Source organism: Thalassotalea sp. PP2-459 (assembly GCF_001913705.1).
Classification (GTDB): Bacteria; Pseudomonadota; Gammaproteobacteria; order Enterobacterales; family Alteromonadaceae; genus Thalassotalea_C; species Thalassotalea_C hakodatensis.
In genome coordinates this window covers 57,672-168,147 of sequence record NZ_MKQD01000038.1, presented here as the reverse complement: position 1 = coordinate 168,147, position 110,476 = coordinate 57,672, and the positions used below count along the sequence as shown (strand labels likewise).

Here is a 110,476-nt window from a genome sequence, read left to right as displayed (position 1 = left end):
CCAGTCAAGCGTTAACACAGTAGAAATGCCAAACAGATACAGCCCGAAGAGTTCAACTAAACGCCTCCTGCTCTTTGTTACTTGAATTAACCATTGAATGACTATGCAATAATCCAAGTGCCGCGATCAGAAGGCGTGTAATTTGAACAAAACTTAAACAGCAAAGATCAACACGCTCTAGTGGCTAATTCGTTTTATTCGAGGTATTGTATCGAACCTTATTTGATGAGTATAAATGATATAATTTCATGAATTAATGAATTCTACTCATGATAAAGTGAACAGGACCAATAACATGTTAGAAAGGATCCATTTAGAAATACTTACCGCCATAAAAACACATGGTACGCTAACTAAGGCGGCTAGTTCATTACATTTAACGCAGTCTGCATTGAGCCATAGTATCAAAAAATTAGAAGGACAAATTGGTACATCTATCTGGCAGAAAGATGGGCGGAGTTTACGGCTTACAGCAGCAGGTGAGCATATTCAAATTCTTGCTAATAGAATGCTGCCTCAGTTTTCCCATACGGAATTATTACTCAAGCAAATTGCAAAAGGTGAAATGGGTTCGTTACGCATTGGAATGGAGTGTCACCCTTGTTATCAATGGTTACTCAGGGTTATTCAATCTTATTTAGAACACTGGCCAGACATTGATATGGACGTCAGGCAAGAATTTCAATTTGGTGCATTGGGCGCATTACTTAGTTATGAAATTGATGTATTAATAACGCCAGATCCATTATATAAACCAAAAATAGACTATATTCCCGTGTTTAATTATGAGCATAGGTTGGTTGTTTCTGAATCTCATGATCTGGCGAAACAAGCATATGTATTACCTGAACAACTAACTAAAGAAGTTCTCTTTAGTTATCCTGTTGAACCAATGAGACTTGATATTTTTAGTCAATTTCTTAATCCAGCTAAGTGTTCAGTAAAAAAACACAAAACGATTGAAACCACTGAGATTATGTTACAGATGGTCGCTGCTGGTCGTGGAATTTGCGCCTTACCTGGTTGGCTGGTTGATGAGTACTCAAATGCAATGCCGATCAAAAGTCTTCGCTTTGGTCAGCAGGGTATCAATAAACAGATCTTTGTTGGTATTCGTAATGATGAACCACATATTGATTACTTGAGCGATTTTATTACTCATGCGAAAAATACAGCATGATCAGTTAAGTCAGTTTAAGAAGGTCTAAACGTGATAGCCATTCAGGTTACTTACATAATGGAAAGACAAAAAAAGCGTGAAAGCAAGCCATCCTTGGCTTGCAGATTTAATTAGCGTCTATCAGGTCTTGATAATCGCTTTGGTTCGCCACATCTTGGATAAACTCTCTGCCATTAACCGACAGTGGAGTATCTGTTGAAGCCTGATTAAAGGCGTCGCGGCTGAATTGGCTAAACGAAACTTGTAAGGCTTCGATTGTGATATTGATAGTTCCACTGACCGGGCTTGCAATACCATCACTCACCGTGTAACTAAAACTGTCAGAGCCTGTTTGCTCGGCAAATGGGATGTAAGTAAAGGTCCCATCTGAGGTCACACCAACGGTACCAAGCATTGGATCGCTGCTGATCTCATAGGTCAGTGGGTCACCATTAGCATCGCTAGCAGGCAAATTATCAACAATGTTTGTTTCAGTTTGTGTCGCTAAGTTAGCGTCATTTGCAACTGGTGGTACGTTTGGCTCAATAACAACCTTACCGTCATTGTCGCTATCCAAACAAGCGCTCAAACTTATCACCACCGACGATAAAGCAAACAGTTTTAGACGATATACATTTATTTTATTCATGTTTGATTCCTTCATTAATTGTATGCTTATTCAGAGCCCGCTTTAGGCGTTGCTAAGTATGGGAATGTTGCATCCATCATGTTGGCATTTAAGGGGGCACCATCGGTAAAAGGCACGTTACCTACAACAGCATCTTCTGGGGCACATAAGCCAAGATTTGTTGATTCTCCGTTTACTGGAATAGGGTGACATAAAGCCCCCATAGCTACGCGAAGGGCAATATCTACTACATCATCACCAGGGCGACGACCGTTCGGAAACCCAGCTAAGTCATTACCAGCAACACCAAAGGCAGATTGCTCTGATTGCGGTGTGGCAGGAATACCAGTGTTTAGTCTTAACATTTCAGATGGAGTTACCGTAGAAAGCTGGTTTACACCTTCAACACCCGTTAGAAAGGCAGTGACTAAATCTGTTCTTGGGAAGTTAGTTGGCGCAAGCGTTGCAAAGTCTGTTCCTAACGTCGCATTTACGGGGTCTTTAAACAAAATGTTCAGCAACTCAGGCAATGCGGGGTGCGTGACATAATCCGCAAACTGCCCATCATTCATCGGATGTGCGCTTGAGAACTTATCTTTATCTTCAATACCAATAACTAATTCGTTGACCAGAGGTGAGCCTAAACGCGAAACCTGTGTCATGGCACCGCCAGTAACTTCTGGTTTATCAAATGTCGCATTCGGATTTAGCACGCGCGCTTGCGGAAGGCTTGCGGTGGTCCAGCTTCCAATAGTGCCGTTGCCGTCACCTGTTATGCATGCCTTAGGTACTTCAATAGCAATGCTCGTTACGTTTTTATTGGCCAAATCATCATTACCTGCATCTTGTGTAATGCCGCCGGGAAAACCGCCGTTATCATTAGCACCTGGTGCGCTATCACCTTCTACTGGTACATAGTTCACTAGATCGAAAGTTTCGCCTAGGTTGACCACAAATGGGTCTTTACGCTGACCTACAAACACACGGCCCATGGTGCTACAGCCAGGTATGGAAATGTCATACACGAAGCTATTGGCGTAGTCCTGATATCCTGCCATATTAGAAAATGTTTTATTACCAATGTAATCCAGAGGCTTACTAAAACTTTCACCGCCGCTAGTTGCATTGCTGATGGGTGTGTGTGTACCGCTGCGAGTATCGCCTTCAATCATTGTTAATGTGTATGATTCAGCAAAATTTGCGCTGTTTTGATCTGTGGCCGACACAGGGCCAATATTAACGAGTGGCACGCCCACTGAACGCTGATTTCCTTCCGGACCAACAGTTAACTTCACTCCTTGATTATTGTTTGCGAGGCTGCGTTCAAAGTCAAAGGCAAAGGTAATATCTTCAACGGCATCGCCGTCAGTATCTATATGAATGCTATAGATAGCTTCTGGATCCATGGGGAAATAATTTGGGCCGCCGTAAGCATCTTGCAAAGGAATATAGTTTGCAATCATAGTCACGTAGTCTCCACGGCCTTCTTCATAGCTATTAAAAGCGTAAAAGTCGGTAGAGTCGACGGTAGGGAAGCGAGTAATATTTGGTGCTTCACGGTGGCTAGATGCTTGTATGGTACTACTAATGGCTACACAGCATAAGGCTGGTATTATTAGTGATAGATGTGCTTTTTTCATAGTTTGCTTTCCTTTTCGTTTAAATTACCTCAAGCCAAACGAGCGAGGAAAGCAACTGGATGCATAAAAATTAAAATTTTTTTTAAGACTTGTTTACCTTAGAAAATTACTCGACTACCTGAGGTGACAACAATTGATCTTATTTTAATTGTGAACACTTGAATAGTTACTATTGTTGGCCTTTAGTTTTAGTTGTTGATCGGAACAAGACAAATCAAAAAAAGTCCCTATACTAAAGTCTAAAATAATTAAAATGAATTTCAAAAGTTTTGCACTTCTTACCCTTTACTTTTGATTGCATCCAATTTCAAGGCTGAGCCGTTTGGATAGTTGAATATTGAAATAAGTAAACAATGGGAAAAAAAATGGAACATGAAGAGTTATTGCCACTTTTGCTTAAAGTTGCTCGCAACGACCGTTCGGCGTTTGAAGCGATTTATAACAAAACCAGTGGGCAGATGTATGCGGTTGCATTAAAAATGCTAGCAAAGCCTGAATTGGCAGAGGAAGCTACGCAAGAAGCGTTTGTAAGAATTTGGTACAACGCAAGCCAATATACGGAAGGTAAAGGAACAGTACTTACTTGGATAATCAGTATCGTACGCTATCGTGCTCTGGATATTTTACGGTATCGCAAAGTACGTAAAGAAGAAGGTGTTGATGATTTAGAAGGCATGGCTTCATATCATTCTGATGAAGCAGAACCTGAAACTGACATTGAGTCAGGTAAGCTCAACCGTTGTATGGGTGAATTAGATAGTTTGCAGCGCCAAGCGATTCATTTGGCTTATTTTAATGGTTGCTCTCATGGCGAAGTGGTGACACACATGGAGAAGCCACTAGGTACGATTAAAAGCTGGATCAGACGAGGCCTTCAGGCCTTAGAGAGGTGTTTAAGCTTATGAATTATACTCAATCAGAATTACTCTCTTCGCTCGCATCTGAATATGTGTTAGGCACCTTGCGGGGCCCTGCTCGTCATCGCTTTGAATCGTTGAAGGTGAAGGATGCCAAGGTACAAGACGCTGTGCAATATTGGGAGTCACAATTAAATGTGATGGCGACTTCGATTAAGCCCATTGACCCCCCCGCGAGAGTGTGGAAGAAAATTGAGCTTAGTTTGGGTTTTGTATCCAACAGCGATGATCTAACTAATCCACGAGTATCAAATGAGATAAGAGAACAACCTAGCGCTAATAAGAGCTGGAAAGTGATAAGCGGGCTTGCCGTCGCAGCAAGTTTTATCTTGTCGGTTATGTTTTATCAGTTTTCTACCGATTTTAAATCGCCGAACTCAGTTGCTGTGTTTGCTAATGCTGAGCAACAAACGTTGTGGTCAGTAGATGTACGTAAAGATAACTTGTTCATCCGTAGTACGCAAAATTTGGCAAAACGTCCAGCAAATGATTATGAACTATGGATTGTTCCTGCATCAGGAGGTGCGCCTATATCACTCGGCTTATTGCAACAGGAAGGCACATTTACTTTACCTAAACCGAGGGTATTTGACGAGGTTGAAATTGCAGCGTTGGCGGTAAGTATCGAACCGAAAGGGGGCAGTCCTACAGGAGCACCTACAGAAGTGTTGTTTACTACCCAGTTGGCCTTATTATAGGGGGTAGGAAAGCGCTTAGTTGATGTGAACACATGACAAATGTGTTCACATCAAAAAAAGCGAGCCTTGTAAAGGCTCGCTTTTTTATCAAAATAGAAAGATTAAGTTATTTCTCATAGCCAAAGGTTAAGCTAGAAAAATATGTTTCATATTCAGCTGTGCTGCGGTATGTGTTAGGTACACTCCAAATAACATTAACTATCCAGCTACCTTGCGTTTCAATTTTAAAACTCGCTTCCCCTTTAGCGTTGGTGCGCATGGTTTGCTTTTCCATATTACTTCCAGCAAGTGGCGCAATATCAACAAGGGCACTTTCAAGTGGCTTCCCCCTTAACATAACGTTTACCGGTAATATTTTATCATCTCCTAATTGATAGGGGTTGCGTAGCGGAACAATTTCAAGCATGTGACCAATAGCGACAGTAGCATTGTCGGTGAATTTATTGCCCACCTGTAATAAGGCTTTAGCTTTTCGCGAATAAATCTCGCGACCGCTAGTTTGTGTCTGATTCAAGCGTTTACGATCTTCTAGTATGAGCGCTAAACCTTCATTTTTTGCGTAGTCATTAAACTTATCGGCCTTTAAACTACTAAAGCTATGATAACTTTCAAAACCTAAAACATGCGTTCCTTCCTCTGCCAGTGCTACATTAGCTAAGCCTTTAACTATGCCGTTGTTCACGATTATATTTTCTAGCTGGTCTTGATAGGCGCCATCGCTATAAGTTCTGAGCGCGACGATTTTATTCCAACTTAAAGCCCAAGCGCCAACATCGTTAGCATGACCGACTAAAAATTTTACAGGGATCTTAACGGGGGCTTTGTCCGCTTGAAAAGAGTTTGGACTTAACCAAAAATCGTGGGCATAACTGAATGTAACGTTGATGCACAGCAGACCAATTAGGGTAAATTTAGTGATAAATCGCATAGGCTCTCCTTAGAACTCTATTTTTTGTAATGTGTGAATTTAACGCACCGTTACATTTTAGGGTGATTAACATCTTGATGGATGCGTAAGTTTTGTATCAGAGAACCATACTCCTCACCCCGTATATTGGATGCCAGATTTATGAATAAACAAGAAAATAAATTTAAGCATACCTCTTTGCATCTATTTAGCTTAGTTGCACGTTTAGTTTAATTCAGTGAGGAAGAAGTACTAAAAATAGGTTACTGAGTACTAACAATTACGTCATGAAAACTTATAAACGGAGCAATTATGTTTGAATGGAAAATAAATCGAATAAAAAGTATGTTGATCTTACTACTGGCTATAAATAGTTCTTTAACTATGGCACATACAGTATGGCTTGAACCTGCGAAAGAGAAGAACACTTATAATATATTGTTCGGAGGGCATGGTGGAAAACAGGTTGCCTATGAACCGGAAAAGTTAAAAAAAATAGCAGCGTTTGATGCTAAAGGGAAGCCGTTGAACGTAACACGCTCAGATAAAAGTGAAGCTAGCCAATTGCAAATCCAGCCAAATACCGCGCTAGTCGCTATCTACTTTGATAATGGAATATGGAGTAAAGATAAAATGGGTAAAAGTGTTAACAAACCCATGAACCAAGTACCACATGCAACTCAAGCGACTAAAGCCGTAAAATACCATAAAACCGTTATTGAGTGGTCACCAGTTGTACTTAAATCACTTGACCAAGAATTTGAGGTAATTCCTTTAGAAGACAGTCAACCAGAAGCTGGAAAAGTCATGCGTGTAAAGGTTTTGTTAAAAGGAATACCCTTAGCAGGGGTTAAGCTTGGTCAGGGGGAAATTGGTGACAACATAGAAACCAACGCTGAGGGCATTGCTGAATTTGTGCCTAAATCAGGTTTCAATAAATTGTGGGCAGGTAAACGATTCCAAGTTCAACAAGAACAATATACTGAATTAAGTTATGAATACTTGTTTGGGTTTTACACAGGAGATAAGAAATGAAAATCAATGTCGGTAATTTGATCACGTTAATAGTACTTCTGTTTTCTTACAGTACGCACCTATATGCCCATGAATTGGATTTAGAAGTAAGAGTGCTTAGCTCTTCAGTGATAGAAGGGCAGATCAGTACTTCTCATGATGACGGTTCATTTAGGCAATATATCAGCATAGAGAATCTAACGGATACCAGTTTTAACAAGATTACGTTGCAAAGTAATCATTATGGTCAATTTAAGCTTGTTGGCGTTCCTGGTCATCGATATCGCATCATGCTTGAAGGGGAAGAGGACCATTTAGTGTCTGAAGAAGTAGTACTGCCAACGTTGTCTCGATCAAACGTTAGTGAATAATATTTAGTTGCATCTAATTCATTTAGTTAGGCGTTTTGTTTTTTTTACGTTGAAAGAGAGCCAGCTAAAAAATAGCTGGCGTTAAGCGATTATGACAATGGAGCAGTTATGAATAAAAACAAAATGACGTTAGCGATGGTATCAATATCGGCAGGCATGAGCACGATGGTATTGGCAAACGTCGAGAACGAGTTAAGTAATAAAGAGTCGCGAAAAACAATTGAAGTGATCACGGTCAAAGGACAAGCGTTAAATAGACTTAACTTTTCCAATTCAGCAACTCAGATATCAACAGAAGATATTCGTTCAAAACAGGTGAAGGACATTAATGAACTGTTAGAGGATGTACCAGGTGTCAGCATAAGGGATTATGGTCTTGGCGGAGTAGCAAGCTCAACGATTATAAGGGGCTTTGGCGACGGTGCTCATGGCGGGGATTTAGGCGTCGTTATTGACGGGCTCCCTCTTAATGAAGCCAACTCTCATGCAGATGGATATGCAGATTTAAATGTTGTTGTGCCGCTTGAGATTGAGCAAGTGACCGTTTACAAGGGGCCGATTTCAGCACTTTATGGCAACTTTAATCGGGGTGGGTTATTAGCACTTGAAACGCGAAGCTCTGGTAACTATACCGACATTGATATAAGTGGGGGAGCATTTGATACTTTCGATGCTCAGGTGGCTGTCGGCAATGAGCTGAACGAAAAACATAATGTTAATTTTGCAGCTCAGCACTTCACTACCGATGGGTTTCGCCCGCAGTCAGATGCACGAAGAAGCACTGTATCGGGGCAAACTCGCTACAGGATAACTGAGCAACTTGAATTTGGTTTGTCTGGCCGTTATCACGATGCAAAGGCAAGTTCTGCAGGCTATACAACGCTAGCGCAGTTTGACGTAGACCCCTACGGCATTGACCCCAGAGTAAAAAATGACGGCACTGAAAAAGAATTTGGCACGGCGAGAGCAGATGTTGGTTATGTGATTAACCAAGACACCAAACTTTTGACCTATGCCTACACTACTCAACAAACGTTTACCCGATGGTTTAGCCGTGGCGGCGCGCAGGCTGAAAATTGGCGACAACGAGAAGAAACCTACGACAGAGACGTATATGGTGTAGGTACAAATCTAAACGGTGTTGTTCGTTTGGGCACGTACGAGTTCTCTTATGTCGCCGGATTAGAGCACTTTAATGAGGAAACGGATTTTCAGTATTATGAAGACTTAGACAATCGCAAAAGAGTGTCTTTAGCCGATTTTAATCGCAGATCTACCCTTACCAGTAACGCGGTGTTTGCAGAAGCAGATTTGAATGTCACCGAAAGTATTAACGTCTCACTGGGATTACGAGCTGACCAGTTTGATGGCGATTGCCAGCGCTTGGGAGCTGAAACTGCAGTCGCTCCATGCGAGGAGTTAGAAAGTGTCAATAATGTCAGTCCTAAAGCAAGTATTCATTATAATATTATTGATAGTCTTCAGCTGAGAGCAAGTTACTCAGAAGGGTTTGCTTTAGCTAGCGGCTTTGCCAAGTTTGCCTCTGGTGCACAGGATCTTGAAGTCAACGAAATCAAGCAGTATGAAGCGGGTTTATTCTTTCTCCCTTCAGCAAACCTTGAATTTGATGTGTCGCTTTATGATATTCAGTCTTCTAATGAAATTAATGAAGTCGCACAAGGAGAATTTATCAACTTTGGGCAAACAACCCGCAAAGGCTTAGAGGCCAGTGTAAGGTGGAAAATATCCGAACAATTCGAAGTAAAGGGTGTTTTTGGGCAAAGTGACTCAGAGGTTGATAGCAACCTCAACCGAGACTTACTGGGTAAAGCCGTCAATGGAGTGCCAGAACAAACTGCAACGCTGATGCTTGATTGGTTTCCAAGCGATAGGCTTAGATTTAATACAACGCTCAGGTATATGGGCGAATACTTTATCAATGCGGAAAATAGCAGCTCGGCAGACGATTATACCGTATTAGACCTTCTGTTAACCTATAACCTTAATGTAGGAGAATCTAGTAAAGTGTTTGTTAGGGTTGATAACGTGACTGACGAAGTATATGCCTCTACGGTCAACGGCTTAGGAGCATCTCCAGGTGCACCTCGCGCGTTATACGCAGGGGTTCAATTAAGCTTTTAATTGGTCCGCTAAGTTTTTTTGATTGATTATTGCCAACCAAGAACGATAGTGTTTTTGGTTGGCGGTTCATTGAAAATTGTTGTAGTTAGCAATCTACATGAGGTGAATATCGGCTCTTTTACTGCGTTATAGCCCCTGATTCGCCACTAAAATAAATACCAACAGTTTGATTATTTACCAGTTGCTAAATAAAGTGTGGTTGTGATCAAATGACGACATGAACTCTAGCAGTTAGACGAATCGCCGAAAAACGTATCAAGTTTAAGTGGTAAAGTACGTGTAGCTAGTTAACCAATAAAGTAGATAAATTCAATGAATACATGGGGAGCCTACATCCTCAGGTGTTCAGAGCAAAAACCATATGTGATAGCTAACGTACCAGCTTTATCTTCATCAATATACACACCGCACCTAGCCTAGGTTACACAAGTTAAGGAACATGTAAAATTAGCCTGTGTTAAATGTTTGCTTTTTATTTATCACACTGTTCTAGCACGGAGTTTTTTCTTAGTGCAAGGCAAATTTGTGCGTCAATTACGTGTCTATTGCAAATAAATTTAATGCAGTAATAAGGAAAACAACTGTTAGAAAGTAAGTTGTTATCCCGAGATCCGGTTATGTATTATCACTTTGTAACATTTATTGATAAAGGTACAACTCTCTGTTTTATAAATGATTTGTTTTTATTCAGAGAAGCAATAAATATAAAATTTACGTGTACCACTTGAAGTGGTACACGTGTTGTGGTGTACTACTTAAGGTGGTACGCTTTAGGCAAACTTATTTCGGCGTTCAATATGATTAATATAACTGTCGGAGATTCACGACCTATCTTCAAACAGATTGTCGATGAACTTCATATTAAGATTGTTAAAGGTGATTTGCCTCCAGGCACTAAGCTTCCCAGTGTACGTGGTTTAGCGATTCAATTAGCGATCAATACCAATACTGTGGCAAAGGCATACAAAGAGCTTACTGCATTAGGTGTGGTCGAAGCTAAAACTGGATTAGGGTTATTCACTAGGTTTCCTGAACGAAGCGCTAGTGAGAAAGAGCAAATGCAACAAGTAAAACAAGCGATTAGTCACTTTATTGCAGATATTGCGGGAACGAACATCGATCAAGAAACAATTTTAGAGTTGATTGAAAATGAGCTTAATACGCTGTATCGAATCAATGATAAATGATAAATCAGGAACAGTCCTATGAATAAATACGTCATTGAAACGGATAAATTGAATAAATATTATGGCGAAAAACATGCGCTCAAAAATCTTTCTATTAAGGTTAAAGCCGGAAAAACAACGGCAATAGTAGGAAGCAATGGTGCCGGTAAGTCGACGTTATTTAAGATTCTTTTGGGTGTTCTTGCGCCATCGGATGGAACCGCAACAGTGTTGGGTATGCCGACAAATTTCTTATCCCCTAAAATACGCGGCGATATAGGGTTTGTAAATGAAGAGCACTCTTTACCGTTTTGGATGCCTGTTGGTAAATTGGTAACAATACACAAAGCGCTATACGTTAATTGGAATGATGCAGTATACAACGATGTTGTTGCTTTTTTTAATGTGGCTAAAACACAACGTATATCTGAACTTTCTAGAGGAGAACGTGCGGGTGTTAATTTAGCAATGGCATTAGCGCAACAGCCTAAATTACTGTTATTAGATGAGCCGACTCTTGGGCTTGATGTTGTCGCTAAACGCGCATTTCTAGAAGCATTAATTAGCATTCAAAATTTAAGTTCGTGCGGCATCGTTTATTGTTCGCATTCGATGGATGAAGTGGAAAGAGTCGCTGATGACTTACTTATTATGGAGAAAGGAGCACTTCGATTTCATTCAACGCCTGATGAGTTTGTTGAACGAGTTAGTGCTTGGATGGTTGATTTTGAAGAGAAAATGCCAAATAAAGAGAATTTTCCAGGCTTGCTGAATATTAACCGTATAGATGACTCCTACCAACTAGTTGTGCTAGATCAAAACGACTCTTACAAAGAACATTTATTGGAACATGGCGCATCCAATGTTTTTAAGATCCCAGTAAACCTCGATAAAGCCATTAATAGTATCTTGGCACAAAACCATGCATCAAAAGCGCTATAGGAACAAAAGATGAAACAGATATTTTATTGTGAATGGTTACGATATAAAAAATTGACCATAGTTTGTGCAGTTATCTATGTTGCATTGCTCTTTGTATTACATGCAAAAAGCCCATTGTACACCATGAGTGAATTAGCGTTTATTTTGCTTATTATTGTGCCAAGTTTGTTTGCTATTACCCTAGGGGTGAATCAGTTTTTGTTGTACAAAAAATCTAGCCATTGGACTTATCTTATCCATAAACCTCTGCCGATGTTTAAAATTTATGCTGGGTTAACTTCAGTGTTTTTGGCTATACTTTTTATGGTCATTTTAGTGCCACTTACTGTTTATATTTTTCTTATTGATATAAACCAACCCATATTAGTAGAACCTCGTCACTTCTTATTAATTCCTTATATTACGCTTACTGCACTGAGTTTCTACTTCGCAGGAGTTTTTGTTACTTTGCATCCCAAAAAACTAGCTTATGTGATTGTGTTGATCCCATTCTATGTGTTGGCTGCTGAAGTAAAAGGTGTTGAACAGTTTGCACCATTAATTTTCGTGACTTTACTTTTGTTTCTCTTATCGTGGTCAACTTTTAAAGAAGATTTGCAGAAAAATTTGCATAAACCGATATCATCACTGTGTAGTAACGTGGTGACCCAATACAGCTTATTTATATTAATTAGCTTAGCGACATTTGAAATGGGTCACATTGGTACTTCATTGAGAACAGTCGATCTATCGCCACAAGATGATGTTAATTATTATTCAAACGCCGTTATTATGGATGATAAGCAACGCATGTTATGGAATATTAATGGAATAGAACAAGATCAGTATGCCAACTTTCAAAACGAATTATCATTATCTACGTTTTCTTATTTTTCACCAATTAACGGTGAAGCTTTACCTAAAATGATAGAAAATCAACCAATTATGGATGATCGTGGTGCTAGCTTCTTTGATAAAACGCATAAAATTAGTTGGCGTTATTCACATCAATTTATGTTGTTTTCGGGATTTGATCGCAACGAAGATTTTGTTGGTTGGTTAGGTAAAAGGGGCAGAGCTGAGTCGTTAGAATTAGCTGAGAAATTTGATTACGTACCATTTTTTAGTCAGGGGTATTTATATCTTCCAAATGCTCTTATGCAATATAACGAATCTGAACAAGTATTTGATGTTAAATTACCAATAACAGAAAACCAACGAGTTGAATATACGCCTTTTGTGGGATCTAATTTTGTCGCTGTACTGCTTACTAATGAAATTCAGATGTTTATGAAAAACCAGTTTTTTAGTGACGGCGTTGTTTTGAAACCAACAGCAACCATTCCTTTAAATACTCCAATAGACACAGTAAAAAATATCACGTTTGCTGAATTGTTTGATGGTCACTTGATATCGATTAATATTGGAACCACCAAATATAATACCTATGATAGAGGTTCAGCAGATATTAAAGACGGTTATTCTGTTACCTATAAAGCTGCGTATGAGGCCGATGTAATTCAAATTGCTTCACGGCCGTTTAAGCAAGGCTGGTCAGATTGGATGTTTTATCGAGATTTTGTTATTTCCTATGTGTATGGTCATGCAAAATTTTATTTTGTTAAAGGATTGAACGTAAATGTTCCTCAAGCTCAACTTCTCGCCTCCATTGTCATGATGATTCTTGTTGCGTTAATAACGACATTGTTAATGTTGCGCTCAACAAAGTCGATGACTGAAAAAGTTTGTTGGGTTATTGGAAGTACATTGGCTGGAATACCCGGATTAATAACATGTTGGTTTTTTTCTGATTGGCGGCCAGACAAGCCAATTGACAATAATTCAGTAATAACCACCCAATAACACGGCCTAAGGTGCAGTCATTACTGTACTAAAACATAGGAAAACTAACATGAATCACCAAGTATTTATTTGGGTGAGGCTTTTGTGCGCCTCATTCACAGTATTATGGTTATCACCTTATCAAGTGGTAGCGATTGAATTATCTACTCAAGCGTTGAATCAAGATGAAGAAAAACAAGCTAAACGGCCATTGTTAGAAGATTTTTATCAACGCCCTAGTAGTCATCAGGTTACTCTCTCACCTGACGGTAAAAAAATCGTCTGGATATATGCTCTAGACAATAAATCACTTCGCCACTTGATGGTTCTTGATTTAAAAACGCATAAAACGATTAAGTTGTTAACCGCACCAAACATCATCCTTCCTGTTTGGCACCGTTCAAGTGAGTCATTATTTGTTGTTACTAATACCAGTATAGTTGAGCTCTCTTTAAGTGACATTCATAAAAGAACAACAATTATGAAGTTTGACAAGTCGACAAATCAAACGTTTGAAAAGTATGACTCAAGGTTAGATGTTATTTATTACAGTGAAAATGACGAAAAGTCCCATCGGATATTCCGTCTTGGTCGTTTGGAAAAACCTATATTGTTGTTGGAGTCAGTTGAGACAATTCGAAACTTTTATCACTATCCTCAAAAGGGTACCTTATTTTATTCGCTTCATTTTAATGATCGCATTGAAATTTTCGCCAAAGAACAGGGTAAAACTCGAAGTTTACGTACTTGCGATATGATAAAACGGTGCAGTTTAAAAGGTGTCGACATAAAAAGCGGCAAATTATTCATTAACAGTAACGCGCAATCACCTATTGATGCGCTTGCATCTCTGGATGTTGAAACGAAGAAAGAGTCCTTGCTACTTGCTGATCCTAAAGGTATCTCTGATAGGGAACATACTCTGGTACGAAATGGTAAGCACATTTATACGAGTTTTTTTGGAGATTTTAGACAATTTTATAGCCCAATAAGCTCGGTTCAATCAGCATTAAAACAGTTAACACTGTCATTTTCACGCAAGAACTTAAAACTACAACTTAATGAAGATATGTCGCGATGGTTGGTCGAAGTAACTGGCGGTAATATGCAACTATCGTCTTATTATTATTACTTTCCAGAAACGAATAACCTGAAAAATATCACTCAATTAGTTGAGCAAAAATCTCCAAAAATCGCTGAGCATAATTTAATTGAAGCAATGCCACTCACATACAAAGCTAGAGATGGTTTATCAGTTCAAAGCTATGTGTGGCTACCAAAAAATACAGCGTTGAAATCTGCACCATTAGTTACCTTTGTTCATGGGGGACCTTGGAAACGACTTAAGGGCGAATATGATGTCATCACTCAATTGTTAGTGAGTAATGGCTACATTGTATTTCAGCCAAACTTTAGAGCATCTTGGGGATTTGGTGTCGACTTTATTCTAGCTGGCGCTAAAACTTTCGGTAAAGGGAAAACTCACAATGACATTATTGATGGCATTGAGACTTTACTCGATAAAGGTATTGGCAATAGAGATAAACTAGGTATCTTCGGTCATTCTTTTGGTGGTTTTTCGGTGTTAGGGGCATTAGCATTTGAGCCAAACTATTTTAAGGCAGGTTTTGCAACAGCGCCACCAGCCCAGATGCCTAGTTTTAACTCAGAGAAAATACGAAAAAAAATGGGGCGCAGCAAACCGAAAAGAGGGTTTGATCGAATTCATCAAGACAGAGTTTTTTTAATAGACGACAGAAACCAAGCTGAAGTGGACCGACTTTATTCAATATCGCCAGACGCCCATAAAATGGCGATTAAAGCCCCGTTAATTATTGCTGCAGGAGCTAAAGACATTAAAGTGCCGGTATCAGATGTTAAGTCTTTTTCACTGGCACTAAAACTGGCAAATAAACCTGTCAGCTTATTTATAGATAAACAGGCGAACCATTCATTTCATAGGGAACCTACTTGGTTATCACTGACATATTTAATGGAGCACTTCTTTGCTGAACATTTAGGCGGTCAGGTACATAAATCTAACGAGAAAACGTACCAAAAGTATATATTGGAGATGGAAGTGTTCAGTACAAAAGAGGTCAAACAATATTTTACCCTCAACAAAGGCCTTTAATAAAAATGCTCTTTTAAAGGCTACCCTCGTTGAATAATGACAAAAAGAATTAGCTAATTTTGCCCTTGTACTCACAAAGATCTTCATAAATACAGTCATTACAATTAGGTTTACGTGCTGTGCAGGAATTTTGCTATGGATTATAAGCCCATGGAGACAGCTACATTGAATTTAGTGTAATTAGATACAGGGTCGGTATGTTTATCTATGGTGATAGTTCCGTGTTGTGTCTGTTATCAGATAGCTGATAACATCAGTAGTTAACAATTATTTAGAGAAAAGAATTGTCATGAGAACATCTATTTTATCGTTTTTTATTGTTGGTGGAACTGCCTTAAGCGTAAGTATGGGCGGTAAGGCAGACGTAAATGTTACTGAAAGAAAATCTGTTATTTTTCCTGCGCCAGAAGTCTCTATTTCGACCCAAGATGCTTATTTTGAACATATAAAAAAACATTGTGGCAAAGCCTATCAAGGAAAAGTTACCGTCGACAATGCTAATGGAAGTAGTTTTTCCAATAAAAAATTAGTGATGCATGTTCGTAAATGTACTGATCGTCAACTGCAAATTCCATTTCATGTAGGGAACGATGCCTCCCGTACGTGGATTTTAACTAAAACGGGCTCTGGCATTTCTCTAAAGCATGATCATCGTCAAGCAGATGGTACTTATGATAAATCTACCATGTATGGCGGCCATACCTTGGATGCAGGCTGGGAGCGAGTGCAATCTTTTCCAGCTGATCAGTATTCAAAAGAGATGTTTGTAAAACACGGCATACCACAATCAAATGGTAATACGTGGCAAATGTTTATTTATCCTGAAAAATTTACCTACCGCATGATTCGAGAAGGCCGTGAATTTAGAGTGGATTTCGATTTAACAAAACCTATTACGCCACCTGGCGCGCCATGGGGATATAGCGATAAATAAACGTGTTGGTAAATAGGGATTTAAATATCAGTATGTATTTATTGCTCATGACGACAACAAGCACAGAGTAATCACTAGCTTACTCTGTTTTCATGCTCTGTTTTCACTACAGCCGGACGGGCAATACTAACTATATTCTCATTCATGATGACCTGATACAATTTTAGTGAGAGAGATAATATGCTTTATTTTAGGATGACTTAACCCTCATGACAGAGAGTAAAACGATAAAATTTGACGAAATAAAATACCTTGTCACTAAAGATAATCAATCAGTGACTTTAAATCCGTTAAGTTTTAAATTACTGTTCACGCTGGCACAAACACCAGAATTCGTTGTATCAAATAAAACGCTCATGACAAGTGTTTGGCCTAACAATGTTATTAGTCCTGACACTTTAAAGCAGCGAGTATTTGTTTTACGAAAGTCACTAGAGCAATCAACAATAAAAGGCCTTTCAATTCAAACGGTAAGGGGGGAAGGGTACCGATTACTAATTGAGCAAGAGGTCATACCAATAGATCAAACGTTTGTTCCTGAACCGAGCCCCAACGTAAACACAGATAAAATTCCTCGGTTAAACAAAAAAGTGTTCGGTATAACGTTTGTGGCGTTGTTAATGACAATAATCATATTAATATTCGTGACTCAATCAACGAATTATGACAAAGCGACAAGTAACAATCGGATTGCGCTATGGAGTAATACCCCTCTTAATGAAATGCCTGAGAATGCGTTAAGTATTTACCAAACATGGAATGATTTGCTTAGCCAAGCAAATGAAGAACAGCGTCTTCAACTCATATTATCAAACCAACGAAAAGAGTTAGTCTTACCATTACAAGCAAGAAAAGATCGGCTTGCATTAATTAGTTATTTTGAAGTGATAGAAGTAAACAACAACACGACAATAAAGCTAAGCATAGTAGAGCCAACTACCGCAACAATATTACGGACTAGTTCGTTTTCTATGTCATCAACGTCATCGTTACTTCAAGCATTACAATCACAATTGAGTGGCATTGAATCGTTAATGTCATCTGGGAAATTGTATTTAAATAAACAGCAACGTGAATATGCTAAAGACCCTATCTGGCCAGTGTTAAAGGCGCTTGCTAACCCAGCATAACTATTCATAACCTTTATTAACTCGCGCTTTTTTAACAACTCATGCTCAATGGAAAAAAGGAGCATGATATGAAAATACCATTATTTATTTTACTGGCATGTATTATTAATATGCCAAAATCTACAGCAAAAAATCACGATGAAGTTAAGCACTATAATAAACAAAGCTATGAACGGCAGTTAACAAAACTGCTCACTAGCTTGAATGAAGTTACTGGAGTTCCCGGGTTTTCAGTGGCTGTAGTGCATAAAGGTAAACTTGTTGCGTCTGTTGCCACTGGTTTTTCTGATATAAAAAGTAAACTACCCGCCAAGCCTAATACCACGTTCAGGTTAGCCAGTGTGTCAAAAGTTATAGGCGCCACTATGTTAGCTGAATTAGTCATTAATGATCAGCTAAACCCTGATGTCAGCATTAGGCAGTATTATCCTGAACTCAATAAAAAATATCACAGCATCACAGTAAGGCAATTACTATCACATACATCGGGAATGCCACATTATCAAATAAAAGATTATGATATTTATGACGCACATTTCGATACAGCTGTTGAAGCAGCTAAAACACTCAAGGATCGAGATTTATTATCTCGCCCCGGTACTGAATATCTTTATTCTACACATGGCTATACGTTAGCTGGCGCTTTATACGAGAAAATAACCAAACAACCATTAACAGTGAGTGTTGAAAATTTTATTACCCGTTGGTCAGGTAAAGAAACACCAGCGATAGAGAATATCAACGACCTTCATGAACGCAGTTCAAGACTTTATGAACTAAGTAAAATGGGGGGAAGTGAAATTGTGTTTGGCGAAAAGTCGTATAGTGTTTTTGGTGCAGGGCTTTATGCATCGGCAAGTGATTTAGCCTTTTTTGGGGGAGAAGTCTTAAAAAAAGCAAAGACTCAAAAACCTTACCAGCAACTACTGTTTACGCCAACAACAACTCAAGACGGAAATCCCGTAACAAGTCGAAACTTTGACGTTGGTTTTGGTTGGCGTATAGCTAAAGATTTACATGGGCGTAAAGTTTATCATCATGCTGGAGCTACACCGGGAGCTCGCTCAATGCTAGCAATATATCCTGAGTATGATTTAAGTATTACCTTTTTATCCAATAGTAGCTGGATTTCCTCAATTGATAAATTCGTGTTTGCGTTAGCTGGCCTTTACATTGATAGCGTCAAGCCTGAAACATTAACTAGCACTGAATATCACATTAATAATAACGGCAAGAGCCTACAAGGTACGGCAAGCTGCCAAGAAAACGAGTGTCTTTTAACGGATAGCACGACTGATTACTCGCGTTGGTTAAACACTTTTAACGTAAACAAAGCCGCCATTAAACAATGGCCCGTCTTTTTCTATAGCACTGAACAAGGTCAGCGACTATTGATGGTAAATAAAGTGGGTATTACTGAGTTTGACGGTAAGGGTAACCACTTTGAAGTTAATACGGGTAAAGATCAAACTTACTCAATTCAATTGATTAACCAAAAATTAGATTAATCAATTCAACTGTTTAAATTATTTATTCAAAGGAATTACTTATGTTAAAAGCATTTATTGTCTCATTGTTATTTTTACTTCATATTAATGTTCTGGTAGCCAATGCCTCCGACACCTCTTTACCTAAACCTTACGGTCAAGGTAACTTCGTTAAAAGTAAATTTGGTCATATTTACTATGAAGCAGACGGTGAAGGCACTCCCATTGTTATGATTAATGGTGGTCCCGGTGCTTCTCGCACCATATTTTGGGGAGCATTAGACTTTTTAAAACCACACGGGTATCAAATTATATATTTTGATGAAACCGGTGTAGGCAGAGCGACAAGAGAGATTCAAGAGAAGTTCTCACCATCGATCACTGTTGAAGATATAGAAACGTTACGCCAACATTTGAATGTACCGAAACTCGTACTAGCAGGTCATTCATATGGTGGTATCCCAGCGGTGCAATATGCATTAACTTACCCGAACAGAGTAGAGAAGTTGATCATGTTAAGCGCATCTGCTGACGGACTAAGTCAACAGATGAATGTTGATGCCGCCAAGTACTTGAGAAAAACTTTTTTTCCACAACAGTGGGAGAAACTAGAGGAGATTAGAGCAAAAGGCGCATTAACAAGCAGTAATGAGTATATGAAAGCCTTTTACAACAGAGTCATCGGTAATATGTCTGATTGGTACGACCCAGAAAAACGCTCAAAATTAAGAAAATACCGCTCAAGAGATAAAAGAGATGGTTCAAATATCAAGGTATATTTTGATATGGCCGGTTTAGACCCAGAAGTAAAAATTACTGGCACTTTAAAAGACGTTATTATTAAAGAAGAAATGTTCAAAGACTTTCCTATTCCAACCTTAATTATTAACGGACGTAAAGATTGGAAAACTACACCAGCAATGGCTTATCGATTTTATAAAATGCTACCAGAAGGAACAGCAACACTTAAATTTTTAGAGCAAACGGGGCATTGGACATGGGTAGAACAACCTGAAGAATTTGCTGATACAGTTACACAATTTTTGATAAATAATAACAATGTGATTGAATAATTGTTCAATCTAGAGCTACATAAACAAGTTTAGGACAAAACAAATAAGGGATACATAGTCATTCTATACTTCTTTCATTTGGTGAAATTACCAACTTGGTATAAGCCGTTACTTATTCATTAAACGCAACATGATATTTTTTTACGAAAAAAGAGCACAGATTTCTAACGTCGACTTTTAGTATAGTCGACGTTAGAAACTAAAAATTAGTACCTTTCTTGTTGATAGATTAGTGTTCATAAATGAAGTGAGGCGTGCGGCTTTGCTCAGACCTTTAGACGACTTTTTAATTGTCTAACGTTAGTTGTTTATTATTTTTACTCTAAGTTAATCATAAACTCACACAAATCTTCAATAATACGAGCGATACTGCGCGGTTTACGTGCTACGCAAGTATAACGACCATATAGAATAAGCCAATGATGTACGTCCACTTTAAATTCCGTAGGTACCACCTTTAAAAGTTACTGTTCGATATCGTCGATGGTTTTACCCATGGCTAATTTTGTGCGATTTGAGACTCTAAATATGTGCGTGTTTACCGCTATGGTAGGCCAACCAAAAGATAATGAAGGGAGATGATGTGTTTGGTAAGACCTCCAGTATGGTTTTAGACTTATAGTACTTTTGGTGATAACAAGGAAACTCGGTACTTTAATGATGGGGAACAAGTTAATTATAAAAAATTTTATCCAATGTGACACAATCGTGTTTTATCACCGACTAATTAAATATCTAACCAATTGGCAATATGCAGATACGAGATGCGTAAACAATTCGAACAAATGATTATCAACAACCAAGGGCGCATTCGTTATATCGCATCTCGGTATAGTCATGATGGCGAATTTGACGACATCTATCAGGAGATATTACTACAGCTCTGGAGAAGTTTTGAGTCTTTTAGCGGCGCGTCGAAACAAGAAACTTGGGTCTATAAAGTGGCATTGAATACGGCCTGCACATTTGTACGGGCAGCAGTGAAGCAAAAAGAGATTAAACAGTCTCCACTTCATCAATCAATGCAAGAAATTCAGCCTAAGCATGAAAACTGCCAAGCAGACATTCTTAATCACTTTATGGATGGGCTAAGTGACATAGATGCGAGCTTGCTGATGATGTACTTAGATGGTTTATCTTCGGATGACAGCGCCACAGTGCTTGGTATTAGCTCCAATGCCGTTAGGTCGCGTATTAAGCGCATTAAAAATGAATTTGAAACCAATTACATAGGAGATTGATGTGAAGCTAGATGATTTAAAGCAAGACTGGCAACAAGCCATTGAAACCGAATCAACTCCTGATAATTTAACTGAGGTGATAGACATGATTGAGCAACAAACCACTAAGATTGACAAAGAGATTAAACGTCGCGATTTTCTCGAAATTGGAATCGCAGTATTTCTTATCCCGGTTTGGATATGGGGGTTATTAAATTCGGCAAACACGATGCAAAGCATTGGTTTAATCATTGCGATTGTCGCTTGCATGTACATACCCTATCGACTGATATCTGCGAAAAAAGTAGACGCCAAGAAAAGCGGTAGCGTTAAGGACTTTTTAGTCCAAGAAAAACAAAAGATTCAGCAACAAAAGCAAATGTTGGAGTCGGTTGTATGGTGGTACATAGCGCCGCTGACGGTGGCAATTTTACTCATCACGTTGGGGGCAAAGGTGAACGAACACGGTATTCCTCAAATATCGTCGGGCATGTATTGGTATTACGCTTGTGTTGCTTTGCTGGTTGTGGGTGTGTACTTCTTAAATAAACGCGCTGCCAAAAATAAGTTTGCCCCATTGCTAAAGAACATTGAACAACGATTGGCAGAAATGAGCTAAATCACCACAGACAGCCCATACGTTTCTACCCCCTCTTATTCACAAACCCTTTAAGGGCGCTTTGAGTGACTTGTTGAGCAAGTCGCTTCGGGCAAATGCGGCCAAAATTTACTAAGGAATTTCGACCATGAACAACAAAAAAACAAACAGCAAACAACAAAGTAATAAGAAAGCTTCTTCTTCAGCGATTATTGTCGTATTGATCACATTAATGATTGCGATAGCCTCTGGTAACTCACAAGCAACTGCAGCAAATGCCGAACTAGAAAAGGTGCTTAAACATAAAGTAGAAACTGAAAAACAGAGTGTTGGGATCGCCGTTGCCATCATCGAAAACGGTCAAGTGAGCTTTATTAACGTTGGCGTTGCAAACAAGGAAACGGCTCAAGAAATCGACCAAAACATCTTGTTTGAAATTGGCTCTGTTAGCAAAGTAATGACATCTACAGCACTTGCGACCTTTGTCGACGAAGGAAAGCTAAAACTGTCCGATCCCGTTCAAAACTACTTGCCTAAGTCAGTCAGATTGCCAATGAAAAATGACCAAGCCATCACGTTTGAGTCTTTGGCAAACCACCGTTCGGGTTTGCCTAGACTTCCAAGCAATATGCCGTTTGGCGACCCGTTAAACCCTTATGTCGATTACACGACAGAAATGATGTACGAGTTTCTTAATCAATACACCTTGCCTCGTGAGGTAGGTGAATCACCGGAATACTCAAACCTTGCAGTTGGTTTATTGGGACACACACTCGCTAAAATTGATAATATGAATTACGAACAAATGTTGATGCAACGCGTTCTAAAACCATTAAAGATGAACGATACCTTTGTTGACGTGCCTAAATCTGCGCTGACAAGAAGAAGCAAAGGTCACAATGGAAACCTTGAGTCTACCGACTATTGGCAACTACCAGCAATGGCTGGCGCAGGTGCTGTTGTTTCAGATGCTTCTGACATGGCACTTTATTTAAAAGCCAATATGCAACAAAACGAGTTAGCGTCGGCAATCAAATTGAGCCACCAGGCTACTGCCGAATTTGAAAATTCACACACTAAAGTGGGGTTAGGGTGGATCATTCAAGGTACGGAACACGGTGATGTTTACATGCACAATGGTCAAACAGGTGGATTCGCTTCGTTTATTGGCTTTAATCCTATTTTGCATAAAGGCATCGTAATTTTATCGAACACTTCTGTATTGATGGATGAGATAGGATACAGTTATTTGACGAATTCTTTGGCATCTTTAAAGCTAACCACCCCTGTAAAAGTGGCTGAAGAAAAGTTAGCAAAATTGATTGGAAGGTATGAACTGGTACCTGGCTTTATATTGTCGATAACTCACGATGAGGATAAGTTATTTGTCCAAGGTACAGGACAACCAAAATTGCCTCTAATCGCCAACTCAATCAACGAGTTTGTTAATAACGCAGTAAAAGCGAGGATAGAATTTGAGCTTGATGCTGATGGCATAGCAACGTCACTTACTCTGTATCAAGGTGGTCAAACACTACTTGGCAAGAAACTAAAATAGAAAGGTATTTATTTGTAGCTCAGAGCTCTTTATTTTGCGCCTTTTTACAAGGCGTTTCTTTCTTACTCGGTTTTATCCTTGAACTCACACAAATCTTCTATAATGCAAGAGCCGCATTTGGGTTTATGGGTAAGGCAGGTGTAACGTCCATACAATAAAGTTAATGGTGGACGTCTACTTTGAATTCAGCAGGTACTACTTTTAGAAGCTTTTTCTCTACTAGAACAACGTTTTTACCCATGGCCAATTTAGTGCGGTTGTTTACACAGTAGGTATGGGTGTCTAACGCTAGTGTCGGCCAATCAACAGATATTAATGGTAGGCGCTAAGACGACTCTAACGTGATAGACATTTAAACAAATACTATGAATCAATACAGTTCAGCACTTTTTCAACCTGATATGTTCTTCGATTAATGAATATTTGCTTTATGTGCTTTCGCAACCAAATTAACCCTTTATCGGCACTTTGTCGCTTATGCCATAACATGGAAATAGAAGTATGAGGAATATCTACTGGCGGGTGGGTAATTGCAAGCTCATCGTTAGCTAAATATTTATAAATAAGATCAGTAGGTAAAATTGCAATCAGATCACTTTCTTTAATAATCGGGACAGCGGAAGAAAAGTTATTGACCGTAAAAGCGACCCGTCGAGTTAACCCTAATTGCTGTAAAGCTTGGTCTGTAGGACTAGCAATATCACCAGATAATGAAACTAATAAATGCTCTGCCTTGGAAAATTCCTCAACAGTTAGGCGATGCTTGGTCAAAGGGTGGTCTTTACGCATGACACAGACATAACTAGTATCAAATAAGTGATCTGAACAGATGTTTTCTAATGAGCGGTTGCTTTGTCCAATCACAAGATCAACATCAGCACCATCCAATATTGGTTTGGTACAAGCTATGGTATATGGGACCGCATGTAAGTTTAGTCCTGGGGCTTCTTTCTCGAATAATTTGCGCATATCTAACCAAAGTGCATCAAGGGCAATATCAGGTAAAGCAACTCTAAATGTTCGCTTAGCACTTCTGGCTTCAAATTCTTCAGGTTCTATCGCTTGATTGATATTATTCAGAGAATCTCGCACTTTTTCCCAAAGGTTGTTTGCAAAAGTTGTAGGCTGTATTTTTCGTCCATCAGGAACGAACAATTCATCTTTCCATAATATGCGCATTCTGGCCACGGCATTTGAAACAGCGGGTTGAGTCATTGATAATCGCTCAGCCGCCTGTGTCATTGATTTTTCGGTCATTATTACATCAAAAATAACCAATAATTTTAATTCATGGGGCCGCATAATTAACGTCCTTAATTGTTGCTTTAATTCATCATATAATTTTATGTATTGGTTGTCATTTTAATCTATTCATCATATTTTGAAATGAATATGATGTCGTTTTAAAATTATATTTTACCTTTATGCTCTCTTAATATGAATGGAATAGTAGAACACAGATAACCAGGATAAAGATGAAAACAGCACTCGCATTAATAAGTTACGTACTTGGTTTAACAGCCACACTAGATAATAATTCTGGTTATTGATAATGAAAAAAATAATTCAGTTTATTGCTATTGTTTGTTGGTTCAGTGCTGCAGATGCTCACAACCACGACAGGAACAAGGGTTTCGATATCAAGGTTACTGATCTTGGGTATGGAATTTTTGAACTAAGAACAGACCGTTCAGGTAACGTGGCAGTGTTAATTGGTAAAGACGGCGTTTTCATGGTTGACACACAGATGGAACATTTAGTTGAACTTATTGATGGTGCTCAGAAAAAACTATCTGATAACCGCGATGTTGATCTTATCATTAATACACACTTTCACCGAGACCATGTCAGAGGTAATGCGTACTTCAAGAAACGAGGAGCAATAATTATGGCTCATCCTAATGTACGTAGATACCTTGAAAATCCAAGGGCAATTAAAGCGTTAGGCCGTAAGGCTCACTCATTTACGCCGCAATATTACCCAAAAACTGACGTCACAGAAGGTACATCACTCAACATGAATGGCCAAAGCATTGAGCTTCATCACACGCCTAATGCGCACACAAACAGTGATCTGTTTGTCGTGTTTAAAGAGGGCAATGTAATACATGGCGGAGATCTTGTTTTTAATAGACGTTTCCCATTTATCGATATAGACAATGGTGGTTCGGTAGCAGGTTACATTGCAGGTATTAAAAAAATAATTGAAGTTGCTGACGAAGACACAAAAATTATCGCAGGGCACGGGCCTGTAGCGACGATAAGTGATTTAGAAGAAAGTATCACGATGTTGAACGATACCCACAATATTGTTAAAGCATTTATTAACAAAGGGTTATCCTTGGAAGCAATTAAGGCACTAAACCCCTTAAAGAATTATACAGAAAATTGGAATTGGGCATTTATCACTACCGAACGAATGCTGACTACACATTACTACGATATAACGGGGCAGCTCGAGTAGTCATTGATGAAGGTGAAAGGTCTATTCATATGTACCTTTTAGCTAAAACAAGTTTAAGTGGATTGGAATAAATTGATGAAATTAATACATAAAGTAAAAAGGTACCTATGCGCAACTCTTACATTAATTGCTGTTAATGGCTTTGCAGCGCAAGATATTCTTTTAGCGGATGATGGCAAGGCAGGGGATGCTTTTGGTTATGGTGTTGCTATCGATGGTAACACTGCACTCGTAGGGGCATTAAAAGCTGATATTGATGGTGTAATAGATGCTGGAGCAGCTTATGTTTATGTATGGGCTGACAATGGCTGGCAAAAGCAAGCAAAACTCGTTGCTAAGCCGGCCTTCGCTGACGATACACTTGGTGGTAAAGTGGTATTGAAAAATAATATTGCAATGTTAGGTGTGATGCGAAGGGATGATAAAGGGAAAGATTCGGGGGCTGTTGTCTCTTTTGAACGTAAATTGAACATTTGGAAGCAGAATCGTATTTTCACTGCACCTGATGCAAAACCGGGCGATGCTTTTGGTCAGAGTATTGCACTCACCGACAACTATCTTGTCATTGGCGCACCACGTAACGACGCATTGGGCATCGACTCAGGAGCCGCTTATATTTACAAACGAGAAAAGGAAATATGGCACTATCAAGCAAAAATAACGGCCAGTGATGGTGTAACGGGAGATTTATTTGGCATAAGTGTTGCCATTGATGGTAATACCATTCTTGTTGGTGCTGATTTAAATGATGAAAAAGCGGAAAATGCAGGGGCAGTTTACGTTTATGTTCTAGAGGAAAATAAATGGCAACAGGAAGCTAAACTTATGGCCTCTGATGGTGGTAAGACTGATATTTTTGGTGTCAGGGTTGCGCTGTCGGAAAATACCGCATTAATTTCCGCAAGACGAGACGACATTAAAGAGTTAGGTAAAGATGTTGGCTCAGCGTATATTTTTGTGCGAGAGGGCAGCACTTGGACACAACAAGTGAAGTTGACTTCACCCGATGGGCAAGCTGACGATAGGTTTGGACGAGGGGTGGCGTTGAGCGGCGATACTGCAATCATAAGTGCAATGAACCATGACGCTAATGGTAAAGATACTGGAGCGCTGTATCTATACAAAAAAAGTATAGGTGGTTGGCGTTATACATCTAAGTATGTAGCCAAGAAAAGTATGCCTGATGATAAATTTGGTTGGAGTATAGGATTATCTAATGATATCGCTATTGTTGGCACTCCAAATTTCGATGTTTTAGGTCAAGAGTCTGGAGCTGTATTCATCCAAGACTTGAATTGTACTAGCAAACTTTAGCCTTTCCTGAGCGATGTTAAGCATGAATCAATAAAGCACTCGGTTGATTGAAATATAAGATTGTTACTTTCTCTAAGTAGCTATTGGCTACTCTGTTTTATTTTTAAACTCATATAAATCTTCAATATGAATCGACACTAATAGTTTTAGCAAGATAGAACTCATATTTTAAATATATGAAAAACACCAAACAAAAGGATTCTATTTCTAGCAATATTAAATTTTTTACGAGCACTACAGTACCTATTAAAAGATAGTCAGTATACAAATAGAAGCTCTTTGATAATTTGGTCTTGCTCTTTTGTTGGCGTTTATTCTTCTATGCTTCTCTCTGGTATTATTTTTGACTGAATTCGATTCACTGATACTTGGTCGTATTTACCTTTAAATTCATGTATTGCTGATACTTTTTTAATTAAGTGACGCATAGTTTTTAAGTTTTCACTATCTATAAAGTTATACTTATAAACCTGTCTTAAAGTTCCTAAGACATCCCCTAAATAAAATGAATTATACGGTAAGCTCTCGATATAAGAATTAACAGCATCAATCGCAAAACAAAAAACATGCTGTTGTGAGCGAAAGCACTGTCAGTGCTCTCTAATAATGAGCCAAGCGTTATTCTGTCTTATCTTTAAACTCACACAAATCTTCTATAATGCAAGAGCCGCATTTGGGTTTATGGGTAAGGCAGGTGTAACGTCCATACAATAAAGTTAATGGTGGACGTCTACTTTGAATTCAGCAGGTACTACTTTTAGAAGTTTTTTCTCTACTAGAACAACGTTTTTACCTATGGCCAATTTAGTGGGGTTTGATACTCTAAAAATATGGGTGTATACCGCGATGGTAGGTCAACCAAAAGATAATGAAAATAGGCTTTACATCATTACGTTAACTCGTTTATCAGTCACGAAACATCAATTTTCCTACTCATCTAGGTTTTGGTTTAGCTCATTAAATAATTGTGTCCTTGTTTCTAGTTTTTCAAATTGACTTCACATTCACTTCACAAGCTTTTCGGTAAAGTGCCATTACAGTCAAATTGACATTAATCGCTTAAAGAATTAGGACAAAAATGAAGACTAAAAAAATATTTAATATCGTTCTGGTAATAACCGTAATACTGTTGATTAGCGGAGTGAGTTGGTACACTGTGTTCGGCTTGAAGGCATACAAAGTAAATGTTCAAGAGTTAGAAGAGTTATATAGTTATCAAAAGCAAGCCGTTAATGTGAACCTTACAGCACTAGAAAAGGGGCAGTTTAATATCACGTTTAATAGCTTTGATGGCGAGCGGGTATACGGTCAACTCACTTATCCTGAAAATGCAGACCCTTCTCAGCCTATTCCTATTCTAATAGGCGTTCATGGCATGGGGCGTACTTATGTGCGTTGGGTAGAAGGTGAGTTTAAGGGCTCAGACACTCTGGAACAAACGGACGAATTAGCAAGTATGGCGCTTGCTCGAGGTTATGCCGTATTAGCTATCGACTCAAGGAATCACGGTAAACGTAAGAACTTGGATTACAACATAAAAGATGTAATGTATGATTTGTGGTTTTGGGGCAAGAAAGAACCGTACGAGAATATGATCATTGATTCCGTAAAAGATCATAGGGTTTTGCTGGACTGGGTTGTTAATCAGCCACAATTTGACTCAAATAACATTAGTGTGGCGGGTTACAGTATGGGGGGGCAAATAAGTTTAATATTGGCCTCATTAGATAAGCGAGTCAATAAAGTCTTATCAATTGTTCCTCCTGCGTCAAAAGATACCGTGGCGAGAGTATCACCTTTAAATTTTGTTACGCGACTAAGCACTGCAAAAGTTTGGTTAGTGACAGCTGATAATGATGAATATGCGAGTGTCGAGGATAACGCCATTTTATTTGATGCCCTCAATGTACCCAATAAGCACCATATCGAGATAGCCGGCGAACATATCTTGCCTGAAGGGTATTATAAAGAATTAAAAGGTTGGTATTAATGATAGTAAGTTCGCAACTACGCGTATTGTTAGTTGAAGATAACATCGGCATAGCAAATAATATTGCTGACTATTTTACAATGCATGATGCAGTCATTGATTTTGCGTATAAAGGTAAGCACGGTTGCGAACTTGCTGCTTCTCAATACTACCACTGTATTATTTTAGATATTATGTTGCCCGACATTGAAGGGTTAGAAGTCTGTGAAAGGATAAGAGCAGCTTCGGATCGACATATTCCCATTATAATGCTGACCGCTAGAGATACGCTTGATGATAAGTTAGCTGGTTTTACTCATGGTGCAGACGACTACTTAACTAAACCGTTCGCGCTTGAAGAACTATATGTAAGGTGTCTCGCTTTATCTAACAGGTTAAATATACCGCAACAAGGGAAAGTGACTTCAATTGGGGATGGTGAAAAGAAATTAACGCTGGACTATCAACGCCAGCAAGTTAGCCGAAACAACCAATTGTTGTCGCTACCGCCTAAAGTCTTTTCGATTTTGCAGATCCTAATTGAATCTCACCCTAGACCGGTTTCAAAAAGTGAATTAATTGATAGAGTCTGGGGAGATAATGGCACTGACTCTGATTCGTTACGCTCACATATTTATCAGCTAAGAAAATCAGTAGATAAGCCTTTTAGCACCGATGTCGTTAAAACCATTCACAGTGTTGGTTTCGCCTTAGATATATAAAAATTACAGTTGGATTAAATGAAAACGAAACAGTTAAGAAATCGCATTGTTTTTTATTTTGTCTCTATTGTGGTGCTGTTGAGTTTGTTATTTTCTTCAATCACCGTGATGTTTAGCTATGTTGTGGAAGATAATTTCTTTTATCAAATATTAAATGAACAAAAACAGCTAGTTAAAGAGCAAATTGAATTGGCGCTACCCCCGCAGTCAAATGTAAGCTTTATTCAATATTATGAAGATCGCATCGCACTGCCACTTGCTATTCAAACAGCCTTAGAAAGAGAGCCTCGGCGTAAAGAATTTAGTGATGATAGTGGTAAACACTTTCACATTACTTATGTTGATGAGTCTAATTTATATCAACACATTTTGTTAGCGGATGTAAGTGATCAGCTTGTTGTAAACAAACTAATGGGTACTATTTTTGGCTTTTCATCAGGGCTTTTATTATTTGGCATAGTGTTAGCGTTACTTTTGTCTTATGGGACAGTAAAGTTAGCTAAAAAACTGCTTCAACCACTCGATGGATTGATGGATATTATTGATAATAGTCCAGTTACTCAGCTACCAACCAATTTTGCTAGCCAATTTAAAAACAATGAAGTCGGCCGCTTTGCCAAAGTTTTACAGGAAGCGCTAACACGGATCAAGTCACTCATAAACCGAGAGCAACAGTTTACTCGTGATGTATCACATGAACTCCGAACTCCTTTAACTATTAGTCAAGGTGCTTTAACACTCTTAACTAAAACTCAACTTACTCCAGAGCAACAAAAATTTGTTCATCGAATAGATGATGGAAACAAACAAATGCAAAAAACCATCGAAGCACTTTTAGCGTTAGCTCGTGAAAAAGAGACTAAAATTAAAGAGAAGAACCTAAAAGCACTGATTGAAAGTTGTGTGCTTGATAACCTAGAGGTGCTTACAGGTATCGATTTGTGTATAAAAATTGATAGCAATGTTTACATAGAAATGGGAGAAGATGAATTTAAGCTAATTCTACAAAACTTACTCTATAACGCAGTCGAACACGGTAAGTGTAACCAAATCAAATTATCCTTCCATGATGGTAGCTTAAGTGTTATCGATAACGGTAAAGGCTTTTCTTCGGGGGTTGCTATATCAGAGGCGTTTGAGACAGGGGTTCGTGGTTCTTCGAGCAACGGATGTGGGATTGGTCTGTCGTTAGTTAAACGTTTGTGTGAAAAATATGGTGTTAAGGTAAAGATAGAGCAAATGGAAAACGGTGTAGCTGTTAAACTGTGCTTTCACTCTCAGTAGCATTGTATAATACCTAATGAGCTTTAAGCGAAAACCAACCAAGTGCAAAAGTTAAACACTTGGACGATCTTAATATTTAGATTGTATTGACCATTTGGATATCGCACTAGTGAATCAACTATTCCGTCTTATCCTTAAACTCACACAAGTCTTCAATGATACACGAACCACAGCGTGGCTTGCGGGCAACACAAGTATAACGACCATGCAGTATAAGCCAGTGATGTACATAGACTTTAAATTCGGCTGGTACCACTTTTAGAAGCTTTTGTTCTACTAGAATAACGTTTTTGCCCATCACGAGTTTGGTGCGATTTGAGACTCTAAATATGTGCGTGTCTACCGTTATGGTCGGCCAGCCAAAGGGTAATCAAAGTAGATATAAATGGACTTCTGAAAGTAGCAATAATAGCCGTTTGGTTTAAATCATAAGTTACTTTTAATGGGAAGCTATATTACCATCGTGGCTAAAGAAACTAATGGTTATGTTTCCCAATAGGGTGTGTCACCAAACTGCTCTGAAAAGTAATCAATAAAGGCCCTTACTTTGGGTGCTAACAGCCTTGAACTTGGGTAAATAGCCCAAATTGCCGTATTTGAAACCAGCGGATAGTCTTTTAATATTTGGACTAACTCACCACTTTTAATCTTTTGGTAAGCACTCCACCTAGAATTGATGGTAATACCTAAGCCATTGGTGCAGGCATCACGCACAGCCTCTCCATTATCAGTGCGAAACTTTCCTTTGACCTTAATATTGAATTGACCTTTTTCTGTTTGAAAAGACCAATTTTCGAGACCCATTAGGGTAATACATTGATGAAAAATTAATTCGTCTGGGGACTTTGGTTCACCGTATTTTGCTAAATAATTTGGCGAAGCACACAATATTCGGTTATCCGGTGCTAGCTTTCGAGCAATTAAACTTGAGTCTTTCAGTGCTGAGTTACGAATGGCAATATCAAAGCCGCCTTCAACTAAGTCGATAATAGTATCTGAAAGTTTCAAATCAATGGTTAAATCGGGATAACGCACGAAAAAGTCATTCAATGCGGGTAATAAATGCATCCGCCCAAAAGATGCAGGTGCAGCAACACGTAAAGTTCCAATTGGAGAAATGCTGCCTGCCCCTACCGATGCGCGAGCCGCACCAACACTAGCCACTACATCTTCTGCATGCGGTAGAAAGGCTTTTCCTTCCTCGGTTAATGATACTTTTCGGGTAGTTCGGTGAATTAGCCTAACACCCAGTCCATCTTCTAGTTTATTAATATGTGCACTCGCAACGGCAGGAGATAAACCTAACTCATGTCCAGCCATACTAATGTTATGAGTTGCAGCAATTCTAATAAACAGCTTTAGATGGTCAATATTCATTATTATCAATTAAAACTAAAAAGTGATTCCTTATTGTGCTCTATTATCAATATGTTTTCTAGTGGATATACTTTCTCCATCAACTACTAGGGATAAATTAGAATGAACACATCAATGAAAGCAATGATAGTAAACAGTTTTGGTAGCGAGAATGTATTTGAAGCTAGCAAAATTACTAAACCTCAAGTAAAAGCTGGGCATGTTTTAATAAAAGTTGCAGCAACAAGCGTTAATACAGTAGATACCATGATCAGAGCAATGGGTGATGACTTACCAATTGCACCAGCATTACCTGCTGTTTTAGGGATGGACTTTGCTGGTACTGTAGAAGAAGTCGGTGAAGGTGTAACTGATTACAAAATTGGTGATGAAGTTTATGGTTGCGCAGGTGGCTTGGCTGACCTTCAAGGAACATTGGCTGAGTACATGGTCGCTGATGCAAAATTGATTGCCCTTAAACCCCAAAATTTATCGATGCGAGAAGCCGCTGCATTGCCATTAGTCGCTATTACCGCTTATGAAGGTTTGATGCGGGCAGGTATTAGTGAAGGGCAGAAGGTATTGGTACATGGAGGCTCAGGCGGTGTTGGTCACGTTGCCCTACAACTTGCCAAATATTTTGGTGCAGAAGTTTATTCTACAGGTGGTGGTGATAATCAGCTTGCATTAATTGAGAAGCTTGGCGCTTATCCTATTAATTATAAAACGGAAACAGTCGCAGACTATGTTGCCAAATATACAGAGGGTGCGGGATTTGATGTTGTTTTTGACTCTGTAGGAGGAGAAAACATGGCTAATTCATTTGAAGCAGCGGCGCTAAATGGTCAAGTTGCTTCAACAGTAGCTATGGTAAACATGGATTTGTCATTGGCCCATTTTAAAGGATTATCATTACATGTCGTCTTTATGTTAATACCCATGCTACATAATATTAAACGAGAAGAACATGGGAAAATTTTAAATGAATTATCGCAGATTGTTGAAGCAGGTGAATTAACCCCCGTTTTAGATAATGAAATGTTCTCATTAGAACAAACGGGTAAAGCACATGAGCGTTTAGCCAGCGGCAAAGCCTTAGGGAAAGTGGTGATCAGCATTTAATGCGATTAGTTATTTTTGAAGTACTTGCCTTTAGCTTTTAAGCACAGATTAATATGGGAAAGATTATGAAATTTTCAATTAAGACGTCAACTCTTTCGATAGCAGCAATATTAATATCTTTTAATACGTTTGCTTCAGACATAAATTCAAAAGTAGTTTCTGCGGACGATATTACTTGGGGCTACTTAAATCCATTGAGAGGCGAACTTAGCCCCGGTGCTGCCAATCTTTGGGGCGATCGAACTAAAGATACCGCTACTGGTATGTTAGTTCGCTTCAAAAAAGGTTTTGAATCGCCTCCTCACATTCACAACATTACTTATCGTGGTGTAGTAATTGATGGCTTAATGCATAATGATGATCCAAGTGCCGAGAAAATGTTGCTGCCTTCAGGCTCTTTCTGGACACAACCTGCTGGCGAAGATCATATCACCGCGGCTAATGGAGAGAGTAATTTAATTTATTTAGAAATAGATTCAGGCCCGTACCTTGTTCAACCATCAGCTGAAAAATTCGATAATGGCGAGCGTCCTTTAAACCTGCATCGCGACAACATCGTTTGGCTAAATAATCATGACCTACATGACATCAAAGCAAAAGGGGTGAAGTCTAGTTTTCTTTGGGATAGAAATTCGACAATAGGGGGCTCGATGGTTAAATTACCCGTAGGCTATGACGGCACTATTTATAGCCAAGCTAGTGAGTTCAGGATGGTAGTAATTTCAGGCGAAATTAAATATCGATCTAATCAAAAAAGTGATGTAAAAAATTTAGCTGCAGGCAGTTATATTGAGTCAACAGGTGATTTTAGCCACAACATTACTAACCCGACTGACCAAGAAGTCACCATATACATTCGAACAAATGCGAAGTATCAAGTAATGTAAAAAAGCAACGTCGTATATTATGTAGCGACAATTCAGTTTAAGTCGCTACATAATATACGTCTTGTTGAAATTACCTATCAATAAAATAACAAAATCCACAGTCATTTAAGTATAAGGTTATTCCGTTTTCTCTTTAAACTCACACAAATCTTCTATAATGCAAGAGCCGCATTTGGGTTTACGTGCAACACAGGTATAGCGGCCGTGAAGAATTAACCAGTGATGCACATCGACTTTAAATTCTTCCGGTACCACTTTTAGAAGCTTTTGCTCTACTAGATCAACGTTTTTACCCATGGCCAATTTAGTGCGGTTTGAAACACGAAAAATATGCGTGTCTACAGCTATTGTCGGCCAGCCAAAGGCTGTGTTTAACACAACATTAGCCGTTTTTCTGCCTACACCAGGTAGTGCTTCTAACGCGGCACGATTTTCAGGTACTTGTCCACCATGAAGTTCAACTAGCATACGACAGGTTTTCAAGGTGTTTTCTGCTTTAGTATTAAATAAACCGATAGTCTTGATATAAGACTTTAAACCGTCTATTCCTAAATCTAGTATCGCTTGTGGAGTATTAGCAACAGGGTATAACTTTGCGGTGGCCTTATTTACGCCAACATCTGTTGCTTGTGCGGAAAGAAGTACCGCAATCAATAACTCAAACGGTGTGGTAAAGTTCAGCTCAGTTGTTGGCTGTGGGTTATCATCGCGAAGACGTGTAAGTATTTCTAAACGTTTTTCTTTATTCATTTTTATAATAATGTGGCTATGTCGTTAAATTAGCTATCGAAATTCACGCGAACACGTTCAATATGTTCTTCTTGTACTTTGGGTTGTTTTTCTGCAATTTTGGTGTCTATTATATTTTTTGCAGCAATTAAAAAGCCCATTGCGATGAATGCTCCAGGAGGTAGTATGGCGAGCAAAAACTGATTGTCTAGCGCGAAAATTTCAATGCGTAAATTACTCGCCCAATTGCCAAGTAGTAAGTCAGCACCATCAAACAGTGTCCCTTGACCAAGTACTTCTCTAACAGCGCCAAGTGCTAACAATACAAAAAGAAAGCCCATACCCATCATAAAACCATCAAATGTAGCCTGTTTTACTGGATTTTTTGATGCATATGCTTCTGCACGACCAATAATAGCGCAATTGGTAACAATTAACGGCAGGAATATGCCTAATGATTCATAGAGCGAAAAAGCAAAGGCATTCATCAGTAATTGTACGCAGGTTACAAATGCTGCAATGATCAAGACAAAAATAGGGATTCGTATTTCTTTAGGTACCCATTTTTGAATTAATGATACGGTTGCATTAGAGCACATTAAAACAAATAGCGTTGCTAAGCCTAACCCAAGCGCATTCACAACCGTTGAAGTAACCGCAAGTAGTGGACAAAGCCCTAGTAGTTGCACCAACCCTGGGTTGTTTTTCCAAAGGCCTTGCCATGTTAACTCTTTGTATTCTTGTGGAATATTCATTAGTTTTCCTGACATGATTTTTGTTGGTCAAAAATAGTGTCTTTATGTTTCTTAAAGTAAATAATAGCGCGTTTGCTGGCATTAACAATGGCTCTTGGCGTAATAGTCGCACCAGTAAACTGATCAAATGTACCACCGTCTTTTTTTACCGCCCATTGAGGGTCATCTTCACTTTCTAGAGATCTGCCGTTAAAACTTAAAACCCAGTTGCTTTTTCGTTTTTCTATTTTATCACCTAGCCCTGGCGTTTCTTGATGAGATAATGTGCGAAGGCCTGTTATAGTGCCTTCAATATTTATACCTACTAATAAGGTGATATTACCATTATAACCATCAGGGGCGGTGATAGTCATTGCGATCGCTGAAGGTTGTTCGTTGTAATAACCTAAATAGGTTTTTTGAGGTGTTTCGCCTATTGATTCATCATTTAATAAAATGCATGACTCACTCATATTGTTAGTGTGCGAGCTTGGATCAACAACTTCCGCTAGGCTTTTGATCAAATTTTGTTGTTGTTGCCGAGCGATAGTATCTTTTGTTAAAAAGTCGACAAATGCTACAAGGGCGGTACAAGCGATAGCAAATATGGCAAGTAATTTAGCATTTTTTTCAATTGCTTTTCTCATCATGAATTCCTATTTATGCCCATATGTTCTTGGTCGCGTATATTGGTCTATCAGTGGTGCTGCCATATTACAAAGTAATACTGAAAACGCGACAGCATCAGGATAACCGCCAAATTTTCGTATAACGAATACGAGGAACCCTGCAAGCACGGCAAATATTATTCTTCCTTTTGTGCTGGTGGCACCTGATACTGGATCGGTTAGAATGAAGAAAGCGCCTAACATGGTTGCACCATTTAACCAGTGGAACATAGTAGAGGCGTTGGTGTCTGGGCTTAATAAAAATGCGATAAAAGTACAAAGAAATAAAGTGAATAAAAAGCTAACGGGTGTGATCCAAGAAATAGCACGTTTAGCGATAAGTAGTAAACCACCAGCAAGAAAAGCTGCGTTGATCCACTGCCAGCCAACGCCAAAGTGTTCGCCAATCACAGGTGCTTGCAAACCTTCTTCAACCGTTTTCCCCAACGTAATACTGGTTTTTAATGTGTCTAGTGGCGTTGCCATGGTAAAGCCATCTACATGCATTTGAAGTTGTTCAACCGAATAGCCTTGTTGGGTGTAATTCGTAAAAATAACTGACACGGTATTATAAAAGTCGAGTTCTAAAGCCATTAAAGATAAAGGCGGTTGCCATGATGTCATTTGTACGGGAAAAGAGATAAGCAACATGACATACGCGGCCATGGCGGGGTTAAATACGTTATGTCCTAATCCACCATAGAGTTGTTTTACTATGGCGATAGCAAACAAACTACCTAAAACTGAAATCCACCAGGGTGCTAATGCTGGCAGACTTATTCCCAGTAAAATCGCAGTGAGAATCGCGCTACCATCAAAAAGTTGGCTGCGAATATTTTTTTCTCTTAACGATAAAATAAAAAACTCACTAACCAACGCAGTGGTAATGGCAATTGAGATATGAATTATATTTCCCCAGCCGAAGAAGTACCATTGAGCAAATATGCCCGGTATTGTTGCATAGATAACCAAGCGCATTAGCGCAGAGGTTTTGCTTTGCTGATGATCATGGGGTGAACTTGCGATCCAATAAGCCATTCTTATTTAGCCTTGCTGTTCTTTTGTTGTTTTTTTGCTTTAGCTTTTGCAACGGCAGCCGCTATACGTGCTTTTTTATCGTTATCTGTTTCAGCTGAAACAGAAGTTTGCTCCGTTGTATCTACTGATTCTGATTTTTGAGTATTGTCTTTACTATTACTATCTAGCGCATCAACTTTACTAGCATGCGTATTGTTTTGCGCTTTTTTTGCTTTGGCTTTGGCTACCGCAGCGGCTATACGCGTTTTTTTATCATTTTCAGCTTGATTTGACGTTGATGATTGTTCTGTTGTGTCGACCGATTCTGTTTTTTGCGTGTTGTCTTTACTATGGCCCTCAGGCTCATCACCTTTAGTATGAGCACTAGTTTGTGCTTTTTTTGCTTTCGCTTTAGCAACGGCAGCGGCTATCCGTGCTTTTTTATCATTTTCTGGTTGAGTTGAGGACGTGGGTTGTTCTGTTGTTTCTTCTGTTTGTTTGTTTTCGGGCCTAATACTATCAGACGTTTTTATATCAGTACTATTTGTACTGTTTTGCATTTTTTTTGCTTTCGCTTTAGCTACGGCAGCTGCAACCCGTGAACTTTTGTTCTCACCCGCGTTAGGTGCTTGTTCCGTCGTGTTTTGTTTTGCAGCTTTTTTAGCTTTAGCGCGTGCAATAGCTGCTGCTACAGGTGATTTTTCATTATCACTTGTTTCACTTTGTTCGTTGTTTGATGCGCTTTGTTGTTTTTTTGCTTGAACACGAGCTAGGGCAGCTGCAACCGCTGATTTTTCTTTGTTTGCTTCTTTTGTGCCGGAATTCATTCTTGCTTTACGAGCTTCTGCAGCTTTTTTGTGTTTTTCTTCGCGAATTCTTTTATCTCTTTCAAGCCTAGCCTTACGAGCTTCAAACCGTTGTTTTGCCTTTTCGGCTTTAATATCAAGTAACTTTTGCTCTCTAATTTCCGCTTTTGCGACACGATAATAATGAACCAGTGGGATATGGCTTGGACAGACATAAGCGCAAGCGCCACATTCAATACAATCAAACAGGTTTAATTTATTGAGTTGGTCGTAATCTTGGGCTTTGGCACTCCACTGTAGCTCCTGAGGTAATAGTTGTGCAGGACAAGCGTCAGCACATTGTCCACAGCGAATACACTCAACCTCAATATTATCATCAGGAATTTCTTTTTCGCTTGGGGCTAGCAGACAGTTTGTTGTTTTTACAACGGGGATCTCATCACTCGCTAAGCTAAACCCCATCATTGGCCCACCCATAATGATGTGTTTTTTAGCTTGTTCAGGGTAGCCACACTGTTTAAGTAAAAACGAAACGGGTGTGCCTAATAGTGCCCACACATTTTGTGGTTTTGAAAGTGCTTGGCCACTAACAGTAATAACACGTTTTATCAGTGGGGTATCGGAAATAACCGCTTCAGCAATAGCAAAACATGTTGCAATATTTTGCATGACAATACCTAATGCGCTTGGTAATACACCTGAAGCAACTTCTTGACCTGTAAGTGCTTGAATAAGTTGTTTTTCGCCGCCCATAGGATATTGTGTTGGCAATACACACACTTTTATTTTATCGATATCTTGAGTTTGACGACGCAACGCTTCTATTGCTAAAGGTTTATTGTCTTCTATACCAATTAAAATAAAAGCAGGCTCAAGTATTTTATCAAGAATGTTAATGCCATCTAAAATAGTACCGGCGTTTTCTCTTACTAATAAATCATCAGCTGTAATGTATGGCTCACATTCGGCTGCATTAATAATAAGGTAATTTATTTGTGCTTGAGTATTTACCTTCACATGCGTTGGAAAACCTGCTCCACCCATGCCTGAAATACCTGCATCAGCGATTTTTTCAATTAATGTATCTTTTGATAATTCATGAAAGTTTTTAGTGATGTGGCGATCTCGCCATTTATCTTCACCGTCAGGAACAAGGGTGACACATAGTTCACTCAGTCCTGATGGATGAGCGATAACGTGAAGATTGATGTTGGTTATTTTGCCACTGGTAGGCGCATGAACGGGCACCATAAGTGGCGCAGAAGCTTTTGTTAATGCTTGGCCTTTTAATACAGTATCACCTACAGCGACTAGTAAGTCGCCGGGTTCACCAATATGTTGTTGAACAGGAATAACTAGCTTTTCGGGTAAAGGCAAGCTTCTGATTGGTTTCTCATTGGTTAAGAACTTCATTTCTGGTGGGTGAATGCCACCATGAAACTGCCAAAATTGGCCGCGTTCTATACGTTCAATTACAGATTCCAAATCAACCTCTTTACTTAACTTCTGTTACGGGAATACTTTCTAAGTCCCATTGCCAGTTTCGTGTCGTTTTTTCGATAGGACGCATTTCAATACAATCTACTGGGCAGGGGGCAACACATAAATCACAACCAGTACATTCATCTATGATGATGGTATGCATTTGTTTTGTTGCACCGATAATGGCATCTACAGGGCATGCTTGAATACACTTGGTGCAACCAATACAGTCTTCTTCAATAATAAAAGCGACTTTAGGTGTGTTATCTGCCTCATGACTTTCGTCCATCGCGATAGGTTCTACGCCCATTAAGTCGGCAATTTTTTTAATGGTTTCATCACCACCAGGGGCACATTTATTGATAGCTTCGCCATTGGCAACTGCTTCAGCATAAGGTTTACAGCCAGGATAACCACATTGCCCACATTGTGTTTGCGGTAGTAATTCGTCTATCTGTTGAGCAAGAGGATCTCCCTCAACTTTAAATTTGATTGAGGCATAGCCAAGTAGCGCACCGAATGCTAATCCGATCAACCCGAGAATTAAAATAGCGATAAGAGCGGTCATTAAAATTTCACCAAGCCACTGAACCCCATAAAGGCAAGCGACATCAATCCTGCGGTGATCATCGCAATAGCTGAGCCTTTAAAAGGCTTTGGTATATCTGCATTTGCAAGTTTTTCACGCATGGCGGAAAACATGACCAGTACCAAAGAAAACCCGAGTGCTGCACTGAAACCATAAACAATCGATTCAATAAAGTTATGGCTTTCATACATGTTTAATAAAGCAACACCAAGTACCGCACAATTGGTAGTAATCAAAGGAAGAAATATGCCAAGTGAACGATAAAGGTTGGCACTGGTTTTTTGAACAACCATTTCAGTAAATTGCACCACTACAGCGATGACTAAAATAAACGTCATGGTAGTTAAATACTGTAGTGATAATGGTTCTAACACATAGGTTTGCACTAAATAACTAATTAGCGATGCTAACGTCATTACGAATGTAGTGGCGTAACACATGCCGATTGCGGTTTCAGTTTTTGAGGACACTCCCATAAAAGGGCAGAGGCCAAGAAACTTCACGAGCACGAAGTTATTGACTAAAACCGTGCCCACTAATAATAAAAAGTAGTCAGTCATTTTTTATGCGGAGTTCTTAAAAATTGAGGGTATTATCCGATTTTCTATCAAAGATAACAACAGCTCGATGTAAAAAGTTATGTTGCAAGTGCAACAATTTTTGACGATGTGCTAGCTTTATTACCAAGCGACCGATTTTTCACAAGGTTTTTGCCCTTTGCTAAGCAAAAATATAATGCATTAGAGAACGCCATAGTAGGGTGTTCTCTTTGTGATATGACTTTTATTCATATTCAGAAAACGCTGTTAAAACGCATGGTAAAAATTAACCCACCTAAATCTTCTCTGGTTTACCTATGTAGTAACCTTGACAGCCATCAATAAATAATTTTTCTAAGGTAAATTTTTCTTCTTGACTCTCTACACTTTCTGCTAACACTGTAATGCTTAATCGATGCGCTAAATCTATCATTAATCGAAGGAAATATTGATTGTTTTTGTCTTCATCAATATCGCGAGTATAGGTACTGTCCATTTTAATGAAGTCTGGTTTTAAATCTCGGAAAAATTTAAACGAGGTTAAGCCAACACCAAAGCGCTCTACAGTCACTCTGGCACCTGTGCGATGCAACAAGTCGATAAAACGCTTACTTGTTTTAATATTTTGCTGTAAGCCAAATTCACTAATTTCAAAGACTAAACTTGCACTGATTTTAGGGTCGCGTAATAAGCGTCTTTCTAACCAAATTAAAAAATGTTCATCGCTAATACTTCTAGGGCTTATGTTTATGCCAAAATTTTGGTCAACAAGATTCTTTTTCCCAATCAAAGTGATTGCTTGTTCTATGATCATCCGATCTACTTCTACTATCTTATCTAGCTTTTCAGCCATTGCGATAAACGAAGCCGTTGGCAGCATTTCATTAGAAGAGTTGAGAAACCGTGCTAGAAATTCACCATAAACCTTAGTGGTTCGAGTATTAGGTTTAATGGGTTGAACGAGTAGGGTTACCCGCTGGTTTTCAAGTACACTTTCTATTTCTTGACGCCAATTTTGGTTGCCATAACTGGCGCTATCGCTGCTTAAAATGTTGGTATCTGTTTGTGCATGCCAAGCATTAATTTGTTGTGTTTGGGCAACACTAATTGCTGTATCTGCTAACGCTAAAAGTTCGCCTAGGGGGTTATCTTGAGTAAATGAAACCAAGCCAGTGTATGCGACAGAGTCTAAGTCTGAAGATAGTTGAAAGTCATTAAATTTACTGGAAATATTGTCAGCAAAATTTTCAGCTTCTCTCATCGTGGTATTTGGTAAAATACAAGAAAAATCAGAACTGTTAAGCCTAAAAATCTTTGCCCCTTTATAACTTGAAAGGCTATTTTTAATAATTTCAGCAACTTTCGCGATGTAATTATCACCCTCATGATAACCATGAATTTGGTTTATGGTTTGTAGCTCACTGCAACGGGTAATAGTGAGTACACCAAATTCTATATGTTGGTGTTCTAATTCAAAGTACTGAACAAAGCGATTACGGTTTTCGAGCTGAGTAATGCGATCAATGTAGGCATCACTTTCTAATGCTTTAGTATCGTCTATGTGAGTAGATATTTGCTTTTTAATTTCATCAATGCCCGCATCTAGTTCAGGTAAGTCAAACTTTATGGTTTGTTCTTGTACTTCTGTGTTGCCTATCGCGTGATTTAAGTCTTGATTGATTTGTTTATTAATACGCTGAATTATTTCACCATAGCGATTGATACTTAATTTTCCCGCGATAAGTGCTAGCAAAAATGAGCTGATCAATAAAATTAAGGCAAAGCTAAAAAAAATCTTGGTTTCAGATTGAGGGTTTACAGCATATTCGATGCGATATTGATTGTTTTGAACTGCTATTGTTTCATATTGGCTTGCCAAAAGCTTATCAAGCCAAGATAATGATGCTGAATGCTGAAAAATAACGCCTTCATTATTGGTTATTTTTAAGAAAGAAAGTTGTTGATTACGAAGTAAAGATTGTGCAACTTGCTCAAAGGTTGTTTCAGACGATTGTTTAAATAAAACAGAAAGTGTGACGCCGTGTTGATGCTGCTTTTCTGCTACTTGTTGTTTCGCGATAAAAAAAGTCACTGCCAATACGATAATATTAAACAGTAACGCATAAACAATATTGCGAGAAATAATCTGAGAAAACGTAAACATTTTAACCCTTAAATATAACAGCTATATGCTCGCCAGTTTTGCAATCATGAGTTAACCGCTAAAACACCACCGAAGTGTTAAAATAACTTTGTAAAAGACAACTGGTTAGCTGAAAAATTATTATTATGTTCATCGTTATAACACGAAAAACTTAACAATACTAACGCATTGTAATTCCATTAATTTATTCCACTAATTCTTATTGTGTACCTTAGATTGCATAAAATCAATTTCTCTTCTTTAGGATAATAGCGTTTTATCGTAGTTTAGCTGATAAGTCACTTGCGAAACCATCGCTATATCTATATAATCTGTCCGTCTTTTTGACATATCAATCACTGAAGGCGAATAATGGCGTTATCCATTGTCGTTATTGATATGTTAGTTAACCGTAGTGTTAACAATAGCGGGCTTCGGTGAATATGGCCCCTATATGGGGTTTTTTTATATCTGTTGTAAGATATAATACAGCATGATTTATCGCTGGGCTTTAAGCCCTTTTTTTATATCTGGATGAAAAGAAATTGGAGAAGTTGATTGGCTAAATTTGAAGACAACTTAACAGAAATGTTACGCCCAGCAGTAGAAGCAGTAGGCAAAGAGCTTCTGGGAGTTGAGTTTGTAAGTGCAGGGAAACACTCTGTACTTCGTGTGTTCATTGATCACGAAAATGGCATTGTTGTTGATGATTGTGCGGAAGTCAGTCATTCAGTTGGCGCTATATTAGATGTAGAAGATCCCATTAGCACTGAATATAGCCTTGAGGTTTCTTCTCCAGGCCTCGATCGTCCATTATTTTCATTGGCTCATTATCAAGCGATAGTCGGTGAAACCGTAAATATTAAGTTAAATATGCCACTAAACGGACGCAGAAAATTCAAAGGCATATTGGAAAAAATTGAGAATGACACTTTGGTTGTTGTAGTAGACGGTGAGAGTTATGACATTATCTATAGTAATATTGATAAAGGTAACTTAGTGCCGCGATTTGATTAACAACAATTTAAACGATAACGATTAACATATAGGCTAAAAAGCATGAGTAAGGAAGTATTACTAGTTGTAGATGCCGTTTCTAATGAAAAAGCATTACCTCGTGAGAGCATTTTTGAGGCAATGGAAACTGCGCTAGAAACTGCAACGAAGAAAAAATATGAAGGTGATATTGTTGTTCGAGTTGCTATCGATCGTAAATCGGGTGAATTTGATACGTTTAGACGCTGGTTGGTAATTGAAGATAATCAAGAAGCGGAAAATCCATACGCTGAAATGAGCTTATCTGCAGCCCAGTATGATGAACCCGAAATTCAACTAGGCGACTACGTTGAAGAACAGATCGAGTCAATTACATTCGACCGTATTACTACACAAACTGCAAAGCAAGTTATTGTTCAAAAGGTACGTGAAGCTGAGCGTGCTTTGATTGTTGATTCATATCAAGATCAAGTTGGTGAGTTAATAACAGGGGTTGTTAAAAAAGCGAACCGTGACAGTGTCATTCTTGATCTAGGTAATAATGCTGAAGCGGTCATTTACCGTGATGACTTATTACCGCGTGAAGTATTTCGTCCGGGAGACCGTGTTCGAGGCTTATTATATGCAATTAAGCCAGAAGCGCGTGGCGCACAATTATTTGTTTCACGTACGAAACCAGAAATGCTAATTGAATTATTCCGTGTTGAAGTGCCTGAAATCGGTGAAGAAATGCTGGAAATTCGTGGTGCAGCTCGTGATCCAGGTTCACGTGCAAAAATCGCTGTTAAGTCAAATGATAAGCGAATTGATCCTGTTGGTGCTTGTGTTGGTATGCGAGGATCTCGAGTTCAAGCGGTTTCTGGAGAATTAGGTGGGGAGCGTGTAGATATCGTTTTATTTGACGATAACCCTGCTCAGTTTGTTATCAACGCAATGGCACCTGCAGAAGTGGCGTCGATCATTGTTGATGAAGACAAACGCACAATGGATATTGCTGTTGAAGAAGGTAATTTAGCAATGGCAATTGGTCGTAATGGTCAAAATGTACGTTTAGCGAGCAACTTAACTGGTTGGGAACTCAACGTGATGACTGTTGACGATATGAACGAGAAGCACCAAGCTGAAAACGATAAAGTGTTAAATCTATTCACTGAGAAATTAGACATTGATGAAGATTTTGCCACGTTATTAGCTGAAGAAGGTTTTACATCTCTTGAAGAAGTTGCCTATGTTCCAACGTCTGAGTTATTAGAAATAGACGGCATGAACGAAGAAATTGTTGAAGAGTTAAGAGACCGCGCTAAAGCCGCATTAACCACACAAGCTTTAGCAAGTGAAGAATCATTAGAAAATGCAGAACCAGCAGAAGATCTTCTTAACCTTGAAGGGTTAGATCGTCACCTAGCATTTGTTTTCGCAAGTCGAGGCGTTATTACGCTTGAAGATTTAGCAGAACAAGGGGTAGATGATATTTCTGATATAGAAGAGCTAGATGAAAAGACAGCAGGCGAGCTAATTATGGCCGCTCGTAATATTTGTTGGTTTAACGAAGAATAATCGCCGGGAGAACTATATAGATGGCATCTGTAACAGTAGAAGAACTTGCCAAAGAAATAGGTGCACCTGTCGAAAGATTGGTAAGCCAGTTATCTGATATTGGTATTGAAAAAGCGTCGGTTGACGAAATTTCACAACAAGAGAAAGAATCATTACTTGATCACTTGCGTAAACAGCATGGTGACGACACAGGCGCTGAGCCAAGCAAAATGACACTAAACCGTAAGAAAAAATCTACGTTAGTGTTAGGCTCAGGAAGCAAAGCTAAGTCAGTACAGGTAGAAGTGCGTAAAAAGCGTACCTATGTTAAGCGCAGTGATGTTGAAGAACAACACGCTCAAGCTGAAAAAGAAGCTGAAGAAAAAGCGTTAGCAGAAGCAAGAGCAAAAGAAGAAGCGGAAGCGAAAGCAAGAGCCGAAGCGGAATTAAAAGCGAAAGCAGAAGCAAGAGCGAAAGCCGAAGCTGAAGCGAAGGCAAAGGCGAAAGCCGAAGCTGAACGTAAAGCCAAGGAAGCGACTAAAGCGAAAGCTGAGCAAATTGAAAAAGTCAAACCCGCAGCACCTGTTGAAAGTGAAGAAGCACGTAAATTACGTGAAGCCGCTGAAAAAGAAGCTGCTGATAAAGCCGAAGCTGAAGCAAAAGCAGCAGCTGAAGCCGCACGTAAACTAGCTGAAGAAAATGAAGCACGCTGGAAAGCGGAAGAAGAAGAACGTAAAAAACATGAAAATGATGTTGTTCACGTTACTTCATCTGTTTATGCGCAAGAAGCAGAAGATGCCGTAGATGCTCAGGAAGAAACGGGTCGTCGTCGCAAGAAGAAAAAAGCGAAAAAAGATGATAAGCCTGTAGCACATGGCAAAGGTAAGAAGAAAACCTTATCTGCTCCGCAAAGTTTAAAACATGGTTTCCAAAAACCTGTTGAAGCGAAAACGAAAGAAGTACGTATTGGTGAAACACTTTCAGTAGCCGAGCTTGCTAATAAAATGGCAGTTAAAGGCGCAGAAGTTGTTAAAGTAATGTTCAAAATGGGCGCTATGGCAACCATTAACCAAGTGATTGACCAAGAGACTGCAGCACTAGTTGCTGAAGAAATGGGTCATGATGTTGTTCTCGTGAAAGAGAATGCGCTAGAAGAAGCGGTACTTTCTGATCGTGGTGACATAGGTGAAGCACAAACTCGCGCACCTGTTGTTACCATTATGGGTCACGTTGATCATGGTAAAACATCGTTACTTGACCACATTCGTGAAGCAAAAGTTGCAGCAGGCGAAGCGGGCGGTATCACACAACATATTGGTGCATACCACGTTGAAACTGATGGTGGCATGATCACCTTTTTAGATACCCCTGGTCACGCAGCCTTTACGGCTATGCGTTCTCGTGGTGCTAAAGCAACTGATATTGTTATTATTGTTGTTGCTGCCGATGATGGTGTTATGCCACAAACAATTGAAGCTATTCAGCATGCGAAAGCAGCCGAAGCGCCGATTGTTATTGCTGTGAATAAAATGGATAAAGAATCAGCAGACCCAGACCGTGTGAAAACTGAACTTTCTCAACATGATGTTATCCCAGAAGACTGGGGTGGTGATGTACAGTTTGTTCATGTATCAGCTAAAACAGGTTTAGGTATTGATGAGCTTCTAGACTCAATATTGCTTCAGTCAGAAGTCTTAGAGTTAACGGCTGTTGTTGATAAAATGGCAAGCGGTGTGGTTGTTGAATCTAAGCTTGATAAAGGTCGTGGCCCAGTTGCAACCGTTCTTGTACAAGAAGGTACGCTAAAACAAGGTGATATCGTGCTTTGTGGTTTAGAGTATGGTCGTGTTCGTGCAATGCGTGATGAACTAGGCCGTCAAATTACTGAAGCAGGTCCTTCAATTCCGGTGGAAATTTTAGGCCTTTCGGGTGTACCGCAATCAGGTGATGAAGCTACTGTTGTTAAAGATGAGAAAAAAGCACGTGAAGTTGCGTTATACCGTCAAGGAAAATTCCGTGATGTTAAGTTAGCACGTCAGCAAAAAGCGAAACTTGAAAACATGTTTACTGACATGGCTGAAGGTGAAGTTTCTGAAGTTAACGTGGTACTTAAGTCTGACGTTCAAGGTTCACTTGAAGCGATTTCTGATGCGTTAGTTAAGCTTTCAACAACAGAAGTGAAAGTGAAAATCATTGGTTCTGGCGTTGGTGGTATTACCGAAACTGACGCTTCATTAGCAGCTGCGTCAAATGCGATTGTTGTTGGTTTTAACGTACGTGCTGATGCTTCTGCGCGTAAAGTCATCGAAACTGAAGGGGTTGATTTACGCTATTACAGTGTAATTTATCACTTAATTGATGAAGTTAAACAAGCAATGAGCGGTTTACTTGCACCAGAATTTAAACAAGAAATTATCGGTCTTGCAGAAGTACGTGACGTATTTAAATCTCCAAAAATTGGTGCAATCGCTGGTTGTATGGTGACAGAAGGTCTTATTAAGCGTAATAATCCAATCCGTGTACTTCGTGAAAACGTTGTGATTTACGAAGGTGAGCTTGAATCATTAAGACGCTTTAAAGATGACGTACAAGAAGTGAGAAAAGGTACTGAGTGTGGTATCGGTGTTAAAAACTATAATGACGTTAAAGTAGGCGATCAAATCGAAGTATTTGAAATCGTTGAAGTACAACGTAGCTTGTAGTGTTTAATGATATTGTTCCCCTTTATTTTTAAGTTGAATTAAAATAAAGGGGAGAACAATAACGCACAACTAGATTTTGACGGTGTTGAAAAATAGTATAATGAAATGGGGGCTTTGCCCCCGTTTTGATTTCATAAGAGTTTATATTGAATCGGGGTTTCTATGAGTAGAGATTTCTCACGCACTGATCGCGTAGGTCAGGAAATTCAAAAAGAAGTGGCAATGATCATTCAACGTGAAGTAAAAGATCCACGTTTGGGTATGGTAACGGTTAATGCAGTTGAGGTTACTCGTGATCTTGCCTATGCCAAAATTTACGTCACCTTTTTTACGCTAGAAGGGCAAGATGCTGAGCAGTCTATTGCACTTCTAAATGAAGCATCGGGTTTTATTCGGAGCTTATTAGCAAAACGCATTAAAGCGAGAATTATGCCTGAATTACGCTTTGTATATGACAAATCAATGGTTGAAGGTGTGCGTATGTCTTCGCTTGTTGATCAGGCTGTTGCTGACGATGAGCAGCGAAAGTCAAAGCATAAAGGTGATGACGAGTAATGGCAAAAAGAAGAAAAGGAAGGCCGGTCAACGGTATTGTATTACTTGATAAGCCTTATGATATTTCATCGAATAAAGCCTTACAAAACGTTAAACACATTTATTTTGCACAGAAGGCTGGACATACAGGTGCGCTTGATCCGTTAGCAACAGGTATGTTGCCGATTTGTTTAGGAGAGGCGACTAAGTTTTCTCAGTTTCTATTAGATACAGACAAAACCTATCAAGTGACCGCAAAGCTTGGCGTTAGAACCACAACCAGTGATATTGATGGCGATATTGTTTCAGAAAAGCCAGTTAATGTCAGTGAAGCACAAATTTTAACAGCACTTGATAGCTTTCGTGGCAAAACGCAGCAAATACCGTCAATGTTTTCAGCATTGAAATATCAAGGTCAGCCTCTTTATAAATATGCACGCGAAGGCATAGAAGTACCACGTGAGTCACGTGAGATAGAAGTGTTTAATTTAGAAGTATTACGCATTGAAGATGGCGAAGTAGAACTAGAAATACATGTATCCAAAGGGACTTATATTCGTACTATTGTTGATGATTTAGGCGAATTGTTAGGTTGTGGTGCTCATGTTAGCGCGCTTAGGCGTGTGAGTGTTGGCAGTTATCCCCGTGATAAAATGGTTACATTGACGCAGCTTGAAACACTATTAGCAGAAGCTAAAGAGCAAGATATTTCACCATCGTCATTACTTGACCCATTATTATTACCGATGAATACAGCAGTGGTTGATTTACCCTCAGTATCTGTTGATGACATGAGTGCAGCTTTTTTAAGAAGAGGAAACCCCGTGCAAGCAGCAAATGCACCAAGTGATGGAGTAGTGCAAGTTTATATTGATAATGACAATGAACCTGAATTTATTGGTGTTGGTGTTATTGATGATAATGGCTTAGTTGCGCCAAAGCGAATTACCGTTGTAGAGCCAACTTAACTGCTATTAGCAATAGGGCTTAGTGCGAATAAATATTGCAAAATTAATGTTTGTTGGTAGAATACGCGCTCTTTTAGAACGTCTTGCTGGTTTAGTGTTCGGCTTGACGCGATTTTTAAACACTAATTTAAGGTATAAACTATGTCTTTATCAGTAGAGCAAAAAGCAGCTATCGTTGCTGAATACGCAACAAAAGAAGGTGATACAGGTTCACCGGAAGTTCAAGTTGCTTTGTTAACAACTCAAATCAACCACTTACAAGGTCACTTCAAAGAGCACATCCATGATCACCACTCTCGTCGTGGTTTATTACGCATGGTTAGCCAACGTCGTAAGTTACTTGATTACTTAAAAGGCAAAAATGTTGAACGTTATTCAGCATTAATCGCTAAATTAGGTCTACGTCGTTAATCGATGCTGACTTGATAAAAAAGGAGCCAATGGCTCCTTTTTTACTTTTTTGTGTACATCAAAAATTACATCAATAGGTATTATTCGTCTAATTCTATTGCTATGGCATCAACTATTTTCTTTGGTTGGCCAATATACAAGTTGTGATTTAAAAGTATTAACTCATCATCTACTGCTAATAACAAAGCAGGAATAGCTTGCGTACCAATAATTTGTTGAATTTCATCGATATCACCTATGGCATACTCAGCTTCTTTACAGAGTTTGCTTGCTCTTAAGCTTTTTGCTGGTGGAGATAATTTTAGTGTGTCGATGGTAGGTTTAACATCTTGTTCTGAAGAAAGTGCATTACCATGTTTAAAATGTTGCTCTTGAAGGTTAGCTAATAAATTCAGCGCTTTTCCTTGTGCTTTTTGTTCTACCCAACTCATTAAGTTTGCTATTAACGTAGAATCTTGTCTTTGTTCACATTGTTGTTTATATGCGTCACTAAAGGTAACGGTTGATAATGACTCTATGTCTTTCAATTTTGCTGCATCTACAGCGTTATCACCATGATAATAAGCACAGTGTAAAGTATGAATCGTAATGTCATTGCGGGCTTTTGCGATTTCGGCAAGTAAAGGGCTGGCAGCATAGCTCCATGGGCAATGACTGTCATAAATAAAGAAAATTTCTGCGGACATAGTAAAACTAAAAACCTGAGTGTAAGAATACACTAATTTTATCGCGAATAGGGTAAATATGCATCCGTTATCTCTTTATAATAATGAATAATGCAGCAGTGAAAATAAAAAGTGCTGTTCAAATATTCCACTTTATGGTATAAAGTGCGCCGCTAAAACTGACACAGTACACAAGTAAATTGTTATTGTGTTGGTTTTACAATAACGAGGTATTCAATAATGAATGCCTACTACTTAAACTCACATACATCTAGCAAAGATATATCGGGGTGCGCGATTTTCGCGTCGAATATATTGGGTGTATGAACGCTTAACCCCAAAAGGAAAATATTATGCCAAACGTATCAATGCGTGACATGCTTAAAGCAGGTGTTCACTTCGGTCACAAAACTCGCTACTGGAACCCAAAAATGAAATCTTACATTTTTGGTGCTCGTGATAAAGTTCATATTATCAACTTAGAGCAAACAGTTCCTATGTTCAACGAAGCCTTATCTTTCTTATCTGGTGTTTCATCGAAAAAAGGTAAAGTATTATTTGTTGGTACTAAGCGTGCTGCAAGTGAAGCAATTAAAGATGCTGCTATTAAGTGTGACCAATTCTACGTTAACCACCGTTGGTTAGGTGGTATGTTGACTAACTGGAAAACAGTTCGTCAATCAATCAAGCGTTTAAAAGATCTTGAATCACAAAGCACTGATGGTACTTTCGAAGCATTAACTAAGAAAGAAGCATTAATGCGTACACGTGAAATGGAAAAGCTTGAGAAAAGCCTTGGTGGTATCAAAAACATGGGCGGCTTACCAGACGCTATTTTCATGATTGATGCTGACCACGAGCACATTGCTGTTAAAGAAGCAAACAACCTAGGTATTCCAGTAATCTCAATTGTTGATACTAACTCTAACCCAGACGGTATCGATTACATTGTGCCTGGTAACGACGACGCCATTCGTGCAGTAACGCTTTACACTGATTCTGCAGCTAATGCTGTATTAGAAGGCCGTGAGCAAAACATCGCTGTTCAAGCTGAAAAAGACGGTTTCGTAGAAGCTGAATAATTCACTTTTCAACACATGTCGATTGCCATAATAGCGTCATGCTGTTGTGGCAATCTGTTAAAACTTATTCGAATTTTGAGGAATTAACTCATGGCAATTACTGCTGCTCTAGTTAAAGAATTACGTGAACGTACTGGCGCTGGTATGATGGATTGTAAGAAAGCCTTACAAGAAACAGACGGCGATATCGATTTAGCCATTGAAAACATGCGTAAATCAGGCCAAGCGAAAGCTGCTAAAAAAGCAGGTAACATCGCTGCTGAAGGGCAAATCATGATCAAAGACGGTGCTCTAGTTGAAGTTAACTGTCAAACTGATTTCGTTGCAAAAGATGAAAACTTCTTAGCCTTTGCTAATGAAGTTGTTGCTGCAGCTGCTGCGTCTAAGCCTTCAATTGAAGAGCTACAAGCACAATTTGAAGAAAAGCGTATCGCACTTGTTGCTAAAATTGGTGAAAATATCAATGTACGTCGTGTAGCTTATGTTGATGGTGCTTCTGCCTCTTATAAGCATGGCGCAAAAATTGGTGTTGTTGTAGCGGGTGAAGGTGATGCAGAATCACTTAAACACGTTGCAATGCATGTTGCGGCTTCAAAGCCTGAGTATGTAAACCCAGAAGATGTACCTGCTGAAGTTGTAGAGAAAGAAAAAGCAATTCAAATTGACATCGCAATGAACGAAGGTAAGCCTGCTGAAATCGCTGAAAAGATGGTTACAGGCCGTATGAAGAAGTTTACTGGTGAAATCTCACTTACTGGTCAAGCGTTCATCATGGAACCTAAGCGTACCGTTGGCGACGTATTAAAAGAGAAAGGCGTTTCTGTTTCTTCATTCATTCGCTTAGAAGTAGGTGAAGGTATTGAAAGAAAAGAAGAAGATTTTGCTGCTGAAGTTGAAGCACAAATTGCTGCGGCTAAATCTTAATCGAAAGTTGGCTAATAATTGAGTGAAAACACTCTTTTTATTATTTAGACTTCCGATAGTTCGCTAAACGTATTAAAATAGCCGCGGTCATAAAACCGTGGCTATTTTTTTATCAGCTATATTAGCATTACATCAACACAGGAATGTTTTTTATATGAGCACCAATCCTAAACCAACATATCGTCGCATCCTATTAAAACTCAGTGGTGAAGCCTTAATGGGCGATGAAGGATTCGGTATCGATCCTAAAATATTGGATCGTATGGCACAAGAAATTAAAGAACTTGTTGAAATGGATATACAAGTTGGACTTGTTATTGGTGGCGGAAATTTGTTTCGCGGTGCAGGCCTTGCAGAAGCAGGGATGAATCGCGTAGTTGGTGACCAAATGGGTATGTTAGCGACAGTCATGAACGGTTTAGCCATGCGTGATGCGCTTCATCGTGCGTTTGTTAATGCGCGTTTGATGTCAGCGATTGATTTAGCCGGGGTATGTGATACGTATAACTGGGCTGAAGCCATCAGTTTATTAAAGTCTGGCCGGGTCGTTATTTTCAGTGCAGGTACTGGTAATCCGTTCTTTACAACTGATTCTGCAGCCTGCCTTAGAGGCATAGAAATTGAAGCTGATGTTGTTTTAAAAGCAACTAAAGTTGATGGTATCTTTTCTGATGATCCCGTAAAAAACCCTGAAGCCGAACTCTATAAACATTTAACGTACCAGGAAGTACTAGAAAAAGAATTAAAAGTAATGGACTTGGCGGCATTTACTTTGGCTAGAGACCATAGTATGCCTTTACGTGTATTTAACATGAATAAACCAGGTGCGTTGAAAGCTGTGATCATGGGGAACGAAGAAGGTACCATCATAGATCATGCAGAAAACTTAGCATAATTGTACAACGTAAGGATTATCAACGTGATTGAAGAAATCAAACAAGATGCGCAAGAGCGCATGAAAAAAAGCATTGATTCACTTAAAAATAGCTTAAATAAAGTAAGAACAGGCCGTGCCCATGCTTCACTTTTAGATAATATTACTATTGAGTATTACGGTGTTGATACGCCGCTTAATCAAGTGGGTAATGTTTCAGTTCCTGATGCTCGTACTATTGCAGTGACTGTTTTTGATAAAAGCATGATATCAGCAGTAGAGAAAGCAATTATGTCCTCTGATCTAGGATTGAATCCTTCATCGCAAGGCACATTAATTCGAATCCCGTTACCGCCACTGACAGAAGAACGTCGTAAAGATTTAGTAAAAGTGGTAAAAGGTGAAGGTGAAAACGGCAAAATTGCTATTCGTAATATTCGTCGTGATGCAAATTCTGACATTAAAACACTGAATAAAGAAAAAGAAATTAGTGATGATGAAATGCACCAGTCAGAAGATGAAGTGCAAAAAATTACCGATATTTATATCAAGCAAGTCGATGAAATTCTTGCTGATAAAGAAGCAGAGTTAATGGAAATTTAACGCTTAAAAGTATGTAATAACGTCGCAGCTACCACTGCGGCGTTTTTTATATCTTGTTGATTGTCAATGGAGTTTTTGTGTCACAATCATTAAATGCTGACAATATTGATCTTACCCCCCAACATGTTGCCATCATCATGGACGGTAATGGTAGATGGGCGCAACAACGTGGTAAATCGCGTGTTGTGGGTCATAAAAATGGCGTCGAATCGGTTCGTGCTGTGGTTTCTACCGCGAGAAAACAAGGCGTGAAAGCGCTAACCTTGTTTGCTTTCAGTAGTGAAAATTGGCGTCGTCCGGAGCAAGAAGTAGGCGTATTAATGGATTTATTTATGTTAGTGCTAACGCGTGAAGTTAAGAAGCTACATAAAAATAATATCCGTTTCCAAGTTATTGGTGATACCTCAAAATTTTCATCCTCTTTGCAAGAGAAAATTACTGCAGCAGAAAAGCTAACACATAAGAACGATGCCATGGTATTGTCGGTGGCGGCAAATTATGGAGGTCGTTGGGATATCACTCAAGCGGCTCAAAAACTCGCCATTGAAGTTCAGCAGGGTAATATCGATGTGCAAGACATCACTGAGGCAAGCATTGATCAATATACCAGCTTAGCTGACTTGCCGGAGCTTGATTTGTTAATCAGAACTGGTGGTGATTACAGGATCAGTAATTTCTTATTATGGCAAGCAGCATATGCCGAGTTTTATTTTACCGATATTTTATGGCCTGATTTTCAAGAACAGGCTTTTTGTGAAGCTTTAGCAAGCTTTAGTGGCCGAGAAAGGCGCTTTGGTCAAACGGGTGACCAAGTTAAGGAAAACAGATAACAACCAACAATTACATATATAAGGGTTATCTTTTGTTATTAAAACGTATTATTACAGCTTTGGCATTAGCCCCATTAGCAATTTGGGCTATTTTTTATATGTCGCTGGAACATTTTGCTTATTTCATTATGGTGGTGATGGCCATCGGAGCGTGGGAATGGGGGCCTTTAATGGGCTTTAAAAACAACCGTCGGCGTTTGGCGTTCGTTGTGGCCACTGTTACGTTAATTTCCTTATTATGGTATCAAATACCTTTGTTTGCGTTATGGCAAGATCCCATGGTGTTAAATCAACATGTCAGTTATTTATTATGGCTAGCTGTCGTGTGGTGGCTTTTATCTGCAACGTTAACATTTTTATACCCTCGGTGTAGTAAGTTTTGGTCAAGTCATCGCTCAGTGCGAGGTTTATTTGGTTGGTTAACACTTGTTCCTACTTGGCTTGCATTTATGGTGTTAAGAACAAATCATTATCAAGATGACCCATATCACGGTGCACAATTGATTATGTTTTTATTTTTGATGGTGTGGGCTGCAGATATTGGTGCTTATTTTGTTGGTAAGTCAATTGGTAAACATAAATTAATGCCCAACGTGAGCCCTGGTAAAACGATGGAAGGTTTTATTGGCGGTGTTATTTTTGCCTGTATATTAATTGCAATAGCTGGGTATTTTTTGGATTGGCAAAGTAAACAATATTTAACGGCTATTGGTGTTACTGCCTTGATCACAACAATTTCAGTGCTTGGCGATTTAAATGAAAGTATGTTTAAACGGCAAGCTGGCATTAAAGACAGTGGTTCTATTTTACCTGGTCATGGTGGTGTACTTGATCGTATTGACAGCTTAACGGCAACAGCCCCAATATTTGCTCTGTGTTACGCTTTTTTTGGATGGTCTTAAAGTTATATGATACGTAACGTTTCAATTTTAGGTTCAACGGGCTCTATTGGCACCAATACGCTTGACGTTATTAAGCGTCATAAAACCCAGTTCAATGTTGTGTCTTTATCTGCTAATAGTAATGTTGCTTTGATGCTAGAGCAGTGCCAACAATTTCTTCCTAAAAAAGTCGTTATGGTAGACCCTACAGCTGCTGCCGACTTAAAAGCTCAATTAGCAAAAGTTTCACTCGAACATATTCATGTAAATAGCGGTCATGATGCACTTGTTGACATTGCTGGGTGTGAAAGTGTTGACACAGTGATGGCTGCCATTGTTGGTGCTTCAGGGTTATTACCAACCCTGTCAGCGGTTAAAGCCGGAAAGCGCGTATTGCTAGCGAATAAAGAAGCGTTAGTCACATCGGGACAAATTTTTATTGATGCTCTTAATAATTCACAAGCGCAATTGTTGCCCATTGACAGTGAACATAATGCAATATTCCAGTGTTTACCTTCCAATGAACAACAAGCGATAGGTCATTGTCAACTTAAGAAAAATGGCGTGAGTAAAGTGTTGCTTACCGGTTCAGGCGGACCGTTTAGAACACTCGATAAAGCAAAACTTCAACATGTTACGCCTGAACAAGCATGTTCACACCCTAACTGGGATATGGGGAAGAAAATATCGGTTGATTCAGCCACGATGATGAATAAAGGGTTGGAGTTTATCGAAGCAAAATGGTTATTTAATGTGTCTCCTGACGATATTCAAGTGGTATTGCATCCGCAAAGTACCATTCATTCTATGGTGCAATATAAAGATGGCTCAGTTATCGCGCAAATGGGTAACCCTGATATGCGTACGCCTATCGCACATGCTTTAGCCTTTCCTGACAGAATTGATGCGGGCGTAGAGCCGTTAGATTTTTTTAGCACCCCCTCGTTTGATTTTGAACAGCCAGATTATGAGCGCTATCCTAATTTGAAGTTAGCGATAGAGGCTTGCAAATATGGGCAAGGAGCATGCACCGCTTTAAATGCTGCGAACGAAGTTGCAGTATCTGCGTTTTTAGCTAAAGAAGTTAAATTTACCGATATTTTCAAAATAAATGAAACTTGTGTGAAAAATTTTGTCTCACAACAGGTAGAGTCAATTGAAGAGGTTGTGGCATTGGATATACTCGTTCGTGAGTTTGCCAGAGAACAAGTGTTAATCATAATGAAAGCTGGTAGTGACAAAAATAAGGTAAGTAATTCATGATTGAATTTTTATGGAATCTTTTGTCTTTTATCGTAGCATTGGGCATTTTAATTACCGTTCATGAATATGGCCACTTTTGGGTTGCGCGTAAAAATGGCGTGAAAGTACATCGCTTTGCTATCGGTTTCGGTAAACCCTTATGGCGAACCTGTGACAAACATGGCACTGAGTTTGTTATTGCAATGATCCCGCTTGGCGGTTACGTGAAAATGCTAGATGAGCGTGTGGATGACGTTGATGATGCAGATAAACATGCCACTTTTAATAGTAAAACAGTTTATCAACGCATTGCGATTGTTGCTGCTGGGCCATTAGCCAACTTTCTTTTTGCCATTGTCGCTTTTTATTTAATGTTTATTCTTGGTATGCCAAGTGTAAAGCCCGTGATTGGGCAAATAACGCCATCGTCCATTGCTGAACAGGCATTGTTAACGCCTAATAGTGAAATTGTCGAAGTGGCAGGACAACATACTATTGATTGGCAAGCAGTAAATTTAGCGTTAATTGCTAATATGGGCGAAGAAACCATTGGTATTAAAATACGATCAAGCGATAGTGCCTCAGTAAGAGAGTATCAATTAAATACCACCGATTGGCAGTTTTCACCAGAAAAGCAATCAGCGATAGAAAGTATCGGCTTACGACCATATATGCCGAAAACGTATACTGAGATTGCGCTAGTTGAGGAAAATAGCCCAGCCGATAAAGCAGGTTTACAAGAGTCAGATCAAATACTTGCGATTGAAAATGAAAAAATTAAAGATAATTGGCATAAATTTACGGAACTAATTAAAAGCTACCCCAATCAAACCATCGTGCTCGACGTAGAACGTGCCGGAAAATTGCTTACTATTGACGTTACGCCACAGGCAAGAGACGTAAATGGTAAAACGGTTGGTTATTTAGGTTTAGCACCCAAGGTTGATCCTTACCCAAAAGCGTATCAAATAGAGATATCGTACGGTATATTTGACGCCTTAACGCAAAGTTTAGTAAAAACATGGCAACTTGTGACACTAAGTTTTGATATGATAGGTAAATTATTGACGGGTGATGTATCAGTCAAGAATTTAAGCGGTCCGATAGCAATAGCTCAAGGTGCTGGTGATCATGCAGGTTATGGTTTTGTTTATTTTTTAGGCTTTTTAGCGCTAATTAGTATTAATTTAGGCATAATTAACATTTTACCGGTTCCAGTACTTGATGGCGGACATTTAGTTTATTACTTTATAGAGCTTTTAACGGGTAAACCGGTATCAGAAAAAGTACAAGAAATAGGTTTTAAATTTGGTACACTAGCCATATTGGGCTTGATGAGTATCGCTCTTTTTAACGATTTATCGCGGTTATAAATAACAATAAGTAGTTAAGTTTAGTTTTTATGATGATGAAAAAAATAGCCTTTGCGGTAATGTTAGCTGCCACAGGTACAAACGCTCAAGCAGCGGAAGAATTTCAAGTAGAAGACATTCAAGTAAAAGGGTTACAACGTGTAGCACTAGGTGCAGCGTTAACACATATACCTTTTAATGTTGGTGATACATTAAATGAATTTCGTATCTCACAATCGATAAAGTCTTTATATAAGTCAGGGCACTTTAATGATATTTCTGTTTATCGTAATGGTAAACGTGTCATTTTTAGAGTTCGTGAGCGTGAAACTATCAGTGAAATTACTTTTGAAGGTAATAGTGATCTGAAAGAAGAACAGCTTGTTGAAAGTCTAGAAGGGCAAGATATTCGCGTTGGTGAAACACTCGATCGAACGGTTATCACTAACTTAGAATCTGGCTTAGAAGACTTTTATCATGGTGTTGGTAAATATAATGCTGATGTAAAAGCAGAAATTACGCATTTACCTCGCAACCGTGTTAACTTGAAATTTGTTTTTACTGAAGGTGATGCTGCTGCCATTCAACGCATTAATGTTGTTGGTAATGATGTTTTTACTGATGATCAATTACTTGAACGAATAGAATTAACCTATGATTCTCCTTGGTGGGATTTCATGGCGCAAGATCGTTATCAAAAGCAGAAACTACAAGGTGATATGGAAACGATCGAAAGTTATTACTTAGATCGCGGTTACCTTCAATATCGCGTTGATTCTACTCAAGTATCAATGACACCTGACAAAAAAGCTGTTTATATCACGCTAAATGTATCGGAAGGTGAGCAGTACACAGTCAGCGAAGTAGATTTCATCGGCGATATGGCTGGTTTTGAAAAAACTATTCGTGCGATTAACCCTTTACGCGCTGAAAAACTATATAACGGTGCTGAAGTTACTTACACCGAAGAAACAATAAGTAAATTTCTCGGGCGTTTCGGTTACGCTTATCCTAAAGTAACCACGATCCCAGAGATAAACGAAGAAGACAAAACAGTTAAACTCACTATTTCTGTTGACCCTGGAAAACGAATTTATGTAAATCGCATAAACTTTTCTGGTAATAACGTTACTGCTGACCGCGTGTTACGTCGTGAAATGCGTCAAATGGAAGGTGCTTGGTTATCAAACGCTTTGGTAGAAAATTCAAAAGCATGGTTAATGCGACTTCCTTATATGGAAGAGGTTGAATTTGAAACGGTACAATTACCTGAAGAAGATGACTTAGTTGATGTTAACTTTAGTGTTAAAGAACAGCCTTCTGGGTCGTTTACCGCAGGTATTGGTTATGGCTCAGCCACAAAACTAAGCTTAAATGCAGGTATTCAGCAAAATAACTTTTTAGGTACAGGTAACCGTTTAGCCTTCAATATTAATACCGTAAGCTATTCACGTGCTGTGAGTATTTCTTATACAGACCCCTATTTTACTACAGATGCTATCTCACTTGGTGGAACCTTGTTTTACAATGAGTTTGACGCGGGTAGTGCAAACTTGGTGGAATACAACAATAAAACGTATGGCCTAGGGGTAAACTTTGGTTTCCCTATTAATGAATATGTCCGTTTAAACTTTGGTATAGGTTATAAGCATAACGGTATTACTCGATTACAAACGTATGAGCAAATTCAACGTTTTTATGAGTTGTATTCTGATCCAAGTGATCCTGATGCAGGCTTAGCATTTGATAACTTTGATATTACCGCGGCTATTTCTCGTTCTACATTAAACCGTGGTACGTTCCCAACAGCGGGTTCGCAACAAACCTTATCGTATAAAATGACCACGCCTAACTCTGATACTAATTATTTTAAAATTAATTTAGATACTAAGTGGTATTTCCCAATCGCACGTGGCTGGAGCTTTAAAACGAGCTTAAATTTAGGTTATGGTAACGGCTATGATACGATAAACGGTAGTGATCAAATGTTACCGTTCTGGGAGAATTTCAGAGCGGGTGGTGGTTCAGATACCTTACGTGGTTTTGAAACTAACATTGTTGGTCCTCGCGCAATATTTAGGTATCCTACCTCTATTCCAGGAACACCTGACCCTGTTGGCGGCGGTGGTTGCTGTTTAGGACCAGATCATGATGTAATTGACGTATCACAACGTTCAGTTGGTGGTAATGCCATTGCATTAGCCGGTATTGAATTAATTGTTCCTACGCCATTCTTAGATGAAGGCTTTGCAAATAGTGTCAGAACAAGCTTCTTCATTGATGCGGGTAATGTATGGAATACTGAGTTTGATATGAACGATTATCAAGACTTAGCAGCGAGAGAATTGGTAAAAGTAGATGATTATTCAGATGTTGGACGTTTTAGAGCCTCTGGTGGTTTATCTATACAATGGTTGTCGCCCATGGGGCCGATGATTTTTAGTTTTGCTAAAACCCTTAAAGAAGAAGAAGGCGATGATACTAAATTCTTTAACTTTAATATTGGCAAAACCTTTTAAACGAAATTTTAAACCTTATATAAAAATAAATAGAAGCGAATTTACGAGCTAGGAGATTACATTGAAAAAGTTATTTAAATCGGTTGCATTGGCAACAATTGCTTCAAGTGCATTATTATCGGGCGCCGCAAGTGCTGCAGATCAAAAAATTGCCGTGGTTAATTTTCAACAAGTAATGCAACAAATACCGCAGACAGATGCGTTAAGACAACGATTAGAAGCAGAATTCAAAGATTCGCGTGCTGAATTAGAGCAACTTAAAAAAGATTTTGAATATTTTCAAAATAAAAAAGAACGTGATGCTGAGCTAATGTCAGAAAAACAAAAAACTGATTTAGACAAGCAAATTGCTGATACGTATCGTGCGTACCAGGAAAAAGGTCAAAAATTACAGAAAGACGCAGGTGCATTGCAAAACCAAGAAACCAACAAGCTTTTGGCGTTAATTGGTCAAACGGTTGAGTCGATTGCGGCGGAAGAAAAATTTGATTTAGTGATCAGAAGAGAAGCGCTTGTATTTGTTAATCCTGATACAGATATTTCTGCACAAGTGATCGAAAAAGTGAGTAAGTTACCAAACTAATTTGAATTTATTCATATTTTGAGTTAATTAATAAAGCGCTGTTTTTAACAGCGCTTTATTTTTTTTTGTTAAATCACCTAGAATTACAATGACATTAAACATCGAGTTAATAACATTTGATATAAACAGCGATTCTCTTAACTGATTTGATAAAAAATTAAATGCTGAGGAGGCGTTTTAAATAAAACATTAACCAAAGTACAGGTTAATTAATGCGATAAAAACGTGAAAAAACAGATAAAAATATCGACTCAGCGTATTTTAGTTATCCACATCTGATGTTAAATAGCCTACAATTAATCATATTATTGCTAGAGGCTATTGACCGTTGTTCATCTGTTTTGCAATAGGTTATTTTTAATGCTAACAGAGCTATATAAATCACGATTGGTATATCCAAATAAAAGCATGCTAATACCGCTACTGTTAACAGTACTATTGTTCAAAGACTGAGACTTAAATTGCTTACTCTATGGTAAAAAAAACAGTTGGTTTAGCTGACTAAATGGCACTATTCCACCTTGGGATAAGCGACATATTCTATCATTCGAATGATTGAACACAGATAATAGACCATAGGTCCTTGAAAAAAGAAAATTGTTTATCATGAGTTATACACTTGAAGAAATTGCACAAAAAATAGGCGCGACAGTAAAAGGTGATCCTACTTGTTCGGTTAATAAACTTGCGACATTATCAGATGCTCAATCTGGTGACATCGCCTTTTTATCGAATACTAAGTATCAACAGCAACTTGAATCAACTAATGCTTCTGCCGTTATACTTTCATCAGAGTGTGCTGAAAGTTGCCTAACTAATGCATTAGTAATGAAGAACCCTTACTTAGGTTATGCATTGGTTGCACAGTTACTTGATACAACACCAGCGCCAGCGTCTTCGATACACCCTAGCGCTGTTATCGAAGATGACGTTATTATTGGTAAACATGTTGCTATTGGTGCAAATGCCGTTATAGAGGCCGGTGTGGTGCTCGAAGATAATGTGTGTATTGGTGCAGGTTGTTTTATTGGGAAAAAAGCCCAAATTGGTCGACATACTCAGCTGTGGGCTAATGTCACTATTTATCATAATGTAAATATAGGTAAAAATTGTTTAATACAAGCCAATACCGTGATTGGCTCAGATGGCTTTGGCTATGCAAACGAGCAAGGGAAGTGGATTAAAATCCCGCAACTAGGTACTGTTATCATTGGTAATAATGTTGAAATTGGTGCGAGTACAACGATTGATCGAGGCGCATTAGGTAATACTGTGATTAAAGATGGCGTGATTATCGATAATCAAATTCAAATTGCACATAATGTTACTATTGGTGAAGGTACCGCGATGGCGGCCTGTAGTGTTATCGCTGGTAGCACAGCTATTGGAAAAAATTGCACTATCGCAGGGCTTGTTGGTATAAACGGTCATATAACAATCGCTGACGGGTGTATTTTTACTGGCATGACAATGGTTACCAAAGATATACCAAAAGGCGGTGTTTATTCATCGGGCGCACCTTGTCAACCAAATAAAGAATGGCATAAAACTAACGCAAGAATTAGAAAGCTAGAGGCAACTAATGCTAAAATAAAAGCATTAGAGCAGCAAATAAAAGCACTGACTGCTAACGTAAACTAGGTGTAGTAAAACCTAGATAATAAGTAGAAAAGGACATTAAATTGGACACTCAAAAAAACACCATAGATGTAGAAGAAATACGTAAATTGATTCCACATCGTTATCCAATGTTATTAGTTGATCGCGTACTTGATTTTGAACCTGGTAAGTCACTGCATGCGATAAAAAATGTTACTATTAATGAGCCTGTTTTTACTGGTCATTTTCCCGATTTAGCTATTTTCCCTGGCGTGATGATTTTGGAAGCACTTGCTCAAGCTACTGGTATTTTAGGGTTTAAAAGTACAGAAGCGAGAGAACAAGATGAAATGTATCTGTTTGCTTCCATTGATAATGCGAAATTTAAGCACCCAGTATTACCGGGTGATACGATGCACCTACATGTTGACTTTTTGAAAGAGCGACGTGGTATGTGGAAGTTTTATGGCGAAGCCCGCGTAGACGGTAAAGTTGTATGTTCTGCTGATTTGATGTGCGCACGCCGTAAAATGTAATAGGAGTTACTCTTGATCCACCCTCAAGCCATTATTGAAGAAGGCGCAGTCATTGGTCAAAATGTTACGATAGGTCCATGGACCTATATCAGTAAAAATGTGGTTATTGGTGATGATTGCCACATTGGTCCTAACGTTGTGATTAATGGCCCGACTGAATTAGGCAAAGGAAATAAAATATTTCAATTTGCTTCCATAGGCGAGGATTGCCAAGATTTAAAGTATAGCGGTGAGCCAACTAAATTGATTGTAGGCGATAATAATATTTTTCGTGAATCATGTACCGTTCATCGCGGTACCATTCAAGATCAAGGAATTACCGAAATAGGCAGCAATAATTTATTTATGGCTTACACGCATGTTGCTCATGATTGTGTTGTTGGTAATCACTGTATTTTAGCGAATAATGCGTCAATTGCTGGTCATGTACATGTTGGTGATTACGCAATCTTAGGCGGTCAATGCGGTGTTCATCAGTTTTGTCATATTGGTGCTCATAGTTTTGTCGCTGCAACCTCTTTGATTTTAAAAGATGTACCGCCCTATGTCATGGCATCAGGTAATGCGGCAAAGCCTTACGGCCTTAACAGTGAAGGTTTAAAACGCCGAGGCTTTTCAAGTGATGCAATAAAAGCGATTAAAAAAGCTTATCGTAAAGTATTTCGTGCCGGTTTAACCGTAGATGAAGCATTAGCAGTTATTGCCGAAGAAATTCCACAGCAAGAGGAAGTATCACTTTTTACTGATTTTATTAATCAGTCTAATCGCGGCATTATTCGATAATCATGACAACAACGCTTGAAAACACTGAAAATGTATCAGTAAGTGCACCTGTTTTTGGCATTGTAGTCGGCGAACATTCGGGTGATACCTTAGGAGCAGGGTTAATTTCTGCTTTGAAAGTTCATTATCCAAACGCAACATTTGTTGGAATTGGTGGGCCTAAAATGAAGGCACTTGGCTTCAATAGTCTTTATGACATGGAAGAACTTTCCGTCATGGGGATTTTTGAAGTACTAGGTCGTTTAAGGCGATTGTTTAAAGTACGTGATGAACTGGTTGATTATTTTAGTACCAAACGGCCTGATGTTTTTATTGGTATTGATGCACCTGATTTTAATTTAAGACTTGAATTGCCTCTCAAACAACGTGGAATAAAAACTGTTCATTATGTCAGTCCAAGTGTTTGGGCGTGGCGCCCTAAACGTATATTTAACATAGCAAAAGCAACCGATATGGTGTTAAGTCTTTTGCCATTCGAAAAAGCGTTTTATGATAATTATCAAGTGCCATGCACGTTTGTTGGCCATCCGTTAGCTGACGAAATTCCCATGTTGTCTGATAAACAGCTTGCTCGTGAAAAATTGCAATTACCCGGTCGCAAAACCCTTGCAATTATGCCCGGTAGTCGAGGCGGAGAGCTAACTCGTTTGGCACCTATATTTCTTGAAGCCGCAAAAACGTTACATCAGCAAGACGCTAATTTGAGCTTTGTTGCGCCCATGATCAGTGATAAACGCGCAAAGCAATTTACTCAAATATGTCAAGACATCGCGCCAACACTTCCTGTTAAGGTTGTCGTTGGAGATACCCAAACAGTAATGGCTGCGAGCGATTGTTTGTTAACGGCTTCAGGCACTGTCACATTAGAAGCTGCATTGATTAAAAGACCAATGATTATTTGCTATAAGTTTAATGCTTTCACTTATCATATGTTTAAAGGGTTTGTGAAAGTGAAATGGTTTTCATTGCCAAACTTGTTAGCCAATAAAGCTCTTTTACCTGAACTTTTACAGAGTCAGGTGACGGTAGAAAATCTATTACCCTTATTAACAGAGCGTCTATATCAGCCACAAGATGATTTAACTCAGGCTTTTACCGACATCCACCATAGTTTACGCTGTGATGCGAGTAAACAAGCAGCGTTAGCTGTTGTCGATTTATGTGAAAGTAAAACATAATATGAGTAAAGTGAAACTAACCTTACCGCCTTTTACCTATCCAATCGCTTATCGTATTGCGGGTGTTGATGAAGTTGGCCGTGGTCCTTTAGTGGGTGATGTAGTAACTGCCGCCGTTATTTTAGACCCTGAAAATCCTATTGAAGGCTTAACTGACTCGAAAAAGCTATCAGAAAAAAAGCGTAATCTTTTATCCGCTGAAATTAAAGAAAAAGCCACAGCTTGGTGTATCGGAAGAGCAACACCAGAAGAAATTGATACTTTAAACATTTTACATGCAACGATGTTGGCAATGCAGCGAGCAGTTCAAGGGCTTGCTGTTGAACCTGATTATGTATTAGTAGATGGTAACCGATGCCCAACATTTCTAAGTTCAGATCTTAGCTCAGACGGCAAAATAGCAAGCCAATCGGTTGTTAAAGGTGATTTACGTGTTGCTGAAATTAGCGCCGCCTCTATTATTGCCAAAGTAGCGCGTGATCAAGAGATGGTAGTACTTGATGAACAGTATCCTGAATACGGCTTTGCAAAGCACAAAGGCTACCCAACGAAATTCCATTTAGAAAAAATAGTCGAACTTGGCGTACTAGACTGCTATCGTAAAAGCTTTAAGCCAGTTGCTGCTTTACTAAATCAATAAGTACTAATTAACAGCATGTCAGAATCTCAAGAATTGTCTACCGCATTTTCTCCGCCAAAGTTTGTACATTTGCGTGTACATAGTGACTATTCTATGTCAGATGGTTTAAATAAAGTAAAACCCATCATTGCCAAGGCACAAGAAATGAACATGCCGGCGATTGCTTTAACAGACCAAACGAACTTTTGCGGCTTAGTTAAATATTATCATGCTTGTCATGGCGCAGGTATAAAACCTATTATTGGCTGTGACTTTTGGGTGAAGTCTGAAGAACTCGGTGATGAGTTGTCACGGTTAGTCGTGATATCTACTAACAATGATGGCTATAAAAACTTAACTGAATTGATTTCTAAGGCGTATTTGCGTGGCCATGTGCAAGGTAAAGCGGTGCTCGATAAAGAGTGGTTAGTTGATTATGCACACGGCTTAATTTTATTGTCTGGCGCAAAGGATGGTGATGTTGGTAAGGCCCTTTTAAAAGGCAACCAAACGATGGTCAATTCGATGGTGAGCTTTTATCAGCAGCACTTTCCTGATCATTATTACCTTGAGTTAATTCGTACGGGCCGCGAAGACGAAGAAACTTACTTACACTTAGCGATTGAACTTGCCCAGCAAAATAACCTTCCCGTAGTGGCGACTAATGAAGTTGTGTTTCTCACTGAAGATTTATTTGATGCGCATGAAATTCGGGTGGCCATACACGACGGCTTTACTTTAGATGATAAACGTCGGCCTAAAAAGTATAGCCCGGAGCAATACCTTCGCAGTGAAGCTGAAATGTGCGAATTGTTTGCTGATATTCCAGAAGCCTTAGAAAATACCGTTGAAATTGCAAAGCGTTGTAATGTAACAGTAAGACTTGGCGAGTATTTTCTGCCTGATTTCCCGACGGAAGGGATGAAAATAGATGATTTTTTAATAAAAGTGTCTGAAGAGGGCTTACAAGAACGATTAGAATTTTTATTTGATAAAGATGCTTCCAACTTTTCTGAACTACGCCAACCCTATGATGAACGTTTGAAAATAGAATTAGACGTTATCAATAACATGGGGTTTCCTGGTTATTTCTTGATCGTGATGGAGTTTATTCAGTGGAGCAAAGACAATAATATTCCTGTTGGGCCTGGTCGAGGCTCTGGTGCGGGTTCTTTGGTGGCTTATGCGCTAAAAATTACTGACCTTGATCCGTTAGAGTTTGATTTATTATTTGAGCGATTTTTGAACCCTGAGCGTGTATCAATGCCTGATTTTGATGTCGATTTTTGTATGGATCGTCGTGATGAGGTAATTGATCACACCGCAGAGTTGTATGGTCGTGATGCCGTATCGCAAATTATCACTTTTGGTACCATGGCAGCTAAAGCAGTTATACGTGATGTGGGCCGAGTGCTAGGGCATCCTTATGGTTTTGTCGATCGTATTTCTAAGTTAGTTCCAAGCGATCCAGGTATGACGCTAGCAAAAGCCTTTGAAGTTGAACCTAAGTTGCCAGAAGTTTACGCGCAAGACAGTGACGTAAAAGATTTAATCGATATGTGTCGTACGTTAGAAGGAACTACACGAAATGCCGGTAAACACGCCGGTGGTGTTGTTATTTCACCAACAACGATTACTGATTTTGCTCCCCTTTACTGTGACGATGAAGGAAAAAACCCCGTCACCCAATTTGACAAGAACGATGTAGAAGATGCCGGCTTAGTTAAATTTGATTTCTTGGGGTTAAGAACACTGACCATTTTACAATGGGCTGTTGAAATGGCGAACGATAAGCTAATTAAACAAGGTAAAGAACTTATCGATATAGCCGCGATTCCTCTGGAAGATAAAGCGTCGTTTAAAGTATTACTTGCTGCCCAAACAACGGCGGTATTCCAATTAGAATCGTCAGGTATGAAAGCGTTAATTGAAAAATTAAAGCCTGACTGTTTTGAAGATATTATCGCACTTGTAGCCTTATTCAGACCAGGGCCGCTTGACTCGGGCATGGTTGACAATTTTATCGAACGTAAACACGGCCGAGAAGAAGTCTCCTACCCTGATGTAAAGTGGCAACATGAATCATTAAAACCAATTCTAGAGCCAACCTACGGTATTATTTTATATCAAGAGCAAGTGATGCAAATTGCACAGGTACTTGCTGGCTATACGCTGGGTGGAGCCGATATGCTTCGTCGCGCGATGGGTAAAAAGAAGCCCGAAGAGATGGCTAAACAGCGTGCGATATTTGAGGAGGGTGCAATAAGTCAAGGTGTTGATGGTGAACTTGCCATGAAGATATTTGACTTAGTAGAAAAGTTTGCGGGTTATGGTTTTAACAAATCGCATTCAGCAGCCTATGCCTTAGTGTCGTATCAAACATTATGGATGAAAGCGCACTTTCCTGAACCTTTCATGGCTGCGGTAATGTCTGCTGATATGGACAATACCGATAAAATCGTAACGCTAGTTGATGAATGCAGTAATATGGGGTTAACCTTATTACCGCCAGATGTAAATTCAGGGCAATATAAATTTACTGTCAATGACAACAATGAAATTGTTTATGGTATAGGCGCGGTTAAAGGCGTCGGTGAAGGGCCTATTGAAGCCATTATTGCTTCACGAAATGCTGACGGTCCTTTTGTTGATTTATTTGATTTTTGCGCCCGAGTCGATTTAAAGAAAACCAATAAACGCGTACTTGAACGCTTAATAAAATCAGGTGCTATGGATAATTTAGGACCTAAAACCGATAAAGGTCCACATCGTGCGGCACTTTTTGAAACGTTACCAGAAGCGATAAAGGCGGCAGAACAACATGCTAAAGCGCAAGCGTTAGGTCAAGATGACTTATTTGGCTTAATAAACGAAGAGCCAGATGATACACGCCAAGCGTTTAAAGATGTGCCAATGTGGCCAGAAGAAGTTTGGCTAGACGGTGAAAAAGAAACACTTGGTTTATACTTAACAGGCCATCCAATTAATCGTTATTTAAAAGAAATCAAACGTTACTCATCCGGTCGTTTAGTGTCAATGCAACCAACCGGTAGGGATAAAACAGCAACAGCGGTTGGTTTAGTGTTAAGTGTACGTGTATTGGTCAATAAAAGAGGTCGGCGTTGGGCGTTATTGACCTTAGATGATAAAAGTGCTCGCATGGATGTGAGGCTATTTCCTGATGATTATGATACCTTTGCTGAATTGCTTGTTCCTGATGCAATTTTAGTGTGTAGCGGACAGGTCAGCTTTGATGATTACTCTGGTGGTATTACAATGACGGGTCGCGATATTATGACTATCGCTGATGCGCGAGAAAACTATCTGTCTTCAATCGACATCAGTGTAGATCGTAAGGACATGGCGAATAATTTTATCGATCAATTTAGTCAGGTATTATCTGAGTATAAAGATGGTACTTGTCCAATTCGTGTGTTTTATCAAAGAGATGAAGCAAAAGGTATGTTAGAATTGGGTGTACAATGGCGAGTAACCCCCGCTGATGCATTATTGCATCAATTAAAAACACTTGCGGGCGAAGAAAATCTCGCATTACAGTTTAAATAATTAGCGTGTTAAATACACGGTAACTTTTGTTAACGCATAGGTAATAAAAACATATGTCATTAAACTTTTTAGACTTTGAGCAGCCGATTGCTGAACTTGAAGCAAAAATTGAAGAACTACGATTAGTGAGCAAAGGGCAAGAGTTAGATCTTGATCTTGAAGAGCAAATTAATCAATTAAAAGAAAAAAACAAAGAACAAACAAGAAAAATATTTGCCAATTTAGATCCATGGCAAACGGCGCGTGTTGCTCGTCATCCTCAACGTCCATATACCTATGACTATTTGTCGCGTATTTTTACTGACTTTGATGAGCTTGCTGGTGATAGGGCATATGCTGATGATAAAGCAATTGTAGGTGGTACGGCTAGATTAGACGGAAGACCTGTGATGGTTATTGGTCATCAAAAAGGGCGTTCTACGACCGAAAAAGTAAAACGCAACTTTGGTATGCCAAGACCAGAAGGCTATCGTAAAGCGTTGCGCTTAATGGAAATGGCCGAGCGTTTTAACATGCCTATTATTACTTTTATTGACACGCCAGGTGCATATCCAGGTATTGGTGCTGAAGAGCGTGGTCAAAGTGAAGCGATTGCGAAGAATCTGCAAGTCATGGCGCGTTTAAATGTACCGGTTATTTGTACGGTTATCGGCGAAGGTGGTTCTGGTGGCGCCTTAGCGATTGGTGTGGGCGACCGCGTTAATATGCTTGAATATTCAACGTACTCTGTTATTTCACCTGAAGGCTGTGCTTCTATTTTATGGAAAACAGCAGAAAAAGCGCCAACAGCCGCTGAAGCGATGGGGATAACGGCTAAACGGATCAAAGAACTAGGACTTATTGATAATGTGATCACTGAACCTATGGGCGGTGCACATCGTGATAAAGATGAAATGGCTGCTGTGTTAAAGCAATCGCTTAAAGACGGCTTAGCAGAGCTAGAAGGTTTATCGAGCGAAGAGTTAATAGAACTACGTTATCAACGACTTATGTCTTACGGCTATTGCTAATAATGAGGGGCTTAGTGTTAACACATTAAGCCTTTTTCTATGAACAGCATATTTGCTCAGTTCCAACAGCAGTTATTACCTTTTCTTGAGCGGCCTATTTGTATCGCCTATAGCGGCGGAATTGACTCTCAAGTACTTCTGCACCTCTTTTCGAGGTTAAAAAAAGCTACACCTGCAGTGTCAATATTTGCTTGTCATGTTAACCACGGTTTGAGTGAACATGCTGGTAAATGGCAGAACTTCGCTGCCAAACAGTGCGCACTATACGGTATTACGTTTAACACCGAAACAGTTCACTTAGTTAAACAACCTCGACAAAGCCTAGAGGCCATTGCAAGAGAGGCAAGATATCAAGTGTTTGATCACATCACACCAAGTAACGCCGTTATTGTTACAGGTCACCATGTAAATGATCAAATGGAAAGCTTTATACTTGCATTAAAACGAGGCTCAGGTGTACAGGGCCTGGCAGCTATACAACCTATATCGCAATTTCGTTCTACAAGTAAAACCTTATTACGGCCGTTATTGTCTATTTCTCGACAAGAAATTGAACATTACGCACAAGAGCATCAATTGCCATGGGTTGAAGATGAGTCAAATAGCAATCAAGTGTTTGACCGAAACTTTATTCGCCATCAAGTAGCTCCCATATTAGAAAACCGTTGGCCTAGCATTGCTCAAAGTATTGCCCGCACTGTTTCACATTGCCAAGAAACGCAACGTTTAATCGATGAAATAGCCAAGCAAGATTTAGCTACGTGCTGTGCTGATAATGCTAAAATTCTTTGCATTGAGGCATTACTCAACTTATCAACAATTAGGCGAAAGCACGTTATTCGCTTTTTTTTAGCTTCACACAAAATAACCATGCCAAGCGAACAGCAGTTGCAACAACTTTTTGCGGGGTTAAGTATTGAGTCTGAAAGTAAACGTCAAGTTAAAGTCGGCAATGGTTGGCTGCGGCAATACCAAGGGAAGCTTTATTTAACACAAGCTTTTACTGAGCTGCAGCAATGGAAGCATGTGATCGATGTTCAGAAAGTAATAGACAGCCCTATAGATATCTCTTTACCTGATAATTTAGGAACACTAAAATTAAGCTATTGTGAAAGTGACTGCTCCACTGCGCAAGTATTTTCAATAGATAAGGCGACTGATCAATTAATCGTCTCTTTTGCACAACCTCATGAAAAAGTGTTACCTGATTACAGACAATATCGTCGTGAAATGAAAAAACTATGGCAAGAGCTTAATGTAGCCCCTTGGCAACGTAAACGCACACCGATGATATATGTTGATGAACAGTTGATCGCTGTGACTAAATACTTTGTCTGTCAGCCTTACGTTAAAGATAAACATCAATTAAATATTAAAGTTGTCTGGCTAGAAGAAACTGAGTCAGGTTAGAATAAACGCATTCGGCAATTTGTCGTCCCCATAAAAAATATTATAACAATCGGAGTTCTTATGAATTTAGTATTAAAGCTTATTGCCGGTATTGTCGCTGGTATATTAGTTGGGCTTTACGCACCCGAATTTATTGTTCAGTTAGTTTTCACTGCGCAAAACCTCATTGGTCAACTGATTAAGTTTACCATTCCGCTGATCATCTTATTTTATATTGCCAGTGGCATAGCCTCTTTACCTAAAGGCTCAGGCTCATTGTTAAGTAAAACGGTAGGCTTAGCCTATGGTTCAACAATTGTTGCGGGCATTCTTGCCTTTTTAGTGGCTAGTAATGTTTTACCTGAATTAACCGCGAGCACGGTCGCAGAAGCCTCTCATGGTGGCACAGCCAAAGGCTTTATCGATATTCAAATAACGCCGCTATTTGATGTGATGACTGCATTAGCGATTGCGTTCATTTTTGGTATTGGTATCAGTGCAACCAATGCTAATTCTTTGAGAACTACGTTAAATGAAGCAAAAGATGTGATTGAGCAATTACTATCAAAGGTAATTATTCCAGCGTTGCCATTTTATATTGCGGGTGTATTTGCTGAAATGACCGTCGACGGCTCGGTTTTCTCAACCTTAAAAACTTTTGGTATTGTACTTGTACTTGCGCTTGTTATGCATTGGATTTGGATCACTGTATTGTATGTAACCACAGGTCTTGCAATTGGTAAGTCACCTGCAACACTGTTAAAAAATATGCTGCCAGCATATTTTACAGCATTAGGTACTATGTCTAGTGCGGCGACAATTCCTGTGTCACTACGTGCAAACAAAGAGAATGAAGTAAGTGATGGCGTGGCTAATTTTACTGTGCCATTATGTGCTTCAATTCATTTAAGTGGTTCAACAATAACCATTGTCACTTGTGCTACGGCAGTTATGATCATGACTCCAGGGCTATCGTTACCAGGGTTAACTGGCATGTTAGGCTTTATTTTTATGCTAGGTGTTACCATGATCGCAGCACCAGGCGCGCCAGGTGGCGCAGTAATGGCTGCGTTAGGGTTATTAGCAAGTATGCTAGGATTTACTGATGCTGCACTGGCATTAATGATCGCTCTTTATATGGCTCAAGATAGCTTCGGTACCGCATGTAATGTAACTGGTGATGGTGCAATTGCGCTTTGGGTAGATAAGTTTGCCGGCGAAGAAGGGTTAACACCTATCACTGATAAAGAATAAACAAGATTTTATCGAATAGAAGGCCGCGGTAGCGGCCTTTTTTGTGTTTTTTATTTTATATTAAGCCCCTATTTTTATAAGGGTTTTGCAGGCATAATAGCGCAAAATTTTTGAGGATTTATTAATGCCAGTAGAACAAGCTTTGCAAACACGAAGTAATTCACAATGCGAACTTTGCACATCAAAGGATTCATTATCTGTCTATCTTGTACCACCGGACAGTGATGGAAGCGTGCAACAAACAGCTTATTTGTGCGCAGCATGTATAGATCAAATAAATGATGATAAAGAAATAAATCTTAATCATTGGCGCTGTTTAAGCGATAGCATGTGGAGTCAAGAGCCGGTGATTCAGGTATTGTCTTATCGCATGTTACATAAACTATCTTCAGAGAGCTGGGCACAAGATGCAATGGACATGCTTTACATAGAAGATGACGTAAAGCATTGGGCTGAGCAGGGTATAGCAGCAGAGCAAACTAATGGGCCAACACGTGATTGCAATGGCACTGAATTACAAGCGGGCGATAATGTGACCTTGGTTAAAGATTTAAAAGTCAAGGGTGCCAATTTTATTGCAAAACAAGGCACTATGGTCAGAGGTATTTCATTAACTGATAACCCTGAGTATATAGAAGGTAAAGTAAATGGCACTAAAATTGTGCTTGTTTCAGCTTACTTAAAAAAAGCGTAGTGTAAAATCACATAATACGTGTATTGACTTATTGTCAGCACATGGTCATTATTAGCTTACTTAATGAATTTTATAAAAACGTTGTAAGAATTACATGTTAACTTTTCAGCAAATAGTCCTCTGTCAAACACCTAAACTACGTATTGTCGTTAAAACAATGCGCTGGTGTGTTTTTGCTGCGGAAAGATAACATTTGTTTTTGTCTTAAAACCGCAGTTTTTACTGCGGTTTTTTTGTTTTAATCGCAGCAATAACTGTTTTAAAGGAGTAAAGCAATGCGTGTACCGATAGCGTATCTCGCTGTTGTGATAATTTGGTCAACTACACCATTAGGTATAGTTTGGAGTAGTGAGTCAGTGCATCCCACTATGGCTGTACTGTTACGCATGCTTATTGCCTGGCTCATTGGTATGTCGATAATACTGACTTGTCGTATTGCGATGCCTTGGCATAAAACAGCGCTTAAACTTTATGGATTTTCCTCTGTCGGCATTTTTGGTGGTATGTCATTTTCATACATGGCAGCCACGTATATTTCATCAGGGTTGATGTCATTGGTTTTTGGCTTAGCACCTATTTTATCTGGGTTTCTTGCTCAAAAAATGTTATCTGAGCCGCGTTTTTCTTTGACTAAGAAAGTGGCGTTAGTTGCTGCCTTAATAGGATTGTTGATTGTTTGTATTGATAATATCGCGTTAAAAAGTGATGCTTATATCGGTATTGGTTTAATTTTAGCTGGCGTGTTCTTTTTTAGTGTGAGTGGCGTATTAATAAAATCAGTGCCGATGGCAATTAATCCCATTGCGACGACTGTAGGTGCACTAACCTTTAGTGTTCCGTTATTTTTTAGTCTATGGTTAATTTTTGATGGTTCAATTCCTTTTGAACAATGGCAATTTCGCTCCATTGCGGCGATTATTTATTTAGGCATTTTTGGCTCACTTTTAGGCTTTATCGCTTATTTTTATGTATTACAAAAGTTATCAGCTAGCACGGTTGCTTTAGTGACAATGATCACTCCGGTCCTTGCACTGATTTTAGGCTATGTTTTTAATAATGAACAATTAACACCTAAAATAATAGTTGGTGCTATTTTTGTTATTTGTGGCTTATCATGCTTTCAGTGGAGTACCAAAGTAGAAGCACTTGTTAATCATAAACGTATTAAACGAAAGGTAACGACACATGAGTGATGAGCAGCCTAAAGCTTTAACTTTTACTTTTCGTAAAGCTGTTGATACTGATATTAGTTACTTGATCACACTTAGAAAAGAAACCATGAACGAGCACTTATTCACTGCTGGCCTCGTGTATTCTGATCAGCAACATCTCGCGAGAATTACAGAATATTTTGAGGATTCTTATATTATTTGCTTTAAAGATGTTGCGATTGGGCTAATTAAACTCGCACAATCGACAGGTAAATGGCACATCAGGCAATTACAAATTGCGCAAGAATTTCAGGGAAAGGGCTTAGGCACTAGATTGTTAGCTCTTCTGCAAGATAAAGCATCACAACTACATGTGCCCATTTCATTAAATGTTTTATTTAAAAATCCTGCGATTAAGTTATACAAAAGAGCAGGGTTTGTTGTGGTTGGGGAAAATGCCTTAGAATACCAAATGCTTTGGCGTCCAAAGTAGTACATAACTTTGTTTACCGAAGACCAAGAAACATTCATTGAGCATGAAATAAAAAGAGATTATTGATAATCAGCCCAAGCTTGTAATAAATTTTGACCCAATGTTTCCATTTGTGCATCAAGCCTGATTTTCGCCGCGCAATCTTCTGGGAGTTCTTCTGTTAGAAAGCTTGGTACAATACGAAATACTTTTTTAAACAGCCATAGTATTTCGTATTGTAAATCGTCAAGCTCTTGTAATTCTTGATGTACTTCATTGTAGTCATCTTCCTTAATGCTTTCTAACCAGTCTAAGGTTTCTGCACTATCAAAACCACCGCGCTTAATAATGTTATTGATTTGCTGGTTAGCATCAAGTAAGGCTTTGTAATGTTTTCCTGATATATTTTCAGGGATATGAGCAATGAAGTCATTAAAAGCAAGATGTAACTGCATGATACGAATGCGTTTTAATATAATCCGTTTTGGTAAAGACGTAAAAGTTTGACGATCAATTAATTCTGCGCTATCAAGCTGTGAGCGTTGTAAAATAGTGTACATCGCTTGATAAAATTCAAATTTAAACGCATGCGAATTAATTTGAAGATAGGGTAAAATATTCGCCATAGATTTCCCCGATTTATCAAACTGGCGTGTGCGAATATGGCAAATTAAGTCTGCAAGCCCAACTAATTGGCCCAAATTGCCAAGTTGGCTGTTATGTAACCCCATTGGGTAGCCACTACCGTCGCAACGTTCGTGGTGCTCTTTTATGCCACGAAGCACTTCATTTCCAAAGGGGTGGATAAGCTTGGCAATGGCTAAACTTATCTTAATATGCTGCTTGAAGGCATCCCATTCTTTATCAGTAAAATTACTTTGTTTACTGACTAAAGTAGGATCAATATGTAATAAGCCAATATCATGTAAAAGACCGATATAAAAAGTATGATTAATGTGCTCTAGCGTTAGCTTCATTTCTTTTGCTAACAGGCATGCAAGCCAAGTACTGAATAAGGTTTGTTCAAATAAATCTGGCAATTGAATTTTCATGATGGTTAGCTTTTGCAGTAAAACCCTTGGAATTTGTTTAACTGCACAAAGCTGATTTAATATACTCGCGAAATTCGTATTGTTGTGAATTTGAATAAGATCTGGGTATTTTTTGAGGAATTGCTGAAACTCCTTTTCTAGTGAAGTATTCGTTAAACATCCTTGGACGGTAATCAATTCGTCGAGCTGGCTTTGCATTTTATGGCCAACCAAGAACTCCTGTACCCGATGTTCAATTGCTGTGCCTTTTGGCACTAGTAACACACCAAATGTATTGTAGATATTTTCTACAGCCACCACTTTATTCGTGGTACTTACATCCGTTAGGTGGTTGATGTAATGTTCGTTATTTTCTACCTTTAAATCCACAGATAGATCCTTAAAGGGTTAACAGATCAGGTAATACTTAAACTATTGAACTATCGTCAGTTATAGCATAAAAGAATGTTAGTCGCGACGGTTTGTTTTGTGAGTTAACGTGAAAATTGAACGTAATAGGGAGATAAAAGGATAAAAAACGGCAAATGATAAGCCGTTTTTATATGATTAAGATATTTTATTGATGAGATTTACGGTACTTTTCACAAGCCTCTTGGTCTTCACATTCACCGTATAAATATAAGCTGTGATTAGTTAAGCGAATTTTATGATGTTTTGCTACATCTTCTTGGCGTTGCTCAATAACATCATCTTCGAATTCTACAACTTTACCACACTTTAAACACACAAGGTGATCATGATGCTTTTTATGGCTTAGTTCAAAAACAGATTTACCACCTTCAAAATGGTGACGAGTAACAATGCCTGCATCGTCAAACTGGTTCAATACGCGGTAAACGGTCGCAAGACCAATTTCTTCATTTTGATCAAGCAGAATTTTATATACGTCTTCTGCACTTATGTGCTGATTGTTAGGATCTTGCAGAATTGCTAAAATCTTAACGCGTGGTAACGTAATTTTTAATCCGGCTCTTTTTAGTTCTTCGTTTTGATCTGGCATGAAGTAACGTCTCAATTGGTCGTAAAGGGTAAAATTATAGTGGGATTTGCCGTGATATTAAAGGGCTATTTAACGATATTTTTTATTATCGTGTTTCAGTTAATTATTTGATCACTTTACAAGAATTTTCTAATCGGTGGTTCTCTGAGAATCAAGGCAATATTCTATGAATATGCTTATTAAAAAAAGCGTGATCGATTTGTGTGTAATTATCGATATCAATACAAGAAAATACTACAAGTTTTCTGGGCTGAGTTTGGTATTATATTAACAGATTTAAAAAACCTGCATTAATGCAGGTTTTTATGAGTATTTTATGACAACTTAATCAGCAAGTTCAGCTAAACACATTTCTTCATAAACAAGATTAACCCATTTATCTACACGTTCTTCTGTAAGCTCAGGTTGTCTGTCTTCATCGACACAAAGCCCAATAAAAGTATTTTCATCAATTAACGCTTTTGAGGCTTCAAATTCGTAACCTTCGTTTGGCCAGTTGCCAACAATTATGGCCCCTTTAGATTCACAAATATCTCTAAGCGGTTCCATTGCGTCACAAAAGTATTCTGCGTAATCTTCTTGATCACCTAAACCGAAAATAGCGACTAATTTGTCGGTGAAATCAATTTCTTCTAACTCAGGTAAAAAATCATCCCAGTCACATTGGTTTTCACCGTAGTACCACGTTGGAATACCTAAAATAATCAAATCAAAAGCGGCGATATCTTCTTTGGTACTTTTGGCAATATCTTTTACCTCAACCATTTTTTTGCCTAATTTCTTTTGGATCATTTTGCCTATCGCTTCAGTGTTACCTGTATCGCTACCAAAAAATAAACCTACAATTGCCATGAATAATAACCTTTTACTTTAATTTTCTTCGCTTGCTAATGCTTTTATGATAAGTGATTCGATAAGTTCACTTCTGTTGCAGCTAGCATTCTGTGCGAGCTGATCTAGTTTTTCTATCAAATTTTGATGAATTTTAAATTCAACACGTTTTAAACCGTTATTTCGGTCTCTTTTTACTTGGTTTCGTTTGTTAATTCGAACCTGAACGCTCCGCGAATGCGGATTGGTTTTTGGGCGACCAGGTCGCTTATCATCACCAAATATGTCGATTGTGGTTAAATCTGCTTCGTGTTTTGCCATGGTTAGCCTAGGCCCTGATTTTCCCAAATAAATTGGATCACGCCCTTGGCAATAAAGCCAGCACAACCTAAAAACAACACGAAGTACACTACGTATTGTCCCATTTTAGGCACATCATTTTTTTTCATAATGTCATGTATAGATAACCCTATGAAAACAAATATAAAAACAAAAAATAAGTTTAAGCCTATTTTTTCAATTAAAGCAAAGTGTTCAGCAAGCATAATTCACCTTAAAAAATTCAGGCGCGACTATAGCACATTGCAAACACCTTACGCATTATTTTTACCATATAAATTATTGCATATGCAATAAAAAAGGCAAATAATATCCTTTAATGAATTTTTTGCAAAAAATCACCGACAATTTTATTAAAAGCTACGGTCTTTTCTGCGTGCAACCAATGGCCAGCACCTTGAATTATCTTTGCTGAAGCACTAGGAAATAGTTGATTGATTCTATCACGATGCTGATGGGTAATGTAATTTGATTCACTGCCTTTAATGAATAATGTAGGTCGAGAAAACCGTCGCTCTCCTTGATATGCGGCCATAATTTGTGGATAGCAGTGAGTTAAAAATGCGAGATTACATTTAAAATGAAATTGTTCATTATGTTTTGTTAAATTACGCAATAAAAATTGTCGAACGCCTGCTTGTTCAACATAATGTGAAAGCGTTACATCGGCATCTTTTCTACTTTCAATGCTATGTAAATCAATCGCATTAAGACCTGCAAAAATTTGCTCATGATGTGGAGGATATGCAGTAGGCGCGATATCAGCAACGATAAGTTTATTAACGCGCCGAGGGTATTCTAACGCTACCTGCATAGCTATTTTCCCTCCCATAGAATGACCTAAAATACTTGCTGTTTCTATGTTTAGCGCGTCCATAGTGTCAATAATGTCGGTCGCTAGTGAGTCATATTCCATATTATTAATCTGTGGGGAGCTACCGTGATTTCTGACATCGACATTGGTAACAGTATAATGCTCGCTTAACGGTTTGGCGACCATGTTTAAGTTTTCTAAGCTACCCAGTAAACCATGTATGAGGAGTAAGTGAGCACCTTGTCCTTGTTGTTGATAATGAAGAATGGCCATGAACAAATAAAAATAATGAATGTTGATAACATTATACTGAATTTCATCAATAAGCTAAATTCCTCTAGAGACTTAGTAATAAGCTCAGTATAATCTTGCTCGCAATTATCGTGGTAAGGTTATTAGATGAAACATATCGAAATAGATGAAGAGTTATATCAATATTTAGCGTCAAATACTCAATATATTGGCGAAAGCGCGTCATCCATATTACGGCGCCTGTTGGCTTTGCCAGGAGAGCAAACGAAAGCAAAGTCGGTTAGTGCCGACAAAGTAACTAAAACATTTTCGCTAGAAAACCAAGTGTCTGCTTCTGCTCAAGTAAAAAATGCAGAAAAGAAAAATGTATTCGATGTTATAAATAAAGAAGAACTCGCTATGCAAAGAGGAGTCGTCGGGCGTTTTTTATTGTTATTATCTGCGTTACATCGTGTACATGGCGAAGCATTTTCTACGGTTTTAGGTATAAGAGGACGAGACCGCTTATATTTTGCTGATAGTGAAAAAGCGTTGAGTGAATCTGGTAGTAGTACAAAGCCACGTCAGATCCCTGAAAGTCGCTTTTGGGTGATTACTAATTCAAATACCACCCGGAAAAAAATGATGATCACCGAGGTAGCAAAAGCCTTAGGCTATGTAGATGAGCAAATAGAAAAAATAAGAGATTTATTATAAAAAATTAAGAGGTATTCATGTCTGTTCACAAAAATGCAGGTCAACAAGCTACGCCAAAAGATCTAGAAAACATACCGTCTGTTGTTAGTCAGTATTACCTTAATCAACCTGATATTAATCACGTTGAGCAACGTGTTAGTTTTGGTACATCTGGACATAGAGGCACCTCTGTAAAACATAGCTTTAATGAGCATCATATTATAGCTATTTGCCAAGCCGTTGCTGAATACCGACAGCAGCAGGGAATTGATGGGCCACTGTTTTTGGGTAAAGATACTCACGCATTATCTGAACCTGCATTTGCTACCGCATTATCGGTATTAATTGCTAATAACGTGCCGGTAATAGTGCAGCAAGACTTTGGGTTTACGCCTACTCCGGTAATTTCAAGGTTAATCATCGTTCATAACCGTGAACACCACACTCAAGCTGATGGTCTTATCATTACACCTTCTCATAACCCCCCCGCAGATGGTGGTATAAAATATAACCCTCCTCACGGAGGCCCTGCGGAAGGAAATATTACCCAACGTATTGAAAAGCGCGCGAACGACATTATTCAACGAGGTTTGTTAGATGCAAAGCAAGCAAGTTATCAACATGCATTGCAATCGCCGTTATTAACCAAGCAAGACTTTATTACTTTCTATGTAAATGAATTATCAAAAGTTATTGACTTTAAGGCAATACAACAAGCTGGAGTAACCATTGGTGCTGATCCGATGGGAGGATCTGGTATTGATTATTGGCCTGCTATTGCTGAACGTTATCAACTAGCATTAACGGTGGTAAACGAAAAAGTAGACGCTAGCTTTGCTTTCATGACCCTTGATAAAGATGGAAAAATTCGTATGGATTGTTCATCACCCTATGCGATGGCTAGCTTGATTGATTTAAAAGATCGTTTTGATATTGCTGTAGGAAATGATGCTGATTTCGATCGCCACGGTATTGTGACAAAAACAGATGGGTTAATGAACCCTAACCATTATCTCGCGGTTGCTATTCATTATTTAATGACGCATCGACAATGGTCAGATACTTGTAAAATTGGTAAAACATTAGTGTCTAGCTCGATTATTGATCGTGTGGCCAAATCATTAAACAAACCGTTGGCAGAAGTACCTGTTGGTTTCAAATGGTTCGTAGAAGGGCTTCATTCTGGAGACTATGCTTTTGGTGGTGAAGAAAGTGCTGGTGCTTCGTTTTTAGCACTTGATGGTAGTTGTTGGACAACCGATAAAGATGGTTTCATCATGGCGTTGCTTGCAGCAGAAATATTAGCCGTAACAGGAAAAAACCCTCAACAGTACTATAATGAGCTAGCCGAAGCATTAGGTGAGCCTTGCTATAAGCGCAATGAAGCCGTTGCAACATTACAACAAAAACATATTTTCACATCAATTGATGCAAATGACATAGACGAGCAGACCTTAGCTGGCGAGCCTATCATTGAGAAAATGACACATGCCCCGGCAAATGGTGCGTCTATTGGTGGTATTAAGGTTACCACTGAGAATGGTTGGTTTGCAGCTAGACCGTCAGGTACGGAAGATATTTATAAAATATACGCTGAAAGTTTTATTAATGAAGCGCATTTAGATCGTATAATTGAGGATGCCCAATTGATTGTTAAGAAAATGTTTACAAAAAATGCATCATAATGGTGCGAAATAACGTACAATTTGATTAAAATTTAACAAGGATTAAGATGCAAGGAGTGCATTTAACAACAATAACAAGTTCATTTTAAGAGAGATTATGCCTCATCGTCAGTACATACATCGACCGACAGTGATAAAAGATTTATTAGTGATAGCAGTGGTAAACTTAGCGTTTCTGATTGTTTTCATGCAAATAGACTTTTTTGAAGGCATCTATCAATTTGTAATGAGACATGAAAACTATGAACTTGACGAGTTAATTCCACTAACGTTCACGCTAGCGTTTAGCTGGCTTATTTTCAGTTACCGCCGGATACGAGAGCTAGGTATTATGGCTCATACGTTAGAGCAAATATCATTAATAGATCCGCTAACCGGTTTACCCAATAGACGTTCAGGACAATTAAGCTTAATTTCTTGGTGTGAGTTAGCCAATAAACACGAACAACCATTTGCAGTGTTTCAAGTTGATTTAGATGATTTTAAAAAAGTAAATGACTTATATGGACAATTAGTCGGTGATGAAGTGCTAAAGCAAGTCACAAGAAAGCTTAATGCAGCTATTCCTAAGCAAGCATTATTATGTCGCTGGTTAGATGATAACTTTATTGTAATAGCGCCGATTACATCAAAGTCTCCCCCGTATCAATTTGCTGAAAAATTACAACAAGCGATTGATGATCCAACCATGGCATCTACTGTTGAGATCACCTGTAGTATAGGGTTTGCTATTTATGAAAAACATCAAATTGTTGAAGATATCCTTCATGATGTAGAAGATGCTCTTTTAGTGGCAAAACATCGTGGTAAAAATGCGATCCACGGTCATAGTTAACTGAAAGTAACGTTGAAAGTTTTCTGCTTGAACACGTTTTTTTATCTGAGTGAATATTATAGTAAAAAAATGACGCTAAATATTTTACAATAACCACTATCATTCACCATAGTAAGAAATTGGTTTGGGTAGTTTACAGCAGCAGTTACAAACAACGGGTGACTTTCTAGCGCTTTCACGCGAGCATCCATGGTCATTACCAGAAACATTTTCCTTTGATGTTACTCATCAAGCAACCACTTCACAATGTACCGTGTCTGTTTTTGACACCGGTATTATTTCATTTTCACCAAAAGGTGTAGACACCACGCAAGATATTGTTTTATCTAGTGGTGTTCATGGTAATGAAACAGCACCCATTGAAATTTGTCGCGATATCATTCAAAAGATTATTCTCGGTCAGCTTAATGTTGGTCAGCGGGTTTTATTTATTTTTGGCAATATTGCTTCGATGAATATTGCTGAGCGCTTCGTTGAAGAAAACATGAACAGGCTCTTCTCAGGAGGGCACTCACTAGATCAAGGAAATGGTGCAGGACTCATTAATAAAGAGCGTGAGCGCGCTTTATTGCTTGAAAACACGATCAAACAATTTTTTGAACATGGCGCCACCCTCAATAAATCGCGTGAACGTATGCACTATGACTTACACACAGCAATTCGTGGTGCAAAATATGATAAGTTTGCGGTATACCCGTATTTACATGGTAAACCTAGAAAATCTTCGCAATTACAATTCCTTTTAGCGTGTGGTGTGAATACTGTTTTATTATCAAATTCACCTACAACGACATTCAGTTATTTTTCGTCAAAGCACTTTGGTGCCGATGCCTTTACTATTGAACTTGGTAAGGTTCAGCCATTTGGTAATAACGACATGACACAGTTCAAACAAGTAGCTTCAACGCTAACTAAATTAGTGTCTGGGCAAAACCTTGAGCTCAAAGCATACGATGAAAATGACTTTCATATATTTACCGTTGCACAGGTGATAAATCGTCAGCATGAAGCGTTTGAATTAACGTTTTCTAGCGATACGGTTAATTTTACTGACTTTCCAAAAGACCACGTTTTAGCAATAGATGGCGGTAACAAAATCAAAACTAAGCATGAAGGTGAAGCAATTATATTCCCAAATGCGAATGTTGCTATTGGTCAGCGAGCGATGCTGACGGTGATCCCTGCCAGTTTGAACGAAAATTAACCATCGAATATATTAACAGGTACATAGGTAATTTATTGTTTTTATAGATTTTAAAATATTTCTGTAAACATTAATGTTCACTTACAAACAAGATGAAGTGTGGTGTACTTTTGAAACTTGCATTACAGTTAACGTAAAGGTAAAGTTTGCGCAGGTAAAAAACATAAATGATAACGCACCTAAAACGAAAGTCTCATTTATGCAATCTCGCACTATACTTGATTGCATACAGGTTTTTGATATTCCCTTTAACATTGGGTAAAACATAAGAGAAGGCTATGAATACTGACATTTACAAAGAAGGCCCTGTTGTACACAACGCGGCTTTTATTGATGGTCATTCAGTTGAAATCCCCATCCTCAAAATATTACAACAAGATGGTACTGTATACCAAGGCGCTGAACTTCCAAACATTGATGAAGAGCACGCGGTAAAAATTTATAAAGCACTGGCTTTTCACCGAGCATTAGACGAACGCATGATTGGTGCACAACGCCAAGGTCGTATAAGTTTCTATATGGCTGCATTAGGTGAAGAAGCTGCTAGCATAGGTGGTGCAGCAGGATTAGAAGCACAAGATATGATCATGGCACAATACCGTGAGCAAGGTGCTTTAATTTATCGAGGTTTTAGTTTAGAAAACTTTATGAATCAAATGTTTTCTAATGAAAAAGATCTGGGTAAAGGCAGACAAATGCCAATTCATTATGGTTCGAATGAACTAAACTACATGACAATTTCTTCTCCTTTAGGGACACAAATACCACAAGCTGCCGGTTATGCTTATGGTCAAAAACTTCAAGGAAAAGACGCAGTAACACTTTGTTATTTTGGCGAAGGTGCCGCTTCAGAAGGTGATTTTCATGCAGGACTAAACATGGCAGCAGTGCATAATGCACCTGTTATTTTCTTCTGTCGTAACAATGGTTATGCTATTTCAACCCCTTCTGATGAACAATATGTCGGTAACGGTATTGCTTCACGTGGTGTCGGTTACGGCATGAAAACCATTCGTATTGATGGCAATGATATTTTAGCGGTGCTTAAAGCAGTACAATTAGCTCGGGCTTATGCCATTGAAGAAAGTAAACCTGTGATGATTGAAGCGATGTCTTATCGATTAGGGGCTCACTCCACATCAGACGATCCGTCAGGTTACCGTACGAAAGAAGAAGAAGAAAAATGGCATGCTCATGATCCGCTTTCCCGTATGAAATCATGGATGTTAGCGCAAAACTGGTGGGATGAAGCCCAAGAAACGGCATTGTTTGACCAGCTGCGTGAAGATATTTTAGCTGCAGTTAAAGTGGCTGAAAAAATCGCGAAACCACCAGTAGAAGATTTGGTTTCTGATGTGTATGACCAAGTGCCTGAACATTTACAGAAACAGTTGGCATCACTTAAAGCACATATCAAAAAATATCCTGAAGCGTACCCGCTTACTGCAGGGAGAATCAAATAATGGCACAAATGAATTTATTACAGGCAATTAACAATGCCTTAGATATTGCCATGGCAGAAAACGAAAGTGCCCTGTGTTTCGGCGAAGATGTAGGTCATTTTGGTGGTGTATTTAGAGCGACAAGTGGTTTACAGGAAAAGTATGGTAAAGCGCGTTGTTTTAATACACCACTGGTTGAGCAAGGTATTATTGGCTTTGCTAACGGTCTAGCAGCACAAGGCAGTACGCCAATAGCAGAAATTCAATTTGCGGATTATATTTTCCCAGCATTTGATCAAATTGTTAACGAATCTGCAAAATTTAGATACCGTAGTGGTAATGAGTTCAATGTAGGTAACCTCACCATTCGTACACCATACGGCGGTGGTATTGCTGGCGGTTTATACCACAGCCAATCACCTGAAGCATATTTTGCTCATACGCCAGGTTTAAAAATTGTTGTACCGCGTAATCCTTATCAAGCGAAAGGGCTTTTACTTGCTTCAATTCGTGATGATAATCCGGTTATTTTCTTTGAACCTAAACGCTTATATCGTGCGTCAGTGGGTGAAGTACCCGAAGAAGATTATCAATTACCCATTGGTAAAGCAGAAGTCACTGAGCAGGGTAAAGATATTACTTTGCTAGCGTGGGGCGCTCAAATGGAAATTATCGAGAAAGCAGCGGAAATGGCTAAAAAAGATGGTGTTTCATGTGAGCTTATTGACTTACGCACTATTTTACCTTGGGATGTAGAAACGGTTGCAAATTCAGTATTAAAAACTGGCCGATTACTTATTTCACAAGAAGCTCCGTTAACGGCTGGTTTTGCCAGTGAAATAGCAGCAACGATTCAACAAGAATGTTTCTTACATTTAGAATCTCCTATTGAACGAGTGTGTGGTATTGATACACCATATCCGCTTTCTCTTGAAAAAGAACATGCCGCTGATCACTTAAAAGTGTATGAAGCGATCAAACGCAGCATTAATTACTAGGGTTTAAGACATGAGCATTGATTTTATTTTACCGGACATCGGAGAAGGTATCGTTGAATGTGAACTGGTTGAGTGGCTAGTAAAAGAGGGTGATCACATCAAAGAAGATCAACCTGTTGCCGACGTTATGACCGACAAAGCGCTTGTTCAAATACCAGCAATGCATTCAGGCATCGTTGATAAGCTTTATTACGCTAAAGGTGAAATTGCAAAAGTGCATGCGCCTTTATTCGCCATGACTCCAGAAGGTGACGCAACGTCACAAGTGGAAGCTAAACCAGAATCTAGTGAAAAAAGCAATAAACCAGCGGCCGATCCTGCTTCTGGTACTATTGTTGAAGATTTTATCTTACCTGATATTGGTGAAGGTATTGTTGAGTGTGAGGTCGTTGAATGGTTAGTTGCAGAAGGCGATAGTATTGAAGAAGATCAGCCAGTAGCGGATGTAATGACTGATAAAGCCTTAGTTCAAATACCCGCAATGCATTCTGGCACAGTGGTAAAACTCTATTACGCGAAAGGCGAAATTGCAAAAGTGCATGCGCCGCTATTTTCACTTGAACGCGCATTAACTGAGCCGCAAGACTCAACTGCCGCCGTGTTACCTGAAAATGAAAAGTTACCGGTACCTCCCGCGACAGCTTCAACACCCGCTGACGTACCAAACCCCGTAACCACTGCAAATAAAGTCGTTAATAAAAAGGCGGTTGCGAGCCCTGCGGTTCGTCGTGTTGCTCGTGAACTCGGTGTAAACATTCACGAAATACCCGGCAGTGGCAAGAAAGGCAGAGTTTATAAAGATGATGTACATGCGTTTAAGGACGCACCAGCAACTGAACAACACGATAAACCAACATCAACTGCCACAGGCGGTACACGTGTTGAAGCGATCAGAGGCGTAAAAGCAGCAATGGCTAAAGCGATGGTTGCGTCAGTATCAACGATTCCTCATTTTACTTATTGTGAAGAAATAGACATGACGAACTTGATCAAGCTTCGTGGTGATCTAAAAGAAGTCTATGCTAAACAAGACATTAAGTTAACCATGATGCCGTTTTTCATGAAAGCAATGTCATTAGCATTGAAAGAGTTTCCAGTGATAAATTCACAGCCTAACGAAGACTGCACAGAACTTACCTATTTTGATGATCATAATATTGGTATGGCCGTTGATTCTAAAGTTGGTTTATTGGTACCAAATGTTAAACAGGTGCAAACAAAATCTATTATTGATTTAGCGAAAGATATTACGCGTTTAACCAATGATGCGCGTTCAGGGCGCGTTGCAGCAGCTGATTTGAAAGGAGGCACAATCTCAATTTCAAACATCGGTGCTATTGGTGGCACGGTAGCTACGCCAATTATTAATAAGCCAGAATCTGCGATTGTTGCACTTGGTAAGTTACAAACGTTACCGCGTTTTAATCAACAAGGTGAGGTTGAAGCTCGTTCTATCATGCAAGTAAGCTGGTCTGGCGATCATCGTGTGATTGATGGCGGTACCATTGCCCGCTTCAGTAACTTGTGGAAGTCGTTTTTAGAAGAACCAAGCAACATGCTTGTTCACATGAGCTAAGATGATTATTGCTCATTCAGCTTAAAAAGTGAAACTTAAAAAACGGCTCTTACAAGGGCCGTTTTTTTGTGGCTAAAAAAAATGGCCCCTTCAATATGAAGGAGCCATTTGTTAGCGTTAATCCTTGTTCAGCATAGTTCTTTATAAATCAATGCTAGTTAAGTGAGGCTTAACCAATAAACTGACGAGCATTGCGGAACATTCTTACCCAAGGTGAATCTTCGTGCCATTCATCAGGGTGCCACGAGTTTGCTACGGTACGAAATACACGCTCAGGATGTGGCATCATAATGGTTACACGGCCATCAGTAGTTGTTAATGAGGTAATACCGTCAGGTGAGCCATTAGGGTTTGCAGGGTAGGTTTCAGTGATATCACCATAATTATTGACGAAACGCATGGCAACCGTGCCAGAATCATTAGCAGTACCTATTGCTTCTTCACTGATAAATTCAGCGCGGCCTTCACCGTGTGAAACCGCGATTGGCATGCGTGAACCTTCCATTCCTTTGAAGAAAATTGAAGGGCTTTCTTGTATTTCAACTAATGAAAAACGCGCTTCAAAACGTTCAGATGCATTTTGCACGAAATGAGGCCATGATTCAGCACCTGGAATAATTTCTTTCAAGTTAGATAACATTTGGCAACCGTTACAAATACCTAAAGAGAATGTATCTTCGCGGTGGAAGAAGGTTTTAAACATCTCACGAGCATTAGCATTAAACAAAATTGATTTCGCCCATCCCTCACCAGCGCCTAGTACGTCACCGTATGAGAAACCGCCACAAGCAACAAGGCCTTTAAAATCCGCCAAATCTACACGGCCAGCAAGTACATCTGACATATGCACGTCAATCGCTTTAAAACCTGCACGATCAAATACTGCAGCCATTTCAACGTGTGAGTTAACACCTTGCTCACGTAAAATAGCCACTTTAGGGTTATTCCCTGTTTGTGCATCTTTTGCGATTAAATCAGCAACGATATCGTCGTTAATATCATAAGATAATGACACGTTTAAACCTGGATCTTCCGTATCGAATTTAACGTCGAATTCTTGTTGAGCACACTCAGGGTTATCACGCATTGCTTGCATTCTAAGTGTTGTTTCTGCCCAAACCGTACGGAAATAAGTACGGCTATTTTCTAATACTGTCTCACCATTTCGGGTAAATCGAATGGTGTCATCATTATTGATACCACCGATATCTGTGCAAAGCGCAGCAATGCCATGTTGTTCAAACACTTGGTTTACATCATCAATATCTTGATCCCGAACTTGGATAACGGCGCCTAATTCTTCGCTGAATAATATACTTAAATCATCACCAGAAAATGCGGTTAAATCAATGTCTACCCCGGTATGGCCAGCGAAGGCCATTTCAACGACAGAAGTAAATAACCCACCATCACTTCTATCATGATAAGCCAGTAGTTTTTCGTCTGCGACAAGCGATTGAATAGCATTGAAGAAACCTTTTAATGTTTCTGGGCTGTCGACATCGGGTGTTTCAGTGCCTAATTGTTTGTAGACTTGTGCTAAGCACGAACCACCTAAACGGTTTTTACCGTTGGATAGGTCAATGGCGATCAAGCGGCTTTCGCCTTTATCAATGCGTAATTGAGGTGTGACGGTTTTACGTACATCTTCAACACGACCAAATGCAGTGATCACTAACGAAAGTGGAGAGGTTACCGCTTTTTCTTCACCGTTCTCTTGCCATTTAGTTTTCATTGACATGGAGTCTTTACCAACAGGAATGGTTAAGCCGAGTGCCGGACAAAGTTCTTCACCAACGGCTTTAACCGCTTCATATAGACCAGCGTCTTCACCGGGGTGTCCAGCTGCAGCCATCCAGTTTGCAGAAAATTTAATTCGATTTAAATCGCCAATATCTGCGGAGGCAATATTAGTAAGAGATTCAGCAACGGCTAATCGTGCAGAAGCACCATAATTGAGTAGGGCAACCGGTGTTCGTTCACCCATTGACATTGCTTCGCCGTGATAAGAATCAAGAGCAGCAGTTGTAACGGCACAATCTGCAACCGGAACTTGCCAAGGGCCAACCATTTGATCGCGGGCAACCATACCAGTAACACTGCGATCACCAATAGTGATCAAAAAGGTTTTTTCAGCAATAGTTGGTAAACGTAAAATACGATCAGCAGCATCAGCAACAGATACATTGGTTAAGTTTAATGCCGCACCTGTTTTGGTTTTGCTTTGCACGTTGCGGTGCATTTTAGGGGGTTTACCTAGTAAAAGATCTAATGATAAATCAATCGGTTTATTTAACTGCTCATCGTCTGCAAAATGTTCATCAGTTAATGTTAAATGCTCTTCTTCGGTTGCTTTACCTACAACAGCAAATGGTGCTCGCTCACGTTGACAAATAGCTTCAAACTGGGCTAGTTTTTCATCTGAAACTGCTAATACATAACGCTCTTGAGATTCATTACACCAGATCTCTAAGGGTGACATGCTAAGCTCGTCGTTAGGTACGTTGCGTAATTCAAAGTTGCCACCGCGTCCACCATCAGCTACAAGCTCTGGGAAGGCGTTAGATAAACCGCCAGCACCAACATCATGAATAAATAAAATAGGGTTTTCGTCACCTAATTGCCAACAGCGGTCGATTACTTCCTGACAACGACGTTCCATCTCTGGGTTTTCACGCTGCACAGAAGCAAAGTCAAGGTTTTCAGCAGATTGACCTGATGCCATTGACGAAGCAGCGCCACCGCCTAAACCAATGTTCATGGCTGGGCCGCCTAAAGCAATGAGGTTTGCGCCAACATTAATTTCACCTTTTTGTACATGCTCATCACGTATATTACCTAAACCACCGGCAAGCATTATTGGTTTATGGTAACCACGTACTTCTTTACCGTTGAATGAATCTACTTGTTCTTCATAAGTGCGGAAATAACCAAGAATATTAGGACGACCAAATTCGTTGTTAAATGCTGCGCCACCTAATGGACCTTCAACCATAATGTCTAAGGCAGATACTATACGTTCTGGCTTACCAAAGTCTGTTTCCCAAGGCTGCTCAAAGTTAGGAATGCGTAAGTTAGATACGGTAAATCCTACTAAACCTGCTTTAGGTTTAGAACCAATGCCTGTTGCGCCTTCGTCACGAATTTCACCGCCTGAGCCGGTAGCTGCACCTGGGTAAGGTGAAATAGCTGTAGGGTGATTATGGGTTTCAACCTTCATTAAAATTTGAATATCTTCGTGGTTGTAACCATATTCTTTTGATTCAGGGTGCGGGAAGAAACGTCCACCTTCAGAGCCAACCATCACTGCAGCGTTATCTTTATATGCGCTTAATACGTAATCTGGGTTGGTTTCATACGTATTCTTAATCATTTTAAATAATGATTTAGGTTGTTGTTCGCCGTCGATTGTCCAATCAGCATTAAATATTTTGTGACGACAATGTTCTGAGTTTGCTTGGGCAAACATATAAAGCTCGATATCGTTAGGGTTGCGACCAAGCTTGATGAAATTTTCAACTAAGTAATCAATTTCGTCATCAGCAAGTGCTAAACCTAATTCGATATTGGCATTTGCAAGTGCTTTACGGCCACCTGATAACACATCAACGGCGTTAAGTTTACCGGGTTCTGCTGTTGCAAAAAGTGTTTGTGCTTGTTGTGCGTCACTAAAAATCACTTCCATCATGCGGTCATGAATCAAACCGTTTAATTGTTGCTCTTGTTGTGCACTTAGCGCTGAACTTTGAACATAATAAGCAAGACCTCTTTCAAGGCGAACGACTTTATCTAACCCACAGTTATGGGCAATATCAGTAGATTTTGATGACCAAGGTGAAATAGTACCAGGGCGAGGGGTAACCAATAGTAGCTTACCTACTGGTTCATGTTCTTCAATGCTAGGACCGTACGTTAGCAGCTTTGCTAATACGTGTGTTTCTTGTTCGTTAAGCTCAGCAGTTAAGTGTGCAAAATGCGTATACTCTGCATAAATATCTGTGACAGGAAGGCTAAGTTCAGCACACTGATCAAGTAATTTCTTGATACGAAAATCAGATAAGGCTGGAGCGCCACGAAGGGTTTGAATCAACATCGCCATATTATGTATTCACCAAGGTTGGATTTATTGGAATAAAAATCGCGCGTATTATAGTGTAAAAGCAGGGCAATAGTAAAAAAAATTCCATGCTTGTTTTCCGGAAATGAAAAAAAAGACTTTGATAAACAATAAAAGCACGCCACAATGGAATGATGAACGTTGTACACTTTAAATATTTTCGCAATATATTCCTTGTTTGGTTGTTATGTCTACCGTTTATTTTTACGTTGAGCGGTTGTCAAAAAAAGTCTGAACAATCAGGGCTGGTGAACGTTGCCAAACAAGGTTATATCACTGTTGGTACCCTTTATGGATTAACGAGTTATTATATCGGCCCAGAAGGTGAAACAGGCTTTGAATATGAATTAGCAAAAAAATATGCTGATTATCTAGGAGTGGAATTAAAAATAGTTGCTAGTTATAGCTTAGCAGAGCTTTTTGCTTTGCTTGATAGCGGCGAGGTTGATTTTTTAGCAGCAGGGTTAACCATTACAGATAAACGGCTACAGCGTTATAATTTTGCACCTAGCTATAATCGTATTAGTCAAAAACTTGTTTTTAAACAAGGGAATAAGCGCCCTAGGAAATTAGAAGATTTAACAGGTAAGTTGATAGTTACCGCTAACTCAAGCCATGTTGAAAATTTACAAACTATTCAACAAACTTTCCCGACACTTACATGGCAAGAAACTGAAGAATTAGACAGCGAAGAAGTACTGATCCGTATTTTAAATGACGAGTTTGACTATACGATCATCGATAGCCATACGCTTGCCGTTAGCCGCCGATATTATCCTGAAATTAGTATTGGTTTTACCCTCCAGGCGTCAGAGCTGATCGCGTGGCCGGTTCGCAAAGAAGGCGATGATTCAATTTTGGCAAGTATGATTGAATTTTTTGGCGACATTCATCATAACGGTACTTTATTAGCCCTTGATGATAAGTATTTTGGTCATGTAGAACAGTTTAATTATGTAGATACTCGTACTTTTATTAAAGCAGTTGATGCAAAACTACCACAATATCGTCCGCTTTTTGAAAAATATGCACAAGATATCGATTGGCGATTGCTGGCTGCTATCAGCTACCAAGAGTCACATTGGAACCCAAGAGCAAGATCTCATACAGGGGTAAGAGGTATGATGATGTTAACGTTACCGACTGCCAAGCAAATGGGAATTAAAAGTAGAATCGATGCCGAGCAAAGTATTCAAGGTGGGGCTAAATATTTTCAACAAATGTTTGATCGCATGCCTGATAGAATACCACATCCAGACAGGTTATGGTTTGCCTTAGCATCCTATAATGTTGGACTTGGTCATTTAAATGATGCGAGAGAGATCACGCGTTTGCAAGGGGGAGACCCTGATCGTTGGGTGGATGTTAAACAGCGGTTACCACTATTAAAACAGAAAAAGTATTATAAGTTTACTCGCTATGGTTATGCGCGGGGTGATGAACCCGTGAATTACGTGGAAAACATTCGACGCTATTACGATACCTTAACTTGGATGGATGAGAAACAACAAGAAGCTGAGCAACAGCTGTTGCTTGAGGCGTTAGAGCAACAAGAACTCACCAATGCTAACCCTAATGTATCAGCAATCGAAAAGCACAGCCCTGAACTGCCAAAAGGCGAGTAACAACACTTACGGTTCAGACTAATTTTAATCATAAATAGTCGTGAACGATTAAATGGAGATATTTTCTTACATTAAACAGACAGCATTTCATGAAACTGTCATATATTCTCTTGATAATAATACCTATAGACACCATATATAGAGTATGTTTGTTGAACGTTTTTAAGTGAATCGTGTCTATATTGAGTAGCAACAAGCATCATAATATTAATAGGAGAATATCATATGCAAAAAGCACGAAAAGTGTCGCATTCAACGCAACGAAAACGTTTAATGAATCGGCATAAAGTAAAAGTGAACAACCGTCGTTTGATGCACTTTATACAAGAAAATCAAGACGTAAACTGTACCCATAACGGTAGCATGAATTAAAGCTTGCTACCGTTATTTTTCATCTGTACTTTCACCTTCACCTTTATTCTATTACCCACCTTCTATTACCTTATATAAAGTGTCGAATAAAATTTACATATTATTACATTCTATCTTTTGTTATTTTTAGTCTTTCTTTAACAGCACATTAACAATTTGCTACATTGATTATACTACGATAAAAAAAAGGGAATAATAATGTTAAAAAAATGGTGTAAACCGTCACAAATAGCCATTGCTGCTTCTATTTGTATTACCACACTTTCGCCATCGGTCTTTGCCGATAAAATTAAACAAGTGACTTCGGTAGAAGGGATTTCTGAATACCGCCTAGATAATGGATTACAAGTACTGTTGTTTCCAGATAATACGAAAGAAACTGTCACTGTTAATGTTACTTACCACGTTGGCTCTAAACATGAAAACTATGGTGAGACGGGTATGGCTCATTTGTTAGAGCATCTTGTCTTTAAAGGCACGCCAAAGCACAAAGATATTCCTGCAGAATTAAGTTCTCATGGTGCAAGACCAAATGGCACCACGTGGACCGATCGTACTAACTACTTTGAAACCTTTGCTGCCACAGAAGAGAACATCGACTGGGCATTGAGCATGGAATCAGATCGTATGGTTAATTCGTTCATTGCCAAAAAAGATTTGGACAGTGAAATGACTGTGGTACGTAATGAATTTGAACGTGGTGAAAACAACCCGTTTAGAATTACCTTACAACGTATGTTGGCAGCAGCATATGAATGGCATAATTATGGTAAGTCTACTATTGGCGCTCGAGCAGATTTAGAAAATGTGCCAATTGACCGTTTACAAGCTTTCTACCGTAAATATTATCAACCAGATAACGCCACATTAACTGTCGCAGGTAAGTTTGATGTAGATACGATGTTGGAAAAAATCAACGCAACGTTTGGTAAAATTGCTAAACCAACACGCGTGATTCAACCGTTATATACCCGTGAACCCGCACAAGACGGTGAACGCTATGTGACGGTACGCCGTGTAGGTGATGCACAAATGATTGGTGCTGTTTATCATGTACCAGCAGGGTCGCATCCTGACTTTGCTGCGATTGATGTATTAAATGAAGTACTTTCAGCGCAGGCAACAGGGCGGTTACATAAATCACTTGTTGAGCAGAAACTGGCGAGCAACGCGTTTGGTTTTAATTTTCAGTGGGCTGAGCCAGGTGTTGCCATTTTTATGGCAGAAGTAGATAAAGCAAACGATTTAGCGAAAACTGAAACTGCACTTATTTCAACGTTAGAAGGTATTAGCGATAAACCAATTACCTCAGAAGAAGTTGAACGAGCCAAACGCACCATTTTAAAAAATACCAAATTAGCCTTTAATTCATCAGAGCGTATTGCCATGGAATTAAGTGAATGGCTAGGTATGGGTGATTGGCGTTTACTTTTCTTAAACCGTGATCGTATTGAAAGTGTTACAGCTGAAGATGTCAACCGTGTTGCTGCTAGTTATATTACGCGTAATAACAGAACACTAGGTAAGTTTATTCCTGCTGAAAACCCTGAGCGTGTTGACATTCCACATGTTGAAAGTGTATCAGCAATGGTCAAAGACTATAAAGGCCGTAAAGCTGTAGCGCAAGGTGAAGCTTTTGAACCATCTCATGATAATATTGATGCGCGCACTGAAACGAGTAAATTAGACACTGGTGTGCAAATAGCGTTACTGCCTAAGAAAACACGAGGCGAGTCGGTTGTTGTACAAGTTAATTTGCAAATGGGTGACTTACTTTCTTTACAAGGTCTAAATGCTGTTGGTGATGCAACGGGCGCTATGTTAATGCGAGGCACTGAGAATTATACGCGTGAACAGCTTAAAGAAGCGTTTGATAAGTTAGAAGCGCAAGTGAGTGTTGGCGGTGGTGATACATATGCGTATGTTACCGTAAATACGACACGCAAAAACTTAGATGATACGTTAAAACTCGTTGGTGAAGTACTACAAAAGCCAGCGTTTAGTGAAAAAGAGTTCGAGCTGTACAAGAGTGAAACGAAAGTTGGAATCGAGCAGCAATTGCAAGATCCACAGCGTATCGCTTTTAAAGCATATTCTCGTCATCAAAGTCCTTTTCCAAAAGGACACCCAAACTATGTACCGACATTTGAAGAAATGTTAGCGGCATTAGGTGCTGTAACTTTAGAAGATGTTCGTCAGTTCCATAAAGACTTCTATGGTGCATCTAGTATGCAAATTACTGTCGTAGGTGATTTTGATGAAGCTGCGACCACTAAAGTATTAGATGAAATGACGACTAACTGGCAAAGTAGTAAGGATTATGCCCGCATTGATAACCCTTACAAAAAACTATCAAACGAAGCAATGACCTTTGATACACCAGACAAGGAAAATGCAACCTTTGTCGCATCAATTAGTATTCCTGTTGGACAAAACCACCCTGATGCACCCGCGCTAACCATGGGGAATTATATGTTAGGTGGTGGTTTCTTAAACAGTCGCTTAGCAACCCGCTTGAGACAAAAAGATGGTTTAAGCTATGGTGCTGGTTCATTTATAAATATTAGTGATTTTGATGAGCGAGCGTCACTTGGGGCATACGCTATTTGTGCACCGCAAAACTTAGCAAAAGTGGAAGTAGGCTTTAAAGAAGAAGTTGCGCGTATGCTTAAAGATGGCTTTACCGATGAAGAAGTCGCTGCGGCCAAGTCTGGCATGTTGCAAGGACGTAAAGTGAGTCGTTCTCAAGATCGGGAACTAGCAGGCAAGCTAAATACAAATCTTCGTTTAGATCGCACGATGCAATTTAGTAAAAAATATGAAGCACAAATTGCGAAGTTAACGGCAGAAGATATTAATAACGTGATGCGTAAATACTTATCAGTAGAGGCATTTGCGATTATTAAAGCGGGCGATATGTCGAAAGTTGAAAAATAGACTTACATATCTTCGCTAAAAGGGAAGTGCTTAGGCTCAATGCCAGTCAGTTAAGCTGACTGGCATTTTTCTTTTTATCACAACTGCAGAATGTCACGGTTCTTTAAATTTGTTGTTTATTGTTTAACGCTCAAGTGAAGACTGTTCTTTTAATTTTTGTTTTAACAATTTTTTTTCTTTTCTACGGCGCTTAAAAAAGCTAGAAAGTAAAGCGCTACACTCTGTTGCCATCACGCCTGAGCTAATTTCAATTTGATGATTTAGCTTATCACTATTTGTTAGGTCAAACACCGTTCCTGCACTGCCGGTTTTTTCATCAGCGCAAGCAAAAACTACCCGTTTAATACGGCTATGAACCAATAACCCAGCACACATCGGGCAGGGTTCTAAGGTGACATATAAGGTGCAATCAAGCATCCGATAATTTTCTAGTGTTTTACCCGCTTGTCGAATGGCGATCATTTCTGCATGAGCAGAGGGATCATGTTGCATAATCGATTGATTAAAACCTTCACCAATAATATTACCGTCAGCAACGACAATTGCACCCACAGGTATTTCATCATGTTGTTCAGCTTTTAACGCTAACGCATAGGCTTTAGCCATAAATTCATGGTCAATTTCAGTTTGGCTGTATTGCGTCATGTTACAAAAACTCTTCTAGCAAGCTGTTTAAATACCGGTGGCCGAGCTTTGTCACTTGCCAGTTTCCATTGTGTTGTTGTAAAAGCCCTTTGTCTAAGGCACGATGCATTTTATCAGACACTGTGCTGAAGGCTAATCCCGTCATCTGTTCAAAGTCGGCTTCATTAAACGCTGAAAATAACCGTAATCGATTCATCATGAACTCAAAAGGACGTTCTTCTTTGGCAACCGTTAATAGTTGATCTAAATGTTCACGGCTGGAATCTAAGTAACCTTTTGGGTGTTTAACTTTTATCGTGCGATGAATTTGTTGTTTAACGGGGTCCGTTATCTTTCCGTGAGCGCCACAACCTATCCCAAGGTAGTCGCCGTATTGCCAATAATTCAGATTATGTTGGCACTCAAAGCCTGGTTTAGCGAAGGCTGAAATCTCATATTGTTGATAGCCAGCATTCGTTAATAGTGCGTTGCCTTTATCTTGGATATCCCAAAGCGTTTCATCTTCTGGCAGTTTAGGTGGTTTTGAGTAAAAAGCTGTGTTCGGTTCAATGGTGAGTTGATACCAAGAAAGATGGGTTGGCGAAATATCGATCGCGGTTTTAATATCATCTAACGCGTTATCAAGTGATTGATTCGGTAAACCATGCATTAAATCTAGGTTGAAGGTATTGATGCCACATTCATGAGCGAGTGTCGCTGCTCGTTTAGCTTGATTACTGTCGTGAATACGCCCTAGCTTAATTAATTTGTCAGAAGCAAAACTTTGAACGCCAATGGATAAACGAGAAACACCACCTTGGTAAAACCCGATAAATTTATCTGCTTCAACCGTGCCAGGGTTTGCTTCTAAGGTGATTTCAATATCGGCACGGTGCTCAAATCGTTGTAATACTTGAGACAGTATTGCTGAAATTGCTTCTGCACTGAATAAACTTGGTGTACCTCCGCCAATAAAAATGGAGTGCAAAGGTCTATCGTAAAGTGCAAAGCGCTTAATATCAGCGTCAAGATCTTTGATCAATTCTGCAACATAAGCTTGTTCTGGAATATCATGTTTTAATGCATGAGAGTTAAAATCGCAATAAGGGCATTTTTCAATACACCAAGGTATATGGATATAAAGGGATAAAGGCGGAGCAGTTAACATCATTGCTGCTTATATCGCTTGTAACTTAGTTGCTAATTGGGCAAGTGCTTTTCCACGATGGCTTATAGTGTTTTTTTCTTCGCGGCTAAGTTGCGCTGAGGTTTTGTGTAATTCTGGTAGCCAAAAAAGCGGATCATAACCAAAGCCTTGCTCGCCTTGTTGTTCAGTTACAATACTACCTTCCCATACGCCATGGCAAATAAGTGGGGTGGGATCTTCCGCATGCGCCATATATACCAAGACACAATGAAATCGAGCACTTCGCTCATTTTCAGCAACGTTTTGTAAGGCATTGAGTAACTTTTGATTGTTATCGCTATCATTAGCGCTTTCGCCAGCATAACGAGCAGAATAAACTCCTGGAGCACCGTTTAAAGCGTCTACTTCTAAACCTGAATCGTCAGCAATCGCAGGCAAACCGGTAATATTTGCAGCATGTCTTGCTTTTATAATCGCATTTTCTACAAATGTTGTGCCTGTTTCGGGCACATCTGGTACATTAAACTCACTTTGTGCTTTTATCACAAAGCCTTTTTCTGCGAGCAAACTGGCAAGCTCTTTTACTTTACCTTGGTTACCGGTAGCTAAAACGATAGTTGTCATCTGTTCAAATACTGCTTAGAAAATAAAGCCGGATCATACCCTAATCTGAAAGAATTAGGGAGACTAAAGACGATATTTTGAGAAGGATAGGAAGTAATAATGACGTTAAAAGATAACCTATTAGGCTTAATGATAATTTTTATTTGGGGCTTTAATTTTGTCGTCATTGCTTGGGGTGTTCAAGATATGCCGCCATTATTAATGGGCGCTGCTCGTTTTTTATGTGTTGCGTTGTTAGGTTCATTATTTGTTGCTAAGCCAGGGATACCTTGGCGTTGGATGGCGCTTTATGCAATAACGCTTTGCTTTGGTCAATTTGCATTGCTGTTTTCTGCGTTGGCATTTGGTATGCCAGCAGGGTTAGCATCTATTGTTTTGCAGTCTCAGGCGTTGTTTACCATTCTATTTTCGATAGTGTTGTTAAAAGAGCAACTGCATAGAACCCAATTAATAGCCTTAACGATCGCATTTTTCGGCTTGTGGGCGATAAGCAGCGCAGGGCAGTCTACAGATATGACGTTAATTGGCTTTATGCTCACCATTGCAGGTGCCATGTCTTGGGCGATTGGTAATATTGTTAACCGTAAAATTACCCAATTAGGTTATCAAGCAAATTTAGGTTTGGTTGTTTGGTCAGCTTGGATAGCCGTTATTCCTTTTGCGCTTTCAAGTTACTATATTGAAGGGCCAGAAGTGATACCGCAAACGTTTGAAAGCTTTAATCTTTCTAGTGCATTAGTGTTACTTTATTTAGCAATAGGCGCATCTATTTTAGGTTATAGTATGTGGGGAGCCTTATTAAGTCGTTATCCTGCTGGTCAAGTCGCGCCATTAACTTTAGGTGTTCCTGTCGTGGGTATTATGTGTGCGTCGTTTTTTCTTGGTGAAACGCTAAATTCTGGACAAATATTAGGCATACTATTAGTGATGCTTTCATTGTTTATAAATGCCTTTGGTAAACGACTATTTAATAAAAAGCAATTAGCCTAACCGCTGTTAATTTAGCGATAAAAAACGGGCATCAAATGACGCCCGTTTTGTCTTGTCTAACATTAATATTTACATCTTACGATGTTAATCTTCTTCAACTAAAGTCATTAAGGAAGTGTTACCGCCTGATGCTGTTGTATCAATGCTGATGGTTTTCTCCGTTAATAAACGTTGGATCAAATTGTCAAAGTACTCTGAACTGATCACAGGTAATATTGCCCCTTGACGTTCAGCTAACTTTTCACTGATATAATGCTTACGATCACAAAGACTATCAATAACAACCCCTGAGAGAGCAGGGTGATCTAACAGGGCAGATAAGTGACGTAATCTGGCCACTTGAAAAACGTTTTTATCAACACCTGTGGCAATAAATTTATCTCTAAAAGCGATGGCTTCATCATAGAATAAATCTGAAACAACTGAGATAACGGTATTACCTGTCGCTAATGCGGTTACTAATGAAAGTGTCCAAAAGTGAAAACTTGTATTTTTATCAGCAAAACAAATAATATTGCCACGGTTTTCCAAATAAAGCGTATTTGATTCACCTGTTGGACCAGGCAATACAGTAGGTTTCTTTAAGCGTTTTTCAATGCTGATTAATTGATCGCGAGCCGCTGCTAGTGTGCGGTTCAAATCATCGGCAAGGTCATCAACGATATCAACATGTGCAATTTTAGCTAATAATTGACGAACATAAGAGATCCGAGTGTTTAATTCCGTTAAACGCCAATCCTTTTCTGCCGTATCAGCTTTTTCCATAAATAGGTTTGCTTCAGACTCGGCTTGTTCATTACTCTCTAATGCTTCAACTTGTTCTGGCAACATATTGAATTGTTCGGCATCAGGCGTCGCTTTTTCTTTCATCAATCGTGTTAAATAGTTTGGACCGCCAGCTTTTGGCCCGGTGCCTGATAGGCCACGACCACCAAAAGGTTGAACGCCAACAATTGCGCCAATCATATTACGATTTATATAAATATTGCCTGCACGAGACAGTTTTGCTAATTCAAGGGCACGATGATTGATTCGTGTATGGACCCCCATGGTTAAACCAAAGCCTGTACTGTTTATTTTATCTACCACATTTTCAATCTCTTCGCCTTTAAAGCGAACCACATGCACACAAGGACCAAAAACTTCCTTTTTCAATACGCTTATATCATCAATTTCATATAGGCGAGGAGCGAAGAAATAGTGTTCATTGTCAGATAGCTTATCAGTTATCTCTTGAGCAATTTCACATTGGTATAATAACTTGCCATGTGATTGCATATAGTCGCTATGCGCGTTAAGTGCATCTAGAGCTTTTTGATCAATGACAGGGCCAATATCTGTACTTAGCATTGAAGGGTCGCCTATATGTAATTCGGCTAATGCGCCTTTAAGCATGGTAATTACATCGTCGGCTATTTCTTCTTGTAAATATAACACGCGCAACGCCGAGCAGCGTTGACCTGCCGATTGAAAGCCTGAAGAAATAATATCATCAACCACTTGCTCAGGTAGTGCGGTTGAATCAACAATCATGCAGTTTTGACCACCAGTTTCTGCGATCAAAGGTACTTGATCGCCACCACGCTCTGCTAAGGTTTGTGAAATTCTGGTCCCCGTTTCCGTAGAGCCAGTAAACATCACTGTTTGTACGCGAGTGTCAGGTACAATAACACTACCCACATCGCTACCTCGCGCGATTACCGCTTGTACAACACCCTCAGGTAGGCCAACTGACTTCATTAATCCAATAGTATATAAAGCTATCAAACCAGTTTGCTCTGCGGGTTTCGCTAACACAGTATTGCCGGTTGCGATTGCAGCAGCAACTTGACCTAAAAATATTGCCAGAGGGAAGTTCCAAGGGCTAATACACAACACCACACCGCGTGGTTCCAATCTATCATCTTCTACGAGTTCTACAGCTCTTTCTGCATAGTAACGACAAAAATCAACGGCTTCTCGTACTTCATCAATACCATCTTGTGCTATTTTACCCGCCTCTTTGATACACATGGCGATAAGTTCATTCATGTGTCGCTCAAGTATATCTGCAATGCGATATAAAAGTGCGGCGCGCTCAGTTACAGGTGTTTGTGACCATGAAGCCAATACGTTTTCTGCAGTATCAATCATAGCTAACATATCATCTTTATCGTGAAAATGGTGATATCCGATAATTTCATGATGGTTAGCTGGGTTTTTCACCGGTACTGAATTTTCAGGTAATGCGTCACTGTTAAGTAAGTTATTCTCAAACCAGTTATCAAGTGAGGTTTTTAGCGTGGATATTTCGATAATATCATCTAAGTCTACCCCTATTGAGTTATCACGTCCGTTACCATTTTTATCATGGTATAACGCGACCGGCTTGAGAATTTGATTATTATATTTATCTTTTAAGCGTTGTGTTTTTTCAACGGGATCTTCAAGCAAAGATTCAACAGGTTGTGATTCATCAACGATGGCATTTACAAACGAAGAATTTGCGCCATTCTCTAATAAACGACGTACTAAATAGGCGAGTAGATCTTCATGATGACCAACAGGTGCATAAATACGACATTGGATACTTTCTCCTGAAACGATTTGATCGTAAAGCGAGTCGCCCATGCCATGTAAGCATTGAAATTCAAAGCCTTCTTTATCATCACCAGCAAGCTCTACAATAGTTGCTGCGGTGTAGGCATTATGTGTGGCAAATTGTGGGTAAATAGTATCACGGTAATCTAACAGTTTATTAGCACAAGCGTGATAAGAAACATCAGTAGAAGATTTACGTGTAAACACGGGAAAATGAAGATGACCGTCTTTTTGCGTATTTTTAATCTCAGTATCCCAGTACGCCCCTTTAACTAAACGTACCATCATTTTTCGGTTTGTTCGTAATGTTAAACTGCGTAACCATTCTACGACCCAAAGTGCGCGTTTTTGATAGGATTGCAATGCAATACCAAAACCATTCCAGTCACCTAAATCGTTATCACTAAAGACTGCTTCAATGATATCGAGTGAAATATCTAAGCGTTCTGATTCTTCAGCATCAACGGTTAGGCCGATGTTATAGCGTTTAGCTTGTAAACATAGGGTTTTAAGTTTTGGAACGATTTCAGCTAAAACACGTTCTTTATGGCTAAACTCGTAACGTGGATGTATCGCTGACAGTTTTACAGAAATACCGGGTACCTTACGTGGGTCATTTTTACCTGAGGCTTGAGCAATTGAACCGATAGTTTCTATCGCTTGTTGATAAGAGGCTAAGTATCGTTGAGCATCTTCCATGGTGCGAGCACCTTCGCCAAGCATATCGTAAGAATATACATAGCCATTTTGTTCTTTAGTGGCTGCACGCTCAGTTGCTGCTTCAATGGTTTCGCCCATTACAAACTGTTTACCCATGATTTTCATGGCATAGTTCATTGATTTACGAATAACAGGTTCGCCAAGACGACCGATGGTTTTTTTCAGTAGACCAAAGTTATCTTGCTTACGCTTGTCTGCATAATTCACCATAGAACCCGTAATTAATAGTCCCCATGATGAAGCATTCACAAACAAAGATTCACTACTGCCAAGGTGAGAGCTCCATTTACCTTGCGAAATTTTGTCTCGAATTAAGGCATCTTGTGTATGTTTATCTGGAACACGTAGTAACGCTTCAGCTAAACACATAAGTACTACACCTTCTTCACTAGAAAGAGAATACTCATTTAAAAGTGCATCTATGGCTCCATTGCCTTCTTGGTCTTCACGGATTTTTAAGACCATTTTACGAGCGCGTTCCCAAGCTCGACTTCGTGCACTTACGTTAACTTCTGCAATCGGTAGAATATGATCTACTGCTATATTTTCATCGATGCGATAAAACTCACGGATTTTCTGACGAATGGGACAGTCAGAGAATAACGAACCATTAAAAAGCATTTATTTGCCCTCAAAATATACTGAATAGTGCTTTAACACTATAGTCTTTTTATAGCCATTGAATATTTGAGAACGCTAAACATGATGTTGAAAGTCTTAACACATTTCTTACTTCATGATTAGCATTCATGTAGGCATACATTCAAATATTCATACCGTTAAGCATGGTGAGATAGCATTTCATCATGCTTAGTTAAAATGTCGTTGTTATCTTGTGGTGAAAGGGTACTTACCACAAAAATCACAATTGAACATAAGATAAAACCAGGAACAATTTCATACATTACTGAACTTAAAGATTGCCCATCTATAGTGAAAGGAGAATAAATCCAGAAAAGTACGGTTAGTGCGCCGGTGATCATTCCTGCTAACGCTGCGTTTCGAGTCATTTTTTTCCAGAACAAGCTACCGATTACTACCGGGCCAAAAGCTGCGCCAAATCCGGCCCAAGCATTACTGACCAGAGATAGAATAGATGAGTCACGATCATAAGCTAAATAAATAGCTACTAAGGCCACTAAGAATACCGATATTCTGCCTACGAATACTTGTTGTTTATCACTGGCTTCGCGATGTAAAAAAGTTTTATAAAAATCTTCCGTTAAAGAACTTGATGTCACTAGCAATTGCGAAGAGATGGTACTCATAATCGCAGCTAAAATAGCGGCTAATAAAAAGCCAGCAATGAGAGGGTTAAATAAAATTTGAGATAACAAAATAAAGATAGTTTCGGCATCATCTAATGCTAAGCCTGTTTTTGTCACATAAGCAATACCAGCAAAACCGGTTGCCATGGCACCAATGATGGCCACTATCATCCAACTCATGCCGATACGGCGTGCAGTAGGCATATCTTTAACACTGCGAATTGCCATAAAACGTACAATGATGTGAGGTTGACCAAAGTAACCTAAGCCCCATGCCATAGCAGAGAAAATACCAACAACACCAACACCACTAAAGATATCTAATAGATCGGGATTAACGGCTTTAATTGTTGAGTAGGTTTCAGACACGCCACCGATTTCATAAATAGCGACAGCAGGCACTAATACTAAAGCGACAAACATGATACAGCCCTGAACAAAATCAGTTAAACTGACCGCTAAAAAACCACCAAAAAGTGTGTATGCCACTACAACACCCGCGGTTACATATAAACCAATTTCATAATTTAATCCGAAAGAGCTTTCAAAAAGCTTGCCGCCAGCAACAATACCGCTTGAGGTATAAAGAGTGAAAAAAATCACGATAACGACAGAAGAAACAATTCTTAATTGCCTAGATTTATCATTAAAGCGGTTTTCAAAAAAATCAGGAAGGGTAATCGAATCATTTGCGACTTCGGTATAGGTTCTTAGTCGTGGAGCAACAATAAGGTAATTTAAAAAGGCACCTATCACTAACCCGATCGCAATCCATAAACTACTAACGCCTGATAGGTACATTGCGCCAGGTAACCCCATTAACATCCAGCCACTCATATCAGAGGCTCCAGCAGAAAGGGCAGCAACGCTTGGGCTTAAACTTCTACCGCCCAACATATAACCTGACACATCGCTGGTTGACTTACGATAGGCATAAAAACCAATACCAAGCATTGCAAGAAAATATAGGCCTAAAGAAAAAAACGTTTCAAATTCCAAAATAATTTCCACCGTTGTATTTTTATTGTAAGAGTAAATTTATTATTGATACTGGTAAAGAGTATCTCTATCGATTAATCCATAACACTTTATGACGACGTACTGTAACACTACTCTTTAATATTTAACAAAGGGCAATAAATTACTTTATTGCCAGTCACTTACGTTAGTTTATAAAACATAATGCGACAGAGTTAAGTCAGATGTACTGACTAAGTTCGCAGAGTCTATCATGGCAACCTTGCTGCAATGAACTATAGAATTGAAAAAAACAGGTTTTTATATTCATAGCGCAATTATATTCGCCATTATGGTATATTTTAGTGATAAAATTTTATGGATTTTTTAATTAAAAAGCTCTTTAAGGGAACAAGGTGTTTTTGGGGACATTGAATGCAAGATAAAGTGCCGTCGAACAATAGAGTGCTAAACGCTTTCCAAGCATGTAAAGATGGCTTAGTGCGATCTATTATGAAAATGAGCGTCGAGCCACAAGATGTAGATGATATCTTGCAGGAAACTTTTATTCGGGTTTTGCACTCTGACGAACAACAAACTATTAAATCACCTAAAGGTTATTTGTTTGTGGTCTCTCGAAACTTGGTGCTTAAAAAGTTAATGCAACAATCTAAAGAAATTCATACCGAACTTGATGACGCTTTGTTGGAAAGTGATGGTGAGAATGTTGTCGAAAAAGAGCTATTTCAAAAGCGTAAGTTTGAACGTTTTACTCACGTGTTAAATTCGCTACCAGAGAAAAACCGTAGAGCGATACTCTTAAGAAAGCTTTATTGTTTAAGCCATAAAGAAATCGCTAAAAAAATGAATGTATCTGTCAGCTCTGTAGAAAAATATATAGCAACAGGTTTAAGGCAATGTAAACAGTCGCTTTATACACAAGGGTATGACGTGGAAAGTAATACGAATGAAAAGCAGCATCAATCAAGCGAAGAGCGTGCACAATGAATTCAAGTAATAATGTAGTGCCATTACATACGGCGAATAAGATTGATGAAGAAGCATCTATTTGGCTAGTGCGATTAGATAATGGCAATTTATCTGAACAATCGAGAAAAGAATTAAAAGCTTGGTTGGCGGCAGATGAACGTCACCAAGTCGCGTTAAAAGCGATGGCTGAAATCTGGGATGATATGGATGAAATACTCAATAATATTGATGAAAAGGCATCATCGAACAAAATTTCCTTATGGACAGTATTAAAACCCGTAACCGCACCAGTGATGCTAGCGGCAAGTATCAGTTTTATTGCGCTTTTTATTTGGTTAATGATGCCATTAGATGTAACTAAAAACACCTATATAACGGTAAAAGGACAACAAATTGAAACCACATTTAAAGATGGTTCCATTATTCATTTAAATACTGATAGCCATATTGAAACAGAATTCTCTGCTGAGAAACGATTAGTCAAACTCATTAAAGGAGAAGCATTATTTGAAGTTGCTCATGATGCTAATCGCCCTTTTATCGTCTATGCTGGTGATCGCCTTGTACAAGCTATTGGCACTAAGTTTGTTGTTCACTTAAAGCCTAAGAATATTCAAGTTACTGTGACTGATGGTAAAGTGAAAATGTCAAAGGTTCATCCTAATGCAAACATTGCCGATATCAAAGCGCTTGATAACACTGTTATTCAAAAAGATGATGTGTACCTTACCAAAGGTGAAAAAGCTGTGGTAGCAGATAACAAAACACCTACGCTAACACATGTTGCCTCGGAGAATATGACGCGAGAACTCTCTTGGCTTGATGGCCAATTAATTTTTGACAACGAAGCATTGTTTGACGTAATCGAAGAAATAAATCGTTATATTGATATCACTATTGTATTAAAAGAACCTTCTTTACATGATATTAAAATAAGTGGCCGTTTCGAGTTAGGTGATAGCGACGCACTCATAGAAGCATTAGAGCTTTCTTTTAATATCGAATCACAACGTCTTGGTTCCAATAAAATTTTATTGACCAAGAAAGCGTAGGTAAACCCTAATATTGACAGTGATTTATCAAAATAATCATCTGTAATAAGGTGTTATCAATCGACAACACCTTATCCTCCTATTTTGCTACTTAACCTATCTTCGGAAGGTTTATTTTTTCAAGGTTAGGTACACACAAAATATACCGTCGTTGATATTCAATTAAAGGAAATTGTAAAAAATTTTACGGTTTTTTCCTTCATCCTACTCTTTAGTTTAGGTTGCACATTATTCTATTAACAAAGCAACTGATAAAGAATAAAAATTTATATAAAAACTAGGAAGGAAATAACATGTCTACTAAGTTTCGCACCGGAGCGCTGGCACTTGCTGTCAGTATGGCTCTTGGCAATACCTCTGTATATGCAGAAGAAGATAACTCACAAAAAGCAAAAGAAAAAAAAGTTGAACGCATCGCGGTTGTAGGGACACGAAGTGCACCACGCTCAGTTGATGACTCTCCTGTACCCATTGATTTAATTGGCGCTGAAGAGTTAGAAAGGTCGGGTAATACCGATATGTTAGAACTCTTAAAAGGTACAGTTCCTTCTTTAAACGTGCATGCTATGCCAATTTCTGATGCAGCAAGTTTGGTGAGACCTGCGAATCTTCGTGGTTTATCAGCAGACAGTACGTTAATTTTAGTAAATGGCAAGCGTCGTCACCGTTCTTCAGTGATAGCTTTGCTTGGCGGTGGTATTAATGATGGTGCACAAGGTCCAGATATTTCAGTGATCCCAAGTGCTGCGCTTAGACAAGTTGAAGTGTTACGTGATGGTGCTGCAGCGCAATATGGTTCAGATGCTATTGCGGGTGTAATGAACTTTGTATTAAAAGATGATTCAGAAGGGGGATCATTAACGGTTCGTCATGGTTCGTATTATGAAGGTGACGGCGATACTACCGAAATAAATGGTAATATTGGCATGGAATTAACCCGTGATGGTTTTGCTAATTTAAGTTTTCAATATAAAAACGCTGACGCAACAAATCGCAGTGTACAACGCCCTGATGCTCAAAGCTTAATTGATGCTGGTAACACTAACGTTTCTGAATTAGCTCAAATTTGGGGGACACCAGAAATTAATGATGACATCACTATTTTTGGTAACTTTGGTTTAGACCTAGGTAAAGGCCGTGAAGCTTATATGTTTGGTAACTATGCTGAACGAAGTGTGCGCGGTGGTTTCTATTTCCGTAATCCTCAGCTTCGCGGTGGCGTATTCTCGAATGACGGCGGTGAAACATTGCTCATTGCTGATATGGACGGTTTAAATAATGGCATAGAATGCCCAACGGTAAACATCACCACTGATAATGTGTTAGATCAAGCCGATTATGGGTTAATTGCTGATCCTAATACGCCTGTCGGTCAAAACTGTTTTGCTTTTAATGAAATGGTGCCGGGTGGATTTACTCCTAATTTCGGTGGTACGGTTATAGATACTGCGA

The 110,476-nt window shown here is 39.1% G+C and carries 92 protein-coding genes and 5 pseudogenes (1 of these 97 running past the window's edge); 66 read left to right on the top strand and 31 right to left on the bottom strand.

What is annotated here, in order from left to right:
- Window positions 1-295 precede the first annotated feature (295 nt).
- Window positions 296-1,180 carry a LysR family transcriptional regulator gene (locus BI291_RS09320; RefSeq protein ID WP_074498475.1) on the top strand — a complete coding sequence of 295 codons (885 nt, stop codon included), beginning with the start codon at window positions 296-298 and terminating at the stop codon, window positions 1,178-1,180.
- A gap of 106 nt (window positions 1,181-1,286) precedes the next feature.
- On the opposite strand, the gene BI291_RS09315 is transcribed toward BI291_RS09320, so the two are convergent.
- Window positions 1,287-1,808, bottom strand: coding sequence for an Ig-like domain-containing protein (locus BI291_RS09315; protein ID WP_074498474.1), 522 nt, complete (start codon window positions 1,806-1,808; stop codon window positions 1,287-1,289).
- 26 nt (window positions 1,809-1,834) lie between these two features.
- Complete coding sequence (locus BI291_RS09310; protein WP_074498473.1) at window positions 1,835-3,427, bottom strand: DUF4331 domain-containing protein; 1,593 nt, start codon at window positions 3,425-3,427, stop codon at window positions 1,835-1,837.
- A 365-nt stretch (window positions 3,428-3,792) separates the two neighbouring features.
- On the opposite strand from BI291_RS09310, the gene BI291_RS09305 reads away from it, so the two are divergent.
- On the top strand, window positions 3,793-4,332 hold the full coding sequence (locus BI291_RS09305) for a sigma-70 family RNA polymerase sigma factor (RefSeq protein ID WP_074498472.1): 540 nt from the start codon (window positions 3,793-3,795) through the stop codon (window positions 4,330-4,332).
- Window positions 4,329-5,042 carry an anti-sigma factor gene (locus BI291_RS09300; RefSeq protein ID WP_074498471.1) on the top strand — a complete coding sequence of 238 codons (714 nt, stop codon included), beginning with the start codon at window positions 4,329-4,331 and terminating at the stop codon, window positions 5,040-5,042. Before BI291_RS09305 ends, BI291_RS09300 begins: the two co-directional genes overlap by 4 nt.
- Window positions 5,043-5,148: 106 nt before the next feature.
- Here the strand turns inward: BI291_RS09300 and BI291_RS09295 are convergent, their stop codons facing one another.
- Window positions 5,149-5,970 carry a DUF4198 domain-containing protein gene (locus tag BI291_RS09295; protein ID WP_083601986.1) on the bottom strand — a complete coding sequence of 274 codons (822 nt, stop codon included), beginning with the start codon at window positions 5,968-5,970 and terminating at the stop codon, window positions 5,149-5,151.
- 291 nt (window positions 5,971-6,261) lie between these two features.
- Here BI291_RS09295 and BI291_RS09290 point away from each other — a divergent pair, with 291 nt between their 5' ends.
- From BI291_RS09290 to BI291_RS09260, 7 genes are all read left to right on the top strand, one after another.
- Window positions 6,262-6,984, top strand: coding sequence for a DUF4198 domain-containing protein (locus BI291_RS09290; RefSeq protein ID WP_074498470.1), 723 nt, complete (start codon window positions 6,262-6,264; stop codon window positions 6,982-6,984).
- Window positions 6,981-7,334 carry a hypothetical protein gene (locus BI291_RS09285; RefSeq protein ID WP_074498469.1) on the top strand — a complete coding sequence of 118 codons (354 nt, stop codon included), beginning with the start codon at window positions 6,981-6,983 and terminating at the stop codon, window positions 7,332-7,334. Before BI291_RS09290 ends, BI291_RS09285 begins: the two co-directional genes overlap by 4 nt.
- Before the next feature lie 108 nt (window positions 7,335-7,442).
- Entirely contained in the window at window positions 7,443-9,476 is a 2,034-nt protein-coding gene (locus tag BI291_RS09280; RefSeq protein WP_083601985.1) for a TonB-dependent receptor, read from the top strand.
- Between the two features lie 797 nt (window positions 9,477-10,273).
- Complete coding sequence (locus BI291_RS09275; protein WP_074498468.1) at window positions 10,274-10,663, top strand: GntR family transcriptional regulator; 390 nt, start codon at window positions 10,274-10,276, stop codon at window positions 10,661-10,663.
- Window positions 10,664-10,681: 18 nt separating this feature from the next.
- On the top strand, window positions 10,682-11,584 hold the full coding sequence (locus BI291_RS09270; RefSeq protein WP_074498467.1) for an ABC transporter ATP-binding protein: 903 nt from the start codon (window positions 10,682-10,684) through the stop codon (window positions 11,582-11,584).
- Window positions 11,585-11,593: 9 nt separating this feature from the next.
- Window positions 11,594-13,426, top strand: a complete 1,833-nt coding sequence (locus BI291_RS09265) for a hypothetical protein (protein ID WP_074498466.1) — start codon at window positions 11,594-11,596, stop codon at window positions 13,424-13,426.
- 49 nt (window positions 13,427-13,475) lie between these two features.
- On the top strand, window positions 13,476-15,539 hold the full coding sequence (locus tag BI291_RS09260) for a S9 family peptidase (RefSeq protein ID WP_074498465.1): 2,064 nt from the start codon (window positions 13,476-13,478) through the stop codon (window positions 15,537-15,539).
- A 49-nt stretch (window positions 15,540-15,588) separates the two neighbouring features.
- Here BI291_RS09260 and BI291_RS18730 read toward each other — a convergent pair.
- Window positions 15,589-15,663: pseudogene (locus tag BI291_RS18730) on the bottom strand (endonuclease III); the annotation flags it as partial.
- A 222-nt stretch (window positions 15,664-15,885) separates the two neighbouring features.
- On the opposite strand from BI291_RS18730, the gene BI291_RS09255 reads away from it, so the two are divergent.
- The 4 genes from BI291_RS09255 (at window position 15,886) to BI291_RS09240 (ending at window position 20,163) form a co-directional block, all read left to right on the top strand.
- The gene (locus tag BI291_RS09255) at window positions 15,886-16,473 is read left to right on the top strand and encodes a hypothetical protein (protein ID WP_074498486.1); all 588 of its coding nucleotides are present in this window, start codon (window positions 15,886-15,888) and stop codon (window positions 16,471-16,473) included.
- A gap of 209 nt (window positions 16,474-16,682) precedes the next feature.
- Window positions 16,683-17,603 (top strand): winged helix-turn-helix domain-containing protein, encoded by a 921-nt coding sequence (locus BI291_RS09250; RefSeq protein WP_074498464.1) that lies wholly within the window; start codon window positions 16,683-16,685, stop codon window positions 17,601-17,603.
- 68 nt (window positions 17,604-17,671) lie between these two features.
- A complete protein-coding gene (locus BI291_RS09245) occupies window positions 17,672-19,111 on the top strand; it encodes a serine hydrolase (protein ID WP_074498463.1) in 1,440 nt (479 codons plus the stop codon).
- Between the two features lie 41 nt (window positions 19,112-19,152).
- The gene (locus BI291_RS09240; protein WP_074498462.1) at window positions 19,153-20,163 is read left to right on the top strand and encodes an alpha/beta fold hydrolase; all 1,011 of its coding nucleotides are present in this window, start codon (window positions 19,153-19,155) and stop codon (window positions 20,161-20,163) included.
- Window positions 20,164-20,480: 317 nt separating this feature from the next.
- Here the strand turns inward: BI291_RS09240 and BI291_RS18560 are convergent.
- Window positions 20,481-20,729: pseudogene (locus tag BI291_RS18560) on the bottom strand (endonuclease III); the annotation flags it as partial.
- A gap of 198 nt (window positions 20,730-20,927) precedes the next feature.
- On the opposite strand from BI291_RS18560, the gene BI291_RS09230 reads away from it, so the two are divergent.
- The 3 genes from BI291_RS09230 (at window position 20,928) to BI291_RS09220 (ending at window position 23,539) form a co-directional block, all read left to right on the top strand.
- Window positions 20,928-21,404: an RNA polymerase sigma factor gene (locus BI291_RS09230; RefSeq protein WP_074498461.1), complete on the top strand. Its 477-nt coding sequence runs from the start codon at window positions 20,928-20,930 to the stop codon at window positions 21,402-21,404.
- A 1-nt stretch (window position 21,405) separates the two neighbouring features.
- On the top strand, window positions 21,406-22,002 hold the full coding sequence (locus BI291_RS09225) for a hypothetical protein (protein WP_074498460.1): 597 nt from the start codon (window positions 21,406-21,408) through the stop codon (window positions 22,000-22,002).
- Window positions 22,003-22,129: 127 nt separating this feature from the next.
- Complete coding sequence (locus BI291_RS09220; RefSeq protein WP_074498459.1) at window positions 22,130-23,539, top strand: serine hydrolase; 1,410 nt, start codon at window positions 22,130-22,132, stop codon at window positions 23,537-23,539.
- A 62-nt stretch (window positions 23,540-23,601) separates the two neighbouring features.
- Here the strand turns inward: BI291_RS09220 and BI291_RS18555 are convergent.
- Together BI291_RS18555 and BI291_RS09215 are read right to left on the bottom strand one after the other, a co-directional pair.
- Window positions 23,602-23,840, bottom strand: a pseudogene (locus BI291_RS18555) (endonuclease III); the annotation flags it as partial.
- Window positions 23,841-23,902: 62 nt separating this feature from the next.
- Entirely contained in the window at window positions 23,903-24,841 is a 939-nt protein-coding gene (locus BI291_RS09215) for a LysR family transcriptional regulator (protein WP_074498458.1), read from the bottom strand.
- 250 nt (window positions 24,842-25,091) lie between these two features.
- Between BI291_RS09215 and BI291_RS09210 the strand changes: the two genes are divergently transcribed.
- Both BI291_RS09210 and BI291_RS09205 read left to right on the top strand, forming a co-directional pair.
- A complete protein-coding gene (locus BI291_RS09210) occupies window positions 25,092-26,003 on the top strand; it encodes an MBL fold metallo-hydrolase (protein ID WP_074498457.1) in 912 nt (303 codons plus the stop codon).
- 75 nt (window positions 26,004-26,078) lie between these two features.
- Window positions 26,079-27,317, top strand: coding sequence for an FG-GAP repeat protein (locus BI291_RS09205; RefSeq protein WP_074498456.1), 1,239 nt, complete (start codon window positions 26,079-26,081; stop codon window positions 27,315-27,317).
- Between the two features lie 618 nt (window positions 27,318-27,935).
- On the opposite strand, the pseudogene BI291_RS18550 reads toward BI291_RS09205, so the two are convergent.
- A pseudogene (locus tag BI291_RS18550) lies at window positions 27,936-28,213 on the bottom strand (endonuclease III); the annotation flags it as partial.
- Between the two features lie 182 nt (window positions 28,214-28,395).
- Here BI291_RS18550 and BI291_RS09200 point away from each other — a divergent pair.
- The 3 genes from BI291_RS09200 to BI291_RS09190 are packed head-to-tail and all read left to right on the top strand — an operon-like array spanning window position 28,396 to window position 31,292.
- On the top strand, window positions 28,396-29,307 hold the full coding sequence (locus BI291_RS09200) for a S9 family peptidase (RefSeq protein ID WP_074498455.1): 912 nt from the start codon (window positions 28,396-28,398) through the stop codon (window positions 29,305-29,307).
- Window positions 29,307-30,008, top strand: a complete 702-nt coding sequence (locus BI291_RS09195; RefSeq protein ID WP_074498454.1) for a response regulator transcription factor — start codon at window positions 29,307-29,309, stop codon at window positions 30,006-30,008. The genes BI291_RS09200 and BI291_RS09195 overlap by 1 nt, the downstream gene beginning before the upstream one ends.
- 18 nt (window positions 30,009-30,026) lie before the next feature.
- Window positions 30,027-31,292 carry a HAMP domain-containing sensor histidine kinase gene (locus BI291_RS09190; RefSeq protein ID WP_074498453.1) on the top strand — a complete coding sequence of 422 codons (1,266 nt, stop codon included), beginning with the start codon at window positions 30,027-30,029 and terminating at the stop codon, window positions 31,290-31,292.
- A 118-nt stretch (window positions 31,293-31,410) separates the two neighbouring features.
- Here the strand turns inward: BI291_RS09190 and BI291_RS09185 are convergent.
- Window positions 31,411-31,656 (bottom strand): annotated as a pseudogene (locus BI291_RS09185) (endonuclease III); the annotation flags it as partial.
- A gap of 119 nt (window positions 31,657-31,775) precedes the next feature.
- Complete coding sequence (locus tag BI291_RS09180; protein WP_074498452.1) at window positions 31,776-32,669, bottom strand: LysR family transcriptional regulator; 894 nt, start codon at window positions 32,667-32,669, stop codon at window positions 31,776-31,778.
- Window positions 32,670-32,783: 114 nt separating this feature from the next.
- Here BI291_RS09180 and BI291_RS09175 point away from each other — a divergent pair, with 114 nt between their 5' ends.
- Both BI291_RS09175 and BI291_RS09170 read left to right on the top strand, forming a co-directional pair.
- Entirely contained in the window at window positions 32,784-33,770 is a 987-nt protein-coding gene (locus tag BI291_RS09175; protein WP_074498485.1) for a zinc-dependent alcohol dehydrogenase family protein, read from the top strand.
- A gap of 65 nt (window positions 33,771-33,835) precedes the next feature.
- Window positions 33,836-34,657: a DUF4437 domain-containing protein gene (locus BI291_RS09170; RefSeq protein WP_139302592.1), complete on the top strand. Its 822-nt coding sequence runs from the start codon at window positions 33,836-33,838 to the stop codon at window positions 34,655-34,657.
- Window positions 34,658-34,774: 117 nt separating this feature from the next.
- Here the strand turns inward: BI291_RS09170 and nth are convergent, their stop codons facing one another.
- The 8 genes from nth to BI291_RS09130 all read right to left on the bottom strand — a co-directional run bounded on the left by nth (window position 34,775) and on the right by BI291_RS09130 (window position 43,385).
- Complete coding sequence (gene nth / locus BI291_RS09165) at window positions 34,775-35,407, bottom strand: endonuclease III (protein WP_074498450.1); 633 nt, start codon at window positions 35,405-35,407, stop codon at window positions 34,775-34,777.
- Between the two features lie 29 nt (window positions 35,408-35,436).
- Window positions 35,437-36,141, bottom strand: a complete 705-nt coding sequence (locus BI291_RS09160) for an electron transport complex subunit E (RefSeq protein ID WP_083601983.1) — start codon at window positions 36,139-36,141, stop codon at window positions 35,437-35,439.
- Entirely contained in the window at window positions 36,141-36,767 is a 627-nt protein-coding gene (gene rsxG / locus BI291_RS09155; protein WP_074498448.1) for an electron transport complex subunit RsxG, read from the bottom strand. Before rsxG ends, BI291_RS09160 begins: the two co-directional genes overlap by 1 nt.
- Window positions 36,768-36,776: 9 nt before the next feature.
- Window positions 36,777-37,826 (bottom strand): electron transport complex subunit RsxD, encoded by a 1,050-nt coding sequence (rsxD, locus tag BI291_RS09150; protein ID WP_074498447.1) that lies wholly within the window; start codon window positions 37,824-37,826, stop codon window positions 36,777-36,779.
- 2 nt (window positions 37,827-37,828) lie between these two features.
- Window positions 37,829-40,096 carry an electron transport complex subunit RsxC gene (gene rsxC, locus BI291_RS09145; protein WP_074498446.1) on the bottom strand — a complete coding sequence of 756 codons (2,268 nt, stop codon included), beginning with the start codon at window positions 40,094-40,096 and terminating at the stop codon, window positions 37,829-37,831.
- A gap of 10 nt (window positions 40,097-40,106) precedes the next feature.
- The gene (rsxB, locus tag BI291_RS09140) at window positions 40,107-40,661 is read right to left on the bottom strand and encodes an electron transport complex subunit RsxB (protein WP_074498445.1); all 555 of its coding nucleotides are present in this window, start codon (window positions 40,659-40,661) and stop codon (window positions 40,107-40,109) included.
- On the bottom strand, window positions 40,661-41,242 hold the full coding sequence (rsxA, locus tag BI291_RS09135) for an electron transport complex subunit RsxA (RefSeq protein ID WP_074498444.1): 582 nt from the start codon (window positions 41,240-41,242) through the stop codon (window positions 40,661-40,663). Before rsxA ends, rsxB begins: the two co-directional genes overlap by 1 nt.
- 274 nt (window positions 41,243-41,516) lie before the next feature.
- Entirely contained in the window at window positions 41,517-43,385 is a 1,869-nt protein-coding gene (locus BI291_RS09130; protein WP_074498443.1) for an EAL domain-containing protein, read from the bottom strand.
- Between the two features lie 537 nt (window positions 43,386-43,922).
- Here BI291_RS09130 and rimP point away from each other — a divergent pair.
- The 6 genes from rimP to rpsO all read left to right on the top strand — a co-directional run bounded on the left by rimP (window position 43,923) and on the right by rpsO (window position 50,511).
- Window positions 43,923-44,381: a ribosome maturation factor RimP gene (gene rimP / locus BI291_RS09125; RefSeq protein WP_074498442.1), complete on the top strand. Its 459-nt coding sequence runs from the start codon at window positions 43,923-43,925 to the stop codon at window positions 44,379-44,381.
- Window positions 44,382-44,423: 42 nt separating this feature from the next.
- Window positions 44,424-45,917, top strand: a complete 1,494-nt coding sequence (gene nusA / locus BI291_RS09120; protein ID WP_074498441.1) for a transcription termination factor NusA — start codon at window positions 44,424-44,426, stop codon at window positions 45,915-45,917.
- 20 nt (window positions 45,918-45,937) lie between these two features.
- Window positions 45,938-48,598, top strand: coding sequence for a translation initiation factor IF-2 (infB, locus tag BI291_RS09115; protein WP_074498440.1), 2,661 nt, complete (start codon window positions 45,938-45,940; stop codon window positions 48,596-48,598).
- Window positions 48,599-48,760: 162 nt separating this feature from the next.
- On the top strand, window positions 48,761-49,153 hold the full coding sequence (gene rbfA / locus BI291_RS09110) for a 30S ribosome-binding factor RbfA (protein ID WP_074498439.1): 393 nt from the start codon (window positions 48,761-48,763) through the stop codon (window positions 49,151-49,153).
- On the top strand, window positions 49,153-50,100 hold the full coding sequence (gene truB / locus BI291_RS09105) for a tRNA pseudouridine(55) synthase TruB (protein WP_074498438.1): 948 nt from the start codon (window positions 49,153-49,155) through the stop codon (window positions 50,098-50,100). Before rbfA ends, truB begins: the two co-directional genes overlap by 1 nt.
- A gap of 141 nt (window positions 50,101-50,241) precedes the next feature.
- Window positions 50,242-50,511, top strand: coding sequence for a 30S ribosomal protein S15 (gene rpsO, locus BI291_RS09100; protein WP_074498437.1), 270 nt, complete (start codon window positions 50,242-50,244; stop codon window positions 50,509-50,511).
- A gap of 80 nt (window positions 50,512-50,591) precedes the next feature.
- On the opposite strand, the gene BI291_RS09095 is transcribed toward rpsO, so the two are convergent.
- Window positions 50,592-51,197, bottom strand: a complete 606-nt coding sequence (locus BI291_RS09095) for a hypothetical protein (RefSeq protein WP_074498436.1) — start codon at window positions 51,195-51,197, stop codon at window positions 50,592-50,594.
- A gap of 332 nt (window positions 51,198-51,529) precedes the next feature.
- Between BI291_RS09095 and rpsB the strand changes: the two genes are divergently transcribed.
- The 22 genes from rpsB (at window position 51,530) to BI291_RS08985 (ending at window position 76,339) form a co-directional block, all read left to right on the top strand.
- A complete protein-coding gene (gene rpsB / locus BI291_RS09090) occupies window positions 51,530-52,258 on the top strand; it encodes a 30S ribosomal protein S2 (protein ID WP_074498435.1) in 729 nt (242 codons plus the stop codon).
- Window positions 52,259-52,348: 90 nt separating this feature from the next.
- A complete protein-coding gene (gene tsf, locus BI291_RS09085; protein WP_074498434.1) occupies window positions 52,349-53,182 on the top strand; it encodes a translation elongation factor Ts in 834 nt (277 codons plus the stop codon).
- Between the two features lie 154 nt (window positions 53,183-53,336).
- Window positions 53,337-54,077: a UMP kinase gene (gene pyrH / locus BI291_RS09080; RefSeq protein WP_074498433.1), complete on the top strand. Its 741-nt coding sequence runs from the start codon at window positions 53,337-53,339 to the stop codon at window positions 54,075-54,077.
- A 24-nt stretch (window positions 54,078-54,101) separates the two neighbouring features.
- Complete coding sequence (frr, locus tag BI291_RS09075) at window positions 54,102-54,659, top strand: ribosome recycling factor (RefSeq protein WP_074498432.1); 558 nt, start codon at window positions 54,102-54,104, stop codon at window positions 54,657-54,659.
- A gap of 59 nt (window positions 54,660-54,718) precedes the next feature.
- On the top strand, window positions 54,719-55,489 hold the full coding sequence (gene uppS / locus BI291_RS09070; RefSeq protein WP_175573104.1) for a polyprenyl diphosphate synthase: 771 nt from the start codon (window positions 54,719-54,721) through the stop codon (window positions 55,487-55,489).
- Window positions 55,490-55,521: 32 nt separating this feature from the next.
- Window positions 55,522-56,391: a phosphatidate cytidylyltransferase gene (locus tag BI291_RS09065; RefSeq protein ID WP_074498430.1), complete on the top strand. Its 870-nt coding sequence runs from the start codon at window positions 55,522-55,524 to the stop codon at window positions 56,389-56,391.
- Between the two features lie 9 nt (window positions 56,392-56,400).
- Complete coding sequence (gene ispC / locus BI291_RS09060; protein ID WP_074498484.1) at window positions 56,401-57,633, top strand: 1-deoxy-D-xylulose-5-phosphate reductoisomerase; 1,233 nt, start codon at window positions 56,401-56,403, stop codon at window positions 57,631-57,633.
- Window positions 57,630-58,985 carry a sigma E protease regulator RseP gene (rseP, locus tag BI291_RS09055; protein ID WP_074498429.1) on the top strand — a complete coding sequence of 452 codons (1,356 nt, stop codon included), beginning with the start codon at window positions 57,630-57,632 and terminating at the stop codon, window positions 58,983-58,985. Before ispC ends, rseP begins: the two co-directional genes overlap by 4 nt.
- A 29-nt stretch (window positions 58,986-59,014) precedes the next feature.
- Window positions 59,015-61,483, top strand: a complete 2,469-nt coding sequence (gene bamA / locus BI291_RS09050; protein WP_074498428.1) for an outer membrane protein assembly factor BamA — start codon at window positions 59,015-59,017, stop codon at window positions 61,481-61,483.
- Window positions 61,484-61,544: 61 nt separating this feature from the next.
- Complete coding sequence (locus BI291_RS09045; protein ID WP_074498427.1) at window positions 61,545-62,066, top strand: OmpH family outer membrane protein; 522 nt, start codon at window positions 61,545-61,547, stop codon at window positions 62,064-62,066.
- Window positions 62,067-62,672: 606 nt separating this feature from the next.
- Window positions 62,673-63,707: a UDP-3-O-(3-hydroxymyristoyl)glucosamine N-acyltransferase gene (gene lpxD, locus BI291_RS09040; protein ID WP_074498426.1), complete on the top strand. Its 1,035-nt coding sequence runs from the start codon at window positions 62,673-62,675 to the stop codon at window positions 63,705-63,707.
- A 41-nt stretch (window positions 63,708-63,748) separates the two neighbouring features.
- Window positions 63,749-64,201: a 3-hydroxyacyl-ACP dehydratase FabZ gene (gene fabZ, locus BI291_RS09035; RefSeq protein WP_074498425.1), complete on the top strand. Its 453-nt coding sequence runs from the start codon at window positions 63,749-63,751 to the stop codon at window positions 64,199-64,201.
- Between the two features lie 12 nt (window positions 64,202-64,213).
- The gene (gene lpxA, locus BI291_RS09030) at window positions 64,214-64,984 is read left to right on the top strand and encodes an acyl-ACP--UDP-N-acetylglucosamine O-acyltransferase (protein ID WP_074498424.1); all 771 of its coding nucleotides are present in this window, start codon (window positions 64,214-64,216) and stop codon (window positions 64,982-64,984) included.
- Between the two features lie 2 nt (window positions 64,985-64,986).
- The gene (lpxB, locus tag BI291_RS09025; RefSeq protein WP_074498423.1) at window positions 64,987-66,162 is read left to right on the top strand and encodes a lipid-A-disaccharide synthase; all 1,176 of its coding nucleotides are present in this window, start codon (window positions 64,987-64,989) and stop codon (window positions 66,160-66,162) included.
- Window position 66,163: 1 nt separating this feature from the next.
- Window positions 66,164-66,802, top strand: a complete 639-nt coding sequence (gene rnhB, locus BI291_RS09020; protein WP_074498422.1) for a ribonuclease HII — start codon at window positions 66,164-66,166, stop codon at window positions 66,800-66,802.
- Between the two features lie 15 nt (window positions 66,803-66,817).
- On the top strand, window positions 66,818-70,348 hold the full coding sequence (dnaE, locus tag BI291_RS09015; protein WP_074498421.1) for a DNA polymerase III subunit alpha: 3,531 nt from the start codon (window positions 66,818-66,820) through the stop codon (window positions 70,346-70,348).
- 53 nt (window positions 70,349-70,401) lie between these two features.
- Window positions 70,402-71,358 carry an acetyl-CoA carboxylase carboxyl transferase subunit alpha gene (accA, locus tag BI291_RS09010; RefSeq protein WP_074498420.1) on the top strand — a complete coding sequence of 319 codons (957 nt, stop codon included), beginning with the start codon at window positions 70,402-70,404 and terminating at the stop codon, window positions 71,356-71,358.
- Between the two features lie 39 nt (window positions 71,359-71,397).
- Window positions 71,398-72,768, top strand: coding sequence for a tRNA lysidine(34) synthetase TilS (gene tilS / locus BI291_RS09005; RefSeq protein ID WP_074498419.1), 1,371 nt, complete (start codon window positions 71,398-71,400; stop codon window positions 72,766-72,768).
- Window positions 72,769-72,828: 60 nt separating this feature from the next.
- Window positions 72,829-74,001 (top strand): dicarboxylate/amino acid:cation symporter, encoded by a 1,173-nt coding sequence (locus tag BI291_RS09000; RefSeq protein WP_074498418.1) that lies wholly within the window; start codon window positions 72,829-72,831, stop codon window positions 73,999-74,001.
- Window positions 74,002-74,125: 124 nt separating this feature from the next.
- On the top strand, window positions 74,126-74,695 hold the full coding sequence (locus tag BI291_RS08995) for an alkylphosphonate utilization protein (RefSeq protein ID WP_074498417.1): 570 nt from the start codon (window positions 74,126-74,128) through the stop codon (window positions 74,693-74,695).
- A gap of 275 nt (window positions 74,696-74,970) precedes the next feature.
- Window positions 74,971-75,888, top strand: coding sequence for a DMT family transporter (locus BI291_RS08990; protein WP_074498416.1), 918 nt, complete (start codon window positions 74,971-74,973; stop codon window positions 75,886-75,888).
- Entirely contained in the window at window positions 75,881-76,339 is a 459-nt protein-coding gene (locus tag BI291_RS08985) for a GNAT family N-acetyltransferase (RefSeq protein WP_074498415.1), read from the top strand. The genes BI291_RS08990 and BI291_RS08985 overlap by 8 nt, the downstream gene beginning before the upstream one ends.
- A gap of 59 nt (window positions 76,340-76,398) precedes the next feature.
- Here BI291_RS08985 and BI291_RS08980 read toward each other — a convergent pair whose 3' ends face one another.
- The 6 genes from BI291_RS08980 to BI291_RS08955 form a co-directional block, all read right to left on the bottom strand.
- The gene (locus BI291_RS08980) at window positions 76,399-77,739 is read right to left on the bottom strand and encodes an HD-GYP domain-containing protein (protein ID WP_074498414.1); all 1,341 of its coding nucleotides are present in this window, start codon (window positions 77,737-77,739) and stop codon (window positions 76,399-76,401) included.
- A gap of 187 nt (window positions 77,740-77,926) precedes the next feature.
- A complete protein-coding gene (fur, locus tag BI291_RS08975) occupies window positions 77,927-78,370 on the bottom strand; it encodes a ferric iron uptake transcriptional regulator (RefSeq protein ID WP_074498413.1) in 444 nt (147 codons plus the stop codon).
- Window positions 78,371-78,694: 324 nt separating this feature from the next.
- Window positions 78,695-79,222, bottom strand: a complete 528-nt coding sequence (fldA, locus tag BI291_RS08970) for a flavodoxin FldA (protein WP_074498412.1) — start codon at window positions 79,220-79,222, stop codon at window positions 78,695-78,697.
- An 18-nt stretch (window positions 79,223-79,240) separates the two neighbouring features.
- Entirely contained in the window at window positions 79,241-79,522 is a 282-nt protein-coding gene (gene ybfE, locus BI291_RS08965) for a LexA regulated protein (protein WP_074498411.1), read from the bottom strand.
- 2 nt (window positions 79,523-79,524) lie between these two features.
- Window positions 79,525-79,746 carry a DUF2788 domain-containing protein gene (locus BI291_RS08960; protein ID WP_074498410.1) on the bottom strand — a complete coding sequence of 74 codons (222 nt, stop codon included), beginning with the start codon at window positions 79,744-79,746 and terminating at the stop codon, window positions 79,525-79,527.
- Between the two features lie 110 nt (window positions 79,747-79,856).
- On the bottom strand, window positions 79,857-80,627 hold the full coding sequence (locus tag BI291_RS08955) for an alpha/beta fold hydrolase (RefSeq protein WP_074498409.1): 771 nt from the start codon (window positions 80,625-80,627) through the stop codon (window positions 79,857-79,859).
- A 126-nt stretch (window positions 80,628-80,753) separates the two neighbouring features.
- Here BI291_RS08955 and seqA point away from each other — a divergent pair, with 126 nt between their 5' ends.
- The 7 genes from seqA (at window position 80,754) to BI291_RS08920 (ending at window position 89,021) form a co-directional block, all read left to right on the top strand.
- The gene (gene seqA / locus BI291_RS08950; protein ID WP_074498408.1) at window positions 80,754-81,302 is read left to right on the top strand and encodes a replication initiation negative regulator SeqA; all 549 of its coding nucleotides are present in this window, start codon (window positions 80,754-80,756) and stop codon (window positions 81,300-81,302) included.
- Window positions 81,303-81,319: 17 nt separating this feature from the next.
- On the top strand, window positions 81,320-82,966 hold the full coding sequence (pgm, locus tag BI291_RS08945) for a phosphoglucomutase (alpha-D-glucose-1,6-bisphosphate-dependent) (RefSeq protein ID WP_074498407.1): 1,647 nt from the start codon (window positions 81,320-81,322) through the stop codon (window positions 82,964-82,966).
- A 97-nt stretch (window positions 82,967-83,063) separates the two neighbouring features.
- Window positions 83,064-83,801 (top strand): GGDEF domain-containing protein, encoded by a 738-nt coding sequence (locus BI291_RS08940; RefSeq protein ID WP_074498406.1) that lies wholly within the window; start codon window positions 83,064-83,066, stop codon window positions 83,799-83,801.
- Between the two features lie 124 nt (window positions 83,802-83,925).
- Complete coding sequence (gene astE / locus BI291_RS08935) at window positions 83,926-85,005, top strand: succinylglutamate desuccinylase (protein ID WP_254849554.1); 1,080 nt, start codon at window positions 83,926-83,928, stop codon at window positions 85,003-85,005.
- A gap of 278 nt (window positions 85,006-85,283) precedes the next feature.
- Window positions 85,284-86,468: a thiamine pyrophosphate-dependent dehydrogenase E1 component subunit alpha gene (locus tag BI291_RS08930; RefSeq protein ID WP_074498404.1), complete on the top strand. Its 1,185-nt coding sequence runs from the start codon at window positions 85,284-85,286 to the stop codon at window positions 86,466-86,468.
- Window positions 86,468-87,445: an alpha-ketoacid dehydrogenase subunit beta gene (locus BI291_RS08925; protein WP_074498403.1), complete on the top strand. Its 978-nt coding sequence runs from the start codon at window positions 86,468-86,470 to the stop codon at window positions 87,443-87,445. The genes BI291_RS08930 and BI291_RS08925 overlap by 1 nt, the downstream gene beginning before the upstream one ends.
- Window positions 87,446-87,455: 10 nt before the next feature.
- Window positions 87,456-89,021, top strand: a complete 1,566-nt coding sequence (locus BI291_RS08920) for a dihydrolipoyllysine-residue acetyltransferase (RefSeq protein ID WP_074498402.1) — start codon at window positions 87,456-87,458, stop codon at window positions 89,019-89,021.
- Between the two features lie 169 nt (window positions 89,022-89,190).
- On the opposite strand, the gene purL is transcribed toward BI291_RS08920, so the two are convergent.
- Entirely contained in the window at window positions 89,191-93,114 is a 3,924-nt protein-coding gene (purL, locus tag BI291_RS08915; protein ID WP_074498483.1) for a phosphoribosylformylglycinamidine synthase, read from the bottom strand.
- A gap of 155 nt (window positions 93,115-93,269) precedes the next feature.
- Between purL and mltF the strand changes: the two genes are divergently transcribed.
- From mltF to BI291_RS08905, 3 genes are all read left to right on the top strand, one after another.
- Window positions 93,270-94,763, top strand: a complete 1,494-nt coding sequence (gene mltF, locus BI291_RS08910) for a membrane-bound lytic murein transglycosylase MltF (RefSeq protein WP_254849553.1) — start codon at window positions 93,270-93,272, stop codon at window positions 94,761-94,763.
- 225 nt (window positions 94,764-94,988) lie between these two features.
- Window positions 94,989-95,135, top strand: coding sequence for a hypothetical protein (locus BI291_RS18415; protein ID WP_175573101.1), 147 nt, complete (start codon window positions 94,989-94,991; stop codon window positions 95,133-95,135).
- A gap of 198 nt (window positions 95,136-95,333) precedes the next feature.
- Window positions 95,334-98,072 (top strand): pitrilysin family protein, encoded by a 2,739-nt coding sequence (locus BI291_RS08905; protein WP_074498401.1) that lies wholly within the window; start codon window positions 95,334-95,336, stop codon window positions 98,070-98,072.
- Between the two features lie 123 nt (window positions 98,073-98,195).
- Here BI291_RS08905 and tadA read toward each other — a convergent pair whose 3' ends face one another.
- From tadA to BI291_RS08890, 3 genes are read right to left on the bottom strand one after another with little or no spacing between them, the layout of a single operon-like run.
- A complete protein-coding gene (tadA, locus tag BI291_RS08900; protein ID WP_074498400.1) occupies window positions 98,196-98,717 on the bottom strand; it encodes a tRNA adenosine(34) deaminase TadA in 522 nt (173 codons plus the stop codon).
- 1 nt (window position 98,718) lies between these two features.
- The gene (gene hemW, locus BI291_RS08895; RefSeq protein ID WP_217693819.1) at window positions 98,719-99,867 is read right to left on the bottom strand and encodes a radical SAM family heme chaperone HemW; all 1,149 of its coding nucleotides are present in this window, start codon (window positions 99,865-99,867) and stop codon (window positions 98,719-98,721) included.
- Window positions 99,868-99,873: 6 nt separating this feature from the next.
- A complete protein-coding gene (locus BI291_RS08890) occupies window positions 99,874-100,467 on the bottom strand; it encodes an XTP/dITP diphosphatase (protein ID WP_074498398.1) in 594 nt (197 codons plus the stop codon).
- 99 nt (window positions 100,468-100,566) lie between these two features.
- On the opposite strand from BI291_RS08890, the gene BI291_RS08885 reads away from it, so the two are divergent.
- The gene (locus BI291_RS08885) at window positions 100,567-101,457 is read left to right on the top strand and encodes an EamA family transporter (protein ID WP_074498397.1); all 891 of its coding nucleotides are present in this window, start codon (window positions 100,567-100,569) and stop codon (window positions 101,455-101,457) included.
- 84 nt (window positions 101,458-101,541) lie between these two features.
- Here the strand turns inward: BI291_RS08885 and putA are convergent, their stop codons facing one another.
- Window positions 101,542-105,378 carry a bifunctional proline dehydrogenase/L-glutamate gamma-semialdehyde dehydrogenase PutA gene (gene putA / locus BI291_RS08880; protein ID WP_074498396.1) on the bottom strand — a complete coding sequence of 1,279 codons (3,837 nt, stop codon included), beginning with the start codon at window positions 105,376-105,378 and terminating at the stop codon, window positions 101,542-101,544.
- Window positions 105,379-105,536: 158 nt separating this feature from the next.
- The gene (gene putP / locus BI291_RS08875; RefSeq protein ID WP_074498395.1) at window positions 105,537-107,024 is read right to left on the bottom strand and encodes a sodium/proline symporter PutP; all 1,488 of its coding nucleotides are present in this window, start codon (window positions 107,022-107,024) and stop codon (window positions 105,537-105,539) included.
- Window positions 107,025-107,417: 393 nt separating this feature from the next.
- Between putP and BI291_RS08870 the strand changes: the two genes are divergently transcribed.
- From BI291_RS08870 to BI291_RS08860, 3 genes are all read left to right on the top strand, one after another.
- Complete coding sequence (locus BI291_RS08870; protein ID WP_074498394.1) at window positions 107,418-107,990, top strand: RNA polymerase sigma factor; 573 nt, start codon at window positions 107,418-107,420, stop codon at window positions 107,988-107,990.
- Complete coding sequence (locus BI291_RS08865) at window positions 107,987-109,024, top strand: FecR domain-containing protein (RefSeq protein ID WP_074498393.1); 1,038 nt, start codon at window positions 107,987-107,989, stop codon at window positions 109,022-109,024. The genes BI291_RS08870 and BI291_RS08865 overlap by 4 nt, the downstream gene beginning before the upstream one ends.
- A 293-nt stretch (window positions 109,025-109,317) precedes the next feature.
- Window positions 109,318-110,476, top strand: the beginning of a protein-coding gene (locus BI291_RS08860; RefSeq protein ID WP_074498392.1) for a TonB-dependent siderophore receptor. Its footprint extends 1,427 nt past the window's final position; 1,159 of the gene's 2,586 nt are visible here — the first part of the coding sequence; its start codon is at window positions 109,318-109,320; the stop codon falls past the right edge of the window.

What these genes read in the sequence shown, in the direction of transcription:
- BI291_RS09320 (WP_074498475.1), top strand. Translation starts at nt 296, where the DNA reads ATGTTAGAAAGGATCCATTTAGAAATACTTACCGCCATAAAAACACAT.
- BI291_RS09315 (WP_074498474.1), bottom strand. Translation starts at nt 1,808, where the DNA reads ATGAATAAAATAAATGTATATCGTCTAAAACTGTTTGCTTTATCGTCG.
- BI291_RS09310 (WP_074498473.1), bottom strand. Translation starts at nt 3,427, where the DNA reads ATGAAAAAAGCACATCTATCACTAATAATACCAGCCTTATGCTGTGTA.
- BI291_RS09305 (WP_074498472.1), top strand. Translation starts at nt 3,793, where the DNA reads ATGGAACATGAAGAGTTATTGCCACTTTTGCTTAAAGTTGCTCGCAAC.
- BI291_RS09300 (WP_074498471.1), top strand. Translation starts at nt 4,329, where the DNA reads ATGAATTATACTCAATCAGAATTACTCTCTTCGCTCGCATCTGAATAT.
- BI291_RS09295 (WP_083601986.1), bottom strand. Translation starts at nt 5,970, where the DNA reads ATGCGATTTATCACTAAATTTACCCTAATTGGTCTGCTGTGCATCAAC.
- BI291_RS09290 (WP_074498470.1), top strand. Translation starts at nt 6,262, where the DNA reads ATGTTTGAATGGAAAATAAATCGAATAAAAAGTATGTTGATCTTACTA.
- BI291_RS09285 (WP_074498469.1), top strand. Translation starts at nt 6,981, where the DNA reads ATGAAAATCAATGTCGGTAATTTGATCACGTTAATAGTACTTCTGTTT.
- BI291_RS09280 (WP_083601985.1), top strand. Translation starts at nt 7,443, where the DNA reads ATGAATAAAAACAAAATGACGTTAGCGATGGTATCAATATCGGCAGGC.
- BI291_RS09275 (WP_074498468.1), top strand. Translation starts at nt 10,274, where the DNA reads ATGATTAATATAACTGTCGGAGATTCACGACCTATCTTCAAACAGATT.
- BI291_RS09270 (WP_074498467.1), top strand. Translation starts at nt 10,682, where the DNA reads ATGAATAAATACGTCATTGAAACGGATAAATTGAATAAATATTATGGC.
- BI291_RS09265 (WP_074498466.1), top strand. Translation starts at nt 11,594, where the DNA reads ATGAAACAGATATTTTATTGTGAATGGTTACGATATAAAAAATTGACC.
- BI291_RS09260 (WP_074498465.1), top strand. Translation starts at nt 13,476, where the DNA reads ATGAATCACCAAGTATTTATTTGGGTGAGGCTTTTGTGCGCCTCATTC.
- BI291_RS09255 (WP_074498486.1), top strand. Translation starts at nt 15,886, where the DNA reads ATGGGCGGTAAGGCAGACGTAAATGTTACTGAAAGAAAATCTGTTATT.
- BI291_RS09250 (WP_074498464.1), top strand. Translation starts at nt 16,683, where the DNA reads ATGACAGAGAGTAAAACGATAAAATTTGACGAAATAAAATACCTTGTC.
- BI291_RS09245 (WP_074498463.1), top strand. Translation starts at nt 17,672, where the DNA reads ATGAAAATACCATTATTTATTTTACTGGCATGTATTATTAATATGCCA.
- BI291_RS09240 (WP_074498462.1), top strand. Translation starts at nt 19,153, where the DNA reads ATGTTAAAAGCATTTATTGTCTCATTGTTATTTTTACTTCATATTAAT.
- BI291_RS09230 (WP_074498461.1), top strand. Translation starts at nt 20,928, where the DNA reads ATGCGTAAACAATTCGAACAAATGATTATCAACAACCAAGGGCGCATT.
- BI291_RS09220 (WP_074498459.1), top strand. Translation starts at nt 22,130, where the DNA reads ATGAACAACAAAAAAACAAACAGCAAACAACAAAGTAATAAGAAAGCT.
- BI291_RS09215 (WP_074498458.1), bottom strand. Translation starts at nt 24,841, where the DNA reads ATGCGGCCCCATGAATTAAAATTATTGGTTATTTTTGATGTAATAATG.
- BI291_RS09210 (WP_074498457.1), top strand. Translation starts at nt 25,092, where the DNA reads ATGAAAAAAATAATTCAGTTTATTGCTATTGTTTGTTGGTTCAGTGCT.
- BI291_RS09205 (WP_074498456.1), top strand. Translation starts at nt 26,079, where the DNA reads ATGAAATTAATACATAAAGTAAAAAGGTACCTATGCGCAACTCTTACA.
- BI291_RS09200 (WP_074498455.1), top strand. Translation starts at nt 28,396, where the DNA reads ATGAAGACTAAAAAAATATTTAATATCGTTCTGGTAATAACCGTAATA.
- BI291_RS09195 (WP_074498454.1), top strand. Translation starts at nt 29,307, where the DNA reads ATGATAGTAAGTTCGCAACTACGCGTATTGTTAGTTGAAGATAACATC.
- BI291_RS09190 (WP_074498453.1), top strand. Translation starts at nt 30,027, where the DNA reads ATGAAAACGAAACAGTTAAGAAATCGCATTGTTTTTTATTTTGTCTCT.
- BI291_RS09180 (WP_074498452.1), bottom strand. Translation starts at nt 32,669, where the DNA reads ATGAATATTGACCATCTAAAGCTGTTTATTAGAATTGCTGCAACTCAT.
- BI291_RS09175 (WP_074498485.1), top strand. Translation starts at nt 32,784, where the DNA reads ATGAAAGCAATGATAGTAAACAGTTTTGGTAGCGAGAATGTATTTGAA.
- BI291_RS09170 (WP_139302592.1), top strand. Translation starts at nt 33,836, where the DNA reads ATGAAATTTTCAATTAAGACGTCAACTCTTTCGATAGCAGCAATATTA.
- nth (WP_074498450.1), bottom strand. Translation starts at nt 35,407, where the DNA reads ATGAATAAAGAAAAACGTTTAGAAATACTTACACGTCTTCGCGATGAT.
- BI291_RS09160 (WP_083601983.1), bottom strand. Translation starts at nt 36,141, where the DNA reads ATGAATATTCCACAAGAATACAAAGAGTTAACATGGCAAGGCCTTTGG.
- rsxG (WP_074498448.1), bottom strand. Translation starts at nt 36,767, where the DNA reads ATGAGAAAAGCAATTGAAAAAAATGCTAAATTACTTGCCATATTTGCT.
- rsxD (WP_074498447.1), bottom strand. Translation starts at nt 37,826, where the DNA reads ATGGCTTATTGGATCGCAAGTTCACCCCATGATCATCAGCAAAGCAAA.
- rsxB (WP_074498445.1), bottom strand. Translation starts at nt 40,661, where the DNA reads ATGACCGCTCTTATCGCTATTTTAATTCTCGGGTTGATCGGATTAGCA.
- rsxA (WP_074498444.1), bottom strand. Translation starts at nt 41,242, where the DNA reads ATGACTGACTACTTTTTATTATTAGTGGGCACGGTTTTAGTCAATAAC.
- BI291_RS09130 (WP_074498443.1), bottom strand. Translation starts at nt 43,385, where the DNA reads ATGTTTACGTTTTCTCAGATTATTTCTCGCAATATTGTTTATGCGTTA.
- nusA (WP_074498441.1), top strand. Translation starts at nt 44,424, where the DNA reads ATGAGTAAGGAAGTATTACTAGTTGTAGATGCCGTTTCTAATGAAAAA.
- infB (WP_074498440.1), top strand. Translation starts at nt 45,938, where the DNA reads ATGGCATCTGTAACAGTAGAAGAACTTGCCAAAGAAATAGGTGCACCT.
- rbfA (WP_074498439.1), top strand. Translation starts at nt 48,761, where the DNA reads ATGAGTAGAGATTTCTCACGCACTGATCGCGTAGGTCAGGAAATTCAA.
- truB (WP_074498438.1), top strand. Translation starts at nt 49,153, where the DNA reads ATGGCAAAAAGAAGAAAAGGAAGGCCGGTCAACGGTATTGTATTACTT.
- rpsO (WP_074498437.1), top strand. Translation starts at nt 50,242, where the DNA reads ATGTCTTTATCAGTAGAGCAAAAAGCAGCTATCGTTGCTGAATACGCA.
- BI291_RS09095 (WP_074498436.1), bottom strand. Translation starts at nt 51,197, where the DNA reads ATGTCCGCAGAAATTTTCTTTATTTATGACAGTCATTGCCCATGGAGC.
- rpsB (WP_074498435.1), top strand. Translation starts at nt 51,530, where the DNA reads ATGCCAAACGTATCAATGCGTGACATGCTTAAAGCAGGTGTTCACTTC.
- tsf (WP_074498434.1), top strand. Translation starts at nt 52,349, where the DNA reads ATGGCAATTACTGCTGCTCTAGTTAAAGAATTACGTGAACGTACTGGC.
- pyrH (WP_074498433.1), top strand. Translation starts at nt 53,337, where the DNA reads ATGAGCACCAATCCTAAACCAACATATCGTCGCATCCTATTAAAACTC.
- rseP (WP_074498429.1), top strand. Translation starts at nt 57,630, where the DNA reads ATGATTGAATTTTTATGGAATCTTTTGTCTTTTATCGTAGCATTGGGC.
- bamA (WP_074498428.1), top strand. Translation starts at nt 59,015, where the DNA reads ATGATGATGAAAAAAATAGCCTTTGCGGTAATGTTAGCTGCCACAGGT.
- lpxD (WP_074498426.1), top strand. Translation starts at nt 62,673, where the DNA reads ATGAGTTATACACTTGAAGAAATTGCACAAAAAATAGGCGCGACAGTA.
- lpxB (WP_074498423.1), top strand. Translation starts at nt 64,987, where the DNA reads ATGACAACAACGCTTGAAAACACTGAAAATGTATCAGTAAGTGCACCT.
- rnhB (WP_074498422.1), top strand. Translation starts at nt 66,164, where the DNA reads ATGAGTAAAGTGAAACTAACCTTACCGCCTTTTACCTATCCAATCGCT.
- dnaE (WP_074498421.1), top strand. Translation starts at nt 66,818, where the DNA reads ATGTCAGAATCTCAAGAATTGTCTACCGCATTTTCTCCGCCAAAGTTT.
- accA (WP_074498420.1), top strand. Translation starts at nt 70,402, where the DNA reads ATGTCATTAAACTTTTTAGACTTTGAGCAGCCGATTGCTGAACTTGAA.
- tilS (WP_074498419.1), top strand. Translation starts at nt 71,398, where the DNA reads ATGAACAGCATATTTGCTCAGTTCCAACAGCAGTTATTACCTTTTCTT.
- BI291_RS09000 (WP_074498418.1), top strand. Translation starts at nt 72,829, where the DNA reads ATGAATTTAGTATTAAAGCTTATTGCCGGTATTGTCGCTGGTATATTA.
- BI291_RS08995 (WP_074498417.1), top strand. Translation starts at nt 74,126, where the DNA reads ATGCCAGTAGAACAAGCTTTGCAAACACGAAGTAATTCACAATGCGAA.
- BI291_RS08990 (WP_074498416.1), top strand. Translation starts at nt 74,971, where the DNA reads ATGCGTGTACCGATAGCGTATCTCGCTGTTGTGATAATTTGGTCAACT.
- BI291_RS08985 (WP_074498415.1), top strand. Translation starts at nt 75,881, where the DNA reads ATGAGTGATGAGCAGCCTAAAGCTTTAACTTTTACTTTTCGTAAAGCT.
- fur (WP_074498413.1), bottom strand. Translation starts at nt 78,370, where the DNA reads ATGCCAGATCAAAACGAAGAACTAAAAAGAGCCGGATTAAAAATTACG.
- fldA (WP_074498412.1), bottom strand. Translation starts at nt 79,222, where the DNA reads ATGGCAATTGTAGGTTTATTTTTTGGTAGCGATACAGGTAACACTGAA.
- ybfE (WP_074498411.1), bottom strand. Translation starts at nt 79,522, where the DNA reads ATGGCAAAACACGAAGCAGATTTAACCACAATCGACATATTTGGTGAT.
- BI291_RS08960 (WP_074498410.1), bottom strand. Translation starts at nt 79,746, where the DNA reads ATGCTTGCTGAACACTTTGCTTTAATTGAAAAAATAGGCTTAAACTTA.
- BI291_RS08955 (WP_074498409.1), bottom strand. Translation starts at nt 80,627, where the DNA reads ATGGCCATTCTTCATTATCAACAACAAGGACAAGGTGCTCACTTACTC.
- seqA (WP_074498408.1), top strand. Translation starts at nt 80,754, where the DNA reads ATGAAACATATCGAAATAGATGAAGAGTTATATCAATATTTAGCGTCA.
- pgm (WP_074498407.1), top strand. Translation starts at nt 81,320, where the DNA reads ATGTCTGTTCACAAAAATGCAGGTCAACAAGCTACGCCAAAAGATCTA.
- BI291_RS08940 (WP_074498406.1), top strand. Translation starts at nt 83,064, where the DNA reads ATGCCTCATCGTCAGTACATACATCGACCGACAGTGATAAAAGATTTA.
- BI291_RS08930 (WP_074498404.1), top strand. Translation starts at nt 85,284, where the DNA reads ATGAATACTGACATTTACAAAGAAGGCCCTGTTGTACACAACGCGGCT.
- BI291_RS08925 (WP_074498403.1), top strand. Translation starts at nt 86,468, where the DNA reads ATGGCACAAATGAATTTATTACAGGCAATTAACAATGCCTTAGATATT.
- BI291_RS08920 (WP_074498402.1), top strand. Translation starts at nt 87,456, where the DNA reads ATGAGCATTGATTTTATTTTACCGGACATCGGAGAAGGTATCGTTGAA.
- purL (WP_074498483.1), bottom strand. Translation starts at nt 93,114, where the DNA reads ATGTTGATTCAAACCCTTCGTGGCGCTCCAGCCTTATCTGATTTTCGT.
- mltF (WP_254849553.1), top strand. Translation starts at nt 93,270, where the DNA reads ATGATGAACGTTGTACACTTTAAATATTTTCGCAATATATTCCTTGTT.
- BI291_RS18415 (WP_175573101.1), top strand. Translation starts at nt 94,989, where the DNA reads ATGCAAAAAGCACGAAAAGTGTCGCATTCAACGCAACGAAAACGTTTA.
- BI291_RS08905 (WP_074498401.1), top strand. Translation starts at nt 95,334, where the DNA reads ATGTTAAAAAAATGGTGTAAACCGTCACAAATAGCCATTGCTGCTTCT.
- tadA (WP_074498400.1), bottom strand. Translation starts at nt 98,717, where the DNA reads ATGACGCAATACAGCCAAACTGAAATTGACCATGAATTTATGGCTAAA.
- hemW (WP_217693819.1), bottom strand. Translation starts at nt 99,867, where the DNA reads ATGATGTTAACTGCTCCGCCTTTATCCCTTTATATCCATATACCTTGG.
- BI291_RS08890 (WP_074498398.1), bottom strand. Translation starts at nt 100,467, where the DNA reads ATGACAACTATCGTTTTAGCTACCGGTAACCAAGGTAAAGTAAAAGAG.
- BI291_RS08885 (WP_074498397.1), top strand. Translation starts at nt 100,567, where the DNA reads ATGACGTTAAAAGATAACCTATTAGGCTTAATGATAATTTTTATTTGG.
- putA (WP_074498396.1), bottom strand. Translation starts at nt 105,378, where the DNA reads ATGCTTTTTAATGGTTCGTTATTCTCTGACTGTCCCATTCGTCAGAAA.
- BI291_RS08870 (WP_074498394.1), top strand. Translation starts at nt 107,418, where the DNA reads ATGCAAGATAAAGTGCCGTCGAACAATAGAGTGCTAAACGCTTTCCAA.
- BI291_RS08865 (WP_074498393.1), top strand. Translation starts at nt 107,987, where the DNA reads ATGAATTCAAGTAATAATGTAGTGCCATTACATACGGCGAATAAGATT.